General features: G+C 66.3%; 92 protein-coding genes and 2 tRNA genes (2 of these 94 cut by a window edge). 40 read left to right on the forward strand and 54 right to left on the reverse strand.

Annotated features, from left to right (window positions below):
• A protein-coding gene (gene uraH / locus DOM66_RS05960; RefSeq protein ID WP_110689535.1) for a hydroxyisourate hydrolase crosses the window boundary here: on the reverse strand, nucleotides 1-273 show its 5' portion. 138 nt of this gene lie to the left of the window's left edge; the window shows 273 of its 411 coding nt (coding positions 1-273); its start codon is at nucleotides 271-273; the stop codon falls past the left edge of the window.
• 211 nt (nucleotides 274-484) lie between these two features.
• Between uraH and ylqF the strand changes: the two genes are divergently transcribed.
• From ylqF to DOM66_RS05985, 5 genes are all read left to right on the forward strand, one after another.
• On the forward strand, nucleotides 485-1,441 hold the full coding sequence (gene ylqF, locus DOM66_RS05965) for a ribosome biogenesis GTPase YlqF (protein ID WP_110689536.1): 957 nt from the start codon (nucleotides 485-487) through the stop codon (nucleotides 1,439-1,441).
• 158 nt (nucleotides 1,442-1,599) lie between these two features.
• Complete coding sequence (locus tag DOM66_RS05970; RefSeq protein ID WP_110674466.1) at nucleotides 1,600-2,826, forward strand: pyridoxal phosphate-dependent aminotransferase; 1,227 nt, start codon at nucleotides 1,600-1,602, stop codon at nucleotides 2,824-2,826.
• 197 nt (nucleotides 2,827-3,023) lie between these two features.
• Entirely contained in the window at nucleotides 3,024-3,926 is a 903-nt protein-coding gene (gene htpX / locus DOM66_RS05975) for a protease HtpX (protein WP_110674465.1), read from the forward strand.
• Between the two features lie 244 nt (nucleotides 3,927-4,170).
• Nucleotides 4,171-4,614, forward strand: a complete 444-nt coding sequence (locus tag DOM66_RS05980; RefSeq protein WP_110689537.1) for a MarR family winged helix-turn-helix transcriptional regulator — start codon at nucleotides 4,171-4,173, stop codon at nucleotides 4,612-4,614.
• A 12-nt stretch (nucleotides 4,615-4,626) separates the two neighbouring features.
• A complete protein-coding gene (locus tag DOM66_RS05985; protein ID WP_110689538.1) occupies nucleotides 4,627-5,373 on the forward strand; it encodes a siderophore-interacting protein in 747 nt (248 codons plus the stop codon).
• Between the two features lie 65 nt (nucleotides 5,374-5,438).
• Here DOM66_RS05985 and pdxB read toward each other — a convergent pair whose 3' ends face one another.
• Nucleotides 5,439-6,587, reverse strand: a complete 1,149-nt coding sequence (gene pdxB, locus DOM66_RS05990) for a 4-phosphoerythronate dehydrogenase PdxB (protein WP_110689539.1) — start codon at nucleotides 6,585-6,587, stop codon at nucleotides 5,439-5,441.
• A gap of 182 nt (nucleotides 6,588-6,769) precedes the next feature.
• On the opposite strand from pdxB, the gene DOM66_RS05995 reads away from it, so the two are divergent.
• Nucleotides 6,770-7,045, forward strand: coding sequence for a hypothetical protein (locus DOM66_RS05995; protein WP_110674461.1), 276 nt, complete (start codon nucleotides 6,770-6,772; stop codon nucleotides 7,043-7,045).
• A 102-nt stretch (nucleotides 7,046-7,147) separates the two neighbouring features.
• Here the strand turns inward: DOM66_RS05995 and rlmKL are convergent, their stop codons facing one another.
• Entirely contained in the window at nucleotides 7,148-9,334 is a 2,187-nt protein-coding gene (gene rlmKL, locus DOM66_RS06000) for a bifunctional 23S rRNA (guanine(2069)-N(7))-methyltransferase RlmK/23S rRNA (guanine(2445)-N(2))-methyltransferase RlmL (protein ID WP_110689540.1), read from the reverse strand.
• 250 nt (nucleotides 9,335-9,584) lie between these two features.
• On the opposite strand from rlmKL, the gene rmf reads away from it, so the two are divergent.
• Nucleotides 9,585-9,794: a ribosome modulation factor gene (gene rmf / locus DOM66_RS06005; protein ID WP_035471369.1), complete on the forward strand. Its 210-nt coding sequence runs from the start codon at nucleotides 9,585-9,587 to the stop codon at nucleotides 9,792-9,794.
• A gap of 128 nt (nucleotides 9,795-9,922) precedes the next feature.
• On the opposite strand, the gene DOM66_RS06010 is transcribed toward rmf, so the two are convergent.
• From DOM66_RS06010 to DOM66_RS06040, 7 genes are all read right to left on the reverse strand, one after another.
• Nucleotides 9,923-10,954, reverse strand: a complete 1,032-nt coding sequence (locus DOM66_RS06010) for a quinone-dependent dihydroorotate dehydrogenase (protein ID WP_110674459.1) — start codon at nucleotides 10,952-10,954, stop codon at nucleotides 9,923-9,925.
• A gap of 186 nt (nucleotides 10,955-11,140) precedes the next feature.
• On the reverse strand, nucleotides 11,141-12,241 hold the full coding sequence (locus DOM66_RS06015; RefSeq protein WP_110674458.1) for a hypothetical protein: 1,101 nt from the start codon (nucleotides 12,239-12,241) through the stop codon (nucleotides 11,141-11,143).
• A 208-nt stretch (nucleotides 12,242-12,449) separates the two neighbouring features.
• Nucleotides 12,450-17,282, reverse strand: coding sequence for an NAD-glutamate dehydrogenase (locus DOM66_RS06020; RefSeq protein ID WP_110689541.1), 4,833 nt, complete (start codon nucleotides 17,280-17,282; stop codon nucleotides 12,450-12,452).
• A 165-nt stretch (nucleotides 17,283-17,447) separates the two neighbouring features.
• A complete protein-coding gene (gene trmA, locus DOM66_RS06025; RefSeq protein WP_110689542.1) occupies nucleotides 17,448-18,572 on the reverse strand; it encodes a tRNA (uridine(54)-C5)-methyltransferase TrmA in 1,125 nt (374 codons plus the stop codon).
• Nucleotides 18,573-18,582: 10 nt separating this feature from the next.
• Complete coding sequence (gene murI / locus DOM66_RS06030) at nucleotides 18,583-19,422, reverse strand: glutamate racemase (RefSeq protein WP_110689543.1); 840 nt, start codon at nucleotides 19,420-19,422, stop codon at nucleotides 18,583-18,585.
• Complete coding sequence (locus DOM66_RS06035) at nucleotides 19,415-20,314, reverse strand: LysR family transcriptional regulator (RefSeq protein WP_110674454.1); 900 nt, start codon at nucleotides 20,312-20,314, stop codon at nucleotides 19,415-19,417. Before DOM66_RS06035 ends, murI begins: the two co-directional genes overlap by 8 nt.
• Nucleotides 20,315-20,448: 134 nt before the next feature.
• Nucleotides 20,449-20,997 carry a hemerythrin domain-containing protein gene (locus DOM66_RS06040; protein WP_110674536.1) on the reverse strand — a complete coding sequence of 183 codons (549 nt, stop codon included), beginning with the start codon at nucleotides 20,995-20,997 and terminating at the stop codon, nucleotides 20,449-20,451.
• A 445-nt stretch (nucleotides 20,998-21,442) separates the two neighbouring features.
• Between DOM66_RS06040 and DOM66_RS06045 the strand changes: the two genes are divergently transcribed.
• Nucleotides 21,443-22,780 (forward strand): replication-associated recombination protein A, encoded by a 1,338-nt coding sequence (locus DOM66_RS06045; RefSeq protein WP_110689544.1) that lies wholly within the window; start codon nucleotides 21,443-21,445, stop codon nucleotides 22,778-22,780.
• A gap of 84 nt (nucleotides 22,781-22,864) precedes the next feature.
• Here DOM66_RS06045 and lolA read toward each other — a convergent pair whose 3' ends face one another.
• The 3 genes from lolA to DOM66_RS06060 form a co-directional block, all read right to left on the reverse strand.
• Nucleotides 22,865-23,506, reverse strand: a complete 642-nt coding sequence (lolA, locus tag DOM66_RS06050) for an outer membrane lipoprotein chaperone LolA (protein ID WP_110689545.1) — start codon at nucleotides 23,504-23,506, stop codon at nucleotides 22,865-22,867.
• An 80-nt stretch (nucleotides 23,507-23,586) separates the two neighbouring features.
• Nucleotides 23,587-27,252 carry a DNA translocase FtsK gene (locus DOM66_RS06055; protein ID WP_280951252.1) on the reverse strand — a complete coding sequence of 1,222 codons (3,666 nt, stop codon included), beginning with the start codon at nucleotides 27,250-27,252 and terminating at the stop codon, nucleotides 23,587-23,589.
• 201 nt (nucleotides 27,253-27,453) lie between these two features.
• Nucleotides 27,454-29,463, reverse strand: coding sequence for a methyl-accepting chemotaxis protein (locus DOM66_RS06060; protein ID WP_110689547.1), 2,010 nt, complete (start codon nucleotides 29,461-29,463; stop codon nucleotides 27,454-27,456).
• A gap of 145 nt (nucleotides 29,464-29,608) precedes the next feature.
• Between DOM66_RS06060 and aat the strand changes: the two genes are divergently transcribed.
• From aat to infA, 3 genes are all read left to right on the forward strand, one after another.
• The gene (gene aat, locus DOM66_RS06065) at nucleotides 29,609-30,301 is read left to right on the forward strand and encodes a leucyl/phenylalanyl-tRNA--protein transferase (protein ID WP_110689548.1); all 693 of its coding nucleotides are present in this window, start codon (nucleotides 29,609-29,611) and stop codon (nucleotides 30,299-30,301) included.
• Nucleotides 30,298-31,062 carry an arginyltransferase gene (locus DOM66_RS06070; protein WP_110674448.1) on the forward strand — a complete coding sequence of 255 codons (765 nt, stop codon included), beginning with the start codon at nucleotides 30,298-30,300 and terminating at the stop codon, nucleotides 31,060-31,062. Before aat ends, DOM66_RS06070 begins: the two co-directional genes overlap by 4 nt.
• 165 nt (nucleotides 31,063-31,227) lie before the next feature.
• Nucleotides 31,228-31,446 (forward strand): translation initiation factor IF-1, encoded by a 219-nt coding sequence (gene infA / locus DOM66_RS06075; protein ID WP_013332816.1) that lies wholly within the window; start codon nucleotides 31,228-31,230, stop codon nucleotides 31,444-31,446.
• A gap of 207 nt (nucleotides 31,447-31,653) precedes the next feature.
• On the opposite strand, the gene clpA is transcribed toward infA, so the two are convergent.
• Both clpA and clpS read right to left on the reverse strand, forming a co-directional pair.
• Nucleotides 31,654-33,918: an ATP-dependent Clp protease ATP-binding subunit ClpA gene (gene clpA, locus DOM66_RS06080; RefSeq protein WP_110674447.1), complete on the reverse strand. Its 2,265-nt coding sequence runs from the start codon at nucleotides 33,916-33,918 to the stop codon at nucleotides 31,654-31,656.
• 112 nt (nucleotides 33,919-34,030) lie between these two features.
• Complete coding sequence (clpS, locus tag DOM66_RS06085) at nucleotides 34,031-34,360, reverse strand: ATP-dependent Clp protease adapter ClpS (protein ID WP_245392364.1); 330 nt, start codon at nucleotides 34,358-34,360, stop codon at nucleotides 34,031-34,033.
• A 408-nt stretch (nucleotides 34,361-34,768) separates the two neighbouring features.
• Between clpS and DOM66_RS06090 the strand changes: the two genes are divergently transcribed.
• The 8 genes from DOM66_RS06090 to DOM66_RS06125 all read left to right on the forward strand — a co-directional run bounded on the left by DOM66_RS06090 (nucleotide 34,769) and on the right by DOM66_RS06125 (nucleotide 42,384).
• Nucleotides 34,769-35,356 carry a pseudouridine synthase gene (locus DOM66_RS06090; RefSeq protein ID WP_110674445.1) on the forward strand — a complete coding sequence of 196 codons (588 nt, stop codon included), beginning with the start codon at nucleotides 34,769-34,771 and terminating at the stop codon, nucleotides 35,354-35,356.
• A 118-nt stretch (nucleotides 35,357-35,474) separates the two neighbouring features.
• On the forward strand, nucleotides 35,475-35,924 hold the full coding sequence (locus tag DOM66_RS06095) for an NUDIX domain-containing protein (protein ID WP_110674444.1): 450 nt from the start codon (nucleotides 35,475-35,477) through the stop codon (nucleotides 35,922-35,924).
• A 169-nt stretch (nucleotides 35,925-36,093) separates the two neighbouring features.
• Nucleotides 36,094-37,281 (forward strand): tRNA 2-thiouridine(34) synthase MnmA, encoded by a 1,188-nt coding sequence (gene mnmA, locus DOM66_RS06100; RefSeq protein ID WP_110689550.1) that lies wholly within the window; start codon nucleotides 36,094-36,096, stop codon nucleotides 37,279-37,281.
• Nucleotides 37,278-37,922 carry a high frequency lysogenization protein HflD gene (gene hflD / locus DOM66_RS06105; RefSeq protein WP_110674442.1) on the forward strand — a complete coding sequence of 215 codons (645 nt, stop codon included), beginning with the start codon at nucleotides 37,278-37,280 and terminating at the stop codon, nucleotides 37,920-37,922. The genes mnmA and hflD overlap by 4 nt, the downstream gene beginning before the upstream one ends.
• An 80-nt stretch (nucleotides 37,923-38,002) precedes the next feature.
• On the forward strand, nucleotides 38,003-39,373 hold the full coding sequence (gene purB, locus DOM66_RS06110) for an adenylosuccinate lyase (RefSeq protein WP_110674535.1): 1,371 nt from the start codon (nucleotides 38,003-38,005) through the stop codon (nucleotides 39,371-39,373).
• 29 nt (nucleotides 39,374-39,402) lie between these two features.
• Nucleotides 39,403-40,593, forward strand: coding sequence for a ribosomal protein uL16 3-hydroxylase (locus tag DOM66_RS06115; RefSeq protein WP_110689551.1), 1,191 nt, complete (start codon nucleotides 39,403-39,405; stop codon nucleotides 40,591-40,593).
• 142 nt (nucleotides 40,594-40,735) lie between these two features.
• Nucleotides 40,736-41,203 carry an outer membrane lipoprotein gene (locus DOM66_RS06120; RefSeq protein ID WP_106419858.1) on the forward strand — a complete coding sequence of 156 codons (468 nt, stop codon included), beginning with the start codon at nucleotides 40,736-40,738 and terminating at the stop codon, nucleotides 41,201-41,203.
• Between the two features lie 194 nt (nucleotides 41,204-41,397).
• Nucleotides 41,398-42,384, forward strand: coding sequence for a lipid A deacylase LpxR family protein (locus DOM66_RS06125; protein WP_110689552.1), 987 nt, complete (start codon nucleotides 41,398-41,400; stop codon nucleotides 42,382-42,384).
• 107 nt (nucleotides 42,385-42,491) lie between these two features.
• On the opposite strand, the gene DOM66_RS06130 is transcribed toward DOM66_RS06125, so the two are convergent.
• Nucleotides 42,492-42,779, reverse strand: coding sequence for a hypothetical protein (locus tag DOM66_RS06130; protein ID WP_110674439.1), 288 nt, complete (start codon nucleotides 42,777-42,779; stop codon nucleotides 42,492-42,494).
• Nucleotides 42,780-42,974: 195 nt separating this feature from the next.
• Here DOM66_RS06130 and slyD point away from each other — a divergent pair, with 195 nt between their 5' ends.
• A complete protein-coding gene (slyD, locus tag DOM66_RS06135; RefSeq protein ID WP_110674534.1) occupies nucleotides 42,975-43,457 on the forward strand; it encodes a peptidylprolyl isomerase in 483 nt (160 codons plus the stop codon).
• 138 nt (nucleotides 43,458-43,595) lie between these two features.
• Here the strand turns inward: slyD and DOM66_RS06140 are convergent, their stop codons facing one another.
• From DOM66_RS06140 to DOM66_RS06165, 6 genes are all read right to left on the reverse strand, one after another.
• The gene (locus DOM66_RS06140; RefSeq protein WP_110674438.1) at nucleotides 43,596-44,225 is read right to left on the reverse strand and encodes a C40 family peptidase; all 630 of its coding nucleotides are present in this window, start codon (nucleotides 44,223-44,225) and stop codon (nucleotides 43,596-43,598) included.
• A gap of 285 nt (nucleotides 44,226-44,510) precedes the next feature.
• Nucleotides 44,511-46,934 (reverse strand): DUF1266 domain-containing protein, encoded by a 2,424-nt coding sequence (locus DOM66_RS06145; protein WP_110689553.1) that lies wholly within the window; start codon nucleotides 46,932-46,934, stop codon nucleotides 44,511-44,513.
• A gap of 139 nt (nucleotides 46,935-47,073) precedes the next feature.
• On the reverse strand, nucleotides 47,074-48,375 hold the full coding sequence (locus tag DOM66_RS06150; protein ID WP_110674436.1) for an acyltransferase family protein: 1,302 nt from the start codon (nucleotides 48,373-48,375) through the stop codon (nucleotides 47,074-47,076).
• Nucleotides 48,376-48,528: 153 nt separating this feature from the next.
• Nucleotides 48,529-48,771, reverse strand: a complete 243-nt coding sequence (locus DOM66_RS06155; protein WP_035473219.1) for a GlsB/YeaQ/YmgE family stress response membrane protein — start codon at nucleotides 48,769-48,771, stop codon at nucleotides 48,529-48,531.
• 162 nt (nucleotides 48,772-48,933) lie between these two features.
• Complete coding sequence (gene mdoH, locus DOM66_RS06160) at nucleotides 48,934-51,432, reverse strand: glucans biosynthesis glucosyltransferase MdoH (RefSeq protein ID WP_110689554.1); 2,499 nt, start codon at nucleotides 51,430-51,432, stop codon at nucleotides 48,934-48,936.
• Nucleotides 51,425-53,011, reverse strand: a complete 1,587-nt coding sequence (locus DOM66_RS06165; protein WP_245392365.1) for a glucan biosynthesis protein G — start codon at nucleotides 53,009-53,011, stop codon at nucleotides 51,425-51,427. The genes mdoH and DOM66_RS06165 overlap by 8 nt, the downstream gene beginning before the upstream one ends.
• Nucleotides 53,012-53,663: 652 nt before the next feature.
• Between DOM66_RS06165 and DOM66_RS06170 the strand changes: the two genes are divergently transcribed.
• The 3 genes from DOM66_RS06170 (at nucleotide 53,664) to DOM66_RS06180 (ending at nucleotide 57,905) form a co-directional block, all read left to right on the forward strand.
• Nucleotides 53,664-55,259, forward strand: a complete 1,596-nt coding sequence (locus tag DOM66_RS06170; protein ID WP_110689555.1) for a solute:sodium symporter family transporter — start codon at nucleotides 53,664-53,666, stop codon at nucleotides 55,257-55,259.
• Between the two features lie 187 nt (nucleotides 55,260-55,446).
• Nucleotides 55,447-56,838, forward strand: a complete 1,392-nt coding sequence (locus DOM66_RS06175) for a YcjX family GTP-binding protein (RefSeq protein WP_110689556.1) — start codon at nucleotides 55,447-55,449, stop codon at nucleotides 56,836-56,838.
• Nucleotides 56,835-57,905, forward strand: coding sequence for a YcjF family protein (locus DOM66_RS06180; RefSeq protein WP_110674432.1), 1,071 nt, complete (start codon nucleotides 56,835-56,837; stop codon nucleotides 57,903-57,905). Before DOM66_RS06175 ends, DOM66_RS06180 begins: the two co-directional genes overlap by 4 nt.
• A gap of 89 nt (nucleotides 57,906-57,994) precedes the next feature.
• Here the strand turns inward: DOM66_RS06180 and DOM66_RS06185 are convergent, their stop codons facing one another.
• From DOM66_RS06185 to DOM66_RS06210, 6 genes are all read right to left on the reverse strand, one after another.
• Nucleotides 57,995-58,795: a Cof-type HAD-IIB family hydrolase gene (locus DOM66_RS06185; RefSeq protein WP_110674431.1), complete on the reverse strand. Its 801-nt coding sequence runs from the start codon at nucleotides 58,793-58,795 to the stop codon at nucleotides 57,995-57,997.
• Nucleotides 58,796-58,938: 143 nt separating this feature from the next.
• The gene (nagE, locus tag DOM66_RS06190; RefSeq protein ID WP_110689557.1) at nucleotides 58,939-60,627 is read right to left on the reverse strand and encodes an N-acetylglucosamine-specific PTS transporter subunit IIBC; all 1,689 of its coding nucleotides are present in this window, start codon (nucleotides 60,625-60,627) and stop codon (nucleotides 58,939-58,941) included.
• A gap of 48 nt (nucleotides 60,628-60,675) precedes the next feature.
• Entirely contained in the window at nucleotides 60,676-63,300 is a 2,625-nt protein-coding gene (gene ptsP, locus DOM66_RS06195; RefSeq protein WP_110689558.1) for a phosphoenolpyruvate--protein phosphotransferase, read from the reverse strand.
• Nucleotides 63,301-63,413: 113 nt separating this feature from the next.
• Nucleotides 63,414-64,433, reverse strand: coding sequence for an SIS domain-containing protein (locus tag DOM66_RS06200; RefSeq protein ID WP_110689559.1), 1,020 nt, complete (start codon nucleotides 64,431-64,433; stop codon nucleotides 63,414-63,416).
• Nucleotides 64,424-65,560: an N-acetylglucosamine-6-phosphate deacetylase gene (nagA, locus tag DOM66_RS06205; RefSeq protein ID WP_110689560.1), complete on the reverse strand. Its 1,137-nt coding sequence runs from the start codon at nucleotides 65,558-65,560 to the stop codon at nucleotides 64,424-64,426. Before nagA ends, DOM66_RS06200 begins: the two co-directional genes overlap by 10 nt.
• A 31-nt stretch (nucleotides 65,561-65,591) precedes the next feature.
• Entirely contained in the window at nucleotides 65,592-66,326 is a 735-nt protein-coding gene (locus DOM66_RS06210) for a GntR family transcriptional regulator (RefSeq protein WP_110674427.1), read from the reverse strand.
• Between the two features lie 147 nt (nucleotides 66,327-66,473).
• Between DOM66_RS06210 and DOM66_RS06215 the strand changes: the two genes are divergently transcribed.
• From DOM66_RS06215 to DOM66_RS06235, 5 genes are all read left to right on the forward strand, one after another.
• Nucleotides 66,474-67,133 (forward strand): NAD(P)-binding oxidoreductase, encoded by a 660-nt coding sequence (locus DOM66_RS06215; protein ID WP_245392366.1) that lies wholly within the window; start codon nucleotides 66,474-66,476, stop codon nucleotides 67,131-67,133.
• A gap of 120 nt (nucleotides 67,134-67,253) precedes the next feature.
• Nucleotides 67,254-69,194 carry an exoribonuclease II gene (locus tag DOM66_RS06220; RefSeq protein WP_110689625.1) on the forward strand — a complete coding sequence of 647 codons (1,941 nt, stop codon included), beginning with the start codon at nucleotides 67,254-67,256 and terminating at the stop codon, nucleotides 69,192-69,194.
• A gap of 218 nt (nucleotides 69,195-69,412) precedes the next feature.
• Entirely contained in the window at nucleotides 69,413-70,546 is a 1,134-nt protein-coding gene (locus DOM66_RS06225; RefSeq protein WP_110674425.1) for a glycosyltransferase family 4 protein, read from the forward strand.
• Nucleotides 70,539-71,330 carry a DUF2334 domain-containing protein gene (locus DOM66_RS06230; RefSeq protein WP_110674424.1) on the forward strand — a complete coding sequence of 264 codons (792 nt, stop codon included), beginning with the start codon at nucleotides 70,539-70,541 and terminating at the stop codon, nucleotides 71,328-71,330. Before DOM66_RS06225 ends, DOM66_RS06230 begins: the two co-directional genes overlap by 8 nt.
• Nucleotides 71,327-72,325, forward strand: coding sequence for a lysylphosphatidylglycerol synthase transmembrane domain-containing protein (locus DOM66_RS06235; RefSeq protein WP_110674423.1), 999 nt, complete (start codon nucleotides 71,327-71,329; stop codon nucleotides 72,323-72,325). The genes DOM66_RS06230 and DOM66_RS06235 overlap by 4 nt, the downstream gene beginning before the upstream one ends.
• 216 nt (nucleotides 72,326-72,541) lie before the next feature.
• Here DOM66_RS06235 and sucD read toward each other — a convergent pair whose 3' ends face one another.
• From sucD to sdhC, 9 genes are all read right to left on the reverse strand, one after another.
• The gene (sucD, locus tag DOM66_RS06240) at nucleotides 72,542-73,414 is read right to left on the reverse strand and encodes a succinate--CoA ligase subunit alpha (RefSeq protein WP_110674422.1); all 873 of its coding nucleotides are present in this window, start codon (nucleotides 73,412-73,414) and stop codon (nucleotides 72,542-72,544) included.
• Entirely contained in the window at nucleotides 73,414-74,580 is a 1,167-nt protein-coding gene (gene sucC / locus DOM66_RS06245; protein WP_110674421.1) for an ADP-forming succinate--CoA ligase subunit beta, read from the reverse strand. Before sucC ends, sucD begins: the two co-directional genes overlap by 1 nt.
• 118 nt (nucleotides 74,581-74,698) lie before the next feature.
• Entirely contained in the window at nucleotides 74,699-76,150 is a 1,452-nt protein-coding gene (gene lpdA, locus DOM66_RS06250; protein WP_110674420.1) for a dihydrolipoyl dehydrogenase, read from the reverse strand.
• A gap of 69 nt (nucleotides 76,151-76,219) precedes the next feature.
• Nucleotides 76,220-77,812, reverse strand: coding sequence for a 2-oxoglutarate dehydrogenase complex dihydrolipoyllysine-residue succinyltransferase (gene odhB, locus DOM66_RS06255; RefSeq protein WP_110689562.1), 1,593 nt, complete (start codon nucleotides 77,810-77,812; stop codon nucleotides 76,220-76,222).
• Nucleotides 77,813-77,863: 51 nt separating this feature from the next.
• On the reverse strand, nucleotides 77,864-80,701 hold the full coding sequence (locus DOM66_RS06260; protein ID WP_110674530.1) for a 2-oxoglutarate dehydrogenase E1 component: 2,838 nt from the start codon (nucleotides 80,699-80,701) through the stop codon (nucleotides 77,864-77,866).
• Nucleotides 80,702-80,960: 259 nt separating this feature from the next.
• Entirely contained in the window at nucleotides 80,961-81,671 is a 711-nt protein-coding gene (locus DOM66_RS06265) for a succinate dehydrogenase iron-sulfur subunit (protein WP_035470655.1), read from the reverse strand.
• Nucleotides 81,672-81,685: 14 nt separating this feature from the next.
• Entirely contained in the window at nucleotides 81,686-83,458 is a 1,773-nt protein-coding gene (gene sdhA, locus DOM66_RS06270; RefSeq protein ID WP_110674418.1) for a succinate dehydrogenase flavoprotein subunit, read from the reverse strand.
• A gap of 3 nt (nucleotides 83,459-83,461) precedes the next feature.
• Nucleotides 83,462-83,809: a succinate dehydrogenase, hydrophobic membrane anchor protein gene (gene sdhD / locus DOM66_RS06275; RefSeq protein ID WP_110674417.1), complete on the reverse strand. Its 348-nt coding sequence runs from the start codon at nucleotides 83,807-83,809 to the stop codon at nucleotides 83,462-83,464.
• Nucleotides 83,803-84,180, reverse strand: coding sequence for a succinate dehydrogenase, cytochrome b556 subunit (gene sdhC, locus DOM66_RS06280; protein WP_035470652.1), 378 nt, complete (start codon nucleotides 84,178-84,180; stop codon nucleotides 83,803-83,805). Before sdhC ends, sdhD begins: the two co-directional genes overlap by 7 nt.
• 710 nt (nucleotides 84,181-84,890) lie before the next feature.
• On the opposite strand from sdhC, the gene gltA reads away from it, so the two are divergent.
• A complete protein-coding gene (gene gltA, locus DOM66_RS06285; protein ID WP_110674416.1) occupies nucleotides 84,891-86,180 on the forward strand; it encodes a citrate synthase in 1,290 nt (429 codons plus the stop codon).
• A 374-nt stretch (nucleotides 86,181-86,554) separates the two neighbouring features.
• Here the strand turns inward: gltA and DOM66_RS06290 are convergent.
• The 3 genes from DOM66_RS06290 to gltX all read right to left on the reverse strand — a co-directional run bounded on the left by DOM66_RS06290 (nucleotide 86,555) and on the right by gltX (nucleotide 88,303).
• Nucleotides 86,555-86,630 (reverse strand) — tRNA-Glu (locus tag DOM66_RS06290).
• Between the two features lie 31 nt (nucleotides 86,631-86,661).
• Nucleotides 86,662-86,737 (reverse strand) — tRNA-Ala (locus DOM66_RS06295).
• Between the two features lie 87 nt (nucleotides 86,738-86,824).
• A complete protein-coding gene (gltX, locus tag DOM66_RS06300; RefSeq protein ID WP_110689563.1) occupies nucleotides 86,825-88,303 on the reverse strand; it encodes a glutamate--tRNA ligase in 1,479 nt (492 codons plus the stop codon).
• Nucleotides 88,304-88,766: 463 nt separating this feature from the next.
• On the opposite strand from gltX, the gene DOM66_RS06305 reads away from it, so the two are divergent.
• A complete protein-coding gene (locus tag DOM66_RS06305; RefSeq protein ID WP_232825130.1) occupies nucleotides 88,767-89,321 on the forward strand; it encodes a helix-turn-helix domain-containing protein in 555 nt (184 codons plus the stop codon).
• A gap of 507 nt (nucleotides 89,322-89,828) precedes the next feature.
• The gene (locus DOM66_RS06310; protein WP_110674413.1) at nucleotides 89,829-90,020 is read left to right on the forward strand and encodes a hypothetical protein; all 192 of its coding nucleotides are present in this window, start codon (nucleotides 89,829-89,831) and stop codon (nucleotides 90,018-90,020) included.
• A 59-nt stretch (nucleotides 90,021-90,079) separates the two neighbouring features.
• On the opposite strand, the gene DOM66_RS06315 is transcribed toward DOM66_RS06310, so the two are convergent.
• A complete protein-coding gene (locus DOM66_RS06315) occupies nucleotides 90,080-91,276 on the reverse strand; it encodes an MFS transporter (RefSeq protein WP_110674412.1) in 1,197 nt (398 codons plus the stop codon).
• Between the two features lie 398 nt (nucleotides 91,277-91,674).
• On the opposite strand from DOM66_RS06315, the gene DOM66_RS06320 reads away from it, so the two are divergent.
• The 5 genes from DOM66_RS06320 (at nucleotide 91,675) to DOM66_RS06340 (ending at nucleotide 98,817) form a co-directional block, all read left to right on the forward strand.
• A complete protein-coding gene (locus DOM66_RS06320) occupies nucleotides 91,675-92,046 on the forward strand; it encodes a hypothetical protein (protein ID WP_110674411.1) in 372 nt (123 codons plus the stop codon).
• 14 nt (nucleotides 92,047-92,060) lie between these two features.
• Nucleotides 92,061-92,825 (forward strand): AraC family transcriptional regulator, encoded by a 765-nt coding sequence (locus tag DOM66_RS06325; RefSeq protein WP_110689564.1) that lies wholly within the window; start codon nucleotides 92,061-92,063, stop codon nucleotides 92,823-92,825.
• Between the two features lie 200 nt (nucleotides 92,826-93,025).
• A complete protein-coding gene (gene putA, locus DOM66_RS06330) occupies nucleotides 93,026-96,217 on the forward strand; it encodes a bifunctional proline dehydrogenase/L-glutamate gamma-semialdehyde dehydrogenase PutA (RefSeq protein WP_110689565.1) in 3,192 nt (1,063 codons plus the stop codon).
• A 242-nt stretch (nucleotides 96,218-96,459) separates the two neighbouring features.
• Entirely contained in the window at nucleotides 96,460-97,950 is a 1,491-nt protein-coding gene (gene putP / locus DOM66_RS06335; RefSeq protein ID WP_110674408.1) for a sodium/proline symporter PutP, read from the forward strand.
• Between the two features lie 315 nt (nucleotides 97,951-98,265).
• Complete coding sequence (locus DOM66_RS06340; RefSeq protein ID WP_110689566.1) at nucleotides 98,266-98,817, forward strand: OmpW/AlkL family protein; 552 nt, start codon at nucleotides 98,266-98,268, stop codon at nucleotides 98,815-98,817.
• Nucleotides 98,818-98,946: 129 nt separating this feature from the next.
• Here DOM66_RS06340 and DOM66_RS06345 read toward each other — a convergent pair whose 3' ends face one another.
• A complete protein-coding gene (locus DOM66_RS06345) occupies nucleotides 98,947-99,273 on the reverse strand; it encodes a YqcC family protein (RefSeq protein WP_110674406.1) in 327 nt (108 codons plus the stop codon).
• 298 nt (nucleotides 99,274-99,571) lie between these two features.
• On the opposite strand from DOM66_RS06345, the gene DOM66_RS06350 reads away from it, so the two are divergent.
• The 4 genes from DOM66_RS06350 to DOM66_RS06365 all read left to right on the forward strand — a co-directional run bounded on the left by DOM66_RS06350 (nucleotide 99,572) and on the right by DOM66_RS06365 (nucleotide 102,516).
• The gene (locus tag DOM66_RS06350) at nucleotides 99,572-100,582 is read left to right on the forward strand and encodes a DUF3549 family protein (RefSeq protein ID WP_110674405.1); all 1,011 of its coding nucleotides are present in this window, start codon (nucleotides 99,572-99,574) and stop codon (nucleotides 100,580-100,582) included.
• A 4-nt stretch (nucleotides 100,583-100,586) separates the two neighbouring features.
• Complete coding sequence (locus tag DOM66_RS06355; protein ID WP_110674404.1) at nucleotides 100,587-101,024, forward strand: ATP-dependent zinc protease family protein; 438 nt, start codon at nucleotides 100,587-100,589, stop codon at nucleotides 101,022-101,024.
• Nucleotides 101,025-101,057: 33 nt separating this feature from the next.
• Nucleotides 101,058-101,966 (forward strand): 30S ribosomal protein S6--L-glutamate ligase, encoded by a 909-nt coding sequence (gene rimK / locus DOM66_RS06360; RefSeq protein WP_110674403.1) that lies wholly within the window; start codon nucleotides 101,058-101,060, stop codon nucleotides 101,964-101,966.
• 109 nt (nucleotides 101,967-102,075) lie between these two features.
• A complete protein-coding gene (locus DOM66_RS06365; protein ID WP_035470638.1) occupies nucleotides 102,076-102,516 on the forward strand; it encodes a hypothetical protein in 441 nt (146 codons plus the stop codon).
• A gap of 126 nt (nucleotides 102,517-102,642) precedes the next feature.
• On the opposite strand, the gene DOM66_RS06370 is transcribed toward DOM66_RS06365, so the two are convergent.
• From DOM66_RS06370 to hflX, 12 genes are all read right to left on the reverse strand, one after another.
• Nucleotides 102,643-103,299 (reverse strand): SanA/YdcF family protein, encoded by a 657-nt coding sequence (locus tag DOM66_RS06370; RefSeq protein WP_110674402.1) that lies wholly within the window; start codon nucleotides 103,297-103,299, stop codon nucleotides 102,643-102,645.
• A gap of 224 nt (nucleotides 103,300-103,523) precedes the next feature.
• Nucleotides 103,524-104,087, reverse strand: a complete 564-nt coding sequence (gene sufT / locus DOM66_RS06375) for a putative Fe-S cluster assembly protein SufT (protein ID WP_407071977.1) — start codon at nucleotides 104,085-104,087, stop codon at nucleotides 103,524-103,526.
• 5 nt (nucleotides 104,088-104,092) lie between these two features.
• Nucleotides 104,093-105,334 (reverse strand): cysteine desulfurase, encoded by a 1,242-nt coding sequence (locus DOM66_RS06380; RefSeq protein WP_110674400.1) that lies wholly within the window; start codon nucleotides 105,332-105,334, stop codon nucleotides 104,093-104,095.
• Entirely contained in the window at nucleotides 105,334-106,671 is a 1,338-nt protein-coding gene (gene sufD / locus DOM66_RS06385; protein ID WP_110689568.1) for a Fe-S cluster assembly protein SufD, read from the reverse strand. The genes DOM66_RS06380 and sufD overlap by 1 nt, the downstream gene beginning before the upstream one ends.
• Entirely contained in the window at nucleotides 106,668-107,420 is a 753-nt protein-coding gene (gene sufC, locus DOM66_RS06390; RefSeq protein WP_110689569.1) for a Fe-S cluster assembly ATPase SufC, read from the reverse strand. Before sufC ends, sufD begins: the two co-directional genes overlap by 4 nt.
• A gap of 76 nt (nucleotides 107,421-107,496) precedes the next feature.
• Nucleotides 107,497-108,939: a Fe-S cluster assembly protein SufB gene (sufB, locus tag DOM66_RS06395; protein ID WP_110674397.1), complete on the reverse strand. Its 1,443-nt coding sequence runs from the start codon at nucleotides 108,937-108,939 to the stop codon at nucleotides 107,497-107,499.
• 105 nt (nucleotides 108,940-109,044) lie between these two features.
• The gene (locus tag DOM66_RS06400) at nucleotides 109,045-109,518 is read right to left on the reverse strand and encodes an SUF system Fe-S cluster assembly regulator (RefSeq protein WP_035470671.1); all 474 of its coding nucleotides are present in this window, start codon (nucleotides 109,516-109,518) and stop codon (nucleotides 109,045-109,047) included.
• 484 nt (nucleotides 109,519-110,002) lie between these two features.
• A complete protein-coding gene (locus DOM66_RS06405) occupies nucleotides 110,003-111,295 on the reverse strand; it encodes an adenylosuccinate synthase (protein WP_110674396.1) in 1,293 nt (430 codons plus the stop codon).
• A 55-nt stretch (nucleotides 111,296-111,350) separates the two neighbouring features.
• Nucleotides 111,351-112,532 carry an ATP phosphoribosyltransferase regulatory subunit gene (locus DOM66_RS06410; RefSeq protein ID WP_110689570.1) on the reverse strand — a complete coding sequence of 394 codons (1,182 nt, stop codon included), beginning with the start codon at nucleotides 112,530-112,532 and terminating at the stop codon, nucleotides 111,351-111,353.
• Between the two features lie 223 nt (nucleotides 112,533-112,755).
• Entirely contained in the window at nucleotides 112,756-113,715 is a 960-nt protein-coding gene (gene hflC, locus DOM66_RS06415) for a protease modulator HflC (RefSeq protein ID WP_110689571.1), read from the reverse strand.
• Nucleotides 113,715-114,962, reverse strand: a complete 1,248-nt coding sequence (gene hflK, locus DOM66_RS06420; protein WP_110689572.1) for an FtsH protease activity modulator HflK — start codon at nucleotides 114,960-114,962, stop codon at nucleotides 113,715-113,717. The genes hflC and hflK overlap by 1 nt, the downstream gene beginning before the upstream one ends.
• Before the next feature lie 174 nt (nucleotides 114,963-115,136).
• Nucleotides 115,137-115,343, reverse strand: partial view of a ribosome rescue GTPase HflX gene (hflX, locus tag DOM66_RS06425; protein WP_110689573.1) — the final stretch only. 1,116 nt of this gene lie beyond the right edge of the window; 207 of the gene's 1,323 nt are visible here — the last part of the coding sequence; the start codon falls outside the window, past its right edge; it ends in the stop codon at nucleotides 115,137-115,139.

The following is a 115,343-nucleotide window of genomic DNA, read 5'->3' on the forward strand; positions in this document are numbered from 1 at the left end:
ACCGGTAGCGAAGACGGCGCGATAGACACCGGCCTCGAACGTCTCATCTTCGGGATAGAGCGCTGAGATCCGCCCGTCCTCGGAGGTGGTCCCGGTGGCGATGGTCTCCCACTGGCCGTCGGCCCGATGCTCGAGCGTGACCTCGACGCCCGCCGAGGGTTTGCCGCTCTGAGTATTCAGGACATGTACGCTGATCGGATTGCCGGCGGCCAGCGAGACGCTGGCAACGCTGGTGAGCAGCAGGCCGGCGGCGATGGATACGAGAGGTTTCATGCGGGGCTCCTTTCCCTGCGTTTGATGACCCATACCTCTACGCCGCCCGCCGGCGACTGGATGCACGACATGGCCATCACCCGTCGGCTGCCCTCAGCCGCCGTTCACGCCGCCCCCACCCTGCAGCCGCTGAGGGCCGCATCCTGCTAGAATGTTCGCCCGCTTGGCGTCGGGCGCCCCCCGACAGGCATGACATTGGCAGGAGAGACGTATGCTCGGCTGGTATCCCGGTCACATGAACAAGGCGCGCCGCCAGATCACCGAGGCGCTGCCGGAGATCGACGTGGTCATCGAGGTGCTCGATGCGCGTCTGCCCTACTCCAGCGGCAACCCGATGCTGGCCGATCTGACCGAGCACAAGCCGGTGCTCAAGATCCTGTCGCGGGCCGATCTCGCCGACCCCGAGGCGACCCAGGCTTGGATCGCGCACTTCGATGCCCAGCCCGACAGCCGCGCCATCGCAGTGACCACCACCCAGGCCCGCGAGCTGAAGCAGATTCCGGCGCTGTGCCACGAACTGGCCGGCCAGGTCCGCGCCGACCGCGACGTGCGGGTCATGGTGATGGGTATCCCCAACGTGGGGAAATCGACCCTGATCAACGGCCTCGCCGGGCGCAAGATCGCCAAGACCGGTAATGAGCCGGCGGTGACCAAGCGCCAGCAGAAGATTCGTATCGACGGCCGCGTGGCGCTGATCGACACCCCCGGCGTGCTGTGGCCCAAGATCGAGGATCAGGCCAGCGCCTACCGGCTCGCCGCCAGCGGCGCCATCCGCGATACCGCGATCGAGTACGTGGATGTGGCCATCGTCTGCGCTGCCGAGCTGGCCAGGCGCTACCCCGAGGCGCTGCGCGAGCGCTACAAGCTCGACGACCTGCCGGCTTATGTCGCCCCGGTGGCGGCAGAGAGCGTGGATGCCGATGGTCCCAAGCTGGTCGACCTGCAGGCGCGGGCCGGATTCGACGGTCATGCGATCATGAACGAGATCGCACGCAAGCGCGGCGGGTTGAAGGCCGGCGGTGTGATCAATCTGCACCGCGGTGCCGAGGTGCTGCTGCACGAGCTGCGCGACGGCAAGCTCGGACGGGTCACCCTGGAGCTGCCCACGGACATCCCCGCCCCGGCACCGGCCCCCGAAGACGACGACGCGACCCCGCCGCCGAACTGACGCCAGGGCATACAGATCGTCCCGACAGCCACGCGCTTCTGCCCCTTGCGCCGCGTCCGCGCGGCGTTATGCTGGGCATCGGCGACTCAGCCCGCCACCCGCTCACGGCATCCACGAACCCGCCTGACCTCTTCGGTTGTGCAGCACACGGAACCCTCATGACCAGCCCCATTCGGAAATCGCACAAGCTCGACAACGTCTGTTACGACATCCGCGGGCCGGTCCTCGAACACGCCAAGCGCCTCGAGGACGAAGGCCATCGCATTCTCAAGCTGAACATCGGCAACCCTGCCCCCTTCGGCTTCGAAGCGCCCGAAGAGATTCTGCAGGACGTGATGCGCAACCTGCCGACGGCACAGGGTTACTGCGACTCCAAGGGGCTCTACTCGGCGCGCAAGGCGATCATGCAGGAGTGCCAGCGCAAGGGCATTCCACAGGTCGGCATCGAGGACATCTTCATCGGCAACGGCGTCTCCGAGCTGATCGTGATGGCGATGCAGGCGCTGCTCAACGACGGCGACGAAGTACTGATCCCGGCACCGGACTATCCGCTGTGGACCGCCGCCGCCAATCTCTCCGGCGGCCATCCGGTGCACTACCTGTGCGACGAGGCCAACGAGTGGGCGCCGGATATCGCCGATATTCGCGACAAGATCACCGCACGCACGCGAGCGATCGTGCTGATCAACCCCAACAACCCCACCGGCGCGGTCTATCCGCCGGCGGTGGTCAAGGAGATCCTCACCGTGGCCCGCGAGCACGGGCTGGTGGTGTTCTCCGACGAGATCTACGACAAGATCCTCTACGATGGCGTCGAGCACGTCTCCACCGGGGCCCTGGCCGAGGACGACCAGCTGGTGGTGACCATGAACGGGCTCTCCAAGAGCTACCGCTGCGCTGGCTTCCGCTCCGGCTGGATGATCCTCTCCGGTGGCCTGGGCAAGCAGAACGCCGAGGACTTCATCCAGGGGCTCAACATGCTGGCGTCGATGCGGCTGTGCGCCAACGTGCCGGCCCAGCATGCGATCCAGACCGGACTCGGCGGTTATCAGTCGATCAACGATCTGATCCTGCCCGGCGGACGTCTACTGGCACAGCGTGACGTGGTGTATGAAAAGCTCAATGCCATTCCCGGCGTCTCCTGCGTCAAGCCCAAGGGGGCGCTCTACGCCTTCCCCCGGCTCGATCCAGAGATCTATCCGATCCACGACGACGCTCAGATGGTGCTCGATCTGCTGCTGCAGGAGCGTATCCTGCTGGTCCAGGGCACGGCCTTCAACTGGCCCACTCCCGACCACGTGCGCATCGTCACCCTGCCCTGGGCGGACCAGTTGGGTGACGCGATCGACCGTTTCGCCCGCTTCCTCGCGCGCTACCGTCAGTGACCGGCGGCGGTGGCCCCGGGCCACCGCGGCGCGCTCGATGCGTGCCCTTCCCCCTCTTGAAACCTATCGCTTAACGTCGTATCTAACGGTTCATAACCAGCTGATTAACCGGCGATAACACATAACAGGCTAAGCAATAGCCGGGGGCCATCCGGCCCTCGGTAACGCAGGTTTTCCACGACTGAGGGTAGAAACCGATGATGCGAATCATCCTGTTCTTGGCAACCAACCTGGCGGTGGTTCTCGTCGCCAGCATCACGTTGCGCTTGCTGGGCGTCGAGCCCTATCTCAACGCCAACGGGCTGAACATGAACAGCCTGCTGATCTTCTGCTTCGTGTTCGGCATGGCCGGCTCGCTGGTGTCGCTGTTCATCTCCAAATGGATGGCGAAGATGAGCACCAAGGCCAAGGTGATCGACCAGCCGAGCAACTCCACCGAGCAGTGGCTGCTGGACACCGTGCGCGAGCTTGCCCAGCAGGCCAATATCCAGATGCCGGAAGTGGCGATCTTCCCGGCCCAGCAGTCCAACGCCTTCGCCACCGGCTGGAACAAGAACGACGCCCTGGTGGCTGTCTCCCAGGGGCTGCTCGAACGCATGCGCCCGGAAGAGGTACGGGCGGTGCTGGCCCACGAGATCGGCCACGTGGCCAATGGTGACATGGTCACCCTGGCGCTGATCCAGGGGGTACTCAACACCTTCGTGATGTTCTTCGCCCGCGTGGTGGCCCAGGTGGTCGACAGCTTCCTGCGCGGCCGCGACAACGGCGGCGGCCTCGGCTTCATGGGGTATTTCGCCGTCGTCATCGTCGCCGAGATCGTGTTCGGCCTGGTGGCGTCGATCATCGTCGCCTGGTTCTCACGCTTTCGCGAGTATCGGGCCGATGCCGCCGGGGCCAAGTATGCCGGCGCCGGGTCCATGATCAACGCCCTCTCCCGACTCAAGGCGGAGACCCAGCAGCCCGACCAGATGCCGGATTCGCTGACCGCCTTCGCCATCACCACCGGCCAGACGCGCAAGCTGATGGAAAAGCTGTTCGCCAGCCACCCGCCGCTGGATGATCGGATCCGCGCGCTGAAAGAGTCCGCCTACCGCGACTGAGCGCCATACCCTGGCATCACGTTCGACCGCACAACGCCCCGCCCCCTCGGCGGGGCGTTCTTGTCTATCACGGCTGCCGCCCCCTGAGAGCGCCCCCAACGACCGGGCGATATCGCTGTATGCCAACACCGACTGCGCAAGCGACCAGAAGGTGACTTTCCCGGCGCATGGATGAGAATGGTTGACATTCATCCTCAAGCACCGTTCAATTGGTTGACTTTATCAACCAAAAAACGGAACTTTCATGTCCCAAGTGCTCGCCGGCGATACCCTTCACCGCCTGCTGCACGCCTACAAGCGTGCCCTGCGCCGCGCCTACGACGATGAGCGGCTCGGACTCGGCGTCGCGCAGATCCGCACGCTCAAGGCGATCCGCGGCCTGGCACCGTGTAGCGCCAGCGAGATCAGCGCGCGACTCACGTGGGACAAGGCCCAACTGGCGCGCCTGCTGAGCGATCTCGACACCCGCGGACTGGTGTGCCGAAGTCCGTCACCCGACGATGGCCGGCGCCAGCGACTGACGCTCAGCGACGCCGGCCAGGCCATGCTGGCGCGGGTCGATGCCTGTGAGCAGCGCGCCCATTCGCATCTCGCCAAAGGCTTGAGCGAGGCCGAGCTCGCCGCCTTCGAGGCGCTGGCGCAGCGTCTGATCGACAATCTCGAACGTCCCACGCCCTCTGCTGACTGACAGGAGCCCCGTATGCCCAAGACACCACCACGTGCCTTCACCGTGCTCGCCCGGCAGCCACTGACCCCACACATGCTGCGCCTCACCCTTGGCGGCGAGGCGATGCGCACCTTCCCCGCCGATCAGGCCAGCGCCTACATCAAGCTGGTGCTGCCCCGGGAGGACGATACGCCAGCGCGGATGCGCACCTATAGTGTGCGCCGACAGCGTGAGGACGCCATCGAGGTCGACTTCGTGCTCCACGCCGACGGCGGGCCGGCGGCCAACTGGGCGCGCAACGCCCGCCCGGGGGACATCATCGAGATCGCTGGCCCCGGGCCGGTCAAGCGGGTGGCAGAGGACGCCGACTGGTATCTACTGGTAGGCGACATGACCGCGCTGCCGGCGATCGCCGCCAATCTCGAACGGCTGCCGCCGCAGGCGGTAGGAGAAGTGATTATCGAGGTGATCAGCGAGGCCGATATCCAGCCGCTGACGGCGCCGCCCGGGATGCGTATCAGCTGGCGTATCGAATCGCACCCGGGACGCGACAGCGAGGGCCTGCTTCGCGCCGTGAGCGAACTGGCCTGGCGGCCGGGAAAAGCGGGTATCTGGATCGCCTGCGAGTTCTCGGCGATGCGCCGCCTACGCCGCCACCTGCTCGACGAGCGCGGCGTCGACAAACGCGAGATGTATCTCTCGAGCTACTGGAAGTATGGTGCCAGCGAAGACGGACACCGCCTCAGCAAGCGCGAGGATGCCGAGCGCGAAAGCGCCTGAGCGTCGGCTACGACGCTCGATCCTGCGTGACACTCGACCCCATGCCCCTCGCCCCGCCGCGGCACTCAGTCAGGCGTGGCGACACCGAAGCCGAAGCCGCGCAGCACCGCCTCGAGTTCGGGGGCCGCGGCGGTGAGCGCCACCTCCAGGGTCTGGAACTCGCGGCGTACCGGATAGTCGCGACGATAGGCGTCGAAGCCCTGGGCCATGCCCAGGCGCCGGCGATAGCGCTCCAGCCCCATGGCGTCGCGGCGCGGATCGTAACAGGCCCGCGCGCACAGCCGCAGCGCGTCGTCGCGGGGCGTGTCGGCGTCGAGCACCAGTCGCGGCAGCCAAGGCGCCGGTGTCAGCCGCTCCAGGCTCTGCCGCGCGGGTAGACCGAGCTGACGCGACAGTGCCTGATAGATCATCTCGGTGCCGCGCAGTTTGCCATCGACACTATGGCCGGCGATGTGCGGCGTGGCGAGATCGACCCGGGCATAGAGCGCTTCGTCGATCCCCGGCTCCTGCTCCCACACGTCGAGCACGCAGCGCAGGTCGGCGTCGCGAGCCAGACGTTCGTTCAGTGCCGTGCCGTCGAGGCAGTCGCCGCGGCCAGCGTTGAGCAGCACGGTCCCCGGCGCCAGCGCCTCGATCCGCCGCCGATCGAGCAGATGCCGGGTGGCATGCGCTCCGGCGGCCACCAGCGGCGTGTGCAGACAGATGACATCGGCGCGCGCGATCAGCGCGTCGAGGTCGACGAACCCCACGCCCCCTTCGGCGTCGGCACGCGGCGGATCGCAGATCAGGTGATCGATGCCCAGCGCCGCCAGACGTGCGGCGAGGCGCCCGCCGACGTTGCCGGCCCCGACGATACCCACGGTCTTGGCGAACAGGTCCTCCCCGTCGCGCTCGCTCAACAGCAGCAGGCTGGAGAGCACATAGTCGACCACCGCCTCGGCGTTGCAGCCGGGAGCGTTGGCAAAACCGATCCCGTGCTCGCGCAGTGCCGCCAGGTCGACGTGGTCGGTGCCGATGGTGCAGGTACCCACGAACTTGAGTCGCGACCCGGCCACCAGCGCCGCATTGACCGGGGTGATCGAGCGCACCACCAGGGCGTCGTGATCGCGCACGCTGGCCGCGCTCATCTCACGCCCGGGCTGGCGCGTCACCTCCCCCAACTCGCCGAAGAAGGCCTCCGCCAGGGGCACGTTCTCGTCCACCAGAATTCGCATGTCTACGGCTTCTCCCTGTCGGCCTGAAGGGCTTGCGCAGTACGCGTCGATTTCTGCCGCGCTTGCTTTACAATGAGCCCGATACGAGCCATGACGGCACGGCCGCGCCGCCCGGCGCAGCCATCTTAGGCGGGACACCCGGCAGGGACAAGCCGGGGCATACAACCACGACAGGAGTTCGCGTGATCGTTCGTTGGGAGAGTGGACACGACTACGTTCTGGTGCACCTGCACCAGGACATGTTCGGCGACTGGATCTTCAGCCGCGCCTGGGGCCAGATCGGCACCCAGTATGGCGGCCTCAAGCATGCCGTGGCCGAAAGCCGGGAGCAGGCCATGCTGTGGCTCGACGACCTGGCGCATATCCAGCTGGCGCGCGGCTTCCGCAAGGTGCTGGAAGCCGACGACGACAGCCCCGAAGGGCGCCGCGCCATGGCCCAGCTATCGTTGCTCGACTGAGTCTCTGGCTCACCTGCCCTCTCTGAATCAAGGGCGCGACGCAACCCCGTAGGCGTCGCTGCCCTGGCACCCGCCACCGGTCACCAGGGGGATGCGCCATCGTCACTCGCGATGGCGGATGCTGAAGCAGTGGTGCAGATTGGCGCGCCGGCTGAAGTCCGGGTCGAAGGTCTGCGCGGTGATCTCCGTCACCGCGAAGCGCGCCGACAGCGCCGGATCGAGCTTGAAGCGCTGCTGGTTGTTGGAGAAGATCAGCTCCCCACCCGGTGCCAGCCGCGCCATCGCCAGCTCGACCAGACGCACGTGATCACGCTGGATATCCAGCGTGCCGGCCATCTTCTTCGAGTTGGAGAAGGTCGGCGGATCGAGAAAGATCAGGTCGAAACTGCCACCGGCGGTCTCTAGCCAGCGCAGACAGTCGTCGCGCACCACCCGGTGACGACCGGGATCGAGCTGGTTGAGCGCCAGATTGTCCCGCGCCCAGTCGAGATAGGTATTCGAGAGATCGACACTCAGGCTGTCACTGGCCCCGCCCAGGGCGGCGTGCACCGTGGCCGTGCCGGTGTAGCAGAACAGGTTGAGAAAACGCTTGTCCGCGGCGCGTTCGCGTAGCAGCCGGCGCACCGGGCGGTGGTCGAGGAACAGCCCGGTGTCGAGATAGTCGGTGAGATTGACCCACAGCTTGGCCGGCCCCTCCTCGATCACGAAGCGCTCGCCGCTGTCGCTCTGCTTGCGGTACTGCGCCTTGCCGCTCTGCCGCTCACGCTGCTTGTAGTGGATCTGCTCGGGGCGCACATCGAGCGCCGCCGGGATCGCACTCAGCGCATCGAGCAGCCGCCGCTGGGCCTTGTCGGCGTCGACCGAACGTGGCGCAGCGTACTCCTGGACATGCACCCGGTGACCATAGACGTCGATCGCCAGCGCATACTCCGGCATGTCGGCGTCGTAGAGCCGGTAGCAGCGCTCCCCCGACTGCTTGAGCCACTTGGCCAGACGCTTGCGATTCTTCTGCAAGCGGTTGGCGAACATCTGCGCGCCCTCGCTCAGCGGCGCCGACGCGTCCGTCGCCGGCGTCTGTGCGGTCGACGCGGTCGCAGGGGCCTCGGGATCGCGCGCCGCGACATCGGCCAGCAGCAGCTTGCAGTCGAGCGGTCCGTTCTTGAACGCGTACTGCTTGTGCGCACGCAGGCCCAGGCGATGGCCAAGATCCGGGTTACCGGTGAACAGCGCCAGCTGCCAGCCGCCGAAGTGCTGCTTCAGCCGCTGCCCCAGATCGCCGTAGAGCGCCACCAGCTCCGGCAGCTCGCCAAGACGCTCGCCGTAGGGCGGGTTGGTGATCACCAACCCCGGCGTGGTGGCCTCGGCGGGCGGCGTCAGCCCCTTCACTGCAGCGCCGGCCAGCTCGATCAGTGCCGGTATTCCCGCGCGCATGGCATTGCTGCGCGCCGCAGCGATCGCCTGCGGGCTCTGATCGAAGCCCCACAGGCGCGAACGCGCCCGCCGCCGGCCGAGATCGGCACGCACCTTGGCCTCGCGGGCCAGGGTCTGCCACAGCGCCGGATCGAAATCGGCCAGACGCTCGAAGGCGAAGCGCTCCCGGGTGAGCTGAGGCGCGATATCGGCGGCCATCATCGCCGCCTCGATCAGCAGCGTGCCGGCACCACACATCGGGTCCACCAGCGGCTCGCCGCGCTTGGCCCGCGCAGGCCAGCCGGCTCGCACCAGCAGCGCCGCGGCCAGATTCTCCTTCAGCGGAGCGTGGCCCACGTCACGCCGATAGCCGCGCTGGTGCAGGCTGGCGCCGACCAGGTCGATGCCCACCAGCAACTGCCCCTTGTGCAGATTGGCGTAGAGGCGCACGTCAGGCTGGCCGAGGTCGACCTGCGGCCGCGGGCGCCCGGCCGCCGCCAGCGCCTCGACGACCCCATCCTTGATCACCTGGGCACCGAAGCGGGTGTGGCGAATCGCCGCCGACTGGCCGTGGAAGTCCACCGCCAGGGTATGGCCGTCGCGCAGCTTCTCGGCCCAGGGCAGTTGGCTCACCGCGGTGACGATCGCCTCCGGGGTGTCGCAGCCGCTCTCGCGCCCCAGGGTCAGGATCACCCGGTTGGCCAGGCGCGACCACAGACACAGACGGTAGGCCGTGGCGAGATCGGCCCGCGCATGCAGCCCGGCGACGGTAGTTTTTTGTATCTCCGCCCCCAGCTCGGCGACCTCTTCCGCGAGCAGCGGTTCGACGCCCCAGGGGCAGGTGATATAAAGGCTCAACAGCGAGTTATCGTCTTTCATGGTGGCGTCACCGAACCGTCTCGGCCCGGTCATATTCCCGTGAGTGCATTTTCAATCTGGCCTTATGACAAAACGCTCATCGACATCGTTTCTCATTTCCGCTAAAGCTAGAGGTGTAGCTACGAAACAACGCATGCGTATGCCTGTCCGGACGTTTTCGCGGGCGGAGTCTTCTTTCGGCGAACGGTACGCCGTGGAGTCTCTGTGTTTTCCCAAAGGTGATGCACTTGTTCCGACAAGAGGCCATACGATGAAACGACAGAAACGTGATCGCAACCAGCGGGCATATCTGCACGGCTACAAGGCGGGGGTCGCCGGTCGCTCACGCGACGAATGCCCGAGCCAGGATATCAACCTGCGCGAAAACTGGATGAGCGGTTGGCGTGAAGGTCGCGGGGACCAGTGGGATGGCATGACCGGCGTGTCCGGTATCCACAAGAACCCCATGGTGATGACTTGAATAGCGGCCCGCGCCGCTGACGAGCATCGCCTCATCACACTCAAGGCCCGCACAGCGCGGGCCTTTTTGTTGCCACCGCCAGGGGCGCATCGACACGCCTCCCCGGTCAAGGCATCTGACCCGTGCGCTCAGGCAGATGCTGCGCTGCTGTTTCCGGTCGCGCGAATACACTCCCCGATCAGCTCCGGCCCGCGATAGATGAAACCGGTATAGAGCTGCACCAGATCCGCCCCCGCCTGGCACTTCTCGCTCGCCCGAACGCCGCTGTCAATACCACCGGCACCGATGATCGGCAGGGTCGGCAGCAGTCGGCGCAGCTCGCGCACCACCGCGGTCGAGGTGGCGAACAGCGGCGCCCCGGATAACCCACCCGCTTCGTGGGCATGCGGCGTACCGGTGACGTTCTCGCGCGATACCGTGGTATTAGTGGCGATCACCGCATCGATCTCGTTGTCGGCAAGCGTCCGTGCCACCAGCGCGATCTCCTCTCGGGTCATGTCGGGAGCGATCTTCACCGCCAGCGGCACGTGGCGTCCCTGCTCCGCATCCAGCCGCACGGCCTCCTCCTTGAGCGCCCCGAGCAGGCTATCGAGATGCTCACCGAACTGCAGGTTGCGCAGTCCCGGGGTGTTGGGCGAGGAGATATTGACCGTGACGTAGTGCGCCGCGGCGTGGACCTTGCGCAGGCAGGTCAGGTAGTCGTCGACCGCGCGCTCCACCGGCGTGGTCAGGTTCTTGCCGATATTGATGCCGATGATCCCGCGGTAGCGGCTCTTGCGCACGTTGGCGACCAGCTGATCGACCCCCGTGTTGTTGAACCCCATGCGATTGATGATCGCCTGGGTCCCGGTCAGCCGGAACAGACGCGGACGCGGATTGCCCGACTGCGGCTTGGGCGTGGTGGTGCCCACCTCGACGAAACCGAACCCCAGCGCCCCCAGGGCATCCAGATGCTCGGCGTTCTTGTCCAGCCCCGCCGCCAGTCCGATACGGTTGGCGAACGTCAGTCCCATCACCTCCACCGGTTCGCCCGAGCTGTCGGCATCGCCAAGCAGCCCCGACAGACGCAGCCGATGCGCCACATCCAGAGCGGTCAGCGTGACGCGATGTGCGGTCTCCGGCTCGAGCCGGAACAGCAGAGAACGAACGACGGGGTACATGGAGAAATCTCGTCGGTGGCAAAAGGGATCGACAGCGGCGAGCGAGTATATCCCAACTGGGGGCGGCGAGACGAACCGCACCCGCTCGAATGCCAGGTGACATTATCTGCCACCCTCCCATGACGCCGAAACCCGGCACGGGGCCGGGTTTCGATGCCTGGGGCGAGGCACGCCCCCAACTGTCGATCAGCGCGCGTCGAGCTGCTGTACGCGCAGGGTGTAGTTGTTGACCGAGTTCATCGCCGAGCCGAACCGCTGGCCCTTGACCCAGACCCGATAGCGGCCGGGCTGGAGCACGGTCTCGATATCGAAGTTGCCATCGGCCAGCGAGCCTTCGTCACTGGCCACCGTGCGACCATCGGCGTCGAGCACCTTGGCCTGAAGGCGGAAACTGCCTTCGTGACCGGGGAAGGTCGAGCTGGTGACCGAGACCGTGCCGGCTTGGGCGACGTCGAAGGTGAGCACTTCGCCCTGCTGCAGCACTTTGATATCGGAAACGATCTCATCGAAGCTGCTCGGCAGCGGCGCCTGCTGACGCTCGCGGGCGGAGGCGCCGGTCGGCGCGCTGGCCTGCCCGGCCGTCGCCGGCTTGGACGCCGAGCCGGTATTGGCGGTGCCGAAGTCGGGGCCCTTGGGCGCGGCCTCGCTGGTGCCAGCGGTCGCGCCACCGGCAACCGCACTGGCTGCGTCACGTCCCGGCGCACTGAGCGTCGCCACATCGTCCTTGTCGTCGACGAAGGCGGTGGTGCGGCCACTGCTGCCGGGGCCACCGAACATGATGCCACCGCCATTGTCGACCCCGCCCTGGTCAGCGGTGATCACCTTGCCACTGGCGTCCAGCGCATCGACCTGGATGTTGAAGCTGTTACCGCCGGTCTTGGTGCTGCCGAACTTCTGCCCCGAGACCTGCAGCGTGTAGTTGCCCGGCTCGAGCCGCTGCTCCATCTCCAGGCCGCCGGTGTTGCCGAGCCCGCTACCCTTGGCCAGGACGTTACCGTTGGCGTCGATCAGCGTGGCCTTGATGCGGTAATCCAGGGATTCGCCGGGCAGAGTCGAACTGGTGAAGCGGTAGCGTCCGGCCTCGTCGACGGTGAACGGATGCTGCTGCACGCCGCCGAAGAAGAAGCTCTGGCTACGGGCATCGGAGCTGGATTTGAAGAAGCTGGTCAGGTCGACCTTGGCGGCCGCGGCCTGCGCCTGCTTGAGCGCCTCGCTCTGGGCCATGGCGGGCAGTGCGGTGGCGACACCGACGGCCAGGATAAGGGTGGAAAACGCGCGATACTTCATGGGGCCTCTCTGCGTTGACTGCCTGCGGATCGCTGCAGCATAACAGAGGCGCTTGCCTGAACACCTTAACGGTTCTCAGGCAAGCGCCTGTGACAATGCGTGATGACTGGCCGGGACATCGGCCAGCGGACGATTCAAATCGCTTTTTCAAATCACTGTTTCAAGCCGGGGACCGGCGCGCGCGGGTACGCACCGGCCCGCCGCCACCTTAGCCGTCGCTCTCGCTCTCGGCAAGATCGACCAGTTCGCGAATGGCCACCGCGATCAGCGCGAAGCTCACCTGGGTGCCGGCATTGATCTCGCCCAGCAGCGCGTTCCAGCGCTCGAACAGCGGCGCGTGCTGCTCCTCCCAGCGGGTCACCCGCGCTTCCACCTCGCGCGGGGCATCGCTCATGCCCAGCACTTTCACCGTCAGCGCCAGTTGCTGGCGGTCGAGGTCGTCGCGGAACGTTTCCCGCGCCTGCATCTGCCAGCTGTCACGCACCTCGAGGGCATTGATCTGGCGCATCATCCACGGCAGCTCCAGCTGGTGGCCGATGGCGTAGTAGACCTCGGCCACGCGCTTGAGCTTCTCGCCACTGACACGCGCTGCCTGGATGATGCCGAGACCGGCATAGAGGCTCGGCGCGGCAGCCACCACCGCAGCCTGGGCCTTGGGCACCCCGGCTTCGACCAGCTCGTCGCGGCGCCCTTCCCAGGCCTCTCGTTCGTCGCCCTTGAGGCGGTTGCCGATGTCCTCCTGCAGCTGGGTCAACTGGGGCGCGAACTGCTCCACGCACTCCTTGACGCTGAGCGTGCCGCGATGGCGCAGGAACCAGCGCGTGGCACGCCGCATCAGGCGCATCAGATCGAGCATCATACGGTACTGGACCTGACTCTCGACCCGGTAGTCGAGCGCCTCGATCTGCTCCCACAGACGATTGAAGCCGAAGCTGTCGCGGGCGATCACGTAGGCCTGGGCAATCTCCAGGCGCGACGCGCCGGTGGAGTCGCGCAGCTGGCGTACGAAGGTGATACCCATGTGATCGACCAAGTCGTTGGCGATCTGGGTCGCGACGATCTCGCGCTTCAGCCGATGCTGGGCAAGATCGTCGGCGAACCGCTCGGTCAGGGTCGCCGGAAATGCCTTGGCCACGTGCTGCTGCAGCTGCGGGTCGTTGGGCAGATCGGCGGCGATCAGATCGCTCTTCAGCGTGCTCTTGGCGTAGGAGATCAACACGCTCAGCTCGGGCAGGGTGAGCCCACCGTCGGCGTTGCTGCGCTCACCGAGCAGCTCGTCGCTGGGCAGGAACTCGAGCTCACGATCGAGGCTGCCAGCAGCTTCGAGTTCGTTGATGAAGCGCCGGTACGGCCCCATCCCCTCCAGCGACTGCAGCTCGGCGAGCGACAGCGCCTGGGTCTGACGATAGTTGTCGCGCACCACCAGCTCGCCAACCTCGTCGGTCATCTCCACCAGCAGTTGGTTACGCTGCTTCTCGGTCATGTCGCCGCGCTGGACGATCCCGTCGAGCAGGATCTTGATGTTGACCTCGTGGTCGGAGCAGTTGACGCCGCCGGCGTTGTCGATGAAGTCGGTGTTGACCCGAATCCCCTTGGCCGCGGCTTCCATGCGCCCGCGCTGGGTCAGGCCCAGGTTGCCGCCCTCGCCGACCACGCGGCAGTTGAGCTCGCGGCCATCGATGCGCAGGCCATCATTGGCCTTGTCGCCGACATCGGCATGGCTCTCGTCGTGGCCCTTGACGTAGGTGCCGATGCCGCCATTCCAGATCAGATCCACCGACGACTTGAGCATGGCGTTGATCAGGTCGTTGGGCGACAGCTTGTCGGCCTCAATGCCGAAGGCCTTTTTCATCGGCGCCGAGATGGCAATCGACTTGGCATCGCGCGAGAAGACCCCGCCACCGTCCGAGATCAGCCCCTCGTCGTAGTCCGACCAGCTCGACCGCGGCGTCTCGAACAGGCGCTTGCGCTCGGCGAACGACTTGGCCGCATCCGGCGTCGGGTCGACGAAGATATGACGGTGGTTGAAGGCGGCGACCAGACGGATCTTGTCGGAGAGCAGCATGCCGTTGCCGAACACGTCGCCGGCCATGTCGCCGATACCGAGCACGCTGAACTCATCCTTCTGGGTGTTGAGGCCCATCTCGCGGAAGTGCCGCTTGACCGACTCCCAGGCGCCGCGGGCGGTGATCGCCATGCCCTTGTGGTCATAACCCTGGGCACCGCCGGAGGCGAAGGCGTCGCGCAGCCAGAAGTCATACTCCAGCGAGATCGCGTTGGCGTAGTCGGAGAAGGTCGCGGTGCCCTTGTCGGCGGCGACCACCAGGTAGGGGTCGTCGGGATCGTGGCGCACCACCGCCTGCGGCGGCACCACGTCGGTACCATCGAGGTTGTCGGTGATGTCGAGCAGGCCGCGGATCAGCAGGCGGTAGCACTCGATGCCCTCGGCCTGGATGGCGTCGCGGTCACCATTCTCGGGCATGCGTTTGCAGATGAAGCCACCCTTGGCACCCACCGGCACGATCACCGAGTTCTTGACCTGCTGCGCCTTCATCAGACCCAGGATCTCGGTGCGGAAATCCTCGTTGCGGTCGGACCAGCGCAGGCCGCCGCGGGCGACCTTGCCACCGCGCAGGTGGACCCCCTCCATGCGCGGCGAGTAGACGAACACCTCGAACATCGGCCGCGGCTTGGGCATGCCCGGAACCTTGCTCGGCTCGAGCTTGAACGAGATGTACGCCTTGGCGCTACCGTCGTCCCCCGGTTGGAAGTAGTTGGTCCGCACGGTGGCCTGGATCAGGTCGACGTAGCGCCGCAGCAGCAGGTCGTCATTGAGGCTGGCCACCTGATCGAGCAGCGCATTGAGGTCGTCGACTGCCTCCTGGCAGCGGCTGTCGCGGTCGCCGTCCAGATCCGGGGCAAAGCGCAGTTCGAACAGCCGCGACAGACCGCGGGTGATATCCGCATGCGCGGCCAGGGTGTTGGCGATGTAGTCCTGCGACAGCCCGATGCGCAGCTGCTTGAGATAACGCGCGTAGGCGCGCAGCACCGCCACCTGCCGCCAGCCGAGGCCGGCGCCGATGATCAGCCGGTTGTAGGCATCGTTTTCGGCGTCTCCCACCCAGATCCGCGTGAAGGCGTCGATGAAGTTGTCGCGCATCGCCTGCAGATCGACCTCGCCGGCGCCGCGGTAATCGAAAGAGACGTCATGAATCCAGTAGGTCTGGTGCTCGGTATCGATATGATATGGGCGCTCGCTGATCACCCGCAGCCCCAGATTCTCGAGCACCGGCAGCATGTCGGAGAGCGGAATCGGCGAGTCGGTATGATAGAGCTTGAGATTGACACTATCGGCGGTGTTCTCGGCCAGATGATAGAGGCTGACCCCGATCGGCGCGCCGTCATCGAGCCCGCTCAGGTGGCGGATGTCGTTGGCTGCGGTGCGCGCCGAGAAGTCGTCACGGTAGCCGCCGGGGAAGGCGTCGCGGAACACCTGTGCCTGGCGGTTGCCTTCCTCTTCACCCAGGCTCTCGATCAATGCACCGTGCAGATCCTCGCGCCAGTTACGCGCCAGGAAGATGACCTTCTTCTCCAGCGCCCGGCGGTCGAAGGCCACCGGCTCGTCGCCGTTGAAGCGCAAGGTGAACTGGATGCGCGCCAGCACCGACTCCGAGAGATAAGGGTTGAAGTCGGCGAAGGTGGCGTCGAGTTCATCGCACAGCAGGTTCTGGATGCGCAGACGTAGATCGGTGGAGAAGATGTCGCGCGGGACGAACACCAGGCAGGAGTAGAACTGGCCGCAGCGGTCTTCGCGGATGAACAGGCGCACGCGGCGGCGTTCGCGGATATTGAGAATGCCGAAAGCGGTCTGACTCAGCTCCTCGATGGTGCTCTGGAACAGATCGTCGCGCGGGTGCACCTCGAGAATCTGCAACAGCAGCTTGCCGTTGTGGCCCTTGGGGTTGACCCCGGCGGCGTCGATCACCGCCTGCACCTTGCGCCGCAGCACCGGCACCGAGCGCGGTGACTCGTTGTAGACCAGCGAGGTGAACAGCCCGAAGAAGCGCCACTCGCCGATCACCTTGCCCTGCTTGTCATGGCGGGTGATGGCGATGTGATCGGGATAGGTCGGCCGGTGCACCAGCGCATGGTGGGCACTCTTGGCGAAGCGCAGCAGCGCCGGCATGGGGCCCGGCTCCTCGTCGGGCTCGAAGCGCACCGACTCCTGATAGCGCGGCTCGTCGAGCTTGAGCACCCCCAGCTCGCTGCCCTCGACCCGCGTCTCGCGCGCCTTGGCGCCGCTGCCGGAGAGCCGGCTCTCGGCGAAGCCGAGGAAGGTGAAGTGCTCGTCGAGCAGCCACTTGAGGAACGCCACCGTCTCCTTCTGATCCGCCGCGCTCACCGAGGCGGGGCGCTGGGCCTCGACCTCGGCGATCACCTCGCGCAGCTTTTCGCACATCGGCTCGAAGTCAGTGACCGCGGTGCGTACGTCACGCAACACCTCATGCAGGCTCTGCTCCAGGCCATCCAGTGTCGCCGTATCGCTGTGGCGATCGATCTCGATCAGAATCAGCGACTCGCGCGACGCCGGCGCCTCCTTGGCCCGCGGCCCGGTGATCTTCACCGCGTGGTGGCGGGCGTCGCGCTCGACCGCCAGCACCGCATTGTGGATCGCATGCAGGGTCAGGCCGCGACGGTTGAGTTCCATACGCACCGAATCGACCAGAAACGGCATGTCCGGGTGCAGCACCGAGACCACGGTGTGCGGCGACTGCCAGCCGTGCTCTTCGAAGTTGGGGTTGAAGATGCGGACCTTGGCATCGCTGGGATCGAAGGTGCGCATGAAGTGCCACGCCGCGAGCGTGGCACCGTAGACATCGTCCAACTGGCGGTCGGCCGCCTCCTCGAAGGGCGCCGTGGCATAGAGATCCTCGGCGAAGGCGGTGATCCGCTTCACCTTCTCCTCGGGAAGTCGCTTCGCCAGCTTCTCCCGCAGCTGCTCCAGAAACTCCGTCTTTCCTTCGATCGCGACGTGTTGCATCTATCACCTCGGCTGGCACCGGCCGTCGATATGGCGGCCGCATTCACATGGTGCGAAGCTTACGCCAGCGCCCGAGGGCGCCCTATCCACTTGAAGCTTCGTTATGGCGCATGTCGCTTACGCATCATGACACCCACCATCCGACGCCGGTGCGACTTGACAAATTCAGGCCGTCTCGCGGCGCTCGAGCACGACCCCACACTCGCAGTGGTCGGTCCAGGGAAACTGGTCGAACAGCGCCATCCGCGTGATCCGATGCGTCTGGGTGAGCTGCGCCAGATTGACCGCCAAACTGTCGGGGTTGCAGGAAATATAGACGATTCGCGGGTACTCCATCAGCGGCGCACAACTGGCGGCATCGAGACCGGCCCGCGGCGGGTCGACCAGCACGGTGGAGAAGTCGCATGCATCGAGGGCCATCGCGGCCACTCGTCGCCCCTGCTTCTCTCCGGCCAGCGCCTGGGCGAACTCCTCCGCCGACATCCGCGCCACGTGCACGTTGTCGATCCCGTTGGCGGCGAGGTTGGCCTGGGCCGAAGCGACAGAGGTCCGTGAGATCTCGGTGGCCACCACGCGGCGGAAGTTCTCTGCAAGCGCCACGGTGAAGTTGCCGTTGCCACAGTAGAGCTCGACCAGGTCGCCGACGCTGCTGCGTGTGGCATCCCGCGCCCAGCCGAGCATGGCGCGGCAGATCTCGGCGTTGGGCTGGGTGAAGCTGTTCTCCACCTGCTGATAGTGGAACTCGCGCCCTTCGACCGTCAGGCGCTCCCACACGTGATCGCGCTCGAGCACCAGGCGCTGCTTGCGCGAACGCCCGATCAGCGCCACCCCCAGCGTCGCCTGCAGCTCGCGGGCACGCTGCTCCCATTCGGCGTCCAGCGGCTTGTGATAGATCAGCGTGACCAGCGCCTCACCGCTGAGCGTGGTCAGAAATTCGACCTGGAACAGCTTGCGCCGCAGCGTGGTGTCGTCGCGAATGGCCTCCAGCAGCTGGGGCATCAGTGCATTGATGCGCTCGCCAGCGACCGGAAATTGATCGACACGCACCACCTTCTGGGCCACCCGGCCCTTGTGCAGCGGGGCCTCGGGGTCGGGTTCGAACATGGCGTAGTAGAGATCCTCCCCTTCGTGCCAGAGGCGGAACTCGGCGCGCATGCGGTAGTGCATCGGCGGCGAGGCGAAGACCTCCAGCGGCGGCGGGTCGAAGGCGGCGAACTGCTGCTCGATCCGCGCGCGCTTGGCCGCGAGCTGGGCGTCGTAGCGCGCCGGGTCGATGGTGGTGATGACCACGAAAAACTCCTCAATCGATAGCGGAAATAGCAGTGTCGGCGGGCACCGCGGCGACGGCCGGCAGAGGCCGCGGCGGGGCGAAGCCGAAGCCGGCCAGCGCCGTGGCCAGCCCAGTGGCGTCGGCGCCGGTCGCCCAGCTGGTGCCGGTCGTCACCGCGGGCAGCGTGGCCGCCGGCGCGGCCAGGGGCACGACATCCAGCACCTGCCCCAGGCGGCGCGCGATCGCAGCACCCGAGTCGATCCAGCGGATAGGGCGTGGCGCCTGCGCTTCGAGCTCGGCGCGCAGCAGCGGAAAATGGGTGCACCCCAGCACCACCGTGTCCAGCGCCGGCTCGCGCCACAACGGCATCAGCGCAGCGGCCAGCGCCTCGGCGTCGAGCGCGGCGCCAGCCAGCTTGCGCTCGGCGGCAACCACCAGGGCATCCGCGGCGACGCCGACGAGCCGGCAGTCAGCGGCGAAATCGGCCACCAGCCGCTGCAGATAGGCACGGTTGAGGGTGGCAGTGGTCGCCAGCAGACCGATCACCCGCGAGCGGCTGGTCTCGCCGGCGGTCTTGATCGCCGGCACCGTACCCACCACCGGAATCGCCAGCCGCGCGCGCAGCGCCTCCAGCGCCAGCGTGCTGGCCGTGTTGCAGGCCACCACCAGCGCCCGTGGATGGCTCTCGGCACACGCCGCCAGGCATACCTCGACGATCCGCTCCACCAGCCAGGCATCGGGCTTGGTGCCGTAGGGCAAGGCGGCGTTGTCGCAGACATAGTCGAGGCCGAGTTGGGGCAGCCAGCGCCGGATCTCGGCGCTGACCGAGAGCCCACCGACACCGGAGTCGAAGATCAGCGCATCACGCATGGGCCGGGCTCCCGGCGAAGTGGGTCAGCAGCGTCTCGATCAGTGCGCGCAGGCGGGCCGGCATGAAGTCGCGCTCGGCGTAGAGCAGGTGGACGTCGAGCGCGGGGATCGGAAATGTCTCGAGCAGGCGCACCAGGCGCCCCGCCGCCACCTCGGGCTCTCCCAGGAAGGCGGGCTTGACCACCAACCCCATGCCCAGCGCCGCGGCCTCGATCAGCGCGCGCCCGTTGTTGCACGCAAGCGCCGGACGAAACCGCACCCGCTGCGGCTCGCCGTCGACCTCGAAGGTCCACTGCGGCCCCTGACGTGCCAGCGTGTAGTGGAGACAGCGGTGATGCTTGAGCGAGCGAGGGTGATCGGGGGTGCCGTGGCGATCCAGATAGTCGGGGGCACCGTAGAGGTAGCACGGCATGCGCATCAGCGGCCGGGCGATCAGGCTCGAATCCTCGAGCGCGCCAATCCGCACCACCAGATCGTAGTCCTCGGCCAGCAGGTCGACGTGACGATCCTCGAGCACCAGCTCCAGGGTGACCGCCGGATGCGCCTGTTCGAAGGCTTCGAGCACCACCATCAGCGCCTGCGCGCCGAAATCCATCGGCGCCGACAGCCGCAGGCGACCGCGAATCTCGCCGCGCTGTTCGCCCAGCCCCGCCTCCAGCTCGTCGAGCTCATCGAGCAGCCGCGCGGTGGTGGTCAGATAGCGCTCACCCTCAGCGGTCAGCTGTAACCGCCGAGTGGTACGCGCCAGCAGGCGCACCCCGAGACTCTCCTCGAGGCGCGATATCTGCTTGCTGACCATGGCATTGGACACGCCCAACCGGCGAGCGCCGCCGGCAAAGCTGCCGGCCTCGACCACGGCCCGGAACACCTGCATCGCCTGTAGCCGATCCATCCCGGCCCCCTCTCGCGCTTTAGGGCGACCATTCTACGCAAAGCGACGACGATCGCGCAGTGCGATCGTCGTCGAAGGATCGCGCCGTGCGATCGTCTGGGCATCGTGCCGTGCGGGCCGGCGGCCCGCCACGCTCAGGCGTCGAGGGGAGACGGCGCGTCACGGAACTCGGAGTAGAGCTCCGGATAGGCCTCCTGCAGCCGTGACAGCTCGGACTCTGCCTGGGGCGGCATCTCGGCTGCCAGGCGTGTCAGGTCATCATCGTCGAAGTGCTCGCGGATCAGCGGGAACAGCTCCTCGCGTTCGGCACGTAGATAGGCGCGGTGGGCCTCGAGATAGGCGCGCAGATCCTCGGCGAACTTGTCCATCGGCATCACCCCATCCATCAGGATCATGTCGATGTCGCCGGAGAGACGCATCAGCTGTTCGTGGAGATGCTGATAGTCCTCCGCCAGCCGTGCAAACAGCGCATCGGTGTCGCTGGCCCGACTGGAGAGTTGCTCGCGGCAAATGCGCTCCAGCGGAATGGTGAAGCCGCTCATGTAGTCGAGAATGTAGTCCACCACCTCACGAATCAGGCGGAAATTGGGGCGTTCGCCATCGGCGAGCGTCTTGTGCTTGAGGTGCAGCACGTGGAGCAGACGCGCCATGTTGGCGTGATCCTGGCGCAGTTGAGTCAGCATGGGCATGGGAGTTCTCCTGTCCGTGCAGCGGCAATGACGACGAGCGTGAAGTGGCGAGACTGGAATCCAGCGTGCCGAGACCTCAGTGTAGCGGCACTCGATGGCCGCCGTGTAGTGCTGCAGTGTAGCGCCGTCGCGTCGGCCACGTGACCCGCCGCGACTTTATTCGACGGCCCCCTGAACTGCCGAGCAAACGGTGCCGGAGCACTCGATCCGCGGTGGCCATACTGTCTCGGGGCGCACTTGGGTAGAATCGACGACGTGCCGTTCGCAGTGCCCCGGCGCCACCAGGCATGGCTCGCGGGCACAGGCGCGACCTGCGCCGCGAGCGGCCCTCGAATGTCTTACCCTAGCGGGTTTGGGAGAGAAAGCCCTACGCCTTAAGTCGCGATTGGCGTAGTGAAATGTACCCGCTCGTTGCCGAGCGCAAACCGGAAGTACGCCGATGGACCTCTTTGCCGATAGCGCCCCCCAGGACAATGCGCCGCTCGCCTACCGCATGCGGCCGACGCGTCTCGACGACTATGTCGGCCAGGAAGCGCTGGTCGGCCCGGGCAAGCCGCTGCGACGCATGGCCGAGAGCGGCAGTGTGCGCTCGATGATCCTGTGGGGCCCGCCGGGCGTGGGCAAGACCACCCTGGCCGATATTCTCGCCGAGGCGTCGGGTGCCCGGCTCGAAAAGCTCTCGGCAGTCATGGCCGGGGTCAAGGATATCCGCGCCGCGGTGGAGCGGGCCCAGGAGGCGCAGCTGCGCGAGCGTCAGACGCTGCTGTTTCTCGACGAGATCCACCGCCTCAACAAGAGCCAGCAGGATGCCCTGCTGCCGCACGTGGAGTCGGGCCTGTTGACGCTGATCGGCGCCACCACCGAGAACCCCTCGTTCGAGGTCAACTCCGCGCTGCTGTCGCGGGCCCGGGTCTACGTGCTCAAGGCGCTCGACGAGCAGGCGCTGATCACGGTGATCAAGCGCGCCCTGGGCGATGCCGAGCGCGGCCTGGGTCAGCGTGACATTCGCGCCAGCGACGAGGCCCTGGCGATCCTCGCCCGTGCCGCGGCGGGTGACGCACGGCGCGCCCTGGGGCTTTTGGAAACCGCCTGCGACTTCACCGGCCGCGACGACCATGGCGAAACCCTGGAGCGCGATGCCGTGGTCGAGGTGATCGGTCATCAAGGGGCGGCCTTCGACAAGCAGGGCGAGCACTATTACGACCTGCTCTCGGCGATCCACAAGTCGATACGCTCATCGCGGCCCGACGCCGCCCTGCTCTACATGGCGCAGTTCATGCGTGGCGGCGGCGATCCGCTCGACGTGGTGCGTCGGCTCACCGCGATCGCCTCGGAGGACGTCGGCAATGCCGACCCGCGTGCCCTGCCGCTGGTGATCGCGGCCTGGGATGCCTATCTGCGTCTGGGCGACTACGAAGGTCAGCGCGCCATCGCCCACGCCGCCATCCATCTCGCCACCGCGCCCAAGAGCAACCGCGTCGATCAGGCCTGGGCCCAGGCCAAGGCGTTCGTGGCCGAGCATGCCGATCTCGAGGTGCCGGTCTATCTGCGCAATGCACCGACCCAACTGATGGCGTCGCTGGGCTACGGCGAGGGGTACCGCTACGCCCATAGCGAGCCCAACGGCTACCCCGCCGGCAGCGCCCACGACTGCTGGCCATCGGCGCTACCCAAGGCCAGTTTCTACGTGCCCAGCGAGTTCGGCCAGGAGAAGCGCTATCAGCAGATGCAGGCGTGGCGTGACGAACTCGACCGTGAGGCCGATCGCCAGGCATGAGGCGACAGCCCGTCGCCAGCGGACGGCGACGGGCCGATGATGAATCGAGCGACAGGCGCGGCCCGCTGGACGGGCCGCGACGGCTCAGGGCGTGGCGGGTGACTGCTCGCGGATGACGTCCGCGCTGGCGGGGATCTCGAAGCGGAACTTGGCCGGGTCGATGTTGCCGTTGACGTCGGCATGGTCGAACTTGATCGCGGTGCGCTGGCCGGTGCTGTCGGTCATCTGCAGCATGCCCAACTTCTCGCTGTAGAAGGTCAGCTTGAGCTGCTCGAACAGGGTGTCGTTGGCCTTGGGCTTGAGCGTGAAGGTCTCGCCGGTGCCCTGCTGCTGCCCCGTCACCTCATAGTTCTGTGCCAGCTCCGAGGCACTGCCGGAGAGCAGCAGCGCCGGCGTGTGGGTGACGCGATCATCGAGCGGCTGGATCGTGGCCTGCTCGAGGTCGGGATCATAGAGCGTCACCTCCTGGCCGTTGGAGACCACGATCTGGCGGTAGGGCTCGTTCACCTCCCAGCGGAAATGGCCGGGACGCGACAGCCACATGTGGCCGCTGGTGTCCTGCAGGCTGGAGCCCGAAGCGTCCAGAATCTGCTGATCGAAATCCGCGGAGTAGGTCTTGAGCGGCTCGAGCAGCCGGGTCAGGCGTTCGACCGAGGCCGGGTCGGCGTGCGCCGCCTGGGTGGCCAGCAGCAGTGCAGCGGCAGCCAGGCTCTTCATCATACGCATGGGCATTCCTTGTCTGAGTGCGGAGAACATGATCCTTGGACAGCGGGAAGGCCGCCGGGTTTAATGCCCGGCGGCCGGGCTCAGTTGCCGACCGGCGGCGGCGCCAGCACCTCGCGTGAGCCGTTGTTGCCCATCGACGAGACGACGCCGGCCTGCTCCATCGCCTCCACCAGCCGCGCGGCGCGGTTGTAGCCGATCTTGAAGCGGCGCTGGACCGCCGAAATGGAGGCGCGCCGGCTCTCGGTGACAAACTGCACCGCCTCGTCGTAGAGCGCATCCTGCTCGGCGTCCTCGCCGTCGCCGCCTTCGGCCTCGAGGCCGGCGAGAGCGTCGGCGGAGACGCCGCCGGAGAGAATCTCCTCGATGTACTCTGGCTCGCCGCGCCGCTTCCAATCCTCGACGATGCGGTGCACCTCGTCATCGTCGACGAAGGCGCCGTGGACACGCTGCGGCATCCCCGCCCCCGCCGGCAGATAGAGCATGTCGCCATGGCCGAGCAGGTTTTCGGCGCCGCCCTGGTCGAGGATGGTGCGCGAATCGATCTTCGACGACACCTGAAACGCCATGCGGGTGGGGATGTTGGCCTTGATCAGGCCGGTGACCACGTCGACCGACGGCCGCTGGGTGGCGAGGATCAGGTGGATACCCGCGGCGCGCGCCTTCTGCGCCAACCGCGCGATCAGCTCCTCGACCTTCTTGCCGACGATCATGAACATGTCGGCGAATTCGTCGATCACCACCACGATATAGGGCAGCTTGGCCAGCGTCGGCGGCTGCTGGTGCATCTCCCACGGCTGCGGCTCCCATAGCGGGTCCTGGACCTGGGCGCCGTGGCGCTCGGCCTCGTCCAGCTTGGCGTTGAAGCCAGCGATGTTGCGCACGCCCATGGCCGCCATCAGCTTGTAGCGCCGCTCCATCTCGGCCACGCACCAGCGCAGGGCGTTGGCCGCCTCTTTCATGTCGGTGACCACCGGCGCCAGCAGATGCGGGATGCCGTCGTAGACCGACAGCTCGAGCATCTTGGGGTCGACCATGATCATGCGCACTTCGTCCGGGGTCGCCTTGAGCAGCATCGACACCAGCATGGTGTTGATCCCCACTGACTTGCCTGAGCCGGTGGTACCGGCCACCAGCAGGTGCGGCATCTTGTTGAGATTGGCCACCACCGGCTTGCCACCGATGTCCTGACCCAGCGCCAGGGTCACCGGCGAGTCGGCTTGCTGGTAGACGTCGGAGTCGAGCACCTGACGAATGCGGATCATGGCCCGGTTCGGGTTGGGGATCTCGATCCCCACCGTGGGCTTGCCGGGGATGACCTCGACCACACGCACGCTCTTGACCATCAGCGAGCGCGCCAGATCCTTGGCCAGGTTGCTGATCTTGGAGACCTTCACCCCTGCCGCCGGGCGAATCTCGAAGCGCGTGATCACCGGACCCGGCCAGGTCTCGACCACCTCCGCCTTGACCCCGTACTCGCGCAGACGCATCTCCAGCAGCTCGGCCATGTCGGCGAGCTGCTCGGGGGTGTAGTTGGGCTGTTCCGGGTCGGCCGGCGTGGTCAGTCGAATCGAGGGCAGATCGCCGGTGGGCTCGGGCATGTCATCGAACGCCGGGCGCTGGCTCTGCAGATGCTCGACGGTCCACAGGGTCGGCTGATCGTCCGCCGCTGCCCGGGCCTGATCAGCGGTGGCCACGTCACCGCGCGGCGGCGCGGCGCTGACGCCGCTCGAAGCCGGTGCCGGTGCGTCGGGATAGTCACGGGCAGCTTCCCTGACCTCATCGCCGGCATCGTCCCGCTCATCTTCCGGGACGTCGTCATGCCATGGGGCCTGGGCGCCGTCCACACGACTGCCGTCGGCGCCCCCGTGCGGCAACGGCGAGCGCTCGACCGGCACCTCTCTCTCATCGGCTTCCGGCGACTCGCCCGCGTCATCGAGCCCCCGATACGTGGGTTCGCGTCTTGTCGGTGCGGCAAAGCGCGAACCGTCAGCGCCACCGCGCTCCCGACCGAGGCTCGGTTCACGCGCACCGGCATCGGGCAGATCGCTGCCCAGGCCAGCCGCAAACGCGCCCAGTGTCGGCTCGGCGGGCCCGGGGTGCGTCGCGACACCACCCTCGACGGCGCCACCGCGAGTGCCATCGTCATCCTGGCGCGGCGTTTCGGCGCCGCTAACGTCGGAGCCGCTTTCGTTGGCGGCGCGGGCATGGCGCCAGTCAGCCGGCGCCTCATGGCGCTCGGCACGCAGCCCCCACTGTGCGGTGGGCGCCTCGTCTTCCGCCGCGGAGAGTCGGCCGCTGTCAGCGGATGCCGCACGCGGGTCCGCAACCTCCGTGGCGGCGCCGTCATCGTCGGCATCCGCTCCTGTCACCTCCGGCTCCATCGACGCCTGAAACGCCTCCGGAATGCGCCGACGGGTGACATCGGCACGGAACGGCGTACGCGCCGCGTCATCCTCGGGTGTCTCCTGACCAGGCGACACTGGCGCCTCGGGCTCACCGCGCGGCGGCATCGCCGGCGCCTCCGGCGTCACCCCATCGGGCGCCGAGCTTCCCAGAGTCGGTTCGCGCGGGGTCAAAGTCGGCTCGCGCGGAGTCAGGGTGGGCTCGCGCGGGGTGTCGTCGCGGCGCCGCGGCGCCGGCGTGGCTGACCGCGCGGGGCGCCACTCGGCCTCGCTGCGGGGCACGCTGGACGAGCGCTCATGCCAAGTCGGCTCCCGCGCCTCTTCGCGCTGCTGGCGGCTGGCGTAGGCGGCCTCGGGCTGCTTGGCCGAAGGCGTGCGCTCTGGCACCTCCCAGGGGATATCGGTGCTACCGTCGTGGCGCCAGCGCGACTGACGCTGCCCGCTGCCAGACTCGGCGCTCGCCCCTTCCCAAGCCGGCTCACGCTGCAGCGAAGGCTCCTCCTCCCACTGCTCGAGATCCGGCGCGCGCTGCCACGGCAGCCAGCGTGACCACCAGCGCGGCTTGCCCACCGAGGTATCGCCCGCGTCGTCGGGATCGCTCTCCTCGAGCGACGCCTGCTCACGTTCGGCCTGCTCACGTTCAGCCTGCTGCTCGGCGCGGCGGGTATCACGCACCTCACGGCGCTCGGCGCTGCGTGCCCGCACCCACTGGAACAGGCGATTGAGCGAGCTGCCCAGCTCGTCCATCACGGTCAACCAGGACATGCCGGTGAACAGGGTGAAACCGCACATGAAGGCGGCAATGGCGATCAGGGTCGTGCCATGCACGCCGACCAGCTGCGACAGTGCACCGGCGATCCCCATGCCGAGGATGCCGCCGGCCTGATTGGGCAGGTCGCTGGCGGGGTTGTAGAAGTGCAGATCGCCCAGCGTCGTGGTGCTCATCAGCAGCAGCACCAAGCCGCCGGTGTGTACGGCGAGCGCGACCGGGTCCCAGGCGATCTGTACCTGATGCTGGCGCATGATGCGCCACGCCGCCAGGCCGAACATGCCCGGCCACCACAGCGCACTGGCGCCGAACAGTGAATAGAGGACATCGGATAGCCAGGCCCCGATCCGGCCCATCCAGTTGGCGATATCCTGGTCCGGGCCGCTATGCGACCAACCGGGGTCGCCGGGGTGATAGCTGAACAGCGCCAGCAGCAGGAACACGCAGATCGCGAGCAACAGGATCACGGCGCCTTCGCGGGTCACGCCCTGGAGCTGCATGATCACACGACGTGCCTGTTCCTTGGCTTGCGCAGATGAACGACGGCCCTTCTTGGCCGAACTCTTGGCACTCAAACGCTCAACCCCCTCGCGCCTGCTTGCGGCAGGACGCATCAACGGCCGCGTTCCCGTGGGCTTTCCGTGGTCCCCGGGTCGACGGCGATGCACCACCGGCCCGCGACGGCGGGCCGATTTCCTCGACCCGCCATCATACCGGGGCCCGCGTCGACATCACAGGGGGGCGCTACACCCGTCACGGGTGTGGCGATGGTGGGGTCAGGCCGGTGTACGCCCCGGCAGCGCCTTGGCGGCAGGCGCATCCGGCGAGGCGTCCTCGGTGGCGCCGCCATCGCGCAGCCGGAACAGCGCCACGGTCTCGCTCAGGCGCCGGCTCTGCTCGCTCAACTGCTGGGTAGAGCGGCTCGACTGGCGCACCAGTGCGGCGTTGCTCTGGGTGGTCTCGTCGATCTGCGACACCGCGACGTTGATCTGCTCGATACCGTGGGACTGCTCTTCGGAAGCGAGACGGATTTCGGCCACCAGCGTGCTGATACGCTCGATCTGGGAGACGATCGCGGCGACCTGCTGGCCCGCCTCAGCAGCCTGCAGATTGCCGCTCTCGACCTCCTCCACCGTGCGTCCGATCAACCCCTTGATCTCCCGCGCCGAGTTGGCGCAGCGCTCGGCCAGGCCGCGCACCTCCTGCGCCACCACCGCGAAACCGCGACCCTGCTCGCCGGCACGGGCGGCCTCGACCGAGGCGTTGAGCGCCAGCAGGTTGGTCTGGAAAGCGATGCTGTCGATGACCCCGACGACATCGGCGATCTGCTTGGCCATCTCATCGATACGGCGCATCGCCTCGACCGTCGAGTCGACGGTCTTCTGCGCATCGCCTGCAGCCTGGGCAGTCTGGCTCGCCTGGGTGTCGCTCTCCTGGGCTCGCTCCGCGTTCTGGCGCACGGTGGCGTTGAGCTCCTCGGTGCTCGCCGCGGTCTGCTCCAGGCTCGATGCCTGGGATTCCGTGCGCGCCGAGAGGTCCGCGTTGCCTGCCGCCAGCTCCTGGGTATGCCCATCGGTCTCCTCGATCGCCGTGCGCACCTGGCGCACGATCCGCTCGAGGCCATCGCCGATGCCGTTCATCGCCAGCACCAGCTGGCCGATCTCGTCGCGCCGACGGCTGTCGATACGCTGCGACAGGTCCCCCTCGGCGAGCGCCCGGGCCAGCTCGACCGTGCGCTGCATGGGTCGCGAGACCAGTCGCTTGAAGATGACATAGAGCAGCAGGCTGAGCAGGATCGCGATCCCCACCGCGATCAGCAGGAAGCGGTCGCGGGCCGCCATCACCCCGGCGTTGATCTCGTCCATCGACACCGAGCCGGCAATGATCCACTGCCAGTCCGGATAGCGGGTGAACGCCAGCAGCCGCTGCTCGCCATTGGCGGTGTAGTCGAGCTCACCGGAGGCCTTGTCGAACAGCGGCGCGAAGGCGGCGGCGCGCTCGCCCTGGCGCAGGTCGGTGCCCTCGTAGGGCCCGCCTGCGAGCACCTGCCCATCACGCTTGCCACCGGCGGCGATCAGCATGGTGTAGCCCTGCTGACCGATCTTCATGCCACGAATCTGCGCTTTCACTTTCTCCATCTCGGCGCTGATGTCGACGCCCACGAAAAGCGCACCAATGACCTTGCCGTCACTGTCCTGGATAGGTTGATACTTGGTGATATAGGCGGTGCCGAACAGCGTGGCGAGGCCGGTATAGGGCTTGTCCGCCATCAGGTTGGCATAGCTGCGCGAGCCGCGATCGAGCAGCGTACCCATCGCGCGCTTGCCGTCGGCATCCTTGAGCGAGGTCGCCACGCGCACGAAGTCGTCGCCTTCCCGGGCAAAGATGGTCGCCGGGGCAGTGGTCTGCTCGGTGAAGCGATCGAGTTTCCAGGTATTGTCGTTGATCACCTCGAGCCCATCTTTGAGCATCGGCGTCTGGCGACCGGCCACCTCGACCTGCTGATCGGGCAGCAGCACGAAGCGCCCCATGTACTGATCAGAGAAGATGTCGAGAAAGCGATCAGCCTGCTGCTGCAGGCTATAGTCGAATAGCGATAGCATGTCGGCGATGGATGCCTGTTGCGTCGCCAGCTCGTGTTCAGTGGCCTTGCGCAGCTGGCTGCTGCTGGTCTGCGCCATGGCAAAGGCCAGGCCCAGCAATACTACGACCTGAAGCAGGCCGACGATCAGTGCCAGCTTGGTACCGATACCCGCATGGCGCAGCCGTTGTCGAATTGCCGCCATCGATTGTTCTACCTTGTTGTCAGAGGATCAGGGTTCCACAGGATCAGGCGCATTATCGGCAGCAGATGAACAAACCTTAATACAGCAGGAATCATCACAACGCGGCGCACCACCCGGTGACCGCAAGACCCACAGGATGGATGGCATGCTGCGCTGGCTCCCCCCCGCCCCCGTCGACTTTCCCGACGTCGATCAGGCGCTCGACGAGCCCAATGGGCTGCTCGCCGCCGGCGGCGCCCTGACACCGGAATGGCTGCTGGCCGCCTACCGCCGCGGCATCTTCCCCTGGTACGGCGAGGGCGACCCGCTGCTGTGGTGGTCACCCGCGCCGCGCATGGTGCTGTTCCCATCAGAGATTCGTGTACGCCGCAGCCTGGCCAAGCGCCTGCGCAACGGCGGCTTCACCACTACCATCGATCACGCCTTCGCCGAGGTCATCGAGGCCTGCGCGGCTGAGCGCGCGGACAGCGGCGGCACCTGGATCGATGCCGAAATGACCCACGCCTACCGACGCCTGCATGCGCTGGGCCGCGCCCACAGCGTCGAGACCTGGCGCCATGGCGAGCTGGTCGGCGGGCTCTACGGGATCGCGCTGGGCCAGGCGTTCTTCGGCGAGTCGATGTTCAGCCGCTGCGCCGACGCGTCCAAGGTCGCGCTGGTGACACTCGCACGTCATCTCGAGACCCACGGCTTCCAACTGATCGACTGCCAGATGCATACCGCGCACCTGGCCAGCATGGGTGCCAGGGAAATCGCCCGTGAGACGTTCATCGACTACCTTGAGAAGAGCGTGGACCAACCCACCCCAGCCGGCCTCTGGCCCTCGGAGCCCCCGTGAGCAGCGACAATGCGAACCGCAGCACAGCGCAGCGTCAGGCACGCGATCTCCGTTTTTTCCTGACGGTGCCGCACCCCTGCAGCTATCTCTCCGGACGCGAGGCGACGACACTGTTCCTCGATCCACAGGAGCCGCCCACTGCGGACGTCTACGACGCGCTGACCCTACTGGGTTTCAGGCGCAGCGGCGCCAATCTCTATCGCCCCCACTGCGGCGCGTGCAGCGCCTGCGTCTCGGTGCGCATCCCGGTGGAGGACTTCACCCCGTCGCGCACCCAGCGCAAGCTGATGCAGCGCAATCGTGATATCACCACGCGGTTGCGCCCGACGCTGTTCGACGAGCGCCATTACGCGCTCTACGCGAGCTACATTCGTGCCCGCCACGCCGATGGCGACATGTTTCCACCCAGCCGCGATCAGTACCGGCTGTTCCTGACCCAGACCCAGCCATTCGCCAAGCTGCTCGAGTTCTGGCTCGATGAGCGGCTGATCGCGGTCGCCGCCACCGATCTGCTGGGCCACGGACTGTCGGCGATCTACACCTTCTTCGACCCCGATCCGGCACTACAGCGGCGCTCGCTGGGCGTCTTCGCGGTGCTCAGCCAGATTGCGCTGGCGCGCCAGCGCGGCCTGCCCCATGTCTATCTGGGCTACTGGATTCGCGAGAGTCAGAAGATGCGCTACAAGCAGGCGTATCAGCCGCTGGAGTATCTCGACGGCGGCCGCTGGCAGCGCCGGGTACCGGTGGCGGCATTGACCTGAGCCGATTTTTGCCTTCGGCGGCGAGATGGCCCATAATATCGCGCACTTCAGAGGCCCTGGTCGGGCTCGTCGCTGACCGTGGATGGCACCGCCGCCGTTCGCGGTGGTGTGCGTCGACAGCCGACCGTGCGGTCCGCCAACCAATATCCGAGAGGGATCGCCTATATGGCACGAGAAGATCATATCGAAATGGAGGGTGTCGTCGTCGACACGCTGCCCAACACCATGTTCCGCGTCGAGCTGGAAAATGGTCACGTCGTCACTGCACACATCTCCGGCAAGATGCGCAAGAACTACATCCGCATCCTGACCGGCGACAAGGTCAAGGTCGAACTGACCCCTTACGACCTCTCCAAGGGCCGCATCGTCTACCGCTCGCGCTGAGCCCCGCCCTTCGGCCCCGCTGACGGGAATCCGCTTCCCGCCTGCCCATCACGCCCTGATCCACCGTTGTCACGGGCGTTAGCCGCCGCCAGCATCTAGAATCGAAAACGCCTCGCCATGTTGCCATGGCGAGGCGTTGTCGTTGGACGGCCGTCTGTCGGATCACCGGTCCCGGCTAGCCACTCGGCCAGCCGTTCAGATCACTGACTAGGCGACTTCGGCCTCGGTCTCCAGCTGCAGCTCGTCGTTCTCCACGGTGACGTGGACCACGCCACCATTTTCGGCCAGATCGCCGAACAGGATCATCTCCGCCAGCGGCTTCTTGAGCTTCTCCTGAATCACGCGGGCCATCGGTCGTGCCCCCATCTCGGGATCGTAGCCCTTCTCGGCCAGCCAGCGACGGGCATCCTCATCGACATCCAGCTGCACCCGCTTCTCGTCGAGCTGGGCCTGGAGCTCGACCAGGAACTTGTCGACCACGTTGCGCACGATCGATGGTTCGAGACCATGGAACTGGATGATCCCGTCGAGGCGGTTGCGGAACTCCGGCGAGAAGGTCCGGCGAATCACCTCCATGCCATCGGTCGAGTGATCCTGGGTCTGGAACCCGATCGAGCGACGCGAGATCTGCTCGGCGCCAGCATTCGAGGTCATGATGATGATCACGTGACGGAAGTCCGCCTCGCGGCCGTTGTTGTCGGTCAGACGGCCATGGTCCATCACCTGAAGCAGCAGGTTGAAGACCTCCGGGTGCGCCTTCTCGATCTCGTCGAGCAGCAGCACGCAGTGCGGCTGCTTGTTGATCGCTTCAGTCAGCAGACCACCCTGGTCGTAGCCGACATAGCCGGGGGGCGCACCGATCAGGCGCGACACCGTGTGTCGCTCCATGTACTCGGACATGTCGAAGCGAACCAGTTCGATCCCCATCAGATGCGAGAGCTGGCGCGCCACTTCGGTCTTGCCGACCCCGGTGGGCCCGGCAAAGAGGAAGCTGCCGACCGGCTTGTCGGGCGACTTGAGCCCGGCCCGCGAGAGCTTGATCGCCGCCGACAGGCTGGTGATCGCCTCGTCCTGGCCGAATACCAGCATCTTGAGATCGCGCTCCAGGTTGGAGAGCAGCTTGCGATCGGAGCTGGAGACGCTCTTGGGCGGAATCCGCGCGATCGACGCCACTACCGCCTCGACCTGATCGACATCGATGGTCGAGACCCGCGCCTCCGGCGGCAGCAGCCGCTGATGCGCGCCGGCCTCGTCGATGACGTCGATCGCCTTGTCCGGCAGATGACGGTCGTTGATGTAGCGATCCGCCAAACGCGCCGCACTCTCCAGCGCACCGTCGGTGTACTTGAGCTGGTGGTGCTCCTCGAAGCGCCCGCGCAGCCCCTTGAGGATGCGGATGGTGTCGTCCACCGAGGGCTCGGGCACGTCGACCTTCTGGAAACGACGAGCCAGGGCACGATCCTTTTCGAAGATCCCGCGGAACTCCTGGAAGGTGGTCGAACCGATGCAGCGCAGCTCACCCGAGGAGAGCAGCGGCTTGAGCAGGTTCGAGGCGTCCATGACGCCACCCGAGGCGGCGCCGGCGCCGATCACGGTATGGATCTCGTCGATGAACAAGATCGAGTTCTCCTGCTTGCGCAGCTCCGCCAGCAACCCCTTGAGGCGCTTCTCGAAGTCGCCGCGGTACTTGGTACCCGCCAGCAGCGCGCCCATGTCGAGGGAGTAGACCACCGCGTCGGCGATCACCTCGGGCACGTCTTCCTCGACGATGCGCTTGGCCAGGCCTTCGGCGATGGCGGTCTTGCCGACGCCGGCCTCGCCGACCAGCAGCGGGTTGTTCTTGCGCCGACGCGCCAGGATCTGCACCACTCGCTCGAGTTCGTGATCGCGCCCGATCAGCGGGTCGATCTTGCCCAGGCGGGCCTGATCGTTGAGGTTGGTGGCATAGCTGGTGAGCGGATGCTGGCCATTCTCGGCGGCGGCCTCTTCACCCTCTTCGGACTCCTGCGAGGGCTGCTGCGACTGGCCGTGGCCCGCCACCTTGGAGATACCGTGAGCGATGTAGTTGACCGCATCGACGCGGGCCACGCTCTGCTGCTTGAGGAAATAGACCGCCTGACTCTCCTGCTCGGAGAAGATCGCGACCAGCACATTGGCGCCGGTGACTTCGCTCTTGCCGGAGGACTGGACGTGGAACACTGCGCGTTGCAGCACGCGCTGGAAGCCCAGCGTGGGCTGGGTTTCGCGGTCGTCCTGATCCTCGGGGATCAGCGGCGTGGTGGAGTTGATGAAATCCTGCAGATCGGCACGAAGCTTCTCCAGATTCGCCCCACAGGCATTCAGCACATCGGCTGCCGAAGCATTGTCGAGAAGCGCCAGCAGCAAGTGCTCCACGGTCATGAACTCGTGTCGCTTGGAGCGCGCCACGGTGAAGGCCGTGTTCAGGGTGAGTTCAAGTTCTTTACTCAACATGGCAGTCCCCTTTTAGCCACTGAGGGCGTCGGTCGGCACTTTCACAATCGGGCACAAACAGCGGTTTCGCAAGTCCCCGGCGCACAAAGCGTCGCGGACCGCCCCACCACCCCTACTCGACGGCATCCACATCGCACATCAGCGGATGTTCGCACTCGCGCGCATACTCGTTGACCAGGTGACACTTGGTCTCCGCCACGTCGCGGGTGAAGATGCCGCAGGTCGCTTTCCCCTGGGTGTGCACGGCGAGCATGATCTGCACCGCCTTCTCACTGTCCATGGCGAAGAAACGTTGAAGTATCTCGACGACGAACTCCATCGGGGTGTAGTCGTCGTTGTAGAGTACGACCTTGTACATCGGCGGCGGCGCCAGCTGCGGCTCCGACGCCTGTTCGGCAACGTCTCCCTGCTCGTGATGATCAGGGTCGGGAGGGCGCGTCATACCGAGACGCGCCGGCTCCCCATGGGAATCAGACGACACGCTATCTACGATCTCTAACATAGTAAGGATGAATTCCTGAGTGCACGGACCGGGTTCGCCTACCGTCGCACGAGTATCGCGGCGGGTGCGTCTCGCGCCCGGCACCGGTACCCTGTGCCTCGCCGGGCGCCGGCGCCTGGACCGCCTCGCGCAGGAGCGAACCGAGCCGTGTATCAGTGAGGTATTGGATACCGTTGAAGACCCGAGGTTCCCTTGAAGATGCGGCCGATGTCGCCACGATGCAAGCCCGAGCAAAAAATAGTTAGCCATGCGCCCCGGCGCCAGTCTCGCAACGGCTACCGCCTGCGCCCGGCCACGTCTTGTCACGCCGCCCATTCACTCCCCAGGAGCCACCTCGGACCGAACGCCATGGGTCGAATCTACCTGCTGCACAAACCCTATCAGGTGCTCTGCCAGTTCACCGACGATCGCGGCCGTGCCACCCTGGCCGACCATCTGAAGGTGCCTGGCGTCTACGCCGCCGGCCGCCTCGATTACGACTCAGAGGGGCTGCTGCTGCTCACCGACGATGGCGGTCTGATCCACCGCATCAGCGACCCCCGCCACAAGCTGGCCAAACGCTACTGGGTGCAGGTCGAGGGCGCCCCCGATGATGCCGCCCTGGCGGCGCTGGCCCACGGCGTGACGCTCAAGGATGGCCCGACGCGGCCGGCCCGGGTACGCCGGCTGGCCGCCACACCACCGCCGCCGCGCAATCCGCCGGTGCGCTTTCGCCGCGACATCCCCACCACCTGGCTGGAGATCGAGCTGCGCGAGGGGCGCAACCGCCAGGTCCGGCGCATGACCGCCCATATCGGCCACCCCACGCTACGCCTGATGCGGGTCGCGATCGGCCCGTGGCAGCTGGGTGAGCTGGCCCCCGGGGCGTGGCGCAGTGAACCGCTCAACCTGCCGGCGACACCCGCAGCCAACCGCTCGCGATCGCGCCGCCGCTGAGCGCCGGCCGCGACCTGAGCCGCACGGGCTGTGCCGCGCCGCCAGACCCGGTATGATCGTAGCCAGCCCGGCTGCCAGACCCGCGCCGCGGACGAGTTCGAGTGGGGAGAGAGATGACATGAATCGCTGGACACCACGCGTGACCGTGGCCGTCGTGGTGGAGCGCGCCGGCCGCTATCTGATGGTCGAGGAGGATCGTGGCGGCCCGTTCAGCCTCTACAATCAGCCGGCCGGCCACCTCGAGCGCGGCGAGCGGCTGGTCGCCGCGGCGGAGCGCGAAGTGCGCGAAGAGGCCGCCTGGCAGGTGGCGATCACCGACTACCTCGGCCTCTATGTCCACCACACCCAGGACGGGCTCACCTTCCACAGCCACGCCTTCCTGGGGCTACCGCTGGCGCACCTGGGCAACCCGCTCGACAAGGGGATCGTCAGCGCCCACTGGCTGACCTTCGACGAGATCGACGACCTCGAGCGTGGCCGCCGCCTGCGCAGTCCCGTGGTGATGCAGCGCCTGCGTGACGTACGCGAAGGCCGCCGCTTTCCGCTGGATACGATTCGCGAACGCTGACGCCAGCGCTGATACGCCCGCGCCACCGGCACGCATGCCGACAGTGCGGTGCACTCGATGCTACCCCGCGCTTTCGGCTATAATCCCGGGTCATTTATTCAGCCGGCCCGTGCCGGTGCCGGGCGTTTCGCCCCGCCCGTCGCGGGCCCCTGTCGGCCAGAGATTCGCCATGACGCTTGCCATACCGCCATCCGAGACACCCGAGGGCCCGACCGCAACCGGCGCCACCACCGTGATCGTGGGCATGTCCGGTGGCGTCGACTCCTCGGTCACCGCGCTGCGCCTGCTCGAGCAGGGATACCGCGTCGAGGGCCTGTTCATGAAGAACTGGGACGAGGACGACGGTACCGAGTACTGCACCGCAATGGCGGATCTCGCCGATGCCCAGGCGGTCTGCGACAGCCTCGGCATCAAGCTGCACACGGCCAACTTCGCCGCCGAGTACTGGGACAACGTGTTCGAGCACTTCCTCGCCGAGTATCAGGCCGGACGCACGCCCAATCCGGACATCCTGTGCAACCGCGAGATCAAGTTCAAAGTCTTCCTCGACTACGCCGAGATGCTCGGCGCCGACCTGATTGCCACCGGCCACTATGTGCGCCGGCGCCTCACCGCAGACGGCCGCGCCGAGCTGCTCAAGGGTCGCGATGCCAACAAGGACCAGAGCTACTTCCTGCACGCGGTGCCGGGCGCGGCGATCGCCAAGACGCTGTTTCCGGTGGGCGAGCTGGAGAAGTCCGAGGTGCGCGCCCTGGCCGAGCGCCACGGCCTGGCCACCGCGCGCAAGAAGGATTCGACCGGGATCTGTTTCATCGGCGAACGCCGCTTCAGCGATTTCCTCAAGCAGTACCTGCCGGCCCAGCCGGGACGTATCGAGACCCCCGAGGGTGAAGTGGTCGGCGAGCACATGGGCTTGATGTACTACACCCTGGGTCAGCGCCGCGGCCTGGGCATCGGCGGGCTCAAGGCACACAGCGAAGACCCGTGGTTCGTCGCCGCCAAGGATCTCGAGCGCAACGTGCTGGTGGTGGTTCAGGGCGAGCACCCGCTGCTCTACAGCGACACCGCCTACTGCGAACCCGCCGCCTGGATCGCCGGCGCTCCGCCCAAGGCCAAGCGCCTGAGCGCCAAGACCCGCTACCGCCAGCAGGACGAACCGTGCGAGGTCGAGGTGCTCGCGGATGGGGGGCTGGCGGTGCATTTCGACACACCGCAGCGCGCGGTCACCCCGGGGCAGTCGCTGGTGCTCTACGCCGACGACGTCTGTCTCGGCGGTGCGGTGATCCGTGCCACCGCCACCACCGATGCCGGTGCGATCGACCCCACCTCACATACAGGGAGCGCGCGTTCGGCATGAACCCAACGCCCATCCAGTCCGCCCCTCTGGGCGCCAGCGGTCGTCAGGCGCTGGCCCTCGCCGGCGTGTTCCAGGCCGCCACGGTGGTCGACCAGCTCGCCCGTACCGGCCACTGCGACGAGCGCGCCTGGAACACCCTGGTGCGCGCCACACTGGAGACCGACCCGCCCACCTTCGAGTCGGTCTACGGCGGCCACCACAACAATCTGCGCCAGGGCATCGATACCCTGCTGGCGGTGATGTCGCGCCAGCAGGCGGACCCGGCGGTGATGCGCTACGGCTTCTCTATGGTGCTGCTGATGCAGAAGCTGCGCAAGAACCAGGCCATGATGCGCACCCTGGGCGAACGCCTGGGGCGCATCCAGGGCCAGGCCGAGCACTTCGGCAATACCCACGACAACGTGATCGCCAGTCTCGGCGAGCTGTATCAGGAGACGCTCTCGACCTTCCGCTACCGCATCGTGGTGCAGGGTGAGCCGAGCCTGCTGCAGAGCCCGGGCATGCCCCCGCGCATCCGCACTGCCCTGCTCGGCGGCGTGCGCTTCGCCCTGCTGTGGCACCAGCAAGGCGGCCGGCGCTGGAGCCTGGTCTTCCAGCGCGGCGCGCTCAAGCGTGCCCTGCGCGAGCTCGACGGCCACTGAGCGCGGGCCGTCCGCGCGCCTCCTTTCGCCTTATCCAACGCGAGCCACCCGCTCGCGCGACGCTTCGGGAACCCAAGATGATCGAACTCTCTCCTCTCACCGCCCTCTCTCCCGTCGACGGCCGCTACGCCGACAAGACCGCTGCGCTGCGCCAGCACTTCAGCGAGTTCGGCCTGATCCGCGCCCGCGTCACCGTCGAGGTGCGCTGGCTCGAGTGCCTCGCCGCGCACCCCGGCATCGACGAGGTACCGGCGCTCTCCGCCGAGGCCCAGGCCTTTCTCGACCAGTTGGTGAAGAACTTCTCGGTGAGCGACGCCGAGCGCATCAAGACCATCGAGCGCACCACCAACCACGACGTCAAGGCGGTGGAGTACTTCATCAAGGAGGCGATCGCCGAACAGCCCGAGCTGCACGCGATCACCGAGTTCGTGCACTTCGCCTGCACCTCCGAGGACATCAACAACCTCTCCTATGCGCTGATGCTGCGCGACGGCCTCGGCGCGCTGCTGCCCAGCATGCGCGAGATCCACGACGCCATCGCGCGCCTGGCCGCCGAGCATGCCGAGCAGCCGATGCTCTCGCGCACCCACGGCCAGACCGCCAGCCCGACCACCCTGGGCAAGGAGATGGCCAACGTCGCCTACCGTCTGGCGCGTCAGCTCAAGCAGATCGAAGCGGTCGAGTTCCTGGGCAAGATCAACGGCGCCGTGGGCAACTACAACGCCCATCTGGCGACCTACCCGGAAGTGGACTGGGCCGACAATGCCCAGCGCTTCGTCGAGTCGCTGGGTCTGACCTTCAACCCCTACACCACCCAGATCGAGCCGCATGACTATGTCGCCGAGCTGTTCGATGCGATCAGTCGCTTCAACACCATCCTGATCGACTTCGACCGCGACGTCTGGGGCTATATCTCGCTGGGCTACTTCAAGCAGCGGACAGTGGCCGGCGAGATCGGCTCCTCGACCATGCCGCACAAGGTCAACCCGATCGACTTCGAGAACTCCGAGGGCAACCTGGGGCTGGCCAACGCCCTGCTCGACCATCTGGCGCGCAAGCTGCCCATCTCGCGCTGGCAGCGCGACCTAACCGACTCCACCGTGCTGCGTAACCTGGGCGTGGGCCTGGCCTATGGCCTGATCGCCTATCACGCCTCGCTCAAGGGCATCGGCAAGCTCGAGGCCAACCCCCAGCGTCTCGACGACGATCTCGATCAGAGCTGGGAAGTGCTGGCCGAACCGATCCAGACCGTGATGCGTCGCTACGGCATCGAGCAGCCCTACGAAAAGCTCAAGACATTGACCCGCGGCAAGCGCATCGATCAGGCGGGCTTCGCCGCCTTCATCGACACCCTGGCGCTGCCGGATGAGGTCAAGCGCGAGCTCAAGGCGCTGACCCCGGGCACCTACATCGGCAATGCCGCCGCCCAGGCCAAGGCGCTGGGCGCCTGAACGCGACCGCACCACCGCAGGAGGATGCCATGACTGCCGCCAACACCCCGCGCACGCTGCTGGGCGGCCTGACCCCCGCCCAGTTCCTGAGCCGCCACTGGCAGAAGTCACCGCTGCTGATTCGCGGCGCGCTGCCCGACTTCGTGTCGCCGCTGGAGCCGGACGATCTCGCTGGCCTGGCCTGCGAGCCCGAGGTCGAGTCGCGCCTGGTCGAGGAGCAGGGTCCGGACAAGGCGTGGCAGGTCAGCCATGGCCCGTTCGATGACGCCACCTTCGCCCGCCTGCCCGAGAGCGGCTGGTCGCTGCTGGTGCAGGCGGTCGACCACTACGTGCCCGAGGTCGCCGGGCTGCTCGCCCAGTTCGACTTCCTGCCGCAGTGGCGGCTCGATGACATCATGGTCAGCTACGCCCCTAGCGGCGGCAGCGTCGGCCCGCACGTCGACCAGTACGACGTCTTCCTGCTGCAGGCCAGCGGACGACGCCACTGGCAGCTGGGCGGCAAGCCCGGAGACGAGGCACCGCTGATCGCGGGGATCGACCTGCGTATCCTCGACACCTTCGAGGTCCAGCCCGACCAGGATTGGGTGCTGGAGCCCGGCGACATGCTCTACCTGCCGCCGGGCGTGGCCCACCACGGGGTCAGCGCCTCGGATGACTGCATGACCTTCTCGATCGGCTTTCGCGCGCCCTCGGTCGACGAGACCGTCACTGCCTTCGCCGACTACATCGGCGAGCAGCTGGGTGACGCCCAGCGCTATGCCGATGCCGATCTGCAGCCGCCGCAGCACCCCGGCGAGCTGGACGACGCCGCAGTGGAACGCGTGCGTGCGCTCCTGCTGGCGGCGATCGATCGGCCGGATCAGATGGCGCAATGGTTTGGACGCGCCATGACCCAGCCCAAGTATCTCGATCAGCTGGTCCCGAGCGACAGCCCCAGCGATCCGGCCGAGGTGGAGGTAGCGCTCAGCGCTGGCGAACGCCTGCTGCACAGCCCCGGCTCGCGCTTCGCCTGGCGGGGGCAGACGCCGACCCAGGCGACGCTGTTCGCCGATGGCGATGCCTTAGACTGCGATCCGGCGCTGGCGCGCCGCCTGTGCGACGCCGAACCGCTGGACCAGGAGAGCCTGGCACATCCCGAAGCGGCCACCGTGCTGGCCGCGCTGCTCGACGCCGGCAGCCTGTGCTGGGACGAGGATGAGGATGATCAGGACGACGCATGAGCGAGCCGCCACGGCGGCAAGTTCGCCGCAGGCTGCCTACACTGAGTCGGGCCGGCCGCGGCAGAAATGCTGGACGAGTTCGGAAACACTGTTTTAATATCCTTGGCACAAAACCTTGTTCCTAGGTTCAGGAGGAGTGAACATGAAGAAACTGCTTATCCCCGCGCTGGCCATGAGCGTGCTGGCCCTGGCCGGCTGCACCAATACCTCGACCTATTCGGGTGACGTCTACCGCGGCAATCAGGCCGAGACCGCACAGTCGGTCAGCTACGGCACCATTCAGTCGGTGCGCCCGGTGCAGATCCAGGGTGGCAATGGCGAGAGCGTGCTGGGCAGCCTCGGCGGCGCGGTGATCGGCGGCCTCCTCGGCAATCAGGTGGGCGGCGGCTCCGGCAAGACCCTGGCCACCGCGGCGGGTGCGATCGGCGGTACCATCGCCGGCAGCAAGGTCCAGCAGGCGACCGACCGTGTCGACGCCTATGAGCTGGAGATCCGTCAGGACAGCGGCCAGAACGTGGTGGTCGTACAGAAGGCCGATCGCAACTGGCAGGTCGGCCAGCGCGTGCGCCTGATCGCCAGCGGCTCCAGCGTCAGCGTCGCGCCCTACTGACACCTGCCGGCGCACGCCCGCGTCGATCGCAGGTCAGCGGTAACGAAACGGTGCCCTTCCGGGCACCGTTTCTGCGTTCTGGCCGCCCCAACGGGGAATTACCGTTAGCCTGATACTATTTTCGCCTGTCGCCCTTACTTTACATACGCTATCGTATGTTCTGTGGTTAAGACTCTTAAGGGAATGACAGGAACATGAAGGGACGCATGATGGTCACGGCCGGCGTGGCCGCCACCGCGGCACTGCTGTCGGGCACCGCCAGCGCCGACGGCCTGCTGACACTCAAATCGGAAAACGACCTCTTCGCCAGCGGCGGCGACGGTCACTACACCAACGGCCTTGAGATCGGCTGGTCCTTCGCGCCGAGTGCCGGCCACTGGACTCGCCAGCTCGCCGACGCCCTTCCGGGCTGGAGCGGCGCCACGCTGGACGGCGCCGCCTATCGCTTCGGCCAGCAGATCTATACCCCCGAAGATATCGACCAGCGCGGCCTGGTCGAGGATGACCGCCCCTACGCCGGCGTCCTCTACGCCGGGCTCTCGCTGTTCGACGAGTCGCGCACACCCGGCTGGCGCCGCAGCAGCGGCCTGTTCTTCGACGTCGGCCTGGTCGGCCCCGGCTCGGGTGCGCGTACGGTGCAGAAGAACTTCCACCACTGGATCGGCAGCGACGAGCCCGAAGGTTGGCACAACCAGCTCCACAACGAGCCTTTCGTCAACGTCGCCTACTCGACCGCCTGGTGGAAGACCGGCCATCTCGGCGGCCTGGAGACCGAATTCGGCCCCTCGGTGGGCTTCGCCGTGGGCAACCTCTACACCTACGCGGCCAGCGGCCTGGGCCTGCGTCTCGGCCAGGGGCTCGACCAGAGCTTTGGCGTGCCGGCAGTCGCGCCGTCACAGGGTAGCCGGGTCTACTTCCGCGAGGATAGCGGATTCAACTGGTATCTCTTCGCCAACCTCGAGGGCCGGCTCATGGCCCACAACATGCTGCTCGACGGCAATACCTTCGAAGACAGCCACTCGGTGGATCGCCGCCCCTGGGTCGGCGACGCCCAGGTCGGCCTGGCACTGTCGTGGAATCGCTGGCAGCTCTCCTACAGCTCGGTGTGGCGCACCAAGGAGTTCGACGAGCAGGACAGCGGCGATCGGTTCGGCTCGGTGACTCTCTCCACCTGGCTGTGACCCCGGCGCCGCTCGGCATACCCCGAGCGGCCTATCCCGCAGGCACCCAACACGACGGGCGCTNNAGCGCCCGTCGTGTTTTGCAGGTCTATAGGCGCAAGCCCGTATCAGTGCAGCTTGGCCTTGCGCAGCGCCCAGCAGGCCAGACGCTTGCCGACCCATACCAGCAGTGCCAGCAGAATCAGCGTCAGCAGCATCGAGATCGGCTTGACGATGAACGTCGCCCCCAGGATCGCCAACGCTACCGATACCATCCAGCGGTCCTGCGCCGGATCCCCTCTGAGCTGCGCCGGCAGCCAGCGTTCGACCACGCCACCCAACGCCCCCTCCCACGCCTTGAGAGCCAGGAACAGCAGCACGGCAAAGGCGACGAGCCATACGATAAACACGGTCATGCAATACCTCTCCTCACCCCAGAGATCACGATATCAACGCCTTCCGCAGGGTACTCACAGCCTCGATCCGGCGCAACTGCCGGTGAAGCCGGCGCGACAGGCACGGTTTTAGCCCATGACACCCGCTCACCACCTGACACGGAAGCCATGGCACGTTACGATATTGGAGACATGCACAAACGCAAAGGTTCCCAGATGCAGATTGCCCAGAACTCCGTGGTCGCTTTTCACTATACACTGACCAACGACGCGGGAGAGGTCCTGGACAGCTCGGAAGGCCGTGATCCGCTGACCTATCTCCATGGCGCGGGCAACATTATCCCGGGGCTGGAGAAGCAGCTCGAAGGCCGTGCCGATGGCGACAAGCTCACGGTCGCCGTCGAGCCGAGCGAAGGCTACGGTGAAGTCCAGCCGGCGCTGGTACAGGAAGTGCCGCGCGACGCCTTCCAGGGTGTCGAGGAAGTCCAGCCGGGCATGCAGTTCCAGGCCCAGACCCAGGAAGGCCCGCTGATGGTCACCGTGACCAAGGTCGAAGGCGACACCGTCACCGTCGATGGCAACCATCCGCTGGCTGGCGAGAAGCTCAACTTCGACGTCGAGATCACCGAGGTGCGTGAAGCGACCGAGGAAGAAGTGTCCCACGGCCACGTCCACGGCGAAGGCGGCCACGAGCACTGAGTCGCATACCGCTGCGCGCCGTTGACGCGGGCGCAACGTCAAAGGGCAGCCGAGAGGCTGCCCTTTTTTTGTCTGCGTCTATCGCCGCGAGCCTCTTCATGTGGCGCGCGTGATCTGGCAGGTGACTCGCAATGGACCTCAGCCCTCGCTGGCCAGGACCACCCGCTGGGCCAACTGGGTGCGCTCCATGGGGCGCCTTGCCTGCCAGTAGTAGCGCTTCCAGTAGACATTGTCGAGACGCGACAGCTTGACACCCTGCGACGTCGAGGCGTGCAGAAAATAGCCATTGCCGACATAGACACCGACATGATTATAGGGCCCCGGCGGGCGGAAGAAGATCAGGTCGCCCGCCTTGAGATCGCTGCGTGAGACGCGGCTGCCCTCCTGGACCTGCTCCTCGGTGGTGCGCGGCAGCTCGAGCGAGAAGGCCTCTGTGAACACATGCTGCATCAGCGCCGAGCAGTCGATGCCGTGACGGCCATTGCCGCCGAGGACATAGGGAGTGCCGACCCAGCGCTGATGCTCGTCGAGCAGCGCTTCACGGATGATGGTGGGCGAGACGGATGATGGCTGGCGGTAGTCGTGCACCTGCTGCGCCTGCTGACGGGCTCGGGGTGGTGATGCCGCAGGCGTCTGCTGGGCGACGACGAAGCGCGACTTGGCCACGGGAAGCGCGTACTGCGCATGAACCTGTTGTTGTTGTGCGGGGGTCGAGCAGCCACTCACGACGAAGGCAATGGCCAGCCCCAGGGCCGTGCGTTTGAGCATTCAGCGCAACCTCATTCACCGGTGAGCCACCACGGGCATGCCTCGATATCACGCCGCGGGCGTCTCACGACCGGGCAGGCGCCATCGGGCGAATTGAGTCGCTGTGGTGGTGACACCGGTCGGGGTATCACCGCCAGAGCGGCCAGTATTCGGCTCGAAAATCGAAATCGAAAAAAATACGCGCCGTCTGGCCGACGGGCGTAGCACACCGCGGATGATATGTCATCGATAAGCCTTTGACGAGCCCTATCGCAATGAAAGCGCGACTCGATCGCGGCGGCGCATTCAGTGCAGCCGATGCGGCCCGCCCACCAGTACGTCGACGTGCAGCGGCGTCGAGTGGCGCCCAGGGCGGCCAGGAAAGTCGAGACTCGCCCAGCTGCCGGCGAGCAGCGGCGTGGCACCGAGCCAGGCATTCAGCGCCTCGCGGAAGCGACGCAGGAAATCGTCGCGCTCCGGAGTATCGTCCATGAAGAAGCCGAAACCGCTGTAGAGCCCTTCAGCGTAGGCCTGCCAGCTGCTGTAGTGGCGCTCGGCGAGGCGCCCCGCCGCCTCGAGATAGCGCGCCAGCGCGGCATCGTCGAACCAGTCGAGCTGGCGCCCGGCAAGACTCAGATCGACCAGCTGGGCGATATCCCAGGCGGTCATGTCCTCGTCGTTGCAGCCGCAGGCATTGTCGCGCACGTGGCGCAGCCGCAGCAGGTGGACCCGCTCCTCCTCACCGCAGTCACCGGACTCGAGAATCGCGATCTCCTCGGCCAGACGGCGCGCATTGAGCGTATAGGGGGCGTAGTTGATCTGATACTCCTGACGATCCCCCGCCTCGAGCAGGAAATCGAGAAATTCGCCCAGTCCGGTCGCCCCCTGCAGCGCGTATTGATGCTCCAGCCACTCCTGCAGTGCGCGGCGATCCTCCCCCGCCAGCGGCAGCGGCCACTGCCAAGCCGCCTCGTTGAGCGGCCCGGCCAGCGAAATCGCGGTGAACTGCTCGAGGCTCGGACGCGGCCCCGGCTCCTGCCACTGGCTGTCAAAGATCGGCGTCAGCCAATGGAAGCGCGAGCCGGGATCGCGCAGATGCCAGGCAATATCGTCACCCAACCCCGCCTCCTCCGGCGCCTCTTCGGGGCTGAGCAGGCTCTCCCAGGCCAACCACGCCGCGAGCAGCGTCTGCGGCGTGGCGTAGAAGCGCCCGAGCACGCCGGCCAGCGCGCGCGCCTGCGCCTGCAGCTCGGCCGGCGCATAGCGCTCGCTGTCCGCCGCCATGAGCAGATAGAAGGCATACTTCTCGGCCATAAAGATGGTTGCCGCGTGGTCAGCGCAAGATTTCAGCGCCTGGCGCCGCTCACCGGCCACACGACCGCTGCCCGCCGCGCCGGGATGACACGCATCCGCCGCCAGCTGATTGAGATGGTGCGCCTGGGCCGGCATCCAGTAGCGCGCCAGTGCCGCGAGCGGTTCGTCACGACGCAGCGTCAGCACCTCGTTGAGATAGCGCTCGGCATCCTCACGCCGCTCGGGCGCCAGCGGCTCACCGAGCTGGTAGCGGGTCGTCAGATCCGGCTCACGCACGGCCGCCAGCGCCAGCACCCAGGCGTCGGCCGAAGCGTGGCGCTCACGCACCACGCGCCGCGACTGCTGGCGACGGTCATCGTCGAGGCTGTGTGCCAGCGGTGTCTGCCAAGGGCTGCCGGCCGCTCCCAGCAGACGCCCCCAGTCGGCCTCGAAGTCGGCACACAGATCACGCCCCTCGAACAGACTGCGACCACGCTGGTAGGCACGGGCCATGGCGGGCCAGTCGGCGTAGCGCTGCTGCAGCAGATCCAGGCCGTGGGCGGCGAAGGTCTCGGCCTCCTGCGCCGACAGCCAGCCCGCCCCGAAGCCGAGATAGGCCTGGTCGATCAGCCGCAACCAGTCCCACGCCGCCCACTCGAGGGGCTCCACGCGGGCCAGGAAGGCGACCAGCACCTGGCCGTACTCGCGCTGCTCGCCGAGTGAGGCAAGCCAGGTCTCGGCTTCCGCCGGCCCCTCGCGCCCGAGCCGGGCGGCATCCATCTCCCAGCCATAACGATACCCCTGACGCGCCAGCCACTCGAGGCCCGAGAGCAGCGCATCGCGACCGGCGATATCGAGCTGCTCGCGCAGTAGACGCTGCCACCCCAGGCGCTCGTTGGGGTCGGGAGTGAACGGCCAGCGCAGTACCGGGGCAAAAGTCGCGCGTGCGCCCCACAGCGACTCGGCCCACAGCGAGTCCGACACCGCTTCGGCCCCTTCCAGCTGGCGTGCCAGCGCCTGCCAGTCGACCCCGCGGCCCTGACGCTCGCGCTTGGCCAGCGCGCGCCCGGCGGCATCGAGCAGCGGATCGCTCCAGGGCGCCAACGCTGCGCGCCAGCGGGTCAACGAGGGGTAGGCAGTGACGATCTCTGCCGCCAACCAGGCGAGCCAGGCCCCTTGGCGCTCGCTGTCGAGCCACCCCGCTGCCCCGCCCAATGCCAGTAGTTCCAGCGCCGCCAGCCGCGACAGCGGTGGTTGCTGCCCATCGACCGCACTCTCCCACAGCCGCCAGGCGAACTCGTCACGATCCGTGATCGCCAGCGCCTGCAGACGCTCACGCGCCTGAACCGGCGACAGGGCCTGGCGGGGATCGGTGCCCTCGGGCCAACCGCAGAGTGTCAGCTGCTGAGCCCACCACTGGGTGAGAAGTTCGCGCAAAGAGAGACCTCGTGAAACGCCGAAGACAGGACGTCCGCCAGACGATCGAGGAGACCGCCACGGACGCGGCGGCACAGTATACCGGAAAGCGAACGCCCCGCCGACCGCCAGGTCGTCGGGGCGCCATTCTCGAGCGACCTCAGCTCATCTTGTCGACGTGCGTGCGCGTCGTCTTGTGCAGCAGATGACGCAGCAGCCAGCGCCGAACCCGCACCACGAACTGCTCCTGGAACATGATACAGAACAGCACCGTGAGCAGCAGGAACACTGGATAGAGCCACAGATGCACATCGCCGGCCGCGGCCAGGCAGCCGCGGAAGTTGCTCAAGCACAGCCCCGGATCACCCGACAGCACCCTTTCGACGCGCGAGAACACTGCGTACAGCGGCACATGGAGCGCGAACATCGGCAGCGAGGCGCCACCCAGGCGTGAAGCCAGGCGCCTGATTCGCCGGCTCTTGGGCTCCCTCCACTGCGCAGCGACGTAGACCAGGGTCAGCTGCGCCGGCAGCAGCAGCCCATCGTGCAGCAGATAGTACCAGGCGTGCCCGCGACCGAGCAGGAACAGCGCCACTGCGATGCTGGCAGCCACCCCCAGCAGCGCCAGCAGCTGCCGGCTCGGCGACATCGAGCGCCCGGCCTCCCGCTGCTGGGCATAGAAGGTGTAGAGCAGAATGCCGGCGGCGAACTCCGGCAGCCGGATCAACGGATTACGGTGCAGGATACCGGTCTCCGGCACGCCGTAATTGGTGGTGAAGACCACGATCAGCGGGGGGATCAGATAAATGAGATTGACCCATAGCATGGCACGCCGCGGGTGCAGGACCCGACGCAGGCGTGGCGCCAGCCACGGGAAGGTCAGATAGAAGAAGAACAGCGCCGAGATCGACCAGGAGGGGGGATTGAAGGTCAGATAGAGCGGGTTCCAGGCGTGCAGCAGGGTCAGATTGAGCAGCAGATTGATGCCCGTTTCCAGCGGCGACATGGTGTGGTTGAGACTTTTCCAGTCGAGCTGGCCGACGTCGTTGTTGACGTCGTAGACCACGAAGCGCAGCGAAATGTCACTGTCACCCGGCGCGATGGCGAGATAGCCGACCAGCGCCGACACGCTCATCGCCAGGATCAGTGAGCCGATATGAATCGGATAGAGATTCGAGAACCGCTTGAGCAGAAAACTCTTGACCGGCTCGCGCATGCGATGCGCATCGTCGAGATAGACGTGGGTCAGCAGAAAGCCGGAAAGCACGAAGAACGCGCTGGTCGAAAAGAAGCCGATATCGGTCACATAGTGCGACCAGCTACTGATCGAGGGGTAGGTATGCAGGGTGTGGAAGATGACGATGTACAGGCCGAGAAAGAAGCGCAGCCACTCCAGGCCAATGAAACGCTCCTTCTGGCCGGCGCTTTGCGTGCCGGACACGGCGGTCTTTGAATCAGGCATTCCTTGCAGATCTCTGGCCGTCGAAAGGCCTCATTCTACCCGATTCCCGCCGCCGGGCACGCCCCAAGGCGCAACGTGCCCAGGGCAGGAAGCCAGGCCTGGCCGAACAGCCGCCGAACGGACGCTCTTTTCAGGCCGGCTTCCCGGTCCGGTCTAGGCCTTCTTGATCTTGGCCACCACCCACAACAGGATGATGGCACCGATCGTGGCCACCACCAGCGAACCGATCAGGCCGTTGGAGGAGAGTCCCAGCAGACTGAAGATAAAGCCACCGATGACGGCCCCGACAATGCCCACGCCGATATTGCCGAGGATGCCGAAGCCACCGCCGCGCATCACCTTGCCGGCGATCCAGCCAGCGATACCCCCGATGATCAGCCACAAGATAAAGCCCATAGAGTCACTCCTTGATTCCGATGAGGGGTGCCGAGGCGGCAGTTGCCGCCGTCGCCTCAAGGATAGACACCCCAGACACAATCTTCACGGCCGTGAAGCCCCCTGAATGCGATGGGCCGACAATCGTCGGCCCATCGTGGCACTTCGGCACATCCTTGCGGCTCAGCCGAACACCGGCACCCGGGTCGACTCGCGTGACGGCATGCCGGACTCGAACCACTGCTGATGCGCTTGGGCATCGCTCCATACGCGGAAGTGCAGCTGCGACATCATCACCGGGTCGTCGAGAAACGCCAACCGTTCGAGGTTGCTCATCGCTGCGGGCCCCTGGGTCACGGCCGCCGCCACGCGCTCTGCCCGGCGCCGGCGCAGAGGTTCGGCCTTGGCATGGCGCGAGGTACCCAGCGCCGTGGCCAACGCATTGGCGACCGGGTCGACCACCACCTGCACGAAGTGCGGGGTGGCCGCCGCCGCGTTCATCCGCCCCAGATGGCGCACCATCCGCCGCAGCACGCGCGGCGGGTGGGTCTCCTCGGGGATCCGGAACAGCCGCGCACGGAAGCAGGCACTGCCCAGGCCCACCCGACTCGACAGTGCCGAGACCGGAATCGACAGCATCATCGCGCCGACGATCGGCGACAGCCACCACAGGAAGGTCGGCTCCATGAAGTAGACCCCACTCGCCCAGACCGCACCGATCACGGTCTGGCTCCAGTGGTTGCGGATCGCGTCGCCCCAGGTGGTGTCGCTGTTCTCGCGCGACGGCGAGCGCCACTGGATCGCCCAGCCCATCAGCGAAGTCAGTACGAAGCGGGTATGGAACAGCATACGTACCGGCGCCAGCGCCATCGAGAACAGCGACTCCAGCACCATGCTGACGAAGACCTTGAGCGGCCCGCCGAACTGCCGGCTACCCTGGATCCACACCAGCACAACGCTCAGCACCTTGGGCAGGAACAAAAGCGTCGCGGTGGCACCAAAGAGGCCCACGGCCAGGGTCGGATTCCACTGCGGCCAGACCGGGAACATCATCCCCGGCTCGGGGAAGTAGTTCGGCGTGCTCAGGGTGTGCACAGCCAGCAGCGCCGTCGACAGCACCAGGAACAGACACCACAGCGGCGCCGAGATGTAGGACATCAGGCCGGTCAGGAAGACCGCGCGATGGACCGGGTGAATCCCCTTGGAGAGGAACAGCCGGAAGTTCATCAGGTTGCCGTGACACCAGCGGCGGTCGCGGTTGAGCTCGTCGAGCAGGTTGGGCGGCATCTCCTCGTAGCTGCCATCCAGCTCGTAGGCGATCCAGACACCCCAGCCGGCCCGCCGCATCAGCGCCGCCTCGACGAAGTCGTGGGAGAGAATCTCACCCGACATCGACCCCTTGCCGGGCAGCGGCGCGAGCATGCAGTGACGCATGAACGGCGCCATGCGGATGATCGCGTTGTGCCCCCAGTAGTGCGATTCGCCCAGCTGCCAGAAGTGCAATCCGGCGGTGAACAGCGGCCCATAGACGCGGGTCGCGAACTGCTGCATGCGCGCATAGAGGTTGAGACGCCCCGAGGCGCGCGGTGCGGTCTGCACGATGCCGGCATCCGGATGCGCCTCCATCATCTGCACCAGCCGCGTCAGACAGGCGCCGCTCATCACGCTGTCGGCATCGAGCACCAGCATGTAGCGGTAGAGTGATCCCCAGCGCCGACAGAAGTCGTCGAGGTTGCCGCTCTTGCGCTTGACCCGACGCTGGCGCCGGCGATAGAAGACCTGGCCGAAGGCATCGAGATCGCGACACAGCGCCAGCCAGGCGTGGGTCTCGGCGATCGCCGTGTCGGGGTCGAAGGTGTCGCTCAGGATGAACAGATCGAAGTGACGATCGTTACCGCTCTGGCGCAGCGACTCCAGAGTGGCACGCACCCCGGCGAACACCCGCGGCACATCCTCGTTGCAGATCGGCACCAGCAGCGCAGTGCGTGCGGCGGGGTCGATCGGCTCGTCCCCCACTTCCGAATCGATGGCGTAGCGGTCGCGCCCGCGCAGGAGCTGGAAGAAGCCCATCAGTGCGGTCCAGAACCCCGCCGAGACCCAGGCGAACAGCAGGACGAACAGCGCCAGGATGGCCATCTCCAGCCACTGCGCGCCCTGCCCCGGCAGCACCGTGCGCATCTGGTTGGCGGCGATGATGCTCTGCCCGAAGATCAGGACCAGCAGCACCCAGCGGCGCCCGGTGGCGACCCACTGCCAGCGCGGCTTGGGCTTGGCCGGGCGCACGCGGCGGCGAAAGCCGCGGCCCACCCAGTTGCGAAAGCGCTGGCCGAAACGCACGAAGGGGTTGGTCGACCACGCTTCCGGCGCCAGCGGCGTACGCTGCATCGGCGGCGCGGTCTGCAGATGCGTGATCCCCGCCGCATCGGTGGTGAGCGTCTCCGGCGGCGCCAGCGGCGGCTCGGCATAGGCCAGCGCCAGCCGCCGCCCTACCGACTGCGCCGCCGGATCCTCAGGATCCGGCTCATGGCCGCCCAGGGCAGCGTGCAGGGCCGCCATGTCGTGGGTATCCAGATCGCTCGCCAGCAGGCGACGGCGCGCCTCGCGGTCCTGGGCCTCAAGCGCCAGGCGCTCGAGGTACTGATCGGGCGATGCGATCCGCTGAGAGGGAGTCGCATCAACCATTGGCAGGCAACCGGTAGTACCAGGTCTCGGAAAGGCGCTGGTCGCCCTGGTTGAGATAGGCGCGGATATCCAGCGGCTTGCTGTTGTCGCTGCGCTTGACCTTGACGAACACGCGCCAGCCGCCGGTGGCCGGATTGGGCTCGGTGCGGCTGCTGACCAGTTCACCGTTGTCGCCCACGCTGGCCTGCACGTTGATGTTGGCGTCGTTGCCGAGGCCGGAGAGTGCGGCACCGTCGAAGTCGATCACGAAGGCCAGCGAGCCGTCCGATTCACGCACCAGATTGTCCTTGAGCACCTCACCGCGCGAACGACGGGTCTGCTCGACCCAGGCCAGCGACGGGTCGGCGTAACGGCTCTCGTCCTTGGTCACGGTGAAGCGGTAGTCGTAGTCCAGCGGCGTGCCCGGCTCGGGCGCGGTCTCCGGCAGCCACATCGAGACGATGTTGTCGTTGGTCTCGTTGGGGGTCGGAATCTGGATCAGCTCGATCTTGCCCGCGCCCCACTCGTTCTGCGGCTCGACCCAGGCACTGGGACGCAGATCGTAACGGTTGGCGATATCCTGGTAGGCGGAGAAGTCGTGGTTGCGCTGCATCAGACCGTAGCCACGCAGCCGCGGGGTCGCCTGCTCGTTGATCATCAGCTTGGCCGGGTTGGCCAGCGCACGCCAGGTCCAGCCGTTCTGCGAATCACTGATCAGCAGACCGTTGGAGTCATGGATAGCGGGGCGATAGTTGAGCTCGGACGAGGGCTGCGCCGGGCCGTAGAGATACATGCTGGTGAGCGGCGCGATACCCAGTTTCTCGATCGGACGACGCAGATAGAGCCGCGACTTGACGTCGACCACGGTGTCGGCGCCGGGACGCAGCACGAAACGGTAGGCCCCGGTGACGCTGGCCGAGTCGAGCAGTGCGAAGATGGTCAGATATTGGCTGCTCTTGCTCGGCTTGACGACCCAGAACTCCTTGAAGCGCGGGAATTCTTCACCCGAGGAGAGGCCGGTATCGACCGCCAGGCCGCGCCCGGAGACGCCATAGACCTGATCCTTGCCGACCACGCGGAAGTAGCTCGCGCCGAGGAAGACCATGGTCTCGTCCTTGCGCGGGTTGTCGTTGAGCGCGTAGTTCACCTTGAAGCCGGCGATGCCCAGGTCGGTGCTGTTCTTGACCTTGTCCGAGAGCTTCAGATCGCCGTAGCTGAAGTCGTCGGGCTTGTAGGCGAAGTCGTGTACCTCGCCCTGATCGTCGACGCTGTGCAGCTTGATCGCACTGTCGTAATGCATGCCTTCGTGGAAGAAGCTCAGGGTGAACGGCACGTCATCGCCGCTCCATACGTCACGCTCGCGCTTGAACTGGATCTGCTCGTATTGAGCGAAGTTCAGGTTGCGCAACTCGTCGGGCAGATTGCGTTCCGGTTCGCTGTAACCCTGCTGGGAGAGCTCCTCGGCCTGCTTGGCGACGTCGTCGAAGCCGAAAGCCAATACGTTCTGGGCGATACCGCTGAGCAGCAGCCCAGCCAGGGCCGCCGCGGGTATCAGCCCCTTGCGTCGTTCAAGGTTACTTTGCCGGATCGATGCACTCACACTCACACTCCTTTCAAAACTATCTTGTCCGGTAACAACACGCTCATCCGGTGGCGCCACGGACACCGGGCCGAACCTGCCGCGGCAGGCGGCAACGAAGCGCGCCGACAACACCTCGCCTTGCCATGGCAAGGGCAATGCGATGATAACTTGCGACGAAAAACGACGGGATAGCGAAGCATCCGTGCTTCTATGACAGCCGCAGTCTAGCATAGGCACCGCATTCAAGCCGCGCCGACATATCGCCAGCGTGGCGCGCTGCCCACTGCCAGCCACGACGGGCTCCACATAGAGGCCGGCGCCTGGGGTCATACCGCCATCCCGGCGATGCCGCTGGCTGGGCATAATGGCGTATCTGGCCCTTTTCAGCTACCCCCGGGAGACTCCCGCCAGGCTTCCACGCCGCCTGCTGCTGCCCTTCTCAGCCGGTTTTCCCACGGGTTTCAGCCCCTCGGCTCACCGCCTTTCCTCCATGCCGCCGCGTTTCCGGCTGCCGATCTCGGCGCCCCCAGAACCCATGCCTAGACATTGCACAGGCTATGTCAGACAAATGGCGAATAGCGCTTTCCGCCCACGTGGCCGACACTCCGCAGCGTACTGCGGCAAGCCCATGGCGGCGCCGCCGGGATGCATTCAACCAGGAACTGCCCCAATGCATGCATGGACTCTGATCTCGTTTCTCTTCTTCACGGGGCTGGTCGCCTTGATCACCTGGCGCATCACCCATCGTGACGACCTCAGCAACACCCGCGGCTACTTTCTCGCCGGACGCAGCCTGACCTTTCCGCTGATCGCCGGCTCGCTGCTGATGACCAACCTCTCCACCGAGCAGATGGTGGGGCTCAACGGCGCGGCCTTCGCCGACGGCCTCAGCGTGATGGCGTGGGAAGTGGTCGCGGTGGTCGCGCTGGTGCTGCTGGCGCTGTTCTTCCTGCCACGCTTCCTGCGCAGCGGCATCACCACCGTTCCACAGTTGCTGCTGGAGCGCTTCGGCCCGACGGCCCAGCTGATCTGTAACGTGATCTTCCTGATCGCCTACGCGGTGATCCTGCTGCCGATCATTCTCTACTCCGGCGCCGTGGGCCTGCAGGGAATGCTCGATCTACCGGTGCTGACCGGCATCGAGTCGAGCACGACCCTGCTGTGGCTGACGGTGTGGGGCGTGGGCCTGATCGGCGCGATCTATGCGCTGTTCGGCGGCCTGCGTACGGTCGCGGTGTCCGACACCATCAACGCCATCGGCCTGCTGGTGGGCGGTCTGCTGATCGTCTATCTGGGGCTCGACGCGGTGGGTGACGGCAACGGCATCGCCGCCGGCTGGCACGCGATCCAGGCCTCACAGCCGGAGCGCCTGAACTCCCTCGGCGGGCCGGACCAGCAGGTCCCGTGGCCGACGCTGTTCACCGGGGTCTTTCTGATCAACCTCTTCTACTGGTCCACCAACCAGCAGATCATCCAGCGCACCTTCGCCGCGCGCAGCCTCTCCGAAGGCCAGAAAGGGGTGCTGCTGACCGGCTTCCTCAAGCTGCTCGGTCCGCTCTATCTGGTGCTGCCGGGGATCATCGCTTTCCAGCTCTACGCCGGCGACGGCATCGCCCCGGACCAGGCTTACGGCCATCTGGTGTTCCACCTGCTGCCGCCGTGGCTGACCGGCTTCTTCGCCGCGGTGATGGTCGGCGCCATTCTCTCCTCGTTCAACTCGGCGCTCAACAGCACCACCACGCTGTTCAGCCTGGGTATCTACAAGGGTGTGTTCCGCAAGGACGCCAGCGAATCCGAAGTGGTCAAGTCGGGCAAGGTGTTCGGCTGGATCATGGCGGTGGCGTCGATGGCGATCGCTCCGCTGCTGGCCGGCCAGGAGAGTCTGTTCGACTATCTGCAGACAATGAACGCGATCTACTTCATCCCCATCCTGGCGGTGGTGATCGTCGGCCTGCTGACCAAGCGCGTTCCCGAGAGTGCCGCCATCTTCGGTCTGATCGGCGGTATCGTGCTGATCGCCCTGGGCTACTTCGTGCCGCCGTTCAACGCCATCCTCGACCTGACCAACCAGTACCACTTCGTCGCCGGAGTGTTCGTGCTGCTGATCCTCGGCATGCTGCTGATCGGCAAGATCGCACCGCGTCGCGAGGCCTGGATCCAGGAGGACGTCAAGGCGGTCGACCTGACCCCGTGGAAAGGCGCGGTGCCGGTGGGCATCCTGCTGCTGGTGCTGGTGTTCGCCATCTATCTCGCCTTCGCCAACTGAGCCAGCCTGCGCCAATCGAGTTCATCCAGCGGGTTTCGTCCCCGCACGAGCTCACCCGGCAACGCCCCGCCCCGTGCGGGGCGTTCGCGCATCCGAGCGCCCTTTTTCCGTGTGACCCTTGCCTGAACAGCGGTTTACCCACACATTTCAGGTACCCTGACGGCGAATGCGTGCGGATAACGAGGCGATGCCCCGAGACCTGACCCAAGAAATTCACAACCTGATCGAGCGCGGCCGCGACCGCCAGCTGCGCCTGGCAGTGACCGGGCTCTCCCGCGCTGGCAAGACGGCGTTTCTGACCTCGCTGGTCAACCAACTGCGCCACGCCGGCATCGATGCCCGGCTGGATCTGCTCAAGCCGGCCCGCGAGGGCCGCCTGCTCGGCGCCCAGCGCATGTCGCAGCCCGACCTGGGCATTCCGCGCTTCCCCTACGACGAGGCGCTCGCCAGCCTGGCCGGCGAGCCACCGCGCTGGCCCGAGCCGACCCGCGGGATCAGCGAGCTGCGCCTCAAGCTGCGCTTCAAGACCCGGCGCGCCCGCGGCCTGCTGGGCGATACCGCCAACCTGACTCTGGATCTGATCGACTATCCCGGCGAGTGGCTGCTCGATCTTCCGCTGCTCGCGCACGATTTCCTCGGCTGGAGCGAGGCCCAGCTCGCGGCCATGGGTCCCGAGCGCCAGCGCTTCGCCGAGCCGTGGCGCCGCGCGGTCGCCGCCCATCGCCCCGACGAGGTAGTCGACGAGACCCGCCTGGCCGAACTCGCGGGGCGCTACGCCGACAATCTTCGGCAGGCCCGGGAAGCCGGCTTCTCGCATCTGCAGCCGGGACGCTTCCTGCTCCCCGGCGAGCTCGAGGGTGCGCCGGTGCTGCAGTTCTTCCCCCTGCCCGGCATCGCCGAAGCGGACCGGCGCCAACTCGAGGCGCTGCCCGCCGAGAGCCTCTACAAGACCCTGGCGCGGCGCTTTCGCCACTATCAGCAGCACGTGGTCAAGCCGTTCTACCGCGAGCACTTCCGCCGCTTCGACCGCCAGATCGTGCTGGTCGACGTGCTCGGCGCGCTCAATGCCGGGCCCGAGCGCTTCGAGGATCTCGCCAGCGCCCTGTCCACGCTCATGCAGAGCTTCGACTACGGCAAGCGCAGCCTGCTCAATCGGCTGTTCGCGCCGCGCATCGACCGGCTGGCGATCGCCGCTACCAAGGCCGATCACGTCACGCCGGATCAGCACGCCAATCTGGTCGCGCTGCTCGAGTCGCTGCTGGCCGAGCCGCTCAAGGATCTGCGCTACGCCGACGTCCCGGTGCGCGCCTTTTCGCTGGCCGCGATCCGCGCCACCGAGAACCGTCAGGTGGAGAGCGACGGCCAGCGCCAGCCAGCGCTGCGCGGCCACGGTCTCGACGACGCCCCGCTGCTGCTCTACCCCGGCGACGTCCCCGCGCGGCTGCCCGATGCCGGTTTCTGGCAGCGCCAGGGCTTCACCTTCACCGCCTTTCGCCCGCCGCCGGCCGATGGCGGCGCGCTGCCGCACATCCGCATGGATGCGGCGCTCGACTGGCTCCTGGGAGACAAGCTGCGATGAGCGACCCCCGCCCTGGCCGGCGCTTCGACGAGCCCACTGCCACCAGTGACGAACCCACCGGCGACGCCACGCCGCTGCGCGGTGCGCACGCCTATCTGCCCGAGCAGCCCTCGACCCCGGCAGCCGAAGAGGAGATGCCCTCACCGGCGCTGGATGCCGCTCTGGCACCGCCACGCAAGCGCCGCTGGGGGCTGCTGGTGCTACTCAGCACCAGCCTCGGACTGGGCACGCTGGAGGCGGGCCAGACCCTCTACCACGCCACCCTCGGAGGAGACTGGCTGGCCGGCGCCTGGAGCGCGCTGGGACTGCTGGCCATCGGCCTCGGCGGCAAGGCGCTGCTGGGTGAGCTGTGGCGACTGCGCAAGCTGCGCCGCCACGCCCGCCTGCGCGAGCGTCTCGACGACACCTGGCCGGCCAGCGGTGAAGGCACGCAGGAGAGCGTCGAGCCGCTGGCGCTGGCCGAGGAGCTGCGTGCCCAGATGGGGCTCTCGCGGACCCATCCGCACTGGCAATCCTTCATCGCCGCCCAGCAGCCCCACCACAGCGCCGCCGAGACCCGCGAACTGCTCGCCTGGCACCTGCTGCGCCCGCGGGATCAGGCCGCGCGCCGGCTGGTCACGCGGATGTCGGGAGAGACCGCAGTGATGGTCGCGGTGAGCCCGCTGACGCTGGTCGACATGGCGCTGATGGCCTGGCGCAACATCGCCATGCTCGATCGCATCGCCGCGCTCTACGGCCTGCAGCTCGGCTACGCCAGCCGCCTGCGCCTGTTCCGCGAGGTGCTGCGCAACATGGCCTTCGCCGGCGCCAGCGAGATGGTCACCGATGCCGGCATGGACCTGCTGTCGATGAACCTCGCCGCCAAGCTCTCCTCCCGCGCCGGCCAGGGCCTCGGCGCCGGCCTGCTCACCGCACGCCTGGGTCTGCGTGCCATCGCCACCACCCGCCCGATCGCCTTCGCCGCCGACGAGCGTCCGCGCCTGTCCGATCTACGCCGCGAGGTGTGGCAGCAACTGCGCCGGCTGGACGACTCGGCCCAGAGCGGGCGCGAACCGCCCTCTCGCTGACGGTGGCAATGGCTGGCGACCGCCGCCGCTCCAGCACGAAGGCGGCCGAGGACGAACGCGATCGCGGGTTGATGCGATAGAGAATGCCTTCAATCGAGCGCGAAGAAACGCCGCAGGGTGTGCGCCACCGCCGCCTCGTGATGGGCGCCGATGCGCTCGGCCCGGGGCAGTCGGGCAATCACCTCGGGATGGGCGTTGGCGACGACGAAGGCGTTGCCGGCCAGCGTCAGCATCTCGACGTCATTGAAGTTATCGCCGAAGGCCAGCGCCTGAGAGGCGGGCAGTGCCAGCGCCGCCAGCATCTGCGCCAGCGCGCTGCCCTTGTCGACACCACGCTGCATCACCTCCAGCGAATTGGCCGCCGAATAGGTAATGTGCAGCGCCTCGCCGTAGCGCTCGCGCAATGTGCGCTCGAGCGGCGCCAGCAGCGACGGCTCGCCGATATAGAGCACCTTGCTCACGGCCGCCTGACTCAGGTCGCGTAGATCGTCGACCTGATAGGTGAAACCGGTCATGGCGTGCAGCGGCAACAGCGCCGGCGCCTCGGCATCGATCAGCCAGCGCTCGCGAGTATACAGATTGAGCCGCACCGACGCCGGTCGCGGCAACGCCACCAACGCCTCCACCAGCGCCTGCGGCACCAGGCGCTCGCTGACCACGCGGTCATCGGCATCGAACACACAGGCACCGTTGCTGCTGATGATCCAGGCGGGGAGCTCGAGCTGGCGCCGGATCTCGGCGATGTCCAGATGATGGCGGCCGGAGGCCAGCGCCAGGGTGTGGCCGCGCGCGACCAGTTGCGCCAGGGTCTCGCGGGTCAGCGCAGCGACGCGATGCTCGGCGTCGAGCAGGGTACCGTCGAGATCGCTGGCAATCAGGTAGGGGGGCATGAGAGCTCCTGTGACTCTGGCAGAGGGGGCTTTGTGTGACAGCGGTCAGCGCTCGCCGACCTGGCGCGGCGCCGCACCTGAGGCGCCGACGACGTGCGCGTCGTCTGCGGCCCAAGATACCACTGTCGCGCCGCGGGTGAGGCTCAGTCAGCCAGACTCTTGGCCACCGCCGCCGCCTGCGGCCCCATCACCACATGCAGGGTGCCATCGGCGAAGCGCTGGACCCCGGCCGCGCCCAGCCCGCGCAGCGTGGCCTCGTCCAACTGCCGGCGGTCGGCCAGGTCGAGGCGCAGCCGGGTCGTGGCGACGACACTCACCTGGCGCAGATTGTCGTGCCCGCCCACCACTGCCAGCCACGCCTCGCGGGAGTCGGCATCGAGCTCGGCCACGGCCAGCGCGGCGCGCTCCTCCTCCACCGTTGCCGGCACCGGCGCGGCCTCGACAGCGGCGCCCTGCTGGCGCAGCGCGGTGCGAATGTCATCGGCCACAGCGTCGGCGATCGGCCCCAGGATCACCTGCAGGCCACCGCCGCGCAGGCGCAGGATGCCGCGCGCGCCCAGCGTCTTGAGCGTCGTCTCGTCGATGGCCCCCGCATCACTCATCACCAGCCGCAGGCGCGTGGTACAGGCGCCCACGCTGACCAGATTGGCGACACCGCCGAGTGCCTCGACGAACGCGGGGCCGCGCGGTCCTGCGCTGGCCGCGGCAGGCCCCGCCGGCGCATCGGGCTCGCGCCCCGGCGTCGGCAGATCGAAACGTGCGATGGCCCAGCGGAATACCAGATAGTAGAGCGCGAAATAAGCCAGCCCCACCGGGATCATCATCCAGCCGTGGGTCGAGAGCCCATAGGAGAGCGCGTAGTCGAAGGCGCCAGCGGAGAAGGTAAAGCCGAGCTTGACTCCGAGCAGGTCCATCAGCGCCATCGACAGGCCGGTCATCAGGGCATGGAAGGCGTAGAGCAGCGGCGCCAGGAACATGAACGAGAACTCGATCGGCTCGGTCACCCCGGTGAGGAAGGCCGTCAGTGCAAGCGACAGCAGCAAGCCGCCGACCTGGGCGCGCCGGCCCCGCGGTGCGGCGTGGTACATCGCCAGCGCCGCCGCCGGCAGCCCGAACATCATCACCGGGAAGAAGCCCGCCATGAAGCCGCCCGCGCTGGGGTCGCCAGCGAAGAAGCGATTGAGATCGCCGGTCGCCCCGTCGTAGCTGCCGAATACGAACCACACGAAGCTATTGAGCACATGGTGCAATCCGGTGACGATCAGGATGCGATTGAGCACACCATAGACGAACAGCCCCAGGTCGCCGGCATCGATCAGCCACTGGCCGAGCTGATCGATGGCGTGCTGGATCGGCGGCCAGATCACCCCGAAGAGCCCACCCAAGGCCACCGCCGAGAGACCGGTGACGATGGGGATGAAGCGCCGCCCACCGAAGAACGCCAGGTAATCCGGCAGCTTGATCGCCTTGTAGCGATTGTAGAGTAGGCCCGCCACGCTACCGATGATGATGCCGGCGAGTACGCCCATGTTGATATCCGGGTTGAGCGTCTCCAGCACCGCCTCCAGCACCAGATAACCGATCACCCCGGCCAGCCCGGCAGCACCGTTGTCGTCATCGGCCAAGCCTACCGCCACGCCGATGGCGAAGATCAGCGCCAGGTGGGAGAAGATCGCATTGCCGGCATTGGCGACGAAACCGATGTCGAGCAGGTCGGGCTGCCCCAGGCGCAGCAGCAGACCCGCCACCGGCAACACCGCGATGGGCAGCATCAGCGAGCGCCCGAGTTTCTGCAGTCCGGCCATCAGCCGGATACCCAATGTCTGGAGCATGCCCCTCTCCTGAGATCTTGTGATTGTGAATATGATGCTGGCGCGTGGTCACGCCTGTGCCGCGGACGCCGGCGTATCGAGCCACGTCGTCAGTGCCGCGCGCACCGCGGCGCCATCGTCGAGTGCCAGCAGCTCCGGCACCCGGGCGGCCAGGGCCGCTGTATCCAGTGCGCGCAGCGACGCCTTGAGACCGGCAATGCCGGCGGGCTCCAGCGACAGCTCGTCGACCCCCATCGCCACCAGCAGCAGCGCCGCCAGTGGATCCCCGGCGGCCGCTCCGCACACCCCGACCGGACAGCGGCCTCGGGCCCCCTCAAGGGTGGCCTGGATCAGCCGCAGCACGCCGGGGTGAAGCACGTCGCAGTGCGCCGCCAGCGCCGCCACCTCGCGATCCATCGCCAGGGCGTACTGGGTCAGGTCGTTGGTACCGATAGAGAAGAAGTCGGCCTCCCGGGCCAGGCTCGCGGCGCACAGCGCCGCCGACGGCACCTCGATCATCACCCCCAGGGCCGGCAGCCGGGTGATGCCCAGCGCGGTGGCACACGCCACGAGCCGCTGGCGAACCCAGCGCAGCTCGCCGACATCGCTCACCATCGGCAGCATCAGGCGCAGCGGCAGCGTGGTTTGCGCCGCATCCGCCACCTCGCTGCCCGCCAGCAGCAGCGCCTCGAGCTGGGTGTCGAACAGCTCGGGGAAGGCCCGCCACAGGCGTATGCCACGCTCGCCCAGGGCCGGGTTGGGCGCCGCCGGCAGGGTCAGGTAGTCGAGCTGCTTGTCGGCGCCGATATCGAGCAGGCGCACGATCACCGGCTTGCCGCCGAGCGCCGCCAGCGCGGCGGCATACTCCCTCTGCTGCGCATCGCGGGTAGGTGCCGCGGCGCGCCCCAGGAACAGGAATTCGCTGCGCAGCAGGCCCACGCCGTCGGCGCCGGCACGGGCGGCGGCCTCCGCTTCCGCGGCCGACCCGACGTTCGCGGCGACATGCACCTGGCGCCCGTCACGGGTGACCGCCACCCCCTGGGCCTGCTCGGCGGCGGCGCGAGCCTGAGCCCGGTGACGTTCGCGCTCGGCTTCTCGCTGCGCCAGACGCTCGGCGTCGGGGGCACTCTCGAGCACGCCATGGGTAGCGTCGAGCACGGCACGTTCGGCAGTGAGCGAGAGCAGCGCCTCGCCCAGCCCCATCACGCAGGGCACCCCCCGTGCCCGGGCCAGGATGGCCAGATGGGAGGTGACTCCACCGGCGGCCAGACACAGGCCCTGAATACGCCCGGCCACGGCCACGAACTGCGACGGGGTCATCTCGCGGGCGATCAGAATCGCTCCGTCGAGATCGTCATCCGCGACCTCCCGCGCGTCCTCGCCCGCCTCCGCCAGCGGTGTCATCACCCGTCGCTGCAGGTCGCGCAGATCGTCGACACGTGCCGCCAGCAGCGCGCTGTCGCTCGCCTCGAGCCGCTCGACCTCACGCTGCAGCGCCGCATACCAGCCCTGCCCGGCGCTGGACCCGGCGGCGATATGATGCTCGGCGGCCTCGCGCAGCGCCGGGTCCTCCAGCCACGCCAGGTGGGCGTCGAAGATCTCCGCTTCTTCCTGGTGCCCCTGCGCCACGGCCGCACGCCGGGAGGCCTCGAGGGTCGCCGCGACCGTCTCCAGTGCCGCTGTCAGCGCCTGACGCTCCGCCGCCGGGTCGGCCGCCGTCTCGGCGACCCGCGGCAGCGGCGGGTCATAGTGGCGCAGCGGACCGATCGCGATCCCCGGACTGGCGCGGGTGCCGCGCAGCTGGCCAGGCTCTCCCTCCGGATCAGCGCGCGCCGTCGACGACGAGGCAGACGGCGCCGGCGCCTCAGCGGGCGCCTGGGATGCGGCGGCCGGCGACGTTTCCGGTGTGGCCAGCAGCGTGCTCGCGGCCTCGAGCGCGGCTTCTCCTTGCGCGCCCCGGGCCACCAGGGTCACGCGGCTGCCCTGGACCAGCCCCAGGTTGAGCAGCGCGCTGACACTCGCGGCATCGGCCTCACGGCCATCCGCCGCCACCAACCGCAGGGCGACGTCGTGCGCCCGGGCGATGGCCCGCAGGCGCGCCGCCGGACGCGCGTGCACGCCGCTGGCGGCGGCGACGGTCAGCTCTCGGCGGACTTCCGTGGCGGCCTGGTCATCATCACTCGCCGCATCACTATTCAAGCCTGCGCCCTCGGCCTCCCCGGCACCATCGACATGGCAGAGCAGCAGCGCTTCTCCGCGCTCGACCACCTGCCCCGGCGTCGCCAGCAGCTCGAGGCGCTGGTCCGCGGCGTTGGTCAGCACGATCGGCGTCAGCAGCGCCTTGGCCTGGCGCGCCACCCGGTCGGCATCGAAGCGCAGCAATGCCGTGCCGGCGGTGATCCGCTCACCTTCGGCCACCAGCAGGGTGAAGCCGTCGCCAGCCAGATCGACGGTATCGAGCCCCAGATGCAGCAGCCACTCGCCGCCGGTGTCGTCACGCAGGGTCACCGCATGGCGGGTCCGCGCACACTGGATCACCTCGCCGTCGCAGGGGGCGTGGAGGATGTCGTCGAGGGGGTCGAGCGCGATCCCGGGACCCAGGGCCTCGGCCGCGAAGACCGGATCGGGCAGATCGCCGAGCGCCACCACCAGGCCCCGCAGGGGCGCGCTGAGAATGAGGGGAGAAGATGCCATGAGACCTCCGGCGGCGTGTGAAGCGTGAATGGAGAAAGCCCTGCCCTCGCCCCCACCCGAGATAGTGAATGGGGGCGGCGGGCATGCGCCCTAACGGGTTCCTGGAACGCGGCCTAAAGCGTGCGGGTCACCTTCTGCAGATGCCGCGGGCGGTCAGGATCGCCACCGCGGGCCACCGCCAGACGTGCCGCCATGACGTAGAAGCTCTGGATCACCGCCAGTGGCTGGAGGTCGTCGTGGCCGGCATCGCTCAGCTCCAGCTCGCGCGAGGTGACGCTGGCGTCCGCCGCCAGCAGTACCCGCGCGCCGACCCCGCGCAGCCATGCCGCCAGATCGAGCAGGCCGGCCTGATCCGGCCCCGGCGGTGCCAATACCAGCACCGGGTAGCCGGGTTCGATCAGCGCCATCGGGCCATGCTTGACCTCGGCGCCGCTGAACGGCTCGGCCTGGATGCCGCAGGTCTCCTTGAACTTGAGCGCCGCTTCCTGGGCGACGGCCAGCCCTACCCCGCGCCCGATCACCAGCAGCCGGTCGACCGTGCGCAGCGCCTCGACCGCGGGCTGCCAGTCGCAGGCGGCGGCCGCTTCGAGCCGCTCGGGTAGCCGCTCGAGGGCGCCCAACAGCTCGCGGTCGCCCTGCCAGGCCGCGATCAGATGCGCCGCGGCGGCGAGGGTCGCGAGATAGCTCTTGGTCGCCGCCACGCTCTGCTCGACGCCGGCATGCAGGCCCAGGCTGTGCCGCGAGGCCGCCGCCAGTTCGGAGTCGGGGGCGTTGACCAGCGCCAGGGTGCGCGCACCGCCCGCCGCCAGCGCGCGCTGGGTCGCGATCAGATCGGGGCTCGCCCCGGACTGCGAGATCCCCAGCGCCAGTTGCCCGGCGACCCGCCACGGGGTTCCCGAAAGCGTGGTCAGCGAGGGCGGGATCGAGGCGATCGGCAGCCCCAGCCGCTTCATGCCGAGGTAGGCAAAATAGGACGCCGCATGATCGGAGCTGCCACGCGCCACGGTCACCGCGCCGTGCAGATCGGCTTCCCGCAGCTCGCGCCCCAGTGCAGCTACCCCCTCGGCATTGGAGTGCCACTGTTCGCGCAGGCGTTGCGGGGCGCTCAGTGCCTCTTCCAGCATCAGCGACATGGGTCTGTCTCCGTGGTAGACGCCGCGTCGCGGCGGTGGACACACTCGCCGCCGACATAGACGGCGTCGAGGTCGAGATCGGCGCTCATCACCGCGACGTCGGCGTGGGCGCCAACCTCGAGCCGGCCGATCGCGTGCTCGCCGAGAAAGTCGGCGGGAAAGCGCGACAACCGCTGGGCGGCATCGGCCAGGTCGAGGCCGATGGCGACCAGGTTGCGCAATGCCTGATCCATGGTCAGGGTACTGCCGGCCAGCGTGCCGTCGGCCAGGCGCACGCCGCCCAGGCACTTGGTGACGTGCTGCGTGCCGAGCCGATACTCGCCGTCGGGCATACCCGCCGCCGCGGTGGAGTCGGTCACCGCGTAGAGCCGCGGGATGCAGCGCAACGCGGCGCGGATCGCCCCCGGATGCACGTGCAGCAGGTCGGGGATGATCTCGGCGTACTCGGCATGGGCCAGGGCGGCGCCGACCATGCCCGGCTTACGGTGGTGAAGGCCGCTCATGGCGTTGAACAGGTGGGTGAAACCGCGGGCACCGTGGGCGAGCCCGGCCGCCCCCTCTTCATAGCTGCCCAACGAGTGGCCCATCTGCACCCGCACGCCGCGGGCATCGAGATGGCGGATCAGTTCGGCGTGCCCGGAGAGCTCCGGGGCCAGGGTCAACAGCCGGATCGGTGCCAGCGCCAGCAGCGCCTCGACCTCCGCGATCACCCCGGGGCGCGCGTGCGGCGGCTGGGCGCCGAGCTTGCCGGGATTGATATAGGGCCCCTCCAGATGCACCCCGAGCAGCCGCGCGGCGCACTCGGGGGGCGCAGCCACCCAGGCCGCGGCGTCACGCAGGGCGCGTTCGATCTCCGCCGGGGGCGCAGTCATGGTGGTCACCAGCAGGCTGGTGGTGCCGAAACGTACGTGGGTGCGCGCCAACGTCGCCGCGGCCTCGCCCCCCTCCATGGCGTCGGCACCGCCGCCACCATGCACGTGCAGGTCGACGAACCCCGGCAGCAGCCGCGGGTGATCGTTGTCGGTCGGGTCGACCGCGTCGCCGTCGATCGCCGTCACCCGCCCTGCCTGCCAGCGCAGCCAGCCCAGCCGCCAGCCGTCCGGGGTCAGGATGTTGCCGTACAGCATGTGCTCTCCTCTGGTGATGCCACCGCCGGCATCACTGCGTCAGTTCCACCATGAAGTCGTAGTAGTCGGTACGGCAGTAGGTGATGGTCAGCTCCGCCGCCCGACCGTCCGCCAGGTAACCCAGACGGGTCATCACCAGCAGCGCCTGGGACTCGGCGACCTCGGCCAGCGCCGCCAGCTCGGTGTCGGCGTTGCACGCCGACACATGCTGCAGTGCGCGCACCACCGGCGTGCCCTGAGCCTCGAGATAGCGGTAGAGCGAGTGCTCGACCGCCTGCGGGTCGGCCACCACGCTCACCGGCAGGCAGCTCTCCTCCACCGCCACCACCACGTCGTCAGCCAGGCGCAGGCGTTTCAAACGCGCCACCCGGCTATCCGCGGTCAGCCCCAGGCGCAGCCCCTCCTCCGCCGTGGGCACGCCCAGGCGCCGCTCGAGCCAGCGTGAGCTGGGGCGGTGCCCGCGCTGGACCAGCAGGTCGGTAAAGCTGGTGAGCCGCGTCAGCGACTGATTGAGCCGAGGGGCAATGAAGGTGCCGGAGCCGCGGTTGCGCTGGATCAGGCCCAGCGCGACCAGCCGATCGAGCGCCTTGCGCGCGGTGATCCGCGAAATATCCAGGGTCTCCGCCAGCACCCGCTCCGAGGGCAGCGCCTCGCCCGCCTCCCAGTCACCGGACTCGATCGCGTCGATCAGTTGCTGCGCCAGCTGCCGATAGAGCGGCGTGGCGCGCGAGGGGTCGAGTTGCAGGCGGGAGAGTGACGACGGCATGGCATATGGTCCGGGGCAGAAGCGTCAGTATTGATACCAGTTCAATACCACTAACATAACCACTGCAATACCACTTCACCAGCCCCTACCGCCCCCACTTTGGTCGTATCACGCATCCTCTGCCATGCTCAGAAGGAGATCCATTGCATGATCACCACCTTGAGGAGAGAAGAGATGGGCAAGACACTGGTCATCGGTGCCAACGGCCAGATCGGCCGCCGCTTCTGCCAGCAGGCCGCCGCCCAGGGATCGCCGGTACGCGCCATGCTGCGCGACGCTTCACAGCAGGCCTTCTTCGACGAGCTGGGCGTCGAGAGCGTGGTCGGAGACCTCGCCGGCGACATGGCAGGTGCTTTCGAGGGCTGCGATGCGGTGCTGTTCACCGCCGGTTCCGGAGCCGCCACCGGCCTCGACCGCACCCTGATGATCGACCTCAATGGCGCCATGCGCGCCGTGGATCAGGCACGGGAGGCCGGCATCCAGCGCTTCGTGATGGTCTCCACACTGCACGTCGACCCACTGGCGGGACCGGAGAAGCTGCAACCTTACCTGGTCGCCAAGCGCGCCGCCGACGCCTACCTGATGGCCAGCGAGCTCGACTGGACGGTGCTGCGTCCGGGGCGCCTCACCGATACCGCGGGCAGCGGCCGCGTCACCCTGTCGCAGGACGCTTCGACCAGCGGCGAGGTGTCGCGGGACAACGTCGCCAGCTTTGCCCTGGCGGTGCTCAACCACCGCGCCCCGGCCCGCGAGTATGTGCTGCTGGATGGCGCCACCCCGATCGCCGAGGCGGTGAACGCGGGTTGAGACGACGGACCCACAGTTGCACCGCGCCGGCCGGGTGACAGTCCGGCCGGCGCGGCGGGTTGGCGTGAAAACGCCGGAATCCGTATAGTGTCGCTCTCGCCCAACGACCGATTCGATACGATGCTGCAGAACAACGCTCTTCTGGCCCAGCTGAAGCAAGACATCCGCGCCAATACCCCGCGTGCCCAGGGCACCATCAAAGCCACCGACAAGGGCTTCGGTTTCCTCGAGACCGAGGACGGTACCTCTTACTTCATTCCCCCGCCCGCCATGAAGCAGGTTCTGCACGGCGATCGTATCGAGGCCGCGATCAAGGAGGATGGCGACAAGAAGCAGGCCGAGCCTGAAAAGCTTCTGGAAGCCTCCCTCGATCGCTTCATCGCCCGCGTGCAGCTGCGCGAGGGTCGTCTCGCGGTGATCCCCGATCATCCTTCGATCAACCAGCCGCTCAAGGCGCGTATCAAGCGCTCCCTCGACGAGGCGAGCATCGCCGACGGCGACTGGGTCGTGGCACGTCTGGTGCGCCATCCGCTGCGCCCCGACGACCGCGGCTTCTTCACCCAGATCGACGAGCTGGTGGTCAAGCGTGACGACCCCGCCGTGCCGTGGCGAGTGACCCTGGCGCGCCATGCGCTGGAGCAGGAGTGCCCGCCGGCCGCCGAGGCCTGGCCGCTGCAGGAAGAGGGGCTGACCCGCGAGGATCTCACCGCCGAGCCGTTCTTCACCATCGACGGCGAGAAGACCCGCGACATGGACGACGCCCTGCGCGTCGAGACCAGCGACGACGGCTGGACCCTGACGGTGGCGATCGCCGATCCCACCGCCTATGTCGACGAGTCCCACCCGGCGGACCAGGAGGCGCGCACCCGCGCCTTCACCGTCTACCTGCCGGGCCAGAACGTGACCATGCTGCCGGAGGCGCTGGCCGACGACCTGTGCTCGCTGAAGCCGGAGGTCGAGCGCCCGGTGCTCGCCTGCCGTCTGCAGGTGGGCCGCGACGGCACCCTCGGCGAGTACCGCTTCTTCGCCGCGACCATCCGCTCCCAGGCGCGGCTGGTCTACGATGACGTCTCCGACTGGCTCGAAGGGGTGAACGACGCCGCAACACCGGCGGCGGCGATCGCCCCCCAGCTCGAGGCGCTCAGGGACCTGGCCCAGGCCCGCGCGGCCTGGCGCGAGCAGCACACCCTGGTATTCAAGGATCGCCCCGACTACGTCTTCGATCTCGACGACGCCGGCAACGTGCTCGATATCCGTACCGAGACCCGTCGTACCGGCCAGCGCATGATCGAAGAGGCGATGATCGTCGCCAACGCCTGCTGCGCCGACCTGCTGTCGCGGGAAGTGGGTCACGGGATCTTCAACGTCCACCACGCCTTCGAGCCGGAGAAGCTCGACCCGGCGCTGGAGTTCCTGGCCGCCCAGGGGATCGAGGTGGAGCGCGAACAGCTCAGCGAGCTGCCGCGCTACCGCGAGCTGCGCCGGGCGCTGGATGACCGCGAGGACGCTTGGCTCGACGCCCGCCTGCGCCGTTTCCAGGGCTACACCAACATGTCCGCCCGCCCAGGCCCCCACTTCGGGCTGGGTCTGCCGGCCTATGCCACCTGGACCTCGCCGATCCGCAAGTACGGCGATATGGTCAACCATCGCCTGATCAAGGGGGTGCTCAAGGGTGAAGCGGCACCGGCCGAGGCCAGCCAGCGACTGACCGAGCAACTGACCGAACGTCGGCGACTGAACCGAATGGCCGAACGTGACGTCAAAGACTGGCTCTATGTGCGCTATCTGGGTCAATCCCTCGATCAAGGCACGGTGTACGACGCCGATATCATCGATATCCGTCGTGGCGGCATGCGCGTGCGACTGAGTGCCAACGGCGCCACCGCCTTCATCCCCGCGCCGATGCTGCACAGCGACCGCAATCAGGTGGCGATCGACGACAAGGAAGGCCGCATCCAGATCGCCGGCGAACCTTGTTATCAGCTGGGCGGCACGCTGCGCGTCAAGCTGGTCGAGGCGCGCGAAGCGACCCGCTCGCTGGTGGCGACACCCGCCGAGTGACATGAAACGAGCCGCTTGCGCCATGGACGGCGCATGCAGGCTACCACCATGGTGTGAACACCCTGTGACAGCGACACGATATACTGCTGTCTAGGAAAGACCTTCAACGTCCGGCGTGAGCGATCCGCCGGCACTCCGTCATCCGGTCTTTTCTGGCGTCATCGCCATTCTCGGAATGCGCCGTATCGACAGGGATCGTTTTTTAGAGGAGCGGCTCGTTGCATATTGCCGACGTCACGATGTTCTATGCCCCCGCCAGCGGCGGGGTTCGTACCTACCTCGACGCCAAGCACCGGCGTCTGGCCAAACTCCCCGGGGTCACCTGCAGCCTGCTGATCCCCGGTGCCGAGCTGGTCTCCCATGACGGTGTGCACGAGGTGCCCTCGCCGCCGCTGCCGTTCAGTCAGGGCTATCGCTTTCCGCTGCGCCGTCGCGGCTGGGAACGTGAGCTGCTGCGCGTCAAGCCGGACATCATCGAAGCGGGCGATCCCTACGTCACCGGCTGGGCCGCGCTCGACGCCGGACGCAAGCTCGACGTGCCGGTGGTCGGTTTCTATCACTCGGACCTGCCGCGCCTGATCAGCAATCGCCTCGGTAGCGGCACCGACCGGCTGGTCGAGCGCTACGTCTACCGGCTCTACCGACGTTTCGACCAGGTGCTGGCGCCCAGCCGGGTGATGGCCGAGCGCCTGACCCGGCTGGGTATCGAGCATGTCGCGGTACAGCCGCTGGGGGTGGACCTCGAGAGCTTCCACCCGCGGTTCCGCGATCCGGCCCTGCGCACCAAGCTCGGCCTCGACGACGACACCAAGCTTCTGATCTTCGTCGGCCGCGGCTCGCGCGAGAAGAACCTGCATCACCTGCTGGAGATGGCCCGTCAGCTGGGCAAGGGCTACCACCTGCTACTGGTCGGCCCCAGCATGCCCAGTCAGACGCCTGACAACGTCAGCGTGATCGACCGCTACACCCCGACCGAGGAAGTCGCAGGCTGGCTCGCCTCGAGCGATGCCCTGGTCCACGCCGGCACCCAGGAGACCTTCGGTCTGGTCGCCCTCGAGGCGATGGCCAGCGGGATCCCGGTGATCGCCGCCCGGGCCGGTGCGCTGGCCGAGAACGTGCCGCTGGGCTGTGGCCTGCTCAGCGAGCCGCACTCCCCCGCCGACATGGCACGCGCGGTGCGCGAGCTGTTCACCCAGCACGATGCCGAGCAGGCTGGGCGCCGGGCGCGCCGCTACGTCGAGCGCCACCACGACTGGGATATCGTCATCGACGGCCTCCTCACGCACTACCGCCGCCTCACCAGCGCCACCGCCAGCGCTGGCGCGGCGCAGCATGGATCGCAACATGGCTGAACGGCATTTCTCGCTGGTACTGCACGACATCGCCCCGGAAACCTGGCCCGACTATCAAGGTTTCGTCGCGGCGATCGACCGTCTGAGCGAGCGGTTCGGCCCGATTCCGATCACCTGGCTGGTGGTGCCCGACTTCCACGGCCGCGGCGAGTGTCGCCACAGCGACAGCCTGCGCCGGGTCCTGGATCAACGCCTGGCCCACGGCGACGAGCTGGTGCTGCACGGCTACTTCCACCGTGACGATGCGCCTCGACCGCGCACCCTGCACGACTTCTACATGCGCCGCATCTACACCTGGGAGGGTGAGTTCTACACCCTCGATCAGGCTACCGCCGGCGCCCTGCTCGACGACGGCATGGCCCAGTTCGATGCCTGCGGCTGGCCCCATGGCGGCTTCGTCGCCCCGGCCTGGCTGATGAGTCAGGGCACCCGCGCCGCGCTGGGCCAGCGCCCCTTCACCTACACCAGTGATCCGCAGCAGCTCTACCGCCTGCCCGGTTTCGAGCCGCTCAGCGCACCGAGCATCGTGTGGAGCGCGCGTAGCGCCTGGCGGCGCGGCATGTCCCGCGTGGTCAGCGCGATCCAGCAGCGGCGCTTCCAGCAGGCCCCGCTCTTGCGCCTGGCCCTGCATCCGGTCGACATGCGCTATCGCTCCTCCTACGACTACTGGTACCGGTTGGTGGAGCAACTCCTGGGCGAGGGACGTCAAGCGGTGACCAAGCAGCACTGGCTGGACCACCACGCCCCCGATCTCGCCACGCGCAAGGATCGTTCGGCGGCATGAAGCGTATCATCTGGTGCCTGGTGCTGGGCCTGGTGGCGGCACTGGCGATTCCACTGCTGATCGGCGGCCGCGGTATCGTCACCGAACTGCGCAGCTTCCCCACCTCGCTGCTGCTGATGATGCTGGGCATGATCTTCGTGTGCTGGAATCTCAACGCCCTGCGCTTGCGCCTGCTACTGGCCGGGCGCGCCGGCAAGCTGTCGCAGGTGCGCGCCTTCTCGATCGTGATGGCCACCGAATTCGCCATCTGCGCCACCCCCGGTGGCACCGGTGGGCCGTTGACCCTGCTCGGCCTGCTTGCCCGGCGCGGCGTACGCCCGGCGCAGTCCTCGGCGATCTTCGCCGTCGATCAGCTCACCGACCTGCTGTTCTTCCTCTCCGGGCTGGTCGGCGTCGCCGCCTATGTGCTGATTGAAGCGGTCGATCTCCAGCTGGGCTGGCTGGTGGGCCTGCCCACCACCCTGCTGGTCAGCGCGCTGGTGATCCTGTGGCTGACCCTGAGCCACTACAACCGGGTGATGCAGGTGACCGGGCGCTGGCTCGAGAAGCTCAACGTCAAGCGGCGTTCTCGCTTCGGCCTGGCACGCCGCCTGCTGCACTTCCGCAACTCGCTGGTCGAAACCCTGCGCCTGCCGCGCTGGCTGCTGTTCGCCATCTTCCTGCTCTGCTGCGCTCACTGGCTGGTGCGCTACAGCGTGCTGTTCCTGGTGGTTCAGGGGCTGGGGCAGCATATCGACTGGGCCTGGACCTTCCTGGTGCAGATGGTGTCGATGGCCGCCGGTCAGTTGAGCTTTCTGCCCGGTGGCGCCGGCGGCGCCGAACTCACCTCCTCGGCGCTGCTGACCCCGCTGATCGGCGCCCAGGCGGCAGCCGCCTCGGTACTGATCTGGCGCTTCGTCACCTACTACTTCTATCTGCTGGCAGGCTTCCCGATCTTTCTCGCCACCGCCGGCCGCGCCTTCCTGCGCATGATGGCCCGGCGCCAGCAGCGCTGATCGCCAGCTAGCGATCGGCGCCACACACGCTCGATCTCCCGTCCGGGAGATCGATGGCCGCCCCCTCCCCGGAGCCCCCCCCGACACCGCGATGGCAGCAGTGCCCTCGTGACTCCGCGCTTGCGATATCTCGGCTCGGCACCAGAACGCAAAACGGCCCGCCAGGCAGTGCCTGGCGGGCCGTCGTCGAGGCGCAAGCCTCGCGCCGTGAAGCGCTTACCAGCCGGTAGCGGCTTTCAGCGCGTCACCGATCTCGGCGAGCGAACGCACGGTCTTGACGCCGGCGTCTTCCAGTGCCTTGAACTTCTCGTCGGCGGTGCCTTTACCACCGGCGATGATGGCACCGGCGTGACCCATGCGCTTGCCCGGAGGGGCAGTGACACCCGCGATGTAGGAGACCACCGGCTTGGAAACATTGGCCTTGATGTAGGCCGCGGCTTCCTCTTCGGCGTTGCCGCCGATCTCGCCGATCATCACGATCGCTTCGGTCTGCGGGTCCTTCTCGAACATCTCCAGGATGTCGATGAAGGTGGAACCCGGGATCGGGTCGCCGCCGATGCCCACGCAGGTGGACTGGCCGAAGCCGTGATCGGTAGTCTGCTTGACCGCTTCGTAGGTCAGGGTGCCGGAGCGCGACACGATACCGACCTTGCCCGGCTTGTGGATGTGACCCGGCATGATGCCGATCTTGGTCTCACCCGGGGTGATCACGCCGGGGCAGTTCGGGCCGATCAGGCGCACGCCCAGCTCGTCACACTTGACCTTGACGTCGAGCATGTCGAGGGTCGGGATGCCTTCGGTGATGCACACGATCAGCTTGATGCCGGCGTTGGCGGCTTCGAGAATCGAGTCCTTGCAGAAGGCGGCCGGCACGTAGATCACGCTGGCCTCGGCGCCGGTCTGCTCGACCGCTTCCTTGACGGTGTTGAACACCGGCAGGCCCAGATGCTCCTGGCCGCCCTTGCCCGGGGTGACGCCGCCGACCATGTTGGTGCCGTAGGCGATCGCCTGCTCGGAGTGGAAGGTCCCCTGGCCACCGGTGAAGCCCTGGCAGATGACCTTGGTGCTCTTGTCGATCAGGATACTCATTACTTGCCCTCCGCCGCTTTGACGACCTGCTGAGCCGCGTCAGTCAGGCTGGTAGCAGCGATGATGTTCAGACCGCTGGAGGCCAGCTTATCGGCACCCAGCTCGGCGTTGTTACCTTCCAGACGCACCACGACCGGCACGTTGACGCCGACCTGCTCGACGGCACCGATGATGCCTTCGGCGATCATGTCACAACGCACGATACCGCCGAAGATGTTGACCAGCACGGCCTTGACGTTGGTGTCGGAGAGAATGATCTTGAACGCTTCCGCCACCCGCTCCTTGGTCGCGCCGCCACCGACGTCGAGGAAGTTGGCCGGCTTGCCGCCGTTCAGGTTGACGATGTCCATGGTGCCCATGGCCAGACCGGCACCGTTGACCATGCAGCCGATGTTGCCGTCGAGGGCGACGTAGTTGAGTTCCCACTCCTGGGCGTGGGCTTCGCGCTCGTCTTCCTGCGACGGATCGCGCATCGCCTGCAGGTCCGGATGACGGTAGAGGGCGTTGGCGTCCAGGTTGATCTTGGCGTCGAGGCAGTGGAGATTGCCTTCGTCGGTGATCACCAGCGGGTTGATCTCCAGCAGTGCCAGATCCTTGTCGTGGAACAGCTTGGAGAGCCCCAGGAAGATCTTGGTGAACTGCTTGATCTGGTCCTTGTTCAGGCCCAGCTGGAAGGCCAGCTCACGTGCCTGGTACGGCTGTGCGCCGACCAGCGGATCGATCTCGGCCTTGAGGATCTTCTCGGGCGTCTCCTCGGCGACCTTCTCGATCTCGACACCGCCCTCGGTGGAGGCCATGAAGACCACACGACGGGTGGCGCGATCGACCACGGCACCCAGGTAGAGTTCGGTGGCGATATCGGTGCAGTTCTCGACCAGAATCTTGGCGACCGGCTGACCTTTTTCGTCGGTCTGGTAAGTCACCAGATTCTTGCCCAGCCACTGCTCGGCGAACGCCTTGGCGGCTTCCGGGCTCTCGACCAGCTTGACGCCGCCGGCCTTGCCGCGACCACCGGCATGGACCTGGGCCTTGACGACCCACTTGTCGCCACCGATTTTCTTGCAGGCCTGTGCCGCTTCTTCGGGGGTGTCGACGGCGAAGCCTTTGGACACCGGAAGACCGTAATCGGCAAACAGTTGCTTGCCCTGATACTCGTGAAGGTTCATCGATTCATGCCATTAGGTTGCATGTGACTCGAATGGCAGAGGCCGCTCAAGGGCCTCCGCCCCCGTGCCGCTCCGAAACCAGAACGGCACCTCTAGCAAGATGCGCGAAGCGTGTGACTTACTTGCGTTTCTTGCGGTTGGCCATGTGAATGGCGTGACCGTCGACGGCCAGCGCCGCTTCGTGGACCGCTTCGGAAAGTGTCGGGTGAGCGAAGCAGGTCAGGGCCAGATCCTCGGCGCTGGAGCCGAACTCCATGGCGATGACGCCCTGGGCGATCAGCTCGCCGGCGTGCTGACCGAGGATGTGCACGCCGAGAATGCGATCGGTCTTGGCGTCGGCGACGACCTTGACCATCCCTTCCGGGGCGTTGTTGGCGAGCGCACGACCGCTGGCGGAGAACGGGAAGGTACCGGTGCTGACTTCGATCCCCTCCTCCTTGGCCTGCTGCTCGTTCATGCCGACCCAGGCCACTTCCGGCGCCGTGTAGATGACGCTGGGGATGGTGTCGTAGTTCATCTCCGGCTTCTGCCCGGCGATGATGTCGGCGACCATCACGCCCTCTTCCGAGGCCTTGTGCGCCAGCATCGGACCGCGCACCACGTCACCGATGGCATAGACGCCGGAGACGCTGGTACGGCACTGGTCGTCGACGAAGATGAAACCGCGCTCGTCGAGCTTCACGCCGGCGCCATCGTCGAGCAGCTTGTCGGTGTAGGGCTTGCGACCGACACAGACGATCAGCTTGTCGAAGGTCTGCTCCTGCTCACCGTCGCTGTCGGTGTACTGGACCACGACTTCACGGCTGTCGCCCTTGCCCTTGACCTCGGAGCCGGTGACCCGCGCGCCCAGCTTGATGTCCAGACCCTGCTTCTTGAGCAGCTTCAGGGTCTCCTTGGAGATCGCCTGATCGACCATCGGCAGGAAGCTGTCGAGCGCTTCGAGCACGGTCACTTCGCTACCCAGACGGCTCCACACGCTGCCCAGCTCGAGACCGATGACACCGGCACCGATCACGCCCAGACGCTTGGGCGCTTCATCGAACTCGAGCGCACCGGCGGAGTCGACGATGATGTCGTCGGTCATCGGCGCCGGCGGGATATTCACCGGCACCGAGCCGGAAGCGATGACGACGTTGTCGGCGGTGTAGGTCTGGCTCTTGCCATCGTGGCCGGTCACTTCGACCTGCTTGCCGTCGAGCAGCTTGCCGGTACCTTCCAGCGCGGTGACGCCGTTGGACTTGAACAGCATGCTGATACCGCCGGTGTTCTTGGCGATGACGCTGTTCTTGAACTCCATCATCTTCTTGACGTCGGTGGCGACGTCGCCGACGTTGATGCCGATCTCGGCATAGTGGTCACGCGTCTCGACGAACTTGTGCGAGGTCTCGAGCAGCGCCTTGGAGGGAATGCAGCCCACGTTGAGGCAGGTGCCGCCGTGGACGGTCTTGCCTTCCTTGTTCACCCACTTCTCGACACAGGCCGTCTTGAGGCCCAGTTGCGCGGCGCGGATCGCGGCCACGTAGCCACCAGGGCCGGCGCCAATGACGATCACATCGAATTTATCGGCCATGAAAGATTTCCTGTTCGTCTCGTGTGCCATCCGCCGAGGCGCGCCCCGGCGGATCCGAATGTCGGGCGGTCAGATGTCCAGCAGCAGACGCGCCGGGTCCTCGAGCAGCGACTTGATCGCCACCAGGAACTGGACCGCGTCCTTGCCGTCGATCATGCGGTGGTCGTAGGAGACCGCCAGATACATCATCGGGCGAATCTCGACCTTGCCGTTCACCGCCATCGGGCGCTCCTGGATCTTGTGCATGCCCAGGATCGCGGTCTGCGGCGGGTTGAGGATCGGCGTCGACATCAGCGAGCCGAAGATACCGCCGTTGGTGATGGTGAAGGTGCCGCCCTGCATGTCCTCGATGCCGAGCTTGCCATCGCGACCGCGGCTGCCGAAGTCACCGATCGCCTTCTCGACGTCGGCCAGCTTCATGCTGTCGGTGTCACGCAGGACCGGCACCACCAGTCCACGCGGGGTGGAGACGGCGACGCCGATGTCCTGGTAGCCGTGATAGACGATGTCGGTGCCGTCGATCGAGGCGTTGACGTCGGGGAAGCGCTTGAGTGCTTCGGTCGCCGCCTTGACGAAGAAGCCCATGAAACCGAGCTTGACGTCGTGGGCCTTCTGGAAGGTGTCCTTGTACTGGCTGCGCAGCGCCATCACCGCGCTCATGTCCACCTCGTTGTAGGTGGTGAGCATGGCCGCGGTCTGCTGGGCCTGGACCAGACGCTTGGCGATGGTCTGACGCAGGCGGCTCATCGGCACGCGCTGCTCGGGACGCTCGCCCTCGACCGCGGAAGCGGCCTTGGGTGCGGCAGCCGACTTGTCGGCCTTGGGCGCGGCGGACTTCTTGGCCGAGCCGTTGTCGATGGCCTTCTGCACGTCCTCTTTCAGCACACGACCACCCTTGCCGGTGCCCTCGAGCTTGGACACGTCGAGATCGTTCTCGGCGGCCAGCTTGCGTGCTGCCGGCGCCAGGATCTTGCCGTCGACCTTGGCATCCGCCTCGCCGTCGTCGTCACTGGAAGACGCTTCAGCAGGTGCGTCAGCGCCCGCGTCACCCTCGGCGCCTTCGCTGAACACTGCCAGCAGCGCTTCGGATTCGACCTGCTCGCCCTCCTGGACCTTGATCTCAGCCAGGGCGCCATCGGCCGGCGCGACCACTTCCAGCACGACCTTGTCGGTCTCGATCTCGGCCAGCACCTCGTCGCGCTTGACCGCTTCGCCGACCTTCTTGGTCCAGCTGGCGACGGTGCCTTCCTGCACCGACTCCGGGAAGCTCGGCGCCTTGACCTCGTGCTGCTTGCCCGCACCGGCAGACTTCTTGTCGGCCGGTTTCTTGTCCGCCTTGGCGTCACCGGACTTGGCATCATCGGACTTGGCGTCGCTGCGCTTGGCGTCATCGGCCTTGGCATCACCGCCCTTGTCGCCTTCGCCGGCCGCGCCGAGCTCGCCCAGCACTTGCTCGGACTGGCAGACGTCACCCTCTTCGACATTGATCTTGGAGAGGGTGCCGGCTTCCGGCGCCACCACCTCGAGGACCACCTTGTCGGTTTCGATCTCGACGATCAGTTCATCGCGCTCGACGCTGTCGCCCACCTTCTTGTGCCAGGTGGCAACGGTTCCCTCGGCAACGGATTCGGGGAAAGTCGGCGCTTTGATATCAGTAGCCATGTCGTATCCTTAATCTCTTCTCTGTCGCGTCTGTTCCGGCAGCATGGCGCCTCAGGCGTTGAAGGCGTCGTCGACCAGCTGGCTCTGTTGTGCCACGTGGACCGACATGTAGCCCGCGGCGGGCGCGGCGGATGCCGGACGACCCGCAAACTTGAGGCTGTGGTCCAACCCTTCGCGCACCATGCTCGCCACCAGGCGAAGATGATGCTGGCTCTGATACCAGGCGCCCTGATTGAGCGGCTCTTCCTGACACCAGACGACCTGTTCCAGGTTCGGAAAGGCCTTGAGCGCATCGAAGAGCTCTTCCTTGGGGAAGGGATAGAGCTGCTCGACACGAATGATCGCGGTGTCGTCGCGCTGGTTCTCGGCGCGGTAGCTGGCGAGGTCGTAGTAGACCTTGCCCGAGCAGATGACCGCCCGCTTGACCGCCTTCGGATCGCGCTCGCCGACATCGGGGATGACCATCTGGAAGCGGCCATCGGCCAGCTCTTCCATGGTCGAGGTGGCATCCTTGTGACGCAGCAGGCTCTTGGGCGACATCACGATCAGCGGCTTGCGCAGCGGACGGATCACCTGGCGCCGCAGCAGATGGAAGATCTGCGCCGGGGTGGTCGGTACGCACACCTGCATGTTGTGCTCGGCGCACAGCTGCAGGAAGCGTTCGAGGCGTGCGGAAGAGTGCTCCGGCCCCTGCCCCTCATAGCCGTGCGGCAGCAGCAGGGTCAGGCCGCACAGGCGCGCCCACTTCGACTCGCCCGAGGAGATGAACTGGTCGACCACGACCTGGGCGCCGTTGAAGAAGTCCCCGAACTGGGCCTCCCAGATGATCAGCGCGTTGGGCATGGTGGTGGCGTAGCCGTACTCGAACGCCAGCACCGCCTCCTCCGACAGGAAGGAGTCGTGGATGGTGAAGCTCGGCTGCCCTTCCTTGATGTGCTGCAGCGGAATGTAGGTCGAACCGTCTTCCTGGTTGTGGACCACGGCGTGACGGTGGGAGAAGGTCCCGCGGCCGGCATCCTGGCCGGTCAGACGCACCGGATGATCGACGTCGACCAGGGTGGCGTAGGCCAGCGTTTCAGCAAAGCCCCAGTTGAGCGGCTGGTTGCCGGCGAGCATCTTGCGCCGCTCTTCGTAGACCCGCGATACCTGACGCTGGACCTCGACCCCGTTGGGAATCTCGCTCATCTTCTGCGCCAGCTGGCGAAGATGTTCGAGGTCGCAGCTGGTGTCGGTGTCACCGCTCCACTCGTGATCCAGATAGGGGGTCCAGTCCACGAACAGACCGGTATTGGGCTGCTTCACCAGCGCATTGGCCACATGGTTGCCGGCCAGCAGATCGTCGCGATACTGCTCGCCCATCTGCTTGGCCTGCTCCTCGGTGAGCACACCCTCCTCGATCAGCTGCTCGACGTAGAGCGTGCGCGTCGACTTGTGCGACTTGATCTTGGCGTACATCAGCGGCTGGGTGCCGGAGGGCTCGTCGGCCTCGTTATGGCCGCGCCGGCGATAGCAGACCAGGTCGATGACCACGTCGCGCTTGAACGCCTTGCGGTAATCCACCGCCACCTGGGTCGCATGCAGCACCGCTTCCGGATCGTCACCGTTGACGTGGAAGATCGGCGCCTGAACCATCTTGGCGATATCGGTGCAGTACTCGGTGGAGCGGGCGTCATCGGGCCGCGAGGTGGTGAAACCGACCTGGTTGTTGATCACGATGTGCAGCGTGCCGCCGGTCTTGTAACCGCGGGTCTGCGACATCTGGAAGGTCTCCATGACCACGCCCTGGCCCGCGAAGGCGGCGTCGCCGTGGATCACCACCGGCAGCACCTGCTCGCCGTCGACGTCGTCGCGACGATCCTGGCGCGCGCGCACCGACCCCTCGACCACCGGGGAGACGATCTCCAGGTGGGAAGGGTTGAACGCCAGCGCCAGGTGCACTTCGCCACCCGGGGTCATGACATTGGAGCTGAAACCCTGGTGATACTTGACGTCACCGGAGCCGCGCTCGAGTCGCTTCTTGCCGTCGAACTCGTCGATCAGCTCAGACGGACTCTTGCCGAGGATGTTGACCAGCAGATTGAGACGGCCACGGTGGGCCATGCCGATGACCACTTCCTTGACGCCGTAGCTACCGCTGCGCTGGATCACCTCGTCCATCATCGGAATGAAGGATTCGCCGCCCTCCAGGCCAAAGCGCTTGGTGCCCGGATACTTGGAGGCGAGGTAGCTCTCCAGCCCCTCGGCGGCAGTGAGGCGCTCGAGCAGATGCTCGCGATCGCTCTGGCTGTACTTGGGCTTGGAGCGCACCGACTCGAAACGCTGCTGCAGCCAGCGCTTCTCCTCGGTGTTGACGATGTGCATGAACTCACAGCCGATCGACCGGCAGTAGGTCTGATCCAGCGCCTCGACGATCTCCTTGAGCGGCGCCTCGTCCTTGCCCAGGAAGAACGAACCGGTCTGGAACACGGTGCTCATGTCGGCCTGGGTGAGGTCGTGGAAGGACAGATCGAGGTCGGGCACGGTCTCGGCCTGACGCAGCCCGAGAGGATCGATGTCGGCGCGCTGATGGCCACGGAAGCGGTAGGCGTTGATCAGCTGCAGTACCTTGACCTGCTTGCGATTCTCGCTGCTGCCGGCGCTGCTGGGGGCGGCCTGCCCCGGACGACGCTCGCGCGCCAGCTGGTAGAACTGCTCCCGAATGGGGCTCAAGGGGACATCGTGAGCGGGGGTGCCTTCCAAGCGGGGCAGCTGATCGAAGGCCTGGCGCCACTCGTCGGGTACAGTCGAGGGATCGTTCAGATACTGCTCGTAGAGCGCTTCCACGTAGTGAGCGTTACCGCCGCTCATGTGGGAAGTGCGCCACATCAACTCCATTATGCCTTCTTGCATATCTCGTTCACCCTGCACTGATGGGGTGTTGTCGGCGCCGGTCGCGATCTGCGTCACGGCGTCACTCCGTCACCGTCGCGAGACGGCGTTACGACCATGTAGGCGAAGCGGCGTCATGATCGTTAAAAGCCGGTGCACGAGGCACCGGCCAGCATTCTGATAGTCGGCTCGACTGCGACACGGTGTCGCAGTCGGCAAGCGCGGCACATGATAACAAGCCGCGCGCTACGATTTAAGTCGTAGATGCCCGCGACCGCGTTCAGGTGGCGTTGGACAGCAGCATTTCACGAATCTTGCCGATGGCCCGGGTCGGGTTGAGGCCCTTGGGGCACACCGAGACGCAGTTCATGATGCCGCGGCAGCGGAACAGGCTGAACGGGTCCTCGAGCTCGGCCAGACGCGCCTGGGTGGCGTTGTCGCGCGAATCGGCGAGGAAGCGGTAGGCCTGCAGCAGGCCGGCCGGACCGACGAACTTGTCCGGGTTCCACCAGAACGACGGGCACGAGGTCGAGCAGCAGGCGCACAGAATGCACTCGTAGAGGCCGTCGAGCTTGTCGCGCTCCTCCGGCGACTGCAGACGCTCGATCGCCGGCGCCGCGGTATCGTTCTGCAGATACGGCTGCATACGCTCGTACTGCTTGTAGAACAGCCCCATGTCGACCACCAGATCACGCATGACCGGCAGCCCGGGCAGCGGGCGCAGCACCAGCTTGTTGTCCTTGACCACCTCGGACAGCGCGGTGATACAGGCCAGACCATTCTTGCCGTTCATGTTCATGCCGTCGGAGCCGCAGACCCCTTCACGGCAGCTGCGACGAAAGGCCAGCGAGCTGTCCTGATCCTTGATCATGGTCAGCACGTTGAGGACCATCAGATCGCGCCCTTGGGTGTCGATCTGGAACTCCTGCATATAGGGCGCGGAGTCGGTCTCGGGGTTGTAGCGGTAAACGGAAACCTGAAGACTGGACATGAGTGACAACCCCCTCAGTAGGTACGGATTTTCGGCTCGAAGGTATCGACCGTCTTCGGCGTGAAGTTGACCTCACGCTTGGTCACGCGCTTGTCACCCGGGTGGAACAGCGAGTGCTTGAGCCAGTTGACGTCGTCACGGTCCGGATAGTCGTAGCGCGAGTGCGCACCACGGCTCTCCTTGCGCTCCAGCGCTGCGATGGCAGTCGCTTCGGCCACCTCGAGCAGGTTGTCGAGCTCCAGCGCTTCGACCCGCGCGGTATTGAAGGCGTTGGACTTGTCACTCAGGTGCGCTTCGGCGATACGCCCGCGCAGCTCGGCCAGCTTGGTCACGCCCTCCTGCATGTTGTCTTCCTGACGGAAGACGCCGAAGGCGTTCTGCATGGTGCTCTGCAGCTCGGCCTTGAGATCGGAGACCGACTCGCCGCCACTGGACTCGTTCCAGCGCGACATGCGCGCCATGGCGCTGTCGACATCCGACTGAGCGGCGTCGAGATAGTCGATGCCCTCGTTGAGCGCCTTCTCGATGTAGATGCCCGCAGCACGACCGAAGACCACCAGGTCGAGCAGCGAGTTGCCGCCCAGACGGTTGGCGCCGTGAACCGAGACGCAGGCCGCCTCGCCACACGCGAACAGACCGTTGATGATGGCGTCGTTGCCGTCCTTGTCCTGGGTCAGCGCCTGGCCGTGAACGTTGGTCGGGATACCGCCCATCATGTAGTGACAGGTCGGGGTGACCGGGATCGGCTCCTTGACCGGATCGACGTGGGCAAAGGTCTTGGAGAGTTCGACGATACCCGGCAGGCGCTTCATCAGCACCTCTTCACCCAGGTGATCGAGCTTGAGCATGACGTGGTCGGCGTTCTCGCCGCAGCCGCGCCCTTCCAGCACTTCCATGACCATGGCACGGGCGACCACGTCGCGGCCGGCCAGATCCTTGGCGTTGGGCGCGTAGCGCTCCATGAAACGCTCGCCATCCTTGTTGATCAGATAGCCGCCTTCGCCGCGACAGCCCTCGGTCACCAGACAGCCGGCGCCATGAATGCCGGTCGGATGGAACTGCCACATCTCGATGTCCTGCACCGGGAAGCCGGCGCGCAGCGCCATGCCGATACCGTCACCGGTGTTGATCAGGGCGTTGGTGGTGGAGGCGTAGATACGGCCCGCACCACCGGTGGCCAGCACGGTGGCCTTGGACTTGACGTGCACCACTTCGCCGGTCTCGATGCACAGCGCGATGCAGCCGACCACATCGCCGTTGGCGTTCTTGACCAGATCGACGGCGTACCACTCATCGAGGAACACCGTGTTGTTCTTCAGGTTATTCTGATACAGCGTGTGCAGCAGCGCGTGGCCGGTACGGTCGGCCGCGGCACAGGTACGTGCCGCCTGGCCGCCCTTGCCGAAGTCCTTGGACTGACCGCCGAACGGGCGCTGGTAGATGCGACCGTTGTCGAAGCGCGAGAACGGCAGCCCCATGTGCTCGAGTTCGAAGACCGCCTTGGGGCCTTCGGTGCACATGTATTCAGCGGCGTCCTGGTCGGTGATGTAGTCACCGCCCTTGACGGTGTCGTACATGTGCCAGCGCCAGTCATCGTTGGGATCGGCGGAGGCAATGGCACAGGTGATGCCACCCTGGGCGGACACCGTGTGCGAGCGGGTCGGGAAGACCTTCGACAGCACCGCCGTCTTCTTGCCGGACTTGGCCAGTTCGAGCGCCGCTCGCAGGCCGGAACCGCCACCACCGATGATGATGGCGTCGAATGTCAGGTTTCGCATGGTAGACATGGATCAGGCTCCCCAGAGGACTTGTACGCCCCACACCAGAAAAACGAAGATGGCGAGAATCACGACGGCCTGGAAACCGAAACGTGCGCCGGTGTGCTTGAGGTAGTCGGTGGAGATGGTCCACAGACCGACCCAGGCGTGTGCGGCCATCGAGATGAAGGCCAGCAGCGAGAAGATACGCATCCAGGTCTGCGCGAACAGCCCGCTCCAGGTGACGTAGTCGAGATGGGGGTGGAACAGCAGATAGGCGACGAGAAACAGCGCGTAGACCGCCAGGACGAGTGCCGAGACGCGCTGGATCAGCCAGTCGGAGAGGCCGCTGCGACCGAGATTCGTGATGTTGGTTACCATACCCAGACTCCTGCCAGAACCACCAGAACGGCACTGATCACGACCGTGATCTGCGCCTTACGCGTACCGCCTTCGAGATCGACGCCGTAGCCAGCATCCATCAGCAGGTGCTTGATACCGGCCACGAAGTGGAATCCGAGCGCCGAGAGCAGACCCCAGGCGACCAGCTTGGCCAGTACGTTGTGCGCCAGCACATCGCTCACTGTCTCGAACCCCTGCGGCGAGGAGAGCGACTTATCCAGGGCCCAGAAGCCGAAGATCAGACCGACGAACAGAATGACGCCGGTGACGCGGTGAGTGATGGAAGTCAGTGCGGGGAGTGGAAAGTGGATGGTAGACAGGTCGAGGTTTACTGGACGTTTGCTATTCACGGCTGTTCAACACTCTCTTGACCCAGACGGGTCTGGCCCGTTTGGGCTGTGGTTTTTAGAAGCAGGATCTCGGTCGCGGAACTGGTTTCCCTGCGGCCCAGGCCGAGCTGACGATGCCATATCGCGCGGGAGATGATTATAGGGTTTGAGGGCCGGCATGACAAACCGCTACAACTTTGGTCATAACCAAAACGCCCCCTATCCAACCACCCGCGACAGCCACCAGACACGCCGGCGTTGGCACCATGATCCAACGCTTCCCAGGGTGACACCCGGGCGCCACGACGACACCCGAGGCGTCAGCGACTACACTCCAGATCCCGGCCGCAGAGACGCAACGCAGGCGCTTCGCCTGCCGCGCCGCCAACGCCAGCTCGATCGAGGCGGCACTATCTGTTTCCTGTTTCAGTCTCGGTGTCAGTCTGCGACGCTGCCTGGATCAGTATAGCGGCAACCCTGGCAGGGCTCGGCATTTCGCTGCGGAACACGCCACGCATGCCCTACCTCGAGGGGCGGCACGCCCGATAACAACAGGTTACAATACACATTGATCGATCAAAATGTCGACAATGTGTGAACCCGCTTATAGAAGCCGTTGTCAAACCCGCTGGGGCGAATTGACAAACCCTTGCGGAAACCTATAGTGGGCGGACTCTTTTTGCCCGCATAGCAGGAAAGACAAAGGGTTATGTCACGATAGGGAGGCCTACATGGCTGACAGAAAAGCGAAACTTTCCGTCGATGGTGTCGACAAGACGATTGAATTCCCGGTCTATTCCGGCACCCTCGGACCTGACGTCGTCGATGTGCGCAGCCTGACCGGCGAAGGACTGTTCACCTACGACCCGGGCTTCGTCGCCACCGCCGCCTGCGAGTCGGGCATCACCTACATCGATGGCGCCGCCGGGGTACTGCTTCACCGTGGCTACCCCATCGAACAGCTGGCCGACAACTCCAATTACGTGGAGCTCAGCTACCTGCTGATGTTCGGCGAACTTCCCACCGCCGAGCAGTACCGCGACTTCGCCGGGACGGTCGGCCGTCACACCATGGTTCACGAGCAGATCGTCAACTTCTACAAGGGCTTCCGTCGCGATGCCCATCCGATGGCGATCCTGTGTGGCGTGGTCGGCGGGCTGGCCGCCTTCTATCACGACAACCTCGACATCACCGACGCCGAGCAGCGCCATGTCAGCGCCATCCGCCTGATCGCCAAGATGCCGACGCTGGCCGCCATGTGCCACAAGTACAATATCGGCCAGCCGTTCATGTATCCGCGCAACGATCTCAGCTACGCGGAAAACTTCCTCCACATGATGTTCGGCAACCCGTGCGAGAGCTACGAGGTCAATCCGATCATGGCCAAGGCGATGGACCGGATCTTCATGCTCCACGCCGACCACGAGCAGAACGCCTCGACCTCGACGGTACGCCTGACCGGCTCCACCGGCGCCAATCCCTTTGCCTGCATCAGCGCCGGTATCGCCGCACTCTGGGGTCCGGCCCACGGCGGCGCCAACGAAGCGGTACTGGCGATGCTCGACGAGATCGGCGACGACTCCGAAGAGAATATCCAGCGCTTCATCGACAAGGCCAAGGACAAGAACGATCCGTTCAAGCTGATGGGCTTCGGCCACCGGGTCTATCGCAACTTCGACCCGCGCGCCAAGGTGATGAAGGAGACCTGCGACGAGGTACTCAGAGAGCTGGGCATCGCCGACGACCCGCAGCTCAAGATCGCCAAGCGCCTCGAACAGATCGCTCTGGAAGACGAGTACTTCATCGAGCGCAAGCTCTACCCCAACGTCGATTTCTACTCCGGCATCATCCTCAAGGCGATCGGCATCCCGACCAACATGTTCACCGTGATCTTCGCGATGGCGCGTACCGTCGGCTGGATCTCCCACTGGAACGAAATGATCAGCAACGGCTACCGCATCGGTCGCCCGCGCCAGCTCTACACCGGCCACACCAAGCGCGACTACCCCAGCTCGCACTGACCCCGGGCGCCAGGGCCCGCCGGCCCTACCCCACCGCCGCCGATCTTATCGGCGGTTTTTTTTGGCCGCGATAGATGTCCACACATTCTGTGGATAACCCTGTTCAAAACCTACAGATAATGTCACCCAGGCCCCCTGACAGGCGCCCTGAAGACAGATCGTTCAAATTTTGACCAATTGCAAGATACTGATTTAAAAGAAAAAAGCAGGATATATACGCATTTCAGCAGCTTGCCCGCAGGCACCAGCGAGGCAGCAGGACGCAGTGGACAATCAGCGCTGTTGTCAAGCGTTTCAGGTCGAACGACGAGGAGTTATCAACAGCCAGCCACACAGGTTGACCGCAGAGGGATTACAGGAGGGAAAAGCAGAAGTGGCGTCCCATAGGGGGTTCGAACCCCTGTTACCGCCGTGAAAGGGCGGTGTCCTGGACCACTAGACGAATGGGACGCAAAAAGTGCGACGTCGGTCGCGAATTCCTTGGTGGAGCCTAGCGGGATCGAACCGCTGACCTCGACACTGCCAGTGTCGCGCTCTCCCAGCTGAGCTAAGGCCCCGTCTCAGGAACGGGGCGAACTATACGGGTATCTAACTGATCCGTCAACACTTTATTTAAGCGTCGACGGATCCGCCCGTGACCCGCCTCAGAGCTCGCGGTAACGCTTCTCGAGCCGCTTGGCCTGCTTCTTGGAGACGCCGCCGAGCACCTCGATGGCGTGACGCAGACGTGCCCGTGTCATGTCGGAGCCGATGATCGCCATCGCATCGAGCACCGAGGTGGAGTGGGCGCTGCCGGTAACGGCGATGAACACCGGGGCCAGGAACGCCTTCATCTTCAGCGACAGCGCAGCCGAGAGCGACTGACACACCTCGAGCAACTCGGCCTTCTCCCAGCGGCCGACCACCTCGAGACGCCAGGTCAGAAACTGCAGCAGCTCGACCAGCGACTCCCGCTCCAGGGCCACGCCATCGAAACTCTCGGCGCTGATCGACGGCAGCCCCGAGAAAAAGTGCCCGGCGAGCGGAATGGCGTCGGACAGGGTCGAGATTCGCGGACGGATCTGCGGCAGGATCTGGCCCACGTACTCCTCGTTGAACGCCCAGTTGCGCAGCGCCTCGAGCAGCCCGGCATCGTCCAGGTCCTCACGGATATAGACCCCGTTGAGCCAGGTCAGCTTGTCGAGATCGAATACCGGCCCTCCCAGCGACACGCGCTGGATATCGAAGCTGGCCATCATCTCGTCGAGCGAGAACTTCTCGCGCTCGTCCGGCATCGACCAGCCCATGCGGCCCAGATAGTTGGTCAACGCCTGGGGCAGATAGCCCATGCGCCGGTAGTAGTTGATCGAGGTCGGATTCTTGCGCTTGGACAGCTTGGACTTGTCGGGGTTGCGCAGCAGCGGCATGTGGCACAGCACCGGCATCTCCCAACCGAAATAGGCGTAGAGCAGCTGGTGCTTGGGCGCCGAGTTGATCCACTCCTCTCCGCGCAACACATGGGTTATCCCCATGAGATGGTCATCGACCACGTTGGCCAGATGGTAGGTGGGCATGCCGTCGGACTTGAGCAGAATCTGGGCGTCGACCTGGGCCCAGTCGACCTCGATCCGACCCCGCAGCATGTCGTCGACCTCGCAGGTCCCGCTGTCCGGCACGTGCATGCGAATCACGTAGGGATAGCCCTCCGCTTCACGGCGTGCACGCTCGTCCTCGTCCAGGGCCAGATCGCCGGACTTGAGCGCCAGATGTTGCCCCGCCTCACGCCGCGCTTCGCGCAACGCGTCCAGCTCCTCGCTGGTGCGGTAGCACTTGAAGGCGTGGCCGGCATCCAGCAGTTGCTGGGCATGCTCGGCGTAAATCTCGCCGCGCTCGCTCTGGCGATAGGGGCCATGCGGGCCACCCACATCCGGGCCCTCATCCCAGCTCAGTCCCATCCAGCTCAGCGAGTCGAGGATCATCTGTTCCGACTCCAGCGTGGAGCGCTGGCGATCGGTATCCTCGATTCGAAGAATGAACTGCCCGCCATGCTGGCGCGCGAAGCAGAGATTGAAGAGCGCAATATAGGCCGTCCCGACATGCGGGTCACCGGTCGGAGAAGGCGCGATACGCGTGCGTACAGTCATGAATCCAATCCGTTGATAAAAGAGCAGGCCAGGGCCTGTGAAGATTCCCCACGCGGTGCGCGCGGGGCCTCCCGACGGCCCCTAGTATACGCGCCCTCACCGGCCCCCTGCAGGCCCAACTGCACGCTGTGTCGCGGGGAAACTTCGACACGAATTGTTCAAGCGACGCAAAAGGCACTAAGATTCATTATCGTGCATAGTGATTGCCCTGCCCCGAGCGTCTCGTCCAACGCTCGGCCATGGTGATCCTAGACTTTCCGGCAACCACTCGACAGCTGGAAAGTGGCTTACATGCCGACACGTTACGATAAATGTCGAGAACGTCGTTCCAATTAACCCGAAACAAACTTCGGTGACGAGTGGATATGCTAACGCATCATTATGCAGGCGAGATGGACGGATGGACGGGCTAGGACCAAGAATCAAACAACTTCGACTCCAGGCCGGGCTGAGCAAAGCCGCGTTGGCGCGTCGCGTCGGCGTTTCCGACGTCACGATCTCCTACTGGGAGTCCGGCACCATCAAGCAGATCGGCCATGCGCGCCTGGTCGCCCTCACCTCCGCGCTCGACTGCTCGATTCGTCAGCTGCTCGACGATGACTCCCTCAACGCCCTGGCGGTGGATGTTCCGGCCAAGCCGCAAGGATTGCTGGCGCTGCGTTCGCGGGTGTGCGCCCCTTGGGAGGCCGCCGCCGGCAGCGATGAGCTCGATGCCGAGCTGTCGACGGCACAGCTACTGACGCGCGACTGCTTCCTGGTCACCCCCGCCGAGGGCGAGACCTTCGACTTTCTCTATGAAGGGGACCTGGCGGCGGTGCACCCAAGCGAGCGCTTTCAGCAGGATGGGCTCTATCTGATCGAGCGGGAGGGACGCCTGCAGGTGCAGTATCTGGAGCGCCTCACCTCCGGACGCATCCGTGTCAGTGGCGAGCAGCTCCAGAGCGTCAGCGTGGAGAACATGCGCACGCCGCCGTTCCGCGTGGTGGGTTACGTGCGCGCCCGCTGGAGTCGTCAGTGATCCCTTCGCGTCGGCTGCCGTTGGGCCCGGTCTGAAAAGGAGTCGTGCGGCGCCGGCCCCTGCGGCGCTAGAAGCCGGCTCACTGTAAAACGTTCAGAACATGCGCAGGGCGAGTGGAGCGAGTCACAGGCTCATGGATACCGCCTGAACTGGCACGCCAGCCCGCTCGCGCCGTCGCCGATTTGTGCCTTATCGACGCGCCCCGATCCTGTCTTCGCCCGTCGATTTTTCAGACATCGCCTAAAACTCGAGTTTTTTCAGACCCGGCCTTTTTTCAAATCCAGTACGTTGGAACATCGCCTGGGCCATTCGGCGCCTCGCTCTCAGCACGAAGGCATAGTCCTATTGCCTCATCCGCTGCGAGATGCCATCCCGGCGCGTCACCGCAAATATCCCACCTGCCCGTCCTGCGATCACCGGGACAATTAAGACCAAAGTCGCAATGCGATGCGCTTTCCCGGTAGACTGCCGACGGCACTCTGGACAATCCCGACGAGGAGACGAACGATGGACATGTTCACCCTGAAGCAGACGCACGACCACTGGATCGCCTGCTGCCGAGCCTGCGGCCACGAACAGGCGCTGCCGGAAACCAGCGCTGCCCAGATGCCCGTCGAGGGCGTCGCCATCCAGTGCGAACGCTGCCCCAGCCAGGAGCCCTGCGTCTATCCCAACGAGACCGCCGCGCCGGTCAACTGACATCTGACCGCAAGGCCTGCTGGCCATGACACCCCGCGTCAGTCCGGGGTGTCTGCCGCTCAGGCCTCGCCCGCGGCGGGACTCGGCTCCTGCCAGCGCGCCAGCGCATAGATCAGCAGCCCCCCCAGCGCCATGATCGCACCGACGATGCCGGTAGAGGTCCAGCCGTAGCCCGCAGTGATCGCCATGCCACCGAGCCAGGGACCGAGCGCGTTGGCCACGTTGAAGGCGGCATGATTGGAGGCCGCAGCCAGGGTCTGCGCATCCTTGGCCACGTCCATCAAACGGATCTGCAGCGGCGGCGAAAGCGCCACCATGCCGCCGACCGCCAAGACCGACAGCCATACTGTCCATACCGAATGGGCCGCCAGCGGGAACAGCAGCAGGATGATCGCGCTGAACCCCAGGATCCAGCCCACCGAGCGGAACTGCAGGCGATCGAACAGCCAGCCGCCAGCCATGTTGCCAAGAATCGCCCCCACACCGAACGCGGCCAGAATCACCGGTACCCAGTGCTCGTCCAGGCCGGTGACCTGGATCAGCGTCGGCGCCAGATAGCTGAACACACAGAACATGCCGGCAAAGCCGATCGCGCCGATACCCAGTGTCAGCCAGACCTGGCGGCGGCGCAGTGCGGTCAGCTCGCGTAGCGGGCTGTTGCGCACCTCCTCGCGATTGAACGGCAGGTAGATGAAGACCAGCACCACCGTGACTAGGCCGATCGCCCCCACCAGACCGAAGGCGTAGCGCCAACTCAGCAGCTGCCCCAGCCAGGTCGCCAGCGGGTTACCGATCAGCATGGCGGTGGTGATACCGAGCATCACCCGGCTGACCGCCTTGGCGCGCTTGTGCGGCGGCACCATCGACGCCGCCACCAGCGCGGCGACCCCGAAGTAGGCTCCGTGGGGCAGACCCGAGATGAAGCGGAACAGCATCAGCGAGGCGTAGCCGGGAGCCAGGGCGCTGGCGAAATTGCCGATGGCGAAGAACGCCATCAGCAGCAGCAGCAGGTGACGCCGATAGAGGTAGGCACCGAAGACCGCGATCAGTGGCGCGCCCACCACCACACCCAGCGCGTAGGCGCTGATCAGGTGGCCGACCTGGGTCTCGCCGACGCCGAGCGCCTGGGAGACGTTCGGCATCAGCCCCATGATGGCGAATTCGCCGGTCCCGATCGCAAAACCACCGACGGCCAGCGCCAGCTCGATGAGTATCGCGACGCGGGCGTCGGGACGGACGTCCGTGGCTGCGTTCATAGCGCCCTCTTTATACTTTCGTCTAATGACAGAGATCGCGCCATTATTCCTGCTCCCGGAGACCTTGGGAACCGCTGATGTACGTCAATTTCCTACAAAAGCGCTGTCTGCGGTAGCGCAGAAAGTCTGGAACACACTCCCTGGGAACTTTTCACGCAACGCGGACTCACAATAGACATGAGATTCCTGCGATGGGGTCTCTAGCTTACTGTTAGCGATCGTTGGTCGCCGCGCTCACTGCGCGGCGACTTTTTTTGTGCCCGCAACACCGCCATATGCCTACCCCCCCCTGCGAGCCGATAGCGTCGACAGCGCGCCGCTGGGGCTGGCGCCAGCGAACGTGGTAGACTGGCGCTCTGGTCGCAGGTCTTGGTCATTCCGCCGCCGGGAGCGTCCTCGTGCAACTCTTCTTTATCGTCTTCGCCGTCTGTCTGCTGGTGAGCCTGGGTACCGTGGCTGCGCTGATGCTCTCGCGCACGCCGCGCTATCGTACCGACGCCGAGGATCTGATCGCGCTGTTCGACGCCGTGCTCGACAACCGTGCCAATCAGGCGCGCTGGGACAGCGTCATCGGCTACCCCATCCGCCATGACGCCTATCTGGAGAGCCTGCGCCGCCGCTGCCAGCACCTGATGGAAGCCCACGGACGTCCGTGGCAGGTGGCTCAGGGCGGTTCGCTATTCTCGCGTCAGGGACGTGAAGAGCTGATCTCGCTGCGCGCCCATCTCGCCGCCCATCAGGCCCTGAACCAGGGCGAGTACTCGGCGTGAACCGACACAGCCGCATGACCGACATCATCCGCCTGAAGCCGCTGGACAACGCCATCCAGCATCACCACCACGACTACCATCAGATCGTGATCGGGCTCTCCGGCTACGCCGAGTTCGAGGTCGGCGGTCACGGTGGTGTGGTGGCCCCGCTATCGGGCTGCCTGGTACCGGCCAACGTCGAGCACTACTACGAGGGCATCGGCGATAACCGTCAGTTGATCATCGATCTGCCCGACGACGCCGCCTCGCTCACCGGCAGCCAGCGTGAGCTGCGCCGGCTGTTCGACCGCCCCGGCTACTTCAGCCTCGACGAATCGCTGCAGCACTTCATCCAGTTCCTGCTCCACGAGATGGCGAGCCCGCAGCACGCCCCGGGCGATCTACTGATCACCACCCTGCTGAGTTCCCTCGATGCGCGTCGCGACCCGGCCGAGACAGTCTCTTCGCGCCCGGCGCGCACGCTCGACGTCGCGCGGCTGGAGCGTTTCGTTCACGCCCATCTCGACCGCCGCATCAGCGTCGCCGACCTGGCCCGGGTCGCCTGCCTCAGCGAGGCCCACTTCAGCGAGCGCTTCCGCCAGCAGACCGGCCTCTCGCCCTATCAGTTCGTCATGCGCCAACGCCTGGAAGCAGCGCGACACCTGATCACCAGTTCGGATACGCCACTGTCGGAGATCGCCGAGCGTACCGGCTTTGCCAGTCAGAGCGGTCTGAGCCACGCCTTCCGCCGCCACTTCGGCTACCCGCCGGTCACGCTGCGACGTCAGACTTTGGTCTAACAGCGACGACATCGGCGCGGCCGACAGTCTTCACCAGGGTTCGCCACCCCGGATTTTTGACAAATCTCTCCGTGGAATTGGCAAGTCGCCGTGCTCTGTTTCACGCTAGAGTCATCCACCATCCTTCCCTCCGAGCCGGAGACGGGCGCCTGGTGACAGACGATCGCACGTCCCGCCGATGTCCATTCAGGGGTTGAACAATGTTAAAAGCCGATCAGATGCTGAAGCCCGAAACGTGGCAGACCTCGCTCGACGAGCTGTTCGCGCGGATCAGCGAACACTATATCGTCGACGAGGATAGCTACGTCGCGGAGCTGGTCACGCTGCTGGGCGCCGACGAGGCCGAGTGCAAGCGTACCGGCGACAAGACCGCCGAGCTGGTCCACGACGTGCGCGAGATGGACACGGCGGTCGACTCGATCGACGAACTGCTGCAGCAGTACAGCCTCGACACCCAGGAGGGCGTACTGCTGATGTGTCTGGCCGAGGCCCTGCTGCGCGTGCCCGACAAGGCCACTGCCGATGCCTTGATCGAGGACAAGCTGGGGGTGGCGGACTGGAAGCGCTACGTCGGCCAGAGCGAGTCATGGTTCGTCAACGCCTCCACCTGGGGGCTATTGATGACCGGCAACGTGATCCAGCTCGACAAGCCCCGCGACGGCAAGCCGGCCAACTTCATCAATCGCATGGTCAACCGCATGGGCGAGCCGGTGATCCGCAGCGCCATGTATCAGGCGATGAAGATCATGGGCCAGCAGTTCGTGCTGGGGCGCACCATCGATGAAGCCCTGAAGCGCTCCAAACCGCTGTTCAACAAGGGCTACACCTACTCCTACGATATGCTCGGCGAGGCCGCGCGCACGCGTGACGACGCCCGGCGCTACTTCGACGACTACGCCGCGGCGATCCGCCAGGTCGGCGAGACCAGCCGCCGCCTGGACGCCAAGACGCCGGCGCCCTCGGTCTCGATCAAGCTCTCGGCACTGCATCCGCGCTATGAGTTCGGTCGCCGCACCCAGGTGCTCGAGGAGTTGGTCGGTACGGTCAAGCAACTGGTCGAGATGGCCCGCGAGCGGCAGGTGGCACTGACCATCGATGCCGAAGAGGTCGACCGTCTGGAGCTCTCGCTCGAGGTCTTCCGCGCAGTCTTCGAAAGCGACGCGTGTCGCGGCTGGGGCCATTTCGGCCTGGTCGTGCAGGCCTACTCCAAGCGCTGCCTCACGGTGCTCCACTACGTCAATCAGCTGGCCGACCAGCAGGGTGACGAAATCCCGCTGCGACTGGTCAAGGGCGCCTACTGGGATACCGAGATCAAGGAGTCCCAGAAGCTCGGCGTGGCCGGCTATCCGGTCTACACGCGCAAGGCGTGCACCGACGTGGCCTACCTCGCCTGCGCCAAGTTCCTGCTCTCCGAGAGTACCCGCGGGCGGATCTTCCCGCAGTTCGCGACCCATAACGCCCATACCATCACGCACATCCTGGAGCTGGCCAACGACGTCGAGCGTGCGTTCGAGTTCCAGCGCCTCCATGGCATGGGCGAGGCACTCTACGAGGCGGCGCTCAAGCGTGCGCCCCAGGGTACCTATTGCCGTATCTACGCCCCGGTCGGCGCGCACAAGGACCTGCTCCCCTATCTGGTCCGCCGACTGCTGGAGAACGGCGCCAACTCCTCGTTCGTGCACCAGCTGGTCGACCCGCGCGTGCCGGTGGAGTCGCTCTGCGTCCATCCGGTCGCCACCCTGGCGCACTATGACACCTACGCCAATCCGCGCATCGCGCTGCCCCAAGACATCTATGGCCCGGCCCGCAAGAACTCCAAAGGCGTCAACTTGAACATCAACAGTGAATACCAGCCGCTGATCGCGCGTATGAACGATTTCATGGATCGCGACTACCACGCCAAACCGCTGCTCGGGGTCGAGGTCAACGATGACGACGCCCAGCGCCAGCGCGTCACCAGCCCCTATGACCGCCGCCAGGTGGTGGGCAGCGTGCAGTGGGCGACCCGTGCCCAGGCCGAGCAGGCAGTGGAGATCGCCTGGCAGGCCTTCCCGCGCTGGAGCGAGACCCCGGTCGAGGAGCGTGCGGCGATCCTCGAGCGTCACGCCGACCTGATGGAGACGCATCTGGCGGAGCTGATGACACTGTGCTCACGGGAAGGCGGCAAACTGCTCACCGACGGCGTCGACGAGATTCGCGAAGCGGTCGACTTCTGCCGCTACTACGCCGCCCGCGCCCGCGAGCTGTTCGCCGAACCCACCAGCCTGCCGGGGCCGACCGGCGAGTCCAACGAGCTGATGCTCGGCGGCAAGGGCGTGTTCGCGGCGATCAGCCCGTGGAACTTCCCGGTGGCGATCTTCACCGGTCAGCTGGTGGCGGCTGCGGTCGCCGGCAACACCGTGGTGGCCAAGCCGGCGGAGCAGACCTCGCTGGTCGCCAACCGCGTGATCGAGCTGCTGTTCGAAGCCGGCATGCCGCGCGACGTGGTCCAGTTGCTGCCGGGGGACGGCCCCACCGTGGGCAGCGTGCTGAGCAGCGATCCGCGGATTACTGGCGTGGTCTTCACCGGCTCCACCGCCACCGCGCAGATCATCAACCGTGCTCTGGCGGCGCGCGAGAATGCGCCCCTGCCCACGCTGATCGCCGAGACCGGCGGCATGAACGCGATGATCGTCGACTCCACCGCGCTCCCCGAGCAGGTGGTGGCGGACGTCGTCCACTCCGCCTTCCAGAGCGCCGGTCAGCGCTGCTCGGCGCTGCGCGTGCTCTATCTGCAGGATGACATCGCCGATCGCGTGATCGAGATCCTGCGCGGGGCGATGGCGGAGCTACGTATCGGCGACCCGCGCGACCTGGGCACCGATGTCGGCCCGGTGATCGACGAAGAGGCCCGCGAGGGGCTGCTCGCCCACGTCGAGAAGATGAAAGCCGAGGGTCGACTGCTGGCCGAGGCCCAGCTCGATCCGGCACACACCGACAACGGCACCTTCGTCGCGCCGATGGCGTTTCGGATCGACGGTATCGCTTCGATGGAGAGCGAGCAGTTCGGCCCGCTCCTGCACATCGCCCGCTACCGCGCCGACAAGCTCGATGAGGTCATCGACGCCATCAACGCCAAGGGCTTCGGTCTCACCTTCGGCGTCCACAGCCGCAACGAGAGCTTCACCGACTACGTCGCCAGCCGCATTCGCGTCGGTAACGTCTACGTCAACCGCGACATCATCGGCGCGGTGGTCGGCGTGCAGCCGTTCGGCGGCCAGGGCTTCTCCGGCACCGGCCCCAAAGCCGGCGGCCCGCACTACCTGCTGCGTTTCGCCACCGAAAAGACACGCACCATCAATACCGCGGCCCTGGGCGGCAACGCCTCGCTGCTGGCCATGGGCGACGACTGAACTCGGCGCCCCGGGTGACCACCCGAGAAGGAGATCGCTCATGATCGACCGCACTCGACAACAACAGCAACCGATATACTCCCCCCGCGACGGGCGCGGGCGGGAGACATGCTCACCCGAGGTCATCGCTGCGTGCATGCTGACGCAGCGACGGCCCGAGTGACGATCGCTGACGAGCCGGAGCCCTGCTCCGGCCCGCAACGCCCCTCCCAACTAATAACTAAGTAACAGGAGACGCTTCTATGGCTATCGGTGTCTGGATCAGCCTGTGTGCCTACTTCGTGCTCATGATCGCCATTGGCCTCTACGCCATGCGCACGTCCACCGCCACTTCCGAAGACTACATGCTCGGGGGGCGTACTCTGAGTCCGCAGGTCGCCGCCCTCTCGGCCGGCGCCTCCGACATGAGCGGCTGGCTGCTGCTGGGCCTGCCCGGGGCGATGTTCGTCTCCGGCCTCGCCTCGGCATGGATCGGTATCGGCCTGTTCGTCGGGGCCTTCTTCAACTGGTTGCTGGTGGCACCCAGGCTGCGCGAGCAGACCGTGCACTACGGCAACGCCATCACCATTCCGGCGTTTTTGGCCAACCGCTTCCCGACCCGCGCGCTGTCGCTGCGTACGGTCTCGGCCATCGTCATCGTGGTGTTCTTCTCGGTCTACACCGCCTCGGGCCTGGTGGCCGGCGGCAAGCTGTTCGAGAGCGCCTTCTCCGGCGTCATCGACATCGGCGGGCTGAGCGACTACGCCACCGGGGTGATCCTCACCCTCGGGGTGGTGCTGGTCTATACCGTGGTCGGTGGTTTCCTGGCGGTGAGCATGACCGACTTCGTGCAGGGCTGCATCATGATGCTGGCGTTGGTGATCATGCCCGCCGTGGTGCTCTACGGCGACGGCGGCGGTGGTTTCAGCCAGGCCCAGCAGACGCTCAACCAGGTCGATCCCTCGCTGCTCTCCTGGACCGACGGGCTGACCATCGTCGGCTGGCTCTCTGCGGTCACCTGGGGCCTGGGCTACTTCGGCCAGCCCCACATCATCGTGCGCTTCATGGCGATCCGCTCGGTCAAGGATGTACCCACGGCACGTAACATCGGCATGAGCTGGATGCTCATCTCGCTGATCGGTGCGATCTCGGTGGGCATCTTCGGCCGCGCCTATGCGATCCGCAACGGCCTCGACGTGCAGGACCCGGAGACGATCTTCATCATCCTCTCCAACCTGCTGTTCCATCCGTTGATCACCGGCTTCCTCTATGCGGCGCTGCTGGCGGCCATCATGAGCACCATCTCCAGTCAGCTGCTGGTGGCCTCTTCGTCGCTCACCGAGGACTTCTATCGCCTGTTCCTGCGCAAGGAAGCGAGCGAGAAGGAGACCGTTGCCATCGGCCGGCTGAGCGTGGTCGCGGTGGGCGTGGTGGCAGCGATCATCGCCTCCAACCCCGACTCCCAGGTACTGGGTCTGGTCAGCAACGCCTGGGCCGGGTTCGGCGCCGCCTTCGGCCCGCTGATCCTGCTGTCGCTGATGTGGTCGCGGACCAACGGCGCCGGCGCCATCGCCGGCATGGTGGTAGGCGCGCTGACGGTGATCGTGTGGATCGCGCTGGGCTTCAGCAGCTCGTTCCTGGGTGGCCCCGGCGTCTACGAGATCATCCCCGGCTTCATCGCCTCCTTCCTCGCCATCGTGCTGGTGAGCCGCATGACCAGCGACGCCGGCGAGTATCGCCAGATCACGCGCTGAGCGTGCTCGACCGTCAAGATCAAGGGCCCCTGCGGGGGCCCTTTTTCATGCCCGCACCTGCCCCCTGGCCTCGACAGGAAGCGCTCGGTGGCGAAGCCATCCGGCACTGGCATGCCTGGCCTGCAGCGACTAAGTTTAACTCGCGGCTGCAGGCACCGAGGCGTGCGGGCAGCACCGTTCCAATTCGCTAGAAAACACTGTTTCAAAATTTTACTGGACTTAAAGAACAGCGTTTCCTATCATCCTCATCGTTGTCTCATTGAATGTGAAGGCCGGTAATACGGCTGCATGATGTAAAGAAAGGAGTCCTTGATCATGACCAAGACCAAACTGTTCTCTGCCATGGTTGTTGCCGGCGCTTGCGCATTCGGAACCCAGGCTGCATTCGCCTACGGCGCCGGTGATTTCTTCGCCCGTGCCGGCGTTGCCAAGACCGACGTCGACACCGGCTATGCCGATCGCGACACCGGCGCCTACCTGGGTCTCGGCTACATGTTCCAAGACAAGCTGGGCGTAGAGCTGAGCTCGATGACTGAAACCAAGGTCCACGCTGAAGGCGGCACCTTCAAGCAGGTTCCGGTCAACCTGATGGCTCAGTACTACCCGCTGGGCGGCATGGATTCCCGCGTGCAGCCGTACGCCGGCGTCGGCGTCAACTACACCACGTTCTCCAGCGAGAGCGGCGTGGGTAGCGTCGATGACTCCTGGGGTGCCACGGGTCAACTGGGTGTCGACCTCAACGTGACTCAGAACTTCGGCTTCAACGCCTTCGCACAGTACACCGACGTCAACGCCGACATCAGCGGCGGCCGCGACATCGACCTCGACCCGGTCACCGTGGGTGCCGGCGCGATGCTGCGCTTCTAAGCGTCACCAGAACGAAAAAAACCGGGCCCCTGGCCCGGTTTTTTATGCCCACTCGTTTTTCATACACGCTTGTGGTCATACCCACTGGGCGGGCCCTGCTCACAGGCAGCGCGGCGATGCCTGCCGCCCTCACCCCTCGGTGACGAGCCGATCCACCGTCGCCAGCGCGTCCACCACCGCCGTCTTGTGCGGCCCCGAAACATCCTTCAGCCACACCTCCAGTGCCGGGGCTACCTCGCACTTGGCGGGCAGCGGCGCGCGCGCATCGACCAGCGCCTGGAGTCGCGCCACGAATACATAGCGCAGCCACTGGGGCAGCGTCATGCTATCGACGCAAAATGGCTGCTGGCTGTCGAAGGCCTCCGCCGGCGGTGCTGACACCTCCCACAGCTCGGCCTCATCCAGCGCCGTTTCCAGCTGGCGCAACGCCTGCGCCAGCGCATCATGTGAAGTCATTCACGCTCCTTGCTTGCCGGGGTCCGGAGCCGGTCGCCGCCAGCGCCCGGCGCCGCCGCGATAGCGGATTCGCCGTGCACCCTGGCAGCACCGCACCGGTATCGTTGCGCGCCTATTGTGACCCAATCGGGTTGCTCACAGATACCCTGAAAGAGACTGTGGATAAACTCTGAACAGATCGCCCTTGGCGGCTCGCCACGAGATATCGCGAGGCATGCTCAATTTTTGGCCAGCCTCTGTTCACTCTCGGGCAGGCGCGTTACAGTGCGCGCCTCTCTTCACTGGCTAGCGACGATCGATGCAGACGCTGAGCGACTTTTTCGCCCAGAGCGGCGCCGAGGTGGCGCTCGCGAGCCTGGGACGGCGCGTGGCGCCGCTGACCCGCGACACCTTCGAGGCGTTCGAACGCGAGCGCCAGGCCTGGCCACTGCCGTGGAATGCACAGGCGCAGTTCGCCTGCGCCCTGCGCTGGCCGGCGGCGGGTGCCGATCCGGTGGTGTGGTTCCTGGCCCTGCCGCTGGACGAGCAGGGTATGCTCAGCCCGGCATCCCGGGACGCTTTTCTCGAGCGCCTGCTACTGACCCTGGGCGCCAGCGGCGAAGCGCCGGACACGGCGACGCCGGACAACCTGATGCAGGACAATCCGGTGGCGCTGGAACCCGAGCTGCATCAGCGCGCCCTGCTCCACGCCCGGCTGTCGCGCCACTTCGCGCGGCCGCCCTCGCCCCAGCGCGCGCTGGCCGCACGCTATCTGGCTGGCGATGCCGAGGTGCACTGGCAGCTGCTCGGGCTGCAGGGGTTGGCAGACTGGGTCGTCGCCCCCGACCCTGCAACCTGCGAGGCGCTCGCAGCGCGGCTTGACCAGTTGCCGCGAGAGGTCCTGATCCCGCTGTGCTACCTGATGGAACACGGCGATCTGCCGGCCTCCCTGCACGCGCCGCTGATCGCATGCCTGGAGCACGCCCATGAGGCTCAGGATCTGGAGCGCTACTGCGCCCTGCTGCGCGCCCTGCTGGGTAGTCCCGAAGCCTCGGTGAGCGCCTGGCTGGGGCAGTGGCTCGAACGTGACGAACTGATGGCGGCCGACTGTCTGGTCGCAGTGGCAGCACGCGGCTGGCACCATCTGGAAGATGAAGGGCGGCTGACGCGATTCCTCGATCGCCTGGCGGCGAGCGAGCAGCTTCACTTTCGTCGTGTCGTACGCGATTTGGCATTGATCCCGCGCCTGAGACTGCCAATATTGATGATGTTGCGCCAGGCGCCGCGGGAGTCTGCCCTCGGCCGGCGCGTTGCAGAGTGGAACGTCTGAGCCCATGAAAGCACTGCCCTATCAGGCCAAGGCGGTGATCGGACGACGCGAGATGGTCGCGCTACCCGATCTCGACCTGACCCTTTGCTGCAAGGCGGATACCGGCGCCCGTACCTCGGCGCTGCACGCCGAGGTGATCGAACCATTCGAGGAGCACGGCCACCCCTGGGTGCGCTTCGTCACCCGAACCAGCGGCCACGCCACCCCGGCACACGAGTGCCTGCAGCCGCTGCACGACCGACGCAAGGTCAGAAGCTCCAACGGTCAGGAGGAGTGGCGCTACGTGATTCGTACCCGGCTGGTGCTGGGCAACCTGGATTTCCCCATCGAACTCACCCTGACCGACCGCAGCGATATGCGCCATCCCATGCTGCTGGGACGCCGCGCGATGCGGCGACTGCTGGTCGCCCCCGGTGCCGCTTTTCTGCACGGCGAGCCCTGACTCGCCGGATCGTTCACTCTGGAGCCCTCGCTCATGCACATCGGCATCCTGTCACGCAATCGCAATCTCTATTCGACGCGCCGCCTGATCGAGGCCGCCGAGACGCGGGGCCACACGGTCAGGGTCGTCGATACCCTGCGCTGCTACATGAACATCGCCTCGCACCGCCCCTCGATCCACTACAAGGGGCAGGAGCTGGAAGCATTCGACGCCATCGTGCCGAGGATCGGCGCCTCGGTGACGTTCTACGGCTGTGCGGTGCTGCGTCAGTTCGAGATGATGAGTACTTACGTGCTCAACGACTCGGTGGCGATCACCCGCTCGCGGGACAAGCTGCGCTCGCTGCAGCTGCTGTCGCGCAAGGGGCTGGGCCTGCCGGTGACCGGGTTCGCCCACTCGCCGGACGACATTCCCGACCTGATCACCATGGTCAAGGGCGCGCCGCTGGTGATCAAGCTGCTGGAGGGCACCCAGGGCATCGGCGTGGTGCTGGCCGAAACCAACCAGGCCGCGGAGTCGGTGATCCAGGCCTTCATGGGCATGAAGGCCAATATCATGGTGCAGGAGTACATCAAGGAGGCCAAGGGCGCCGATATCCGTTGCTTCGTGATCGGCGACAAGGTGATCGCGGCGATGAAGCGCCAGGCCGCCGAAGGTGAATTCCGCTCCAATCTGCATCGTGGCGGCACCGCCAGCGTCATCCGCATCACCCCCGAGGAGCGCTCCACGGCGATCCGCGCGGCCAAGGCGATGGGGCTGCGCGTGGCGGGGGTCGACCTGCTGCGCTCCAACCATGGGCCGGTGATCATGGAGGTCAACTCCTCGCCCGGGCTCCAGGGGATCGAGAGCGCCACCGGCAAGGATATCGCCGGGCAGATCATCGAGCATCTGGAGAAGAACGCCGCGACCCCGCGCAAGGCGCCGCCCAAACCCAATGGCTGATCCGTCAATCTCAACAAATAGCCGGAAAACCTAAAAATTTATCTCTTCAGGGGTAGAAAAACAGTGTTTCCGGCCGCACAATTTGTGTCACCTCAGGAGGTGACCGCACATGTTTCTCGACAATCGCCAGGTGGCGATGGACAGCGTCCTGGAGGCGCTGGCCGACAGTCTCGACTATTTTCAGGACAATCTCGATCGCCTGCGCCCGGCGCTGCGCAATGCCCTGAAACCGCATTACGAGGAACGTGGCGCGGCGATGCGCGAGCTGCAGGATCTGGTTCGCGAACACCTCGCCATGCTGCCCCGCGACGCCGACGTCGAGCGCGACGACTATCTGTGGCTATGGAGCCGCATCAAGAGCTTCGTCGGCAACGACAGCGCGGTGCTGCTGGGTGAGCTGCTGGAGCAGGAGCGCGTGCTGATGCAAGCGCTGGGCAACGCCTTCACCCATCCCCTGCCGGATCCGTTGGAGCCGGCCCTGGAGCGCTGCTGGAAGAATTGCCGTGCGCTGATCCGCGAGATCACCAAGCTGCAGCAGCGTCAGCGCTGACCCATGAGCCGCCGCCAGCGGCGGCTCGACCGCCTGCCTTCAACGCCCACAATCGACTGACGCCTTCCTGGCGGCACAGGCCTATCTGCTGACCCCAAGCCGCTCTGGCCAGAGGATGGCACCGGCTCACGGCGATAGCTGGATCGGCTCCAGCGGGCCGAGAAAATAGGGCTCGCGCCCCCACAGGTAGAGATCACCGAAGGTCGCCGCCCGCGCCAGCCACTCGCGCAGCCTGAGCCGCCACTCGCCGGCGATCCCTCCGTCGGGCACCGCACAGCCGGTGGCATCGAGCCCCAGCGCATCGGCGATGAACAGCGCCCGCGGCAGATGCCACGCCTGCGAGATCAGCATCAGGCGCTTGGCGCCGAACACCTCCTTGGCCCTGACCACGCTGTCGAAAGTGCTGAACCCGGCGTAGTCGAGGGTCATGTGGGCATCCTCGACGTTGCGATGGCGCAGCGAGCGCCACATGCTCACCGGTTCGTTGTAGTAGCGAGTACGGTTGTCGCCGGAGAGCAGCAGATGCTGCACGCGATTGAGACGCAACAGCTCCGCGGCGGTCTCCATGCGTGCCCGATAGTAGGGGTTGGGGCCACCGGCGCGCAGCCACTGGGCGGTGCCGAAGACCAGGCCCACCGGCTGCGGCCGGCACAGCAGCACGTCGTGTTCGATCCGCGACTGGGTCTGGTGCAATACCCACAGATTGATCGCGACGACGCCGAGGACGAGCAGCACGAGCCCGACCAGCAGCGCCTTGAGCAGCCCCTTCAGTAACCGCAGCATAGCGCGCCGCGGTGAGGCAGACAGCGAGGCAACCACCAGCGGTCGCCTCGATGGGGAGAGAGACAGCGTCGGCAATAGCGGGGTAAGCGGCGGGAGTCGGTGTCGATCTGCATCTTGCGTTCGTTTTGCGGTCGTTGCCTTGTCGGAAAGCCGGCACGTCTTCGCGACGCAGCGCCGAACCTCGCACGCTCAGGGTCTACTCGTGGCGCCTGCGCCAAGCCGGCTCAGAACATGCCCAGTTCCAGGCGCGCCTCTTCACTCATCATCTCACGGCTCCACGGGGGATCGAAAACGATTTCCACGTGCACCTTGGAGAACTGCGGCGCCCCCAGGATCTTGCGCCGTGCATCCTCGGCGATCACGTCGCCCATGCCGCAGCCCGGGGCGGTCAGCGTCATGCGAATGGTCACCATGCGTTCGCCGCTGAGCAGGCGCTCGATACGGCAGCCGTAGACCAGCCCCAGCTCGACGATATTGACCGGAATCTCGGGATCGAAGCAGGTGCGCAACTGCTCCCACACGAAGGCCTCCATCTCCTCCTCGGAGGCCGCCGGGTCGAGCGTCGGCCGCGGTGTCGGCGTCAGCCCCAGGGCGTCGAGATCCTGGCCCTCGATCAGGTAGAGCCGCCCCTCGTAGGAGACGCTCACCGAACTCCCCTTGGCCTGCATCACCGCCACCACGCTGTCCTCGGGCAGCGTGATGGTCTTGCCGAAGGGAATCGATATGACCTCGACGTCCCGCTGCAGGGGCATCTCCTGCCCCCTGTAGAGTCCGTGCTTCGCGTCCATCGTCATCAGCGCAGCATCCCCAGCACCCGTTGCAACGCCTCGACGAAGGCGTCGACCTCCTCCGGCGTGTTGTAGACCGCCAGCGAGGCGCGGCAGGTCGCCTCGACCCCGAAGTGCTGAAGCAGCGGCTGCGCGCAGTGGTGACCGGTACGGATCGCCACCCCCAGCTGATCGATCAGCAGCCCGATGTCCTGCGCATGCGCACCGTCGACCACGAACGAGATCACGCTCGCCTTGTCCGGCGCGGTGCCGATGATCCGCAGTCCATCGATGCCCTCGAGCTTCTGGGTGGCGTGTGCCAGCAGCCATTGTTCCCACGCCGCCAGACGCTCGATACCGACGCCGTCGATCCAGTCGAGCGCCGCGCCCAGAGCGATCGCCTCGGGTACCGCTGGCGTACCCGCCTCGAAACGATGGGGGATGGCAGCGAACTCGGTGCCACGGTCGAAGGAGACACGCGAGATCATCTCGCCGCCGCCCTGCCACGGCGGCATCGCCTCCAGCAGTGACGCCCGGGCGTAGAGCGCGCCGATGCCCATGGGGCCGTAGACCTTGTGCCCGGAGAAGGCATAGAAGTCGACATCCAGCGCCTGCACGTCGACCCGCTGGTGCGGCAGCGCCTGGGCGCCGTCGACCAGGATCAGGGCACCGTGGGCGTGGGCATCCCGCGCCATCTCGGCCACCGGGTTGACCGTGCCCAAGGCGTTGGAGACATGGTTGACGCAGACCAGCCGGGTGCGCTCGCCGAGCAGATCACGGTAGGCGGCGAGGTCGAGCACCCCGCGCTCGTCCACCGGAATCACCCGCACCACGATGCCCAACGCCTGTGCCAGCAGCTGCCACGGCACGATGTTGGAGTGGTGCTCCATCAGCGACACCAGCACCTCGTCACCCGGCTGGAGGTTGGCCCGCCCCCAGCTGTTGGCGACCAGATTGATCGCTTCGGTGGTACCGCGGGTGAACACGATCTCGCGCGGCTCGAAGGCATTGAGGTGGGTCTGGATCCGCGTCCGCGCGCCTTCGTAGGCAGCGGTGGCCTCATCGGCCAGGGTATGCAGGCCACGGTGGATGTTGGCGTTGTAGCGGCGATAGTAGTCGCTCAGGCTCTCGATCACCGCCGTGGGCGTCTGGCTGGTCGCCGCGTTATCGAGATAGATCAGCGGCTTGCCGTGCACTTCCCGCTCCAGGATCGGAAAGTCTCGGCGCACCGCGGCCAGGTCCAGGGTCAAATCGGTGATCGCGGTCATCAAGCCTCCTGTACCGCCTCGGCGGTCTCGACCAGATCGGCCAGATTGAAGCGTTCCGGCAGGCGCCCCGCCACCGCGCGCTCGACGCGCTCGGCGATCTCGTTCAGCTTGACCTGCTCCATCACCTCGCCGGCGAAGGCCAGCGTCAGCAGACCACGCGCCATCGCCACGTCGATGCCGCGGGTACGCAGCGCATACACCGCTTCCTCGTCGAGCTGACCGGTGGTCGCACCGTGGGAGCACTTGACGTCGTCGGCGTAGATCACCAGCTCCGGCTTGGTATCGATCTCGGCACGATCCGACAGCAGCAGGTTGGCGTTGTTCTGGTACGCCTCGATCTGCTGGGCGTCCTTCTTGACGTAGACCTTGCCGTTGAACACGCCGTGGGAGCGATCGTCGAGGATGCCCTTGTAGCTCTCGTTGGAGAAGGTCCGCGGCGCGTTGTGGTTGACCAGAGTATGGTTGTCGACGTGCTGGCGCCCCTGCAGGAAGAACAGCCCGTAGTAGGCCGCCTCGGCACCCTCGGCGTTGAGATCGGTGACCAGATCGGTACGCACCAGGCTACCGCCCAGATTGAGGTTGAACGAGTTGAAGCGGCTGTCGCGGCTCTGATCGACATGGATGCTGGCCACGTGCAGGTCGCCGAGCGCGGCCTCCTGCAGCTTGTAGTGGTTGACGATGGCACCACGCTCGAGCAGCGCCTCGGTCACCACGTTGGTGAAGTTGGCCGCCCCGGATTCACCGGCATAGTGCTCGATCACCGTCGCCTCGCTGCGCGCGCCGGCCTCGATCAGCACCCGCGGATGACTCATCACCGCTTGCTCGTTGGCGCGCGAGATCAGCACCACATAGATTGGCTTGTCGACCACCGTACCCGGCGCCAGGCGCACCACCGCACCTTCATCGGCAAAGGCGGTATTGAGCGCCGTGAAGGCGGAGAAGTCGACGCCGGCCAGGCGTCCCAGGCTGCCACCCACCTGCTCGTGGTTGGCCTCCAGCGCCTGCGACAGCGGCGTCACGCTGACGCCGGCGGGCAGCGCGTCGAGCGACGACAGCTCGGCGTTGAAGCGGCCGTCGACCAGCACCAGGCGGTGGGCGTCGAGTTCGAGGGCGCAGGCGGCCAGTCGCTCGGCCAAGAACTCGGCGTCCGCGGCCAAGGCGAAGTCACCCTCGGCGATGGCGCGTACGTCGGTATACTTCCACGCCTCGTCGCGCCGAGTCGGGAAACCGACCGCCGCGAAGCGCGCCGCGCCGGCCTGGCGCCGTGCCGCCACCCAGCTCGGATCGTTCTCGCGACGCGCGTTCAGACGCTCGAGAAAGCGTTCCGGTGCACTCATGCGACGGACTCCTCCAGTACCCAGTCGTAACCGCGCGCTTCGAGTTCGAGCGCCAGGCTCTTGTCACCGCTCTTGACGATACGGCCGTCGACCAGCACGTGAACCCGATCCGGCTCGATATGGTTGAGCAGACGCTGGTAGTGGGTCACCAGCAGGATCGCGCGATCGGCGCTGCGCAGCGAGTTGACGCCGTTGGCGACCACCTTCATGGCGTCGATGTCGAGACCCGAGTCGATCTCGTCGAGCATCGCCAGCTTGGGCTGCAGCACCAGCATCTGCAGGATCTCGTTGCGCTTCTTCTCACCGCCGGAGAAGCCTTCGTTGACCGCGCGCTGCAGAAAGCTGGGGTCCATCTGCATCTCGGCGCTCTTCTCGCGCACCAGCTTCATGAACTCCGGCGCCGGGATCTCACCCTCGCCACGCGCTTCACGCGCGGCGTTGAGCGCGGCCTTGAGCAGATAGATGTTCTTCACCCCGGGAATCTCGATCGGGTACTGGAAGCCCAGCAGCAGGCCGGCACGGGCGCGCTCCTCGATCTCCATCTCGAGCACGTCCTGGCCTTCGAACAGGATGCTGCCCTGGGTGACTTCGTAGCCATCCTTGCCGGCGATGACCGCGGACAGGGTGGACTTGCCGGCGCCGTTGGGGCCCATGATGGCGTGAACTTCGCCGGGCTGTACCGTCAGGTCGAGACCCTTGAGGATGGCCTTGCCTTCGACCGTGACGTGAAGATCCTTGACTTCGAGCATGAAAAAACCCTTGAAACGATGAGCGCCGCCGCGCGGCCGCTCGATGATGACGATAAACGGCTCGGATGATGCGGTCTCAGCCGACCGACCCCTCGAGGGTCACGTTGAGCAGTGCCTCGGCCTCGACGGCGAACTCCATCGGCAGCTCCTGGAAGACGTCCTTGCAGAAGCCGTTGACGATCATGCTGACGGCATCCTCTTCGTCGATCCCGCGGGCACGACAGTAGAACAGCTGATCGTCGGCGATCTTGGAGGTGGTCGCCTCGTGCTCGACGGTGGCGCTGGAGTTGCCGATCTCCTGATACGGGAAGGTGTGCGCACCACACTGGTCACCGATCAGCAGCGAGTCGCACTGGGTATAGTTGCGCGCCCCCTTGGCCCGCGGGCCGATCTTGACCAGACCGCGGTAGGCCTGATCGCTGCGCCCGGCGGCGATGCCCTTGGCCACGATGGTCGAGCGCGTGCCCTCGCCGATATGGATCATCTTGGTGCCGGTATCGGCCTGCTGGCGGCCGTTGGTCACCGCCACCGAGTAGAACTCGCCGATGCTCTCCTTGCCGCGCAGCATGCACGAGGGGTACTTCCAGGTGATCGCCGAACCGGTCTCGACCTGGGTCCAACTGATGCGCGAGCGGTCGCCGCGGCAGTCACCGCGCTTGGTGACGAAGTTGTAGATACCGCCCTTGCCGTCTTCATCACCGGGGTACCAGTTCTGCACCGTGGAGTACTTGATGTAGGCCTCTTCCAGCGCCACCAGCTCGACCACCGCCGCGTGCAGCTGGTTCTCGTCGCGCTGAGGCGCGGTGCAGCCCTCGAGATAGGAGACCTGAGCCTTGTTGTCACACACGATCAGGGTGCGCTCGAACTGCCCGGTATTGGCGGCGTTGATGCGGAAGTAAGTGGAGAGCTCCATCGGACAGGTCACGCCCTCGGGGACGTAGACGAAGGAGCCATCGGTGAACACCGCCGAGTTGAGCGCGGCGAAGTAGTTGTCGCTACGTGGCACCACGGTCCCCAGGTACTGGCGCACCAGCTCGGGGTATTCGCGGATCGCTTCCGAGATCGAACAGAAGATCACGCCCGCCTCAGCCAGCTTCTCCTTGAAGGTGGTGGTCACCGACACCGAGTCGAACACCGCATCCACCGCGACGCCGGCCAGGGCGGCCCGCTCGTGCAGCGGAATGCCCAGCTTTTCGTAGGTCTCGAGCAGCTTGGGATCGACCTCGTCCAGGCTCTGCGGCCGATCCTCGGGCTTCTTCGGCGCACTGAAGTAGGAGATCGCCTGGTAGTCGATCGGCGGATACTCCAGATGTGCCCACGACGGTGGTGTCATCTTCAGCCACTGACGGTAGGCCTCCAGGCGCCACTCGAGCATCCACTCGGGCTCGCCCTTCTTCTGGGAAATGAACGCGATCACGCTCTCGTCCAGGCCGGGCGGCACGGTCTCGCTCTCGATGTCGGTCACGAATCCCTGCTTGTATTCGCGACGGACCAACTGCTCCATCTCTTCGCTAGCCATGGTCTCCTCTCCTCTCTTCTCGAGAGTCTTGTCGCGCCAGCCTCTTCTCCGCGATGCGCCCCTTCCGGTCGCGACCACGGGACCCCGGGAGTCGTGCTGACTGTTCTAGCGCCGGCCCTCGGCCACGCTGGGCAGCGTGACACTCTGGATCGGCATCAGTACGGGTAACTTGATCGGTGCTTCTTGGGCCAGATGGGCCAGGGTGACGCCGTCGAGCAGCGTGCGGATCGCCTGCGACACCCGCTGCCAGTTGTCGGCGACACCGCAGGTACCGATCAGCTCGCACTCACCGTCGACGTGACTGCACTCGGTCATGCCGATCGGCCCTTCGATTGCCGCGATGATATCGCTGGCGGCGATCTCGACGGCCGGCCGCGCCAGCACATAGCCACCGTGGGAGCCGCGCCGCGATATCAACAGCCCCTCTTTCGCCAGCATCTTGAGCGTCTTGCCCACGGTCGGGTGCGGCAGATGCAGACGCTGGGCCAGCTCGGAAGCCGTATGGGCCTCCTCGGGCGCCCGCGCGATCTGCGCCATCATCATCGCGGCGTAGTCCGTCAGCTTGGAAAGTTTCAGCATGCACCGGGCCTACACTCGACGGCGCCTCGGGAGCGCGCCGCCTTGGGTGAAACGGGCTGATCCGCGACCCGCATGCCAGCTCGGTAAAGGCATCCAAGCCCGCGGAATCATATAGGACCATTTTAGTCCCCTTTGGAGAGAGTGTGAACCCTCGCCATGGGGCAAACGCCTGCGCTGCCGGGCCCGCCAGCACAGATCGATAGCACTGCCGGCGATCGTCTACGCCACCTGTTTCGTTACGGCGCCAACCCGCACCGCATGCGGCTTCACGCCGGGCCGCGACAAGATAGCGGCAGGCCCTGGAGGCTCGGCAGCGGCACGATGCCGGGGCGCCGCCCGCGGGCAACAGCCTTTGCCTATCACCCGGATTGAAAGAATTGCCGCCGGGATCGCAACCTGAGTGCCGCGGCCACGGGCAATAACACAGGCAATAAAAAGCCCGCTGCCGAAGGCAGCGGGCCGAAAGGACGGGCCGCGTCGCGACTCAGTCGAAAGGATTGCGCAGCACGATCGTCTCGTTACGGTCCGGACCGGTGGAGATGATATCGATCGGTGTCCCCACCTCCTGTTCCAGGAAGGCGATATAGGCGCGCGCATTGGCCGGCAGTTCGTCGACACGCTTGATGCCCAGGGTCGATTCGTTCCAGCCCGGCAGATCGTGATAGAGCGGCTCGATCACCTCGTAGCCCTCGGAGTCCACCGGATTGTCGATGGTCTCGCCATCCTTGCTGCGGTAGCCGACACAGACGCGAATGTTCTCGAGCCCGTCGAGCACGTCGAGCTTGGTCAGGCAGATACCCGAGACCGAGTTGATCTGCACCGCGTGACGCAGCGCCACCGCATCGAACCAGCCGCAACGGCGGGCACGGCCGGTGGTGGCACCGAACTCGTGGCCCTTCTCGGCCAGGTGACGGCCGAACTCGTCGAACAGCTCGGTCGGGAACGGACCGGAGCCGACACGGGTGGTGTAGGCCTTGGTGATCCCCAGCACGTAGTCGAGATAGAGCGGACCCACGCCGGAGCCGGTGGCGGTCCCGCCGGCGGTGGTATTGGAGCTGGTCACGAACGGATAGGTACCGTGGTCGATATCCAGCAGCGAGCCCTGGGCGCCTTCGAACAGGATGTTCTCGCCCGACTTGCGGATGTCATGCACCAGGGTCACCGCATCGCACACCATCGGCCGCAGCTCCTCGGCGAACGCCATGGCCTGATCCAGCACCTCCTGGAAGTCCACCGCCGGCTCGCCGTGGTAACGGGTCAGCACGAAGTTGTGGTAATCGAGCACCTCACCCAGCTTGGAGGCGAAGCGCTCGCGATGCAGCATGTCGCCCAGGCGCAGGCCGCGGCGCGCCACCTTGTCCTCGTAGGCCGGGCCGATGCCGCGACCGGTGGTGCCGATCTTGGCCACGCCGCGGGCCTTCTCGCGGGCCTGATCGAGACGCACATGATAAGGCAGGATCAGCGGACACGCCGGTGACAGGCGCAGGCGTTCGCGCACCGGTACACCCTTGGCTTCGAGCTCCTTGATCTCGTCGATCAGCGCCTCCGGCGACAGCACCACGCCGTTACCGATCACACAGATCTTGTCATCGCGCAAGACCCCGGAAGGGATCAGGTGAAGCACGGTCTTCTGCCCGTCGATCACCAGCGTGTGACCGGCATTGTGCCCGCCCTGGAAGCGCACCACCGCCGAGGCGGACTCGGTCAGCAGGTCGACGACCTTGCCCTTGCCTTCGTCACCCCACTGCGTACCCAATACGACTACGTTCTTGCCCATTGCTCTCGTCTCTCGCTCGACTCGTTGCGACGCGTGCGTCGGAATCCCGTTCGTCTCAGCGCAGCGGCGCGATGCGCCACTCGCCCGCCTCGAACGCCAGTTGGCGGTCGCAGCGGTGAGCGCCCGGACCGGTGTGCTGCCCGGGCAGTGCCTGAATCACGCGCTCTCCCTGAGCGCGCAGGTGGTTGATGGTCTCGGTGAGCGCAGCGCTGTCATCGTCGGGCGCCCAGATGCCATTGACTGGCGGTTCGCGCTCGGCCAGCGTCGCCAGCTGCTTGAGATCCATGGAGAACCCGGTCGCCGGCCGGGCCCGGCCGAAGGCGCGACCGGTGTCATCGTAGCGCCCGCCCTTGGCCAGGGCCTGGCCGTAGCCAGGCACGTAGGCCGCGAAGACCATGCCGGTGTGATACTGATAGCCACGCAGCTCGGCCAGGTCGAAATAGATCGACACCTCGGGATGCTCGGCGGCCACACCACGATGCAGTCGTACCAGCTGCGCCAGCGCCTCGCCCACCGCTGCCGGCGCCTCGGCGAGCGCGTCGCGCGCCGCTTCCAACACCTCGGCGCCACCATGCAGCCGCGGCAGTTCGCCGAGCATGCGCGCCAGGGCCGGATCGTTGACGTGCGCCGCCACCAGCGCATCGACCCGATTGAACGCCTTGCGCTCGATGGCGTCGAACAGCGCCCGCTCCACCTCGTCGTCACATGCCGCCGCCTGGGTCAGCGCGCGATAGATGGCGATATGGCTGAGCGCCAGGTGGACCTCGCCGGCGCCCGCCGCCTCGAGGCTGGAGAGCGCCAGGCGCAGCACCTCGATGTCCGCCTCGAGGCCGGCGTGGCCGAACAGTTCGACCCCCACCTGCATCGGGCTGCGTCCACCCTGGTGCTTGTCCGCCTGGGCGCGCAGCACGGTGGTGCAGTAGCACAGCCGCACCGGGCCCTGGCGCTTGAGCGAGTGAGCGTCCATCCGTGCCACCTGCGGGGTGACATCGGCGCTCGCCCCCATCATGCGTCCGGTGAGCTGGTCGGTGAGTTTGAACGTCTGCAGATCGAGATCGGTGCCGGTGCCGGTCAGCAGCGAATCGAGGAACTCGACCGGCGGCGGCATGACCAGGTCATAGCCCCAGCGGTCGTACAGGTCGAGCAGCGTCCGACGCAGCTCCTCCATACGGGTTGCCTGCGGCGGCAGAATCTCGTCCATGCCGTCTGGAAGCAGCCAGCGGTCAGCGATCGTCATGAGCCTGTCCTGCCAAGCGGTAAGTCGTGAGGATCGGGGGCGCCGGCACGCGGCGCCGCCCGACAACGTCATCTGGATGCGGCCGTGTCCATACCCCGCACGCTCCTTTCAACCTGCGGTGGCATGAACCTCTCGCACAAAAAAGCCGGGCAAGACCCGGCGTCGAAAATGGTACCACGAAACGCCCGCGGGGAAATCCCGCGGGCGTGGGTTTCTCATGCGCTCACTGCGCGGCCCCCGGGTGCGGGTTCTTCAGGTAACGGAAGAACTGGCTGTTTTCGGGGCTGAGCACCAGCAGATCCTTGCCCTTGCCGTCGAAACTGTCGCGGTAGGCCTGCATCGAGCGATAGAAGGCGTAGAAGTCCGGATCCTTCTGGTAGGCGCTGGCGTAGATCTTGGCCGCCTGGGCATCACCCTCACCGCGGGTGGTCTCGGACTCCTGGCGCCCGTTGGCGAGGATCTCCTGACGTTGGCGGTCGGCATCGGCACGTATCGCCTCGGCCTGCTGCGAGCCCTCGGCGCGGTAAGTGCGCGCGGCCTGTTCACGCTCGGAGTTCATGCGCTCGTAGACCGCCTGGGTCACTTCGGTGGGTAGCTCGATGCGCTTCACCCGGATATCCAGGATGTGCACGCCGAGCTCCTTTCGCATGGCCGCATCGAGCTGCTGCACCGGTTCGACCATCAGCTCTTCACGCGCACCCTCGACCGTATCCGGACCCTTGCTCTTGCCGGCCAGATCCTCCTTCTTGCTCTCGGCGGCGATGCGCTCCTGGATGATGTCGGACATCTGGGTCTGACCGAACTTGTTGCGCAGCGCCTCGTCGGTCCGCGGCGCGATCAGGTTCTCGGCGACCTGGATGTTGCCGCGGGTGGCTTCGTAGAACTGCTTCGGATCGGCGATCTTCCACTTGACGAAGGAGTCGACGATCACCGCCTTGGAGTCGGCGGTCAGGTAGCGCGTGGCGCCGGAGTCGACCGTCTGTACGCGCACGTCGAAGATGCGCACGGTATTGAACACCGGTAGCTTGAAGTGCAGCCCGGGACCGATATTGTTCTCGATCACCTCGCCGAAGCGCAGCTTGATGGCGCGCTGGGTCTCGTTGACGACATAGAAACTCGCGCTGGCGAACCACGCCAGCAGCGCCAGGATGATGACGCCGATCAGGGCACGATTGTTAAACATTAACGGCCCTCCCGCAGGCTGGAACTACGCGTGTGCTGCTGCGAGTTGCTGCTGCTGTTCATGTGATCGACCACCTCACGCGAAATCTGTTCGAGTTGCTGCATGCTCATCTTGGTCGCGTCGCTACTACCGTTGCCGCCGGCCTGCATCTGGTTGAGGGGCAGCACGGTGACCGCACTGCTGTCACCGAGATCGACCAACGCCTTGGGCGTCTGGCTCAGCACCTGGCTGATCGTCTCCAGGTAGAGACGCTCCCGGGTGACCTTCGGCGCCTGCTGATACTCGCCCAGCAGCGAATTGAAGCGGTTGGCCTGACCGGTGGCATCGGCCACGGCGGCCGCTTTGTAACCCTGGGCCTCTGCGACCAGACGCTGTTTCTGCCCCTTGGCCTCGAGCACCACCGCTTGACTGTAGGCGTTGGCCCGGTTGATCGAGCGCTGGCGCTCTTCCCGCGCGCGGATGACGTCATCGAAGGCGTTCTGGACCTTATCCGGCGGTGCCGTCGACTCGACGTTGACGGTCTGCAGACGCAGGCCGGTGCCGTAGGCTTCCATGTAGGCGCTGAGACGATCGAAGACGCGCTGCCCCAGGCGATCACGCCCGGTGGTCAGGATCTGCTGCAGCTTCATGTTGCCGACTTCCTGGCGCAGAGCCGAGTCCATCGCGTTCTGCAGCGTCATCTCCGGCTCTTTGACGTTGACCAGGAAGGCATGGGCATCACTGACCACGTACTGAGTGGAGACGCTGACGCGGACGATGTTCTCGTCGCTGGTGAGCATCGAGTCGGTCTGGTTGGCCGAGCGGATGCTGGTCACGTTGACGTTCTCGACCTGATCCATGATCGGCGGGTTCCAGTGAAGCCCGGGATTGAGGGTGGTGGTGTACTTGCCGAAGCGGAACACCACGCCACGCTCGGACTGGTCGATCAGGTGGAAGCCGGAACCGGCCCACACCACCGCCGCGACGATCACCACCAGCAGCGGCAGCACGAACGGATTGCGCTTGCCGCCACCGCTGTTGTCGCCACCACCGGCGCCGCCGCGCTTGCCGCGGCCGCCGAACAGACGGTTGATCTTGTCCTGAAACTTCTTCAGCGCCTCATCGAGATCCGGCGGCCCCTGATTGTTGCCGCCCCCTCGATTGTTGCCATCGCCATTGTCGCCACCATTCCCGCTCGGGCGGCGGCCCCCCCCGCCGCTCCAAGGGTCCTGCTGGTTGTTGCCACCACCTGGCTCGTTCCAAGCCATACCTAAGTCTCCACTCGATGCGATCAAAGCGTTGCGTCAGGCGTGGGGAGTACGAGCCGCCGAAGCAGTTGGCGTCGGCGCGCTGGGCATGTTCGGCCTGATGTCGAATCGTTGTCGCCCTGTGCAAATCGGGCCCGCGGGCCACGAAGCTCCCCTGCGTAATCGGTTCCCGCGTCAGACCCGTTCCCAGTCGTCGATCGGGGTCTGCTCGCGTACGGGCAAGTAGTTATCGGCGCTTTCGCCCAAGCGGGCCATCATCTGCATAAACTCCCGTCGGGGCAAGCGAATCTCGAGAATCGTCAGACCACCCTCGTCGAACGACTCCTCGCGTACCGCTTGCAGTTCATGCAGTGCTGCCCGTAGTCGACCTTGCTCCGGCGT

Source organism: Salinicola endophyticus (genome assembly GCF_003206575.1).
Lineage (GTDB): Bacteria > Pseudomonadota > Gammaproteobacteria > Pseudomonadales > Halomonadaceae > Salinicola > Salinicola endophyticus.

What these genes read in the sequence shown, in the direction of transcription:
- pdxB (WP_110689539.1), bottom strand. Translation starts at nt 6,587, where the DNA reads ATGCGAATTCTGGTGGACGAGAACGTGCCCCTGGCGGAGGCCTTCTTC.
- DOM66_RS06405 (WP_110674396.1), bottom strand. Translation starts at nt 111,295, where the DNA reads ATGGGCAAGAACGTAGTCGTATTGGGTACGCAGTGGGGTGACGAAGGC.
- DOM66_RS06260 (WP_110674530.1), bottom strand. Translation starts at nt 80,701, where the DNA reads ATGCAAGAAGGCATAATGGAGTTGATGTGGCGCACTTCCCACATGAGC.
- DOM66_RS06140 (WP_110674438.1), bottom strand. Translation starts at nt 44,225, where the DNA reads ATGCTCAAACGCACGGCCCTGGGGCTGGCCATTGCCTTCGTCGTGAGT.
- DOM66_RS06340 (WP_110689566.1), top strand. Translation starts at nt 98,266, where the DNA reads ATGACCAAGACCAAACTGTTCTCTGCCATGGTTGTTGCCGGCGCTTGC.
- putA (WP_110689565.1), top strand. Translation starts at nt 93,026, where the DNA reads ATGTTAAAAGCCGATCAGATGCTGAAGCCCGAAACGTGGCAGACCTCG.
- mnmA (WP_110689550.1), top strand. Translation starts at nt 36,094, where the DNA reads ATGACGCTTGCCATACCGCCATCCGAGACACCCGAGGGCCCGACCGCA.
- ylqF (WP_110689536.1), top strand. Translation starts at nt 485, where the DNA reads ATGCTCGGCTGGTATCCCGGTCACATGAACAAGGCGCGCCGCCAGATC.
- gltA (WP_110674416.1), top strand. Translation starts at nt 84,891, where the DNA reads ATGGCTGACAGAAAAGCGAAACTTTCCGTCGATGGTGTCGACAAGACG.
- murI (WP_110689543.1), bottom strand. Translation starts at nt 19,422, where the DNA reads ATGCGTGATGCGCTGATCTTCGACTCCGGTGTCGGTGGGCTCTCGGTC.
- ptsP (WP_110689558.1), bottom strand. Translation starts at nt 63,300, where the DNA reads ATGGCATCTTCTCCCCTCATTCTCAGCGCGCCCCTGCGGGGCCTGGTG.
- clpA (WP_110674447.1), bottom strand. Translation starts at nt 33,918, where the DNA reads ATGTTGAGTAAAGAACTTGAACTCACCCTGAACACGGCCTTCACCGTG.
- slyD (WP_110674534.1), top strand. Translation starts at nt 42,975, where the DNA reads ATGCAGATTGCCCAGAACTCCGTGGTCGCTTTTCACTATACACTGACC.
- DOM66_RS06015 (WP_110674458.1), bottom strand. Translation starts at nt 12,241, where the DNA reads ATGAAGTATCGCGCGTTTTCCACCCTTATCCTGGCCGTCGGTGTCGCC.
- sucD (WP_110674422.1), bottom strand. Translation starts at nt 73,414, where the DNA reads ATGAGTATCCTGATCGACAAGAGCACCAAGGTCATCTGCCAGGGCTTC.
- rmf (WP_035471369.1), top strand. Translation starts at nt 9,585, where the DNA reads ATGAAACGACAGAAACGTGATCGCAACCAGCGGGCATATCTGCACGGC.
- nagE (WP_110689557.1), bottom strand. Translation starts at nt 60,627, where the DNA reads ATGCTCCAGACATTGGGTATCCGGCTGATGGCCGGACTGCAGAAACTC.
- htpX (WP_110674465.1), top strand. Translation starts at nt 3,024, where the DNA reads ATGATGCGAATCATCCTGTTCTTGGCAACCAACCTGGCGGTGGTTCTC.
- sdhD (WP_110674417.1), bottom strand. Translation starts at nt 83,809, where the DNA reads ATGGTAACCAACATCACGAATCTCGGTCGCAGCGGCCTCTCCGACTGG.
- mdoH (WP_110689554.1), bottom strand. Translation starts at nt 51,432, where the DNA reads ATGGTTGATGCGACTCCCTCTCAGCGGATCGCATCGCCCGATCAGTAC.
- DOM66_RS06400 (WP_035470671.1), bottom strand. Translation starts at nt 109,518, where the DNA reads ATGCTGAAACTTTCCAAGCTGACGGACTACGCCGCGATGATGATGGCG.
- DOM66_RS06265 (WP_035470655.1), bottom strand. Translation starts at nt 81,671, where the DNA reads ATGTCCAGTCTTCAGGTTTCCGTTTACCGCTACAACCCCGAGACCGAC.
- DOM66_RS06365 (WP_035470638.1), top strand. Translation starts at nt 102,076, where the DNA reads ATGTTTCTCGACAATCGCCAGGTGGCGATGGACAGCGTCCTGGAGGCG.
- hflK (WP_110689572.1), bottom strand. Translation starts at nt 114,962, where the DNA reads ATGGCTTGGAACGAGCCAGGTGGTGGCAACAACCAGCAGGACCCTTGG.
- DOM66_RS06155 (WP_035473219.1), bottom strand. Translation starts at nt 48,771, where the DNA reads ATGGGCTTTATCTTGTGGCTGATCATCGGGGGTATCGCTGGCTGGATC.
- DOM66_RS05970 (WP_110674466.1), top strand. Translation starts at nt 1,600, where the DNA reads ATGACCAGCCCCATTCGGAAATCGCACAAGCTCGACAACGTCTGTTAC.
- DOM66_RS06230 (WP_110674424.1), top strand. Translation starts at nt 70,539, where the DNA reads ATGGCTGAACGGCATTTCTCGCTGGTACTGCACGACATCGCCCCGGAA.
- sdhA (WP_110674418.1), bottom strand. Translation starts at nt 83,458, where the DNA reads ATGTCTACCATGCGAAACCTGACATTCGACGCCATCATCATCGGTGGT.
- DOM66_RS06020 (WP_110689541.1), bottom strand. Translation starts at nt 17,282, where the DNA reads ATGCAACACGTCGCGATCGAAGGAAAGACGGAGTTTCTGGAGCAGCTG.
- DOM66_RS06090 (WP_110674445.1), top strand. Translation starts at nt 34,769, where the DNA reads ATGGGTCGAATCTACCTGCTGCACAAACCCTATCAGGTGCTCTGCCAG.
- DOM66_RS05980 (WP_110689537.1), top strand. Translation starts at nt 4,171, where the DNA reads ATGTCCCAAGTGCTCGCCGGCGATACCCTTCACCGCCTGCTGCACGCC.
- sufT (WP_407071977.1), bottom strand. Translation starts at nt 104,087, where the DNA reads ATGGACGCGAAGCACGGACTCTACAGGGGGCAGGAGATGCCCCTGCAG.
- sufB (WP_110674397.1), bottom strand. Translation starts at nt 108,939, where the DNA reads ATGGCTAGCGAAGAGATGGAGCAGTTGGTCCGTCGCGAATACAAGCAG.
- DOM66_RS06130 (WP_110674439.1), bottom strand. Translation starts at nt 42,779, where the DNA reads ATGACCGTGTTTATCGTATGGCTCGTCGCCTTTGCCGTGCTGCTGTTC.
- DOM66_RS06215 (WP_245392366.1), top strand. Translation starts at nt 66,474, where the DNA reads ATGATCACCACCTTGAGGAGAGAAGAGATGGGCAAGACACTGGTCATC.
- DOM66_RS06035 (WP_110674454.1), bottom strand. Translation starts at nt 20,314, where the DNA reads ATGGATCGGCTACAGGCGATGCAGGTGTTCCGGGCCGTGGTCGAGGCC.
- putP (WP_110674408.1), top strand. Translation starts at nt 96,460, where the DNA reads ATGGCTATCGGTGTCTGGATCAGCCTGTGTGCCTACTTCGTGCTCATG.
- DOM66_RS06345 (WP_110674406.1), bottom strand. Translation starts at nt 99,273, where the DNA reads ATGACTTCACATGATGCGCTGGCGCAGGCGTTGCGCCAGCTGGAAACG.
- DOM66_RS06310 (WP_110674413.1), top strand. Translation starts at nt 89,829, where the DNA reads ATGGACATGTTCACCCTGAAGCAGACGCACGACCACTGGATCGCCTGC.
- DOM66_RS06040 (WP_110674536.1), bottom strand. Translation starts at nt 20,997, where the DNA reads ATGCTGACTCAACTGCGCCAGGATCACGCCAACATGGCGCGTCTGCTC.
- DOM66_RS06325 (WP_110689564.1), top strand. Translation starts at nt 92,061, where the DNA reads ATGACCGACATCATCCGCCTGAAGCCGCTGGACAACGCCATCCAGCAT.
- DOM66_RS06120 (WP_106419858.1), top strand. Translation starts at nt 40,736, where the DNA reads ATGAAGAAACTGCTTATCCCCGCGCTGGCCATGAGCGTGCTGGCCCTG.
- lpdA (WP_110674420.1), bottom strand. Translation starts at nt 76,150, where the DNA reads ATGGCCGATAAATTCGATGTGATCGTCATTGGCGCCGGCCCTGGTGGC.
- clpS (WP_245392364.1), bottom strand. Translation starts at nt 34,360, where the DNA reads ATGACGCGCCCTCCCGACCCTGATCATCACGAGCAGGGAGACGTTGCC.
- gltX (WP_110689563.1), bottom strand. Translation starts at nt 88,303, where the DNA reads ATGACTGTACGCACGCGTATCGCGCCTTCTCCGACCGGTGACCCGCAT.
- DOM66_RS06355 (WP_110674404.1), top strand. Translation starts at nt 100,587, where the DNA reads ATGAAAGCACTGCCCTATCAGGCCAAGGCGGTGATCGGACGACGCGAG.
- DOM66_RS06095 (WP_110674444.1), top strand. Translation starts at nt 35,475, where the DNA reads ATGAATCGCTGGACACCACGCGTGACCGTGGCCGTCGTGGTGGAGCGC.
- DOM66_RS06185 (WP_110674431.1), bottom strand. Translation starts at nt 58,795, where the DNA reads ATGCCCCCCTACCTGATTGCCAGCGATCTCGACGGTACCCTGCTCGAC.
- DOM66_RS06370 (WP_110674402.1), bottom strand. Translation starts at nt 103,299, where the DNA reads ATGCTGCGGTTACTGAAGGGGCTGCTCAAGGCGCTGCTGGTCGGGCTC.
- sufD (WP_110689568.1), bottom strand. Translation starts at nt 106,671, where the DNA reads ATGAGTGCACCGGAACGCTTTCTCGAGCGTCTGAACGCGCGTCGCGAG.
- DOM66_RS06045 (WP_110689544.1), top strand. Translation starts at nt 21,443, where the DNA reads ATGGACCTCTTTGCCGATAGCGCCCCCCAGGACAATGCGCCGCTCGCC.
- DOM66_RS06350 (WP_110674405.1), top strand. Translation starts at nt 99,572, where the DNA reads ATGCAGACGCTGAGCGACTTTTTCGCCCAGAGCGGCGCCGAGGTGGCG.
- DOM66_RS06180 (WP_110674432.1), top strand. Translation starts at nt 56,835, where the DNA reads ATGAGCGACCCCCGCCCTGGCCGGCGCTTCGACGAGCCCACTGCCACC.
- aat (WP_110689548.1), top strand. Translation starts at nt 29,609, where the DNA reads ATGCTGCGCTGGCTCCCCCCCGCCCCCGTCGACTTTCCCGACGTCGAT.
- DOM66_RS06315 (WP_110674412.1), bottom strand. Translation starts at nt 91,276, where the DNA reads ATGAACGCAGCCACGGACGTCCGTCCCGACGCCCGCGTCGCGATACTC.
- DOM66_RS06115 (WP_110689551.1), top strand. Translation starts at nt 39,403, where the DNA reads ATGACTGCCGCCAACACCCCGCGCACGCTGCTGGGCGGCCTGACCCCC.
- rimK (WP_110674403.1), top strand. Translation starts at nt 101,058, where the DNA reads ATGCACATCGGCATCCTGTCACGCAATCGCAATCTCTATTCGACGCGC.
- infA (WP_013332816.1), top strand. Translation starts at nt 31,228, where the DNA reads ATGGCACGAGAAGATCATATCGAAATGGAGGGTGTCGTCGTCGACACG.
- hflC (WP_110689571.1), bottom strand. Translation starts at nt 113,715, where the DNA reads ATGTTTAACAATCGTGCCCTGATCGGCGTCATCATCCTGGCGCTGCTG.
- DOM66_RS06060 (WP_110689547.1), bottom strand. Translation starts at nt 29,463, where the DNA reads ATGGCGGCAATTCGACAACGGCTGCGCCATGCGGGTATCGGTACCAAG.
- odhB (WP_110689562.1), bottom strand. Translation starts at nt 77,812, where the DNA reads ATGGCTACTGATATCAAAGCGCCGACTTTCCCCGAATCCGTTGCCGAG.
- DOM66_RS06010 (WP_110674459.1), bottom strand. Translation starts at nt 10,954, where the DNA reads ATGTACCCCGTCGTTCGTTCTCTGCTGTTCCGGCTCGAGCCGGAGACC.
- nagA (WP_110689560.1), bottom strand. Translation starts at nt 65,560, where the DNA reads ATGCTGTACGGCAACATCCTGACCCCGGACGGCTGGCGGCTGGGCTGG.
- lolA (WP_110689545.1), bottom strand. Translation starts at nt 23,506, where the DNA reads ATGCGTATGATGAAGAGCCTGGCTGCCGCTGCACTGCTGCTGGCCACC.
- DOM66_RS06150 (WP_110674436.1), bottom strand. Translation starts at nt 48,375, where the DNA reads ATGCCTGATTCAAAGACCGCCGTGTCCGGCACGCAAAGCGCCGGCCAG.
- DOM66_RS06380 (WP_110674400.1), bottom strand. Translation starts at nt 105,334, where the DNA reads ATGACCGCGATCACCGATTTGACCCTGGACCTGGCCGCGGTGCGCCGA.
- DOM66_RS06210 (WP_110674427.1), bottom strand. Translation starts at nt 66,326, where the DNA reads ATGCCGTCGTCACTCTCCCGCCTGCAACTCGACCCCTCGCGCGCCACG.
- DOM66_RS06220 (WP_110689625.1), top strand. Translation starts at nt 67,254, where the DNA reads ATGCTGCAGAACAACGCTCTTCTGGCCCAGCTGAAGCAAGACATCCGC.
- DOM66_RS06410 (WP_110689570.1), bottom strand. Translation starts at nt 112,532, where the DNA reads ATGACGATCGCTGACCGCTGGCTGCTTCCAGACGGCATGGACGAGATT.
- DOM66_RS06200 (WP_110689559.1), bottom strand. Translation starts at nt 64,433, where the DNA reads ATGTCGCTGATGCTGGAAGAGGCACTGAGCGCCCCGCAACGCCTGCGC.
- sucC (WP_110674421.1), bottom strand. Translation starts at nt 74,580, where the DNA reads ATGAACCTTCACGAGTATCAGGGCAAGCAACTGTTTGCCGATTACGGT.
- DOM66_RS06170 (WP_110689555.1), top strand. Translation starts at nt 53,664, where the DNA reads ATGCATGCATGGACTCTGATCTCGTTTCTCTTCTTCACGGGGCTGGTC.
- DOM66_RS05985 (WP_110689538.1), top strand. Translation starts at nt 4,627, where the DNA reads ATGCCCAAGACACCACCACGTGCCTTCACCGTGCTCGCCCGGCAGCCA.
- DOM66_RS06235 (WP_110674423.1), top strand. Translation starts at nt 71,327, where the DNA reads ATGAAGCGTATCATCTGGTGCCTGGTGCTGGGCCTGGTGGCGGCACTG.
- rlmKL (WP_110689540.1), bottom strand. Translation starts at nt 9,334, where the DNA reads ATGAAAGACGATAACTCGCTGTTGAGCCTTTATATCACCTGCCCCTGG.
- sufC (WP_110689569.1), bottom strand. Translation starts at nt 107,420, where the DNA reads ATGCTCGAAGTCAAGGATCTTCACGTCACGGTCGAAGGCAAGGCCATC.
- DOM66_RS06125 (WP_110689552.1), top strand. Translation starts at nt 41,398, where the DNA reads ATGAAGGGACGCATGATGGTCACGGCCGGCGTGGCCGCCACCGCGGCA.
- DOM66_RS06175 (WP_110689556.1), top strand. Translation starts at nt 55,447, where the DNA reads ATGCCCCGAGACCTGACCCAAGAAATTCACAACCTGATCGAGCGCGGC.
- hflD (WP_110674442.1), top strand. Translation starts at nt 37,278, where the DNA reads ATGAACCCAACGCCCATCCAGTCCGCCCCTCTGGGCGCCAGCGGTCGT.